The 113,417-nt window shown below is 42.9% G+C and carries 130 protein-coding genes, 2 tRNA genes, 1 pseudogene and 2 other annotated features (2 of these 135 only partly in view); of the genes and pseudogenes, 109 read left to right on the top strand and 24 right to left on the bottom strand.

From position 1 onward, the window contains the following. A protein-coding gene (locus ACFODW_RS09995; RefSeq protein WP_390305904.1) for a transglycosylase domain-containing protein crosses the window boundary here: on the bottom strand, positions 1–1,272 show its 5' portion. Its footprint begins 1,680 nt before the window's first position; 1,272 of the gene's 2,952 nt are visible here — the first part of the coding sequence; the start codon lies at positions 1,270–1,272; its stop codon lies off the left edge, out of view. Positions 1,273–1,390: 118 nt separating this feature from the next. Beyond that, positions 1,391–1,602 (top strand) — a binding site (T-box leader). Positions 1,603–1,654: 52 nt separating this feature from the next. On the opposite strand from ACFODW_RS09995, the gene tyrS reads away from it, so the two are divergent. Continuing rightward, positions 1,655–2,926 carry a tyrosine--tRNA ligase gene (gene tyrS / locus ACFODW_RS09990; protein ID WP_390305902.1) on the top strand — a complete coding sequence of 424 codons (1,272 nt, stop codon included), beginning with the start codon at positions 1,655–1,657 and terminating at the stop codon, positions 2,924–2,926. A 176-nt stretch (positions 2,927–3,102) separates the two neighbouring features. Here tyrS and rpsD read toward each other — a convergent pair whose 3' ends face one another. The 3 genes from rpsD to ACFODW_RS09975 all read right to left on the bottom strand — a co-directional run bounded on the left by rpsD (position 3,103) and on the right by ACFODW_RS09975 (position 5,332). Further along, positions 3,103–3,705, bottom strand: coding sequence for a 30S ribosomal protein S4 (gene rpsD / locus ACFODW_RS09985; RefSeq protein WP_390305900.1), 603 nt, complete (start codon positions 3,703–3,705; stop codon positions 3,103–3,105). Positions 3,706–4,014: 309 nt separating this feature from the next. Beyond that, positions 4,015–4,686 (bottom strand): hypothetical protein, encoded by a 672-nt coding sequence (locus tag ACFODW_RS09980; protein WP_390305898.1) that lies wholly within the window; start codon positions 4,684–4,686, stop codon positions 4,015–4,017. A 157-nt stretch (positions 4,687–4,843) separates the two neighbouring features. Beyond that, complete coding sequence (locus tag ACFODW_RS09975; RefSeq protein WP_390305896.1) at positions 4,844–5,332, bottom strand: GAF domain-containing protein; 489 nt, start codon at positions 5,330–5,332, stop codon at positions 4,844–4,846. Between the two features lie 127 nt (positions 5,333–5,459). On the opposite strand from ACFODW_RS09975, the gene refZ reads away from it, so the two are divergent. The 6 genes from refZ (at position 5,460) to ACFODW_RS09945 (ending at position 12,535) form a co-directional block, all read left to right on the top strand. Further along, complete coding sequence (gene refZ / locus ACFODW_RS09970; RefSeq protein WP_390305894.1) at positions 5,460–6,086, top strand: forespore capture DNA-binding protein RefZ; 627 nt, start codon at positions 5,460–5,462, stop codon at positions 6,084–6,086. Positions 6,087–6,270: 184 nt separating this feature from the next. Beyond that, the gene (ezrA, locus tag ACFODW_RS09965; RefSeq protein WP_390305892.1) at positions 6,271–7,965 is read left to right on the top strand and encodes a septation ring formation regulator EzrA; all 1,695 of its coding nucleotides are present in this window, start codon (positions 6,271–6,273) and stop codon (positions 7,963–7,965) included. Between the two features lie 192 nt (positions 7,966–8,157). Further along, complete coding sequence (locus tag ACFODW_RS09960) at positions 8,158–9,297, top strand: cysteine desulfurase family protein (protein WP_390305890.1); 1,140 nt, start codon at positions 8,158–8,160, stop codon at positions 9,295–9,297. A gap of 7 nt (positions 9,298–9,304) precedes the next feature. Continuing rightward, the gene (gene thiI / locus ACFODW_RS09955; RefSeq protein ID WP_390305888.1) at positions 9,305–10,507 is read left to right on the top strand and encodes a tRNA uracil 4-sulfurtransferase ThiI; all 1,203 of its coding nucleotides are present in this window, start codon (positions 9,305–9,307) and stop codon (positions 10,505–10,507) included. A 99-nt stretch (positions 10,508–10,606) separates the two neighbouring features. Further along, complete coding sequence (locus ACFODW_RS09950) at positions 10,607–10,816, top strand: small, acid-soluble spore protein, alpha/beta type (RefSeq protein ID WP_390305886.1); 210 nt, start codon at positions 10,607–10,609, stop codon at positions 10,814–10,816. 120 nt (positions 10,817–10,936) lie between these two features. After that, on the top strand, positions 10,937–12,535 hold the full coding sequence (locus ACFODW_RS09945; protein ID WP_390305884.1) for an amidohydrolase: 1,599 nt from the start codon (positions 10,937–10,939) through the stop codon (positions 12,533–12,535). An 18-nt stretch (positions 12,536–12,553) separates the two neighbouring features. Here ACFODW_RS09945 and ACFODW_RS09940 read toward each other — a convergent pair. Further along, positions 12,554–13,355, bottom strand: a pseudogene (locus tag ACFODW_RS09940) (NAD kinase). 130 nt (positions 13,356–13,485) lie between these two features. Here ACFODW_RS09940 and ACFODW_RS09935 point away from each other — a divergent pair. From ACFODW_RS09935 to ACFODW_RS09915, 5 genes are all read left to right on the top strand, one after another. Then, positions 13,486–14,079, top strand: a complete 594-nt coding sequence (locus ACFODW_RS09935) for a DUF2953 domain-containing protein (protein ID WP_390305882.1) — start codon at positions 13,486–13,488, stop codon at positions 14,077–14,079. Between the two features lies 1 nt (position 14,080). Further along, positions 14,081–14,533, top strand: coding sequence for a GerW family sporulation protein (ytfJ, locus tag ACFODW_RS09930; RefSeq protein ID WP_390305880.1), 453 nt, complete (start codon positions 14,081–14,083; stop codon positions 14,531–14,533). Between the two features lie 106 nt (positions 14,534–14,639). Next, positions 14,640–15,140 (top strand): thiol peroxidase, encoded by a 501-nt coding sequence (tpx, locus tag ACFODW_RS09925; protein ID WP_390305878.1) that lies wholly within the window; start codon positions 14,640–14,642, stop codon positions 15,138–15,140. Positions 15,141–15,282: 142 nt separating this feature from the next. Continuing rightward, positions 15,283–16,281, top strand: a complete 999-nt coding sequence (locus ACFODW_RS09920; protein ID WP_390305876.1) for a class I SAM-dependent methyltransferase — start codon at positions 15,283–15,285, stop codon at positions 16,279–16,281. An 18-nt stretch (positions 16,282–16,299) separates the two neighbouring features. Continuing rightward, entirely contained in the window at positions 16,300–17,481 is a 1,182-nt protein-coding gene (locus tag ACFODW_RS09915) for an acetate kinase (protein ID WP_390305875.1), read from the top strand. An 81-nt stretch (positions 17,482–17,562) separates the two neighbouring features. On the opposite strand, the gene ACFODW_RS09910 is transcribed toward ACFODW_RS09915, so the two are convergent. After that, a complete protein-coding gene (locus ACFODW_RS09910; RefSeq protein WP_390305873.1) occupies positions 17,563–17,991 on the bottom strand; it encodes a universal stress protein in 429 nt (142 codons plus the stop codon). Positions 17,992–18,114: 123 nt separating this feature from the next. Between ACFODW_RS09910 and ACFODW_RS09905 the strand changes: the two genes are divergently transcribed. Next, a complete protein-coding gene (locus tag ACFODW_RS09905) occupies positions 18,115–18,276 on the top strand; it encodes a hypothetical protein (RefSeq protein WP_390305871.1) in 162 nt (53 codons plus the stop codon). Positions 18,277–18,331: 55 nt separating this feature from the next. Here the strand turns inward: ACFODW_RS09905 and ACFODW_RS09900 are convergent, their stop codons facing one another. Next, complete coding sequence (locus ACFODW_RS09900) at positions 18,332–19,429, bottom strand: M24 family metallopeptidase (RefSeq protein WP_390305870.1); 1,098 nt, start codon at positions 19,427–19,429, stop codon at positions 18,332–18,334. A gap of 141 nt (positions 19,430–19,570) precedes the next feature. Here ACFODW_RS09900 and ACFODW_RS09895 point away from each other — a divergent pair, with 141 nt between their 5' ends. From ACFODW_RS09895 to ACFODW_RS09875, 5 genes are all read left to right on the top strand, one after another. Then, positions 19,571–20,242, top strand: coding sequence for a PspA/IM30 family protein (locus ACFODW_RS09895; protein ID WP_390305868.1), 672 nt, complete (start codon positions 19,571–19,573; stop codon positions 20,240–20,242). Positions 20,243–20,361: 119 nt separating this feature from the next. Then, positions 20,362–21,042 (top strand): metal-dependent hydrolase, encoded by a 681-nt coding sequence (locus ACFODW_RS09890; RefSeq protein WP_390305866.1) that lies wholly within the window; start codon positions 20,362–20,364, stop codon positions 21,040–21,042. A 171-nt stretch (positions 21,043–21,213) separates the two neighbouring features. Then, positions 21,214–21,966, top strand: a complete 753-nt coding sequence (locus tag ACFODW_RS09885) for a prepilin peptidase (protein WP_390305864.1) — start codon at positions 21,214–21,216, stop codon at positions 21,964–21,966. A 170-nt stretch (positions 21,967–22,136) separates the two neighbouring features. Continuing rightward, positions 22,137–22,364, top strand: coding sequence for a hypothetical protein (locus ACFODW_RS09880; protein ID WP_390305862.1), 228 nt, complete (start codon positions 22,137–22,139; stop codon positions 22,362–22,364). A gap of 70 nt (positions 22,365–22,434) precedes the next feature. After that, positions 22,435–23,742, top strand: a complete 1,308-nt coding sequence (locus ACFODW_RS09875) for a DRTGG domain-containing protein (RefSeq protein WP_390305860.1) — start codon at positions 22,435–22,437, stop codon at positions 23,740–23,742. A 106-nt stretch (positions 23,743–23,848) separates the two neighbouring features. Here the strand turns inward: ACFODW_RS09875 and ACFODW_RS09870 are convergent, their stop codons facing one another. Next, the gene (locus ACFODW_RS09870) at positions 23,849–24,142 is read right to left on the bottom strand and encodes a YtpI family protein (RefSeq protein WP_390305858.1); all 294 of its coding nucleotides are present in this window, start codon (positions 24,140–24,142) and stop codon (positions 23,849–23,851) included. Between the two features lie 91 nt (positions 24,143–24,233). Here ACFODW_RS09870 and ACFODW_RS09865 point away from each other — a divergent pair, with 91 nt between their 5' ends. Further along, a complete protein-coding gene (locus ACFODW_RS09865; protein WP_390305856.1) occupies positions 24,234–25,184 on the top strand; it encodes a DHH family phosphoesterase in 951 nt (316 codons plus the stop codon). Between the two features lie 38 nt (positions 25,185–25,222). Here the strand turns inward: ACFODW_RS09865 and ACFODW_RS09860 are convergent, their stop codons facing one another. The 3 genes from ACFODW_RS09860 to ACFODW_RS09850 all read right to left on the bottom strand — a co-directional run bounded on the left by ACFODW_RS09860 (position 25,223) and on the right by ACFODW_RS09850 (position 26,365). Beyond that, positions 25,223–25,417 carry a hypothetical protein gene (locus tag ACFODW_RS09860; RefSeq protein WP_390305854.1) on the bottom strand — a complete coding sequence of 65 codons (195 nt, stop codon included), beginning with the start codon at positions 25,415–25,417 and terminating at the stop codon, positions 25,223–25,225. 112 nt (positions 25,418–25,529) lie between these two features. Further along, the gene (gene ytrI, locus ACFODW_RS09855) at positions 25,530–26,033 is read right to left on the bottom strand and encodes a sporulation membrane protein YtrI (RefSeq protein ID WP_390305852.1); all 504 of its coding nucleotides are present in this window, start codon (positions 26,031–26,033) and stop codon (positions 25,530–25,532) included. Then, the gene (locus tag ACFODW_RS09850) at positions 26,033–26,365 is read right to left on the bottom strand and encodes a YtrH family sporulation protein (protein ID WP_390305849.1); all 333 of its coding nucleotides are present in this window, start codon (positions 26,363–26,365) and stop codon (positions 26,033–26,035) included. Before ACFODW_RS09850 ends, ytrI begins: the two co-directional genes overlap by 1 nt. A gap of 144 nt (positions 26,366–26,509) precedes the next feature. On the opposite strand from ACFODW_RS09850, the gene dnaE reads away from it, so the two are divergent. The 8 genes from dnaE to ACFODW_RS09810 all read left to right on the top strand — a co-directional run bounded on the left by dnaE (position 26,510) and on the right by ACFODW_RS09810 (position 37,230). Further along, a complete protein-coding gene (gene dnaE / locus ACFODW_RS09845) occupies positions 26,510–29,866 on the top strand; it encodes a DNA polymerase III subunit alpha (RefSeq protein ID WP_390305847.1) in 3,357 nt (1,118 codons plus the stop codon). Positions 29,867–29,990: 124 nt separating this feature from the next. Further along, positions 29,991–31,229 carry an NAD(P)-dependent malic enzyme gene (locus ACFODW_RS09840; protein ID WP_390305844.1) on the top strand — a complete coding sequence of 413 codons (1,239 nt, stop codon included), beginning with the start codon at positions 29,991–29,993 and terminating at the stop codon, positions 31,227–31,229. Between the two features lie 26 nt (positions 31,230–31,255). Continuing rightward, positions 31,256–31,885 carry a FadR/GntR family transcriptional regulator gene (locus tag ACFODW_RS09835; RefSeq protein ID WP_390305841.1) on the top strand — a complete coding sequence of 210 codons (630 nt, stop codon included), beginning with the start codon at positions 31,256–31,258 and terminating at the stop codon, positions 31,883–31,885. Between the two features lie 95 nt (positions 31,886–31,980). Further along, positions 31,981–32,841 carry an acetyl-CoA carboxylase, carboxyltransferase subunit beta gene (accD, locus tag ACFODW_RS09830; protein ID WP_390305839.1) on the top strand — a complete coding sequence of 287 codons (861 nt, stop codon included), beginning with the start codon at positions 31,981–31,983 and terminating at the stop codon, positions 32,839–32,841. After that, on the top strand, positions 32,838–33,812 hold the full coding sequence (gene accA / locus ACFODW_RS09825) for an acetyl-CoA carboxylase carboxyl transferase subunit alpha (RefSeq protein ID WP_390305837.1): 975 nt from the start codon (positions 32,838–32,840) through the stop codon (positions 33,810–33,812). The genes accD and accA overlap by 4 nt, the downstream gene beginning before the upstream one ends. A 204-nt stretch (positions 33,813–34,016) precedes the next feature. Beyond that, positions 34,017–34,976 carry a 6-phosphofructokinase gene (pfkA, locus tag ACFODW_RS09820; protein WP_390305835.1) on the top strand — a complete coding sequence of 320 codons (960 nt, stop codon included), beginning with the start codon at positions 34,017–34,019 and terminating at the stop codon, positions 34,974–34,976. A 37-nt stretch (positions 34,977–35,013) separates the two neighbouring features. Next, a complete protein-coding gene (gene pyk / locus ACFODW_RS09815; RefSeq protein WP_390305833.1) occupies positions 35,014–36,774 on the top strand; it encodes a pyruvate kinase in 1,761 nt (586 codons plus the stop codon). A gap of 66 nt (positions 36,775–36,840) precedes the next feature. Further along, a complete protein-coding gene (locus ACFODW_RS09810; RefSeq protein WP_390305831.1) occupies positions 36,841–37,230 on the top strand; it encodes an FxsA family protein in 390 nt (129 codons plus the stop codon). Between the two features lies 1 nt (position 37,231). On the opposite strand, the gene ytvI is transcribed toward ACFODW_RS09810, so the two are convergent. Then, the gene (ytvI, locus tag ACFODW_RS09805; protein ID WP_390305829.1) at positions 37,232–38,338 is read right to left on the bottom strand and encodes a sporulation integral membrane protein YtvI; all 1,107 of its coding nucleotides are present in this window, start codon (positions 38,336–38,338) and stop codon (positions 37,232–37,234) included. A gap of 911 nt (positions 38,339–39,249) precedes the next feature. Between ytvI and citZ the strand changes: the two genes are divergently transcribed. From citZ to ACFODW_RS09700, 21 genes are all read left to right on the top strand, one after another. Then, positions 39,250–40,368 carry a citrate synthase gene (gene citZ / locus ACFODW_RS09800; RefSeq protein ID WP_390305827.1) on the top strand — a complete coding sequence of 373 codons (1,119 nt, stop codon included), beginning with the start codon at positions 39,250–39,252 and terminating at the stop codon, positions 40,366–40,368. 84 nt (positions 40,369–40,452) lie between these two features. After that, the gene (icd, locus tag ACFODW_RS09795; RefSeq protein WP_390305825.1) at positions 40,453–41,718 is read left to right on the top strand and encodes an NADP-dependent isocitrate dehydrogenase; all 1,266 of its coding nucleotides are present in this window, start codon (positions 40,453–40,455) and stop codon (positions 41,716–41,718) included. An 18-nt stretch (positions 41,719–41,736) separates the two neighbouring features. Further along, positions 41,737–42,675: a malate dehydrogenase gene (gene mdh, locus ACFODW_RS09790; protein ID WP_390305822.1), complete on the top strand. Its 939-nt coding sequence runs from the start codon at positions 41,737–41,739 to the stop codon at positions 42,673–42,675. 129 nt (positions 42,676–42,804) lie between these two features. Beyond that, positions 42,805–43,281 (top strand): MaoC/PaaZ C-terminal domain-containing protein, encoded by a 477-nt coding sequence (locus ACFODW_RS09785; protein ID WP_390305820.1) that lies wholly within the window; start codon positions 42,805–42,807, stop codon positions 43,279–43,281. Positions 43,282–43,397: 116 nt separating this feature from the next. Beyond that, entirely contained in the window at positions 43,398–44,093 is a 696-nt protein-coding gene (locus ACFODW_RS09780; protein ID WP_390305818.1) for a response regulator transcription factor, read from the top strand. Next, positions 44,090–45,466, top strand: coding sequence for a two-component system histidine kinase PnpS (gene pnpS / locus ACFODW_RS09775; RefSeq protein ID WP_390305816.1), 1,377 nt, complete (start codon positions 44,090–44,092; stop codon positions 45,464–45,466). The genes ACFODW_RS09780 and pnpS overlap by 4 nt, the downstream gene beginning before the upstream one ends. A 116-nt stretch (positions 45,467–45,582) precedes the next feature. After that, positions 45,583–48,219, top strand: a complete 2,637-nt coding sequence (gene polA / locus ACFODW_RS09770; RefSeq protein ID WP_390305814.1) for a DNA polymerase I — start codon at positions 45,583–45,585, stop codon at positions 48,217–48,219. A 14-nt stretch (positions 48,220–48,233) separates the two neighbouring features. After that, entirely contained in the window at positions 48,234–49,061 is an 828-nt protein-coding gene (gene mutM, locus ACFODW_RS09765) for a DNA-formamidopyrimidine glycosylase (RefSeq protein ID WP_390305813.1), read from the top strand. A gap of 13 nt (positions 49,062–49,074) precedes the next feature. Then, positions 49,075–49,674 (top strand): dephospho-CoA kinase, encoded by a 600-nt coding sequence (gene coaE / locus ACFODW_RS09760; protein ID WP_390305810.1) that lies wholly within the window; start codon positions 49,075–49,077, stop codon positions 49,672–49,674. 203 nt (positions 49,675–49,877) lie between these two features. Continuing rightward, positions 49,878–50,909, top strand: coding sequence for a glyceraldehyde-3-phosphate dehydrogenase (locus tag ACFODW_RS09755; protein ID WP_390305808.1), 1,032 nt, complete (start codon positions 49,878–49,880; stop codon positions 50,907–50,909). 398 nt (positions 50,910–51,307) lie between these two features. After that, positions 51,308–51,706: a cytosolic protein gene (locus tag ACFODW_RS09750; RefSeq protein WP_390305806.1), complete on the top strand. Its 399-nt coding sequence runs from the start codon at positions 51,308–51,310 to the stop codon at positions 51,704–51,706. Between the two features lie 20 nt (positions 51,707–51,726). Beyond that, the gene (gene nrdR, locus ACFODW_RS09745) at positions 51,727–52,206 is read left to right on the top strand and encodes a transcriptional regulator NrdR (protein ID WP_390305996.1); all 480 of its coding nucleotides are present in this window, start codon (positions 51,727–51,729) and stop codon (positions 52,204–52,206) included. A gap of 24 nt (positions 52,207–52,230) precedes the next feature. Then, positions 52,231–53,565, top strand: coding sequence for a replication initiation and membrane attachment family protein (locus tag ACFODW_RS09740; RefSeq protein ID WP_390305804.1), 1,335 nt, complete (start codon positions 52,231–52,233; stop codon positions 53,563–53,565). A gap of 24 nt (positions 53,566–53,589) precedes the next feature. After that, positions 53,590–54,519 carry a primosomal protein DnaI gene (gene dnaI / locus ACFODW_RS09735; protein ID WP_390305802.1) on the top strand — a complete coding sequence of 310 codons (930 nt, stop codon included), beginning with the start codon at positions 53,590–53,592 and terminating at the stop codon, positions 54,517–54,519. A gap of 144 nt (positions 54,520–54,663) precedes the next feature. Continuing rightward, positions 54,664–55,518 (top strand): putative sporulation protein YtxC, encoded by an 855-nt coding sequence (gene ytxC, locus ACFODW_RS09730; RefSeq protein WP_390305800.1) that lies wholly within the window; start codon positions 54,664–54,666, stop codon positions 55,516–55,518. Between the two features lie 358 nt (positions 55,519–55,876). Next, a complete protein-coding gene (gene thrS / locus ACFODW_RS09725; RefSeq protein WP_390305798.1) occupies positions 55,877–57,820 on the top strand; it encodes a threonine--tRNA ligase in 1,944 nt (647 codons plus the stop codon). A 164-nt stretch (positions 57,821–57,984) separates the two neighbouring features. Beyond that, positions 57,985–58,109 (top strand) — a sequence feature (ribosomal protein L20 leader region). Positions 58,110–58,180: 71 nt separating this feature from the next. After that, on the top strand, positions 58,181–58,687 hold the full coding sequence (gene infC, locus ACFODW_RS09720; protein ID WP_390305794.1) for a translation initiation factor IF-3: 507 nt from the start codon (positions 58,181–58,183) through the stop codon (positions 58,685–58,687). Between the two features lie 42 nt (positions 58,688–58,729). Next, positions 58,730–58,927 carry a 50S ribosomal protein L35 gene (rpmI, locus tag ACFODW_RS09715; protein WP_390305792.1) on the top strand — a complete coding sequence of 66 codons (198 nt, stop codon included), beginning with the start codon at positions 58,730–58,732 and terminating at the stop codon, positions 58,925–58,927. Between the two features lie 55 nt (positions 58,928–58,982). Then, positions 58,983–59,339, top strand: a complete 357-nt coding sequence (gene rplT, locus ACFODW_RS09710; protein WP_390305789.1) for a 50S ribosomal protein L20 — start codon at positions 58,983–58,985, stop codon at positions 59,337–59,339. Between the two features lie 80 nt (positions 59,340–59,419). Continuing rightward, complete coding sequence (locus ACFODW_RS09705; protein WP_390305787.1) at positions 59,420–59,692, top strand: DUF1294 domain-containing protein; 273 nt, start codon at positions 59,420–59,422, stop codon at positions 59,690–59,692. Between the two features lie 66 nt (positions 59,693–59,758). Continuing rightward, the gene (locus ACFODW_RS09700) at positions 59,759–60,331 is read left to right on the top strand and encodes a TVP38/TMEM64 family protein (protein ID WP_390305786.1); all 573 of its coding nucleotides are present in this window, start codon (positions 59,759–59,761) and stop codon (positions 60,329–60,331) included. A gap of 61 nt (positions 60,332–60,392) precedes the next feature. On the opposite strand, the gene ACFODW_RS09695 is transcribed toward ACFODW_RS09700, so the two are convergent. After that, positions 60,393–60,785 carry a sigma-w pathway protein ysdB gene (locus ACFODW_RS09695; RefSeq protein ID WP_390305784.1) on the bottom strand — a complete coding sequence of 131 codons (393 nt, stop codon included), beginning with the start codon at positions 60,783–60,785 and terminating at the stop codon, positions 60,393–60,395. Between the two features lie 118 nt (positions 60,786–60,903). Here ACFODW_RS09695 and ACFODW_RS09690 point away from each other — a divergent pair, with 118 nt between their 5' ends. Together ACFODW_RS09690 and ACFODW_RS09685 are read left to right on the top strand one after the other, a co-directional pair. Next, the gene (locus tag ACFODW_RS09690) at positions 60,904–61,389 is read left to right on the top strand and encodes a dUTP diphosphatase (protein ID WP_390305782.1); all 486 of its coding nucleotides are present in this window, start codon (positions 60,904–60,906) and stop codon (positions 61,387–61,389) included. Positions 61,390–61,451: 62 nt separating this feature from the next. Then, complete coding sequence (locus ACFODW_RS09685) at positions 61,452–62,537, top strand: M42 family metallopeptidase (protein WP_390305780.1); 1,086 nt, start codon at positions 61,452–61,454, stop codon at positions 62,535–62,537. A 41-nt stretch (positions 62,538–62,578) separates the two neighbouring features. On the opposite strand, the gene ACFODW_RS09680 is transcribed toward ACFODW_RS09685, so the two are convergent. Both ACFODW_RS09680 and sspI read right to left on the bottom strand, forming a co-directional pair. Next, positions 62,579–63,214 carry a lytic transglycosylase domain-containing protein gene (locus tag ACFODW_RS09680; RefSeq protein WP_390305778.1) on the bottom strand — a complete coding sequence of 212 codons (636 nt, stop codon included), beginning with the start codon at positions 63,212–63,214 and terminating at the stop codon, positions 62,579–62,581. A gap of 164 nt (positions 63,215–63,378) precedes the next feature. Further along, positions 63,379–63,603 (bottom strand): small acid-soluble spore protein SspI, encoded by a 225-nt coding sequence (gene sspI, locus ACFODW_RS09675; protein WP_390305776.1) that lies wholly within the window; start codon positions 63,601–63,603, stop codon positions 63,379–63,381. Between the two features lie 145 nt (positions 63,604–63,748). Between sspI and ACFODW_RS09670 the strand changes: the two genes are divergently transcribed. The 3 genes from ACFODW_RS09670 (at position 63,749) to pheT (ending at position 68,298) form a co-directional block, all read left to right on the top strand. Next, entirely contained in the window at positions 63,749–64,486 is a 738-nt protein-coding gene (locus ACFODW_RS09670; protein WP_390305774.1) for a TrmH family RNA methyltransferase, read from the top strand. A gap of 334 nt (positions 64,487–64,820) precedes the next feature. Beyond that, positions 64,821–65,855: a phenylalanine--tRNA ligase subunit alpha gene (pheS, locus tag ACFODW_RS09665; RefSeq protein WP_390305771.1), complete on the top strand. Its 1,035-nt coding sequence runs from the start codon at positions 64,821–64,823 to the stop codon at positions 65,853–65,855. Positions 65,856–65,868: 13 nt separating this feature from the next. Beyond that, positions 65,869–68,298 (top strand): phenylalanine--tRNA ligase subunit beta, encoded by a 2,430-nt coding sequence (pheT, locus tag ACFODW_RS09660; protein ID WP_390305769.1) that lies wholly within the window; start codon positions 65,869–65,871, stop codon positions 68,296–68,298. Between the two features lie 75 nt (positions 68,299–68,373). On the opposite strand, the gene rnhC is transcribed toward pheT, so the two are convergent. After that, the gene (gene rnhC, locus ACFODW_RS09655) at positions 68,374–69,309 is read right to left on the bottom strand and encodes a ribonuclease HIII (protein ID WP_390305767.1); all 936 of its coding nucleotides are present in this window, start codon (positions 69,307–69,309) and stop codon (positions 68,374–68,376) included. Positions 69,310–69,437: 128 nt separating this feature from the next. On the opposite strand from rnhC, the gene zapA reads away from it, so the two are divergent. The 12 genes from zapA to uvrC all read left to right on the top strand — a co-directional run bounded on the left by zapA (position 69,438) and on the right by uvrC (position 82,576). Continuing rightward, a complete protein-coding gene (zapA, locus tag ACFODW_RS09650) occupies positions 69,438–69,716 on the top strand; it encodes a cell division protein ZapA (protein WP_390305765.1) in 279 nt (92 codons plus the stop codon). Between the two features lie 5 nt (positions 69,717–69,721). Beyond that, on the top strand, positions 69,722–70,285 hold the full coding sequence (locus tag ACFODW_RS09645; RefSeq protein ID WP_390305763.1) for a CvpA family protein: 564 nt from the start codon (positions 69,722–69,724) through the stop codon (positions 70,283–70,285). 99 nt (positions 70,286–70,384) lie between these two features. After that, positions 70,385–72,103, top strand: coding sequence for a DNA polymerase/3'-5' exonuclease PolX (polX, locus tag ACFODW_RS09640; protein ID WP_390305994.1), 1,719 nt, complete (start codon positions 70,385–70,387; stop codon positions 72,101–72,103). 33 nt (positions 72,104–72,136) lie between these two features. Continuing rightward, positions 72,137–74,479 carry an endonuclease MutS2 gene (locus ACFODW_RS09635; RefSeq protein ID WP_390305761.1) on the top strand — a complete coding sequence of 781 codons (2,343 nt, stop codon included), beginning with the start codon at positions 72,137–72,139 and terminating at the stop codon, positions 74,477–74,479. A 29-nt stretch (positions 74,480–74,508) separates the two neighbouring features. Further along, on the top strand, positions 74,509–74,916 hold the full coding sequence (locus tag ACFODW_RS09630) for a DUF350 domain-containing protein (protein ID WP_390305759.1): 408 nt from the start codon (positions 74,509–74,511) through the stop codon (positions 74,914–74,916). Between the two features lie 204 nt (positions 74,917–75,120). Further along, positions 75,121–76,803: a long-chain-fatty-acid--CoA ligase gene (locus ACFODW_RS09625; protein ID WP_390305757.1), complete on the top strand. Its 1,683-nt coding sequence runs from the start codon at positions 75,121–75,123 to the stop codon at positions 76,801–76,803. 162 nt (positions 76,804–76,965) lie between these two features. Then, positions 76,966–77,550 carry a TetR/AcrR family transcriptional regulator gene (locus tag ACFODW_RS09620; protein ID WP_390305755.1) on the top strand — a complete coding sequence of 195 codons (585 nt, stop codon included), beginning with the start codon at positions 76,966–76,968 and terminating at the stop codon, positions 77,548–77,550. Positions 77,551–77,598: 48 nt separating this feature from the next. Then, complete coding sequence (locus ACFODW_RS09615) at positions 77,599–78,372, top strand: enoyl-CoA hydratase (protein ID WP_390305753.1); 774 nt, start codon at positions 77,599–77,601, stop codon at positions 78,370–78,372. A gap of 14 nt (positions 78,373–78,386) precedes the next feature. Next, the gene (locus ACFODW_RS09610; RefSeq protein ID WP_390305751.1) at positions 78,387–79,154 is read left to right on the top strand and encodes an electron transfer flavoprotein subunit beta/FixA family protein; all 768 of its coding nucleotides are present in this window, start codon (positions 78,387–78,389) and stop codon (positions 79,152–79,154) included. 27 nt (positions 79,155–79,181) lie between these two features. After that, positions 79,182–80,150 carry an electron transfer flavoprotein subunit alpha/FixB family protein gene (locus tag ACFODW_RS09605; protein WP_390305749.1) on the top strand — a complete coding sequence of 323 codons (969 nt, stop codon included), beginning with the start codon at positions 79,182–79,184 and terminating at the stop codon, positions 80,148–80,150. Between the two features lie 220 nt (positions 80,151–80,370). Beyond that, complete coding sequence (gene trxA, locus ACFODW_RS09600) at positions 80,371–80,685, top strand: thioredoxin (RefSeq protein WP_390305747.1); 315 nt, start codon at positions 80,371–80,373, stop codon at positions 80,683–80,685. Between the two features lie 106 nt (positions 80,686–80,791). Continuing rightward, on the top strand, positions 80,792–82,576 hold the full coding sequence (gene uvrC / locus ACFODW_RS09595) for an excinuclease ABC subunit UvrC (protein ID WP_390305745.1): 1,785 nt from the start codon (positions 80,792–80,794) through the stop codon (positions 82,574–82,576). 38 nt (positions 82,577–82,614) lie between these two features. Here the strand turns inward: uvrC and ACFODW_RS09590 are convergent, their stop codons facing one another. Next, positions 82,615–83,064: a DUF2507 domain-containing protein gene (locus ACFODW_RS09590; protein WP_390305743.1), complete on the bottom strand. Its 450-nt coding sequence runs from the start codon at positions 83,062–83,064 to the stop codon at positions 82,615–82,617. 306 nt (positions 83,065–83,370) lie between these two features. On the opposite strand from ACFODW_RS09590, the gene ACFODW_RS09585 reads away from it, so the two are divergent. Genes ACFODW_RS09585 through sdhB form a run of 3 tightly spaced genes read left to right on the top strand, consistent with a single transcriptional unit; the run spans position 83,371 to position 86,556 of the window. Beyond that, positions 83,371–83,991 carry a succinate dehydrogenase cytochrome b558 subunit gene (locus ACFODW_RS09585; RefSeq protein WP_390305741.1) on the top strand — a complete coding sequence of 207 codons (621 nt, stop codon included), beginning with the start codon at positions 83,371–83,373 and terminating at the stop codon, positions 83,989–83,991. A 31-nt stretch (positions 83,992–84,022) separates the two neighbouring features. Next, a complete protein-coding gene (gene sdhA / locus ACFODW_RS09580; protein WP_390305738.1) occupies positions 84,023–85,789 on the top strand; it encodes a succinate dehydrogenase flavoprotein subunit in 1,767 nt (588 codons plus the stop codon). Next, the gene (gene sdhB / locus ACFODW_RS09575; protein ID WP_390305736.1) at positions 85,789–86,556 is read left to right on the top strand and encodes a succinate dehydrogenase iron-sulfur subunit; all 768 of its coding nucleotides are present in this window, start codon (positions 85,789–85,791) and stop codon (positions 86,554–86,556) included. Before sdhA ends, sdhB begins: the two co-directional genes overlap by 1 nt. Before the next feature lie 432 nt (positions 86,557–86,988). Here the strand turns inward: sdhB and ACFODW_RS09570 are convergent, their stop codons facing one another. Then, on the bottom strand, positions 86,989–87,213 hold the full coding sequence (locus ACFODW_RS09570; RefSeq protein WP_390305734.1) for a helix-turn-helix domain-containing protein: 225 nt from the start codon (positions 87,211–87,213) through the stop codon (positions 86,989–86,991). Between the two features lie 250 nt (positions 87,214–87,463). Between ACFODW_RS09570 and ACFODW_RS09565 the strand changes: the two genes are divergently transcribed. The 7 genes from ACFODW_RS09565 (at position 87,464) to ACFODW_RS09535 (ending at position 91,743) form a co-directional block, all read left to right on the top strand. Next, entirely contained in the window at positions 87,464–87,916 is a 453-nt protein-coding gene (locus tag ACFODW_RS09565; protein WP_390305991.1) for a MarR family winged helix-turn-helix transcriptional regulator, read from the top strand. Positions 87,917–87,938: 22 nt separating this feature from the next. Then, positions 87,939–88,760: a glutamate racemase gene (gene racE / locus ACFODW_RS09560; protein WP_390305732.1), complete on the top strand. Its 822-nt coding sequence runs from the start codon at positions 87,939–87,941 to the stop codon at positions 88,758–88,760. Positions 88,761–88,946: 186 nt separating this feature from the next. After that, complete coding sequence (locus ACFODW_RS09555; RefSeq protein ID WP_390305731.1) at positions 88,947–90,026, top strand: GerMN domain-containing protein; 1,080 nt, start codon at positions 88,947–88,949, stop codon at positions 90,024–90,026. Positions 90,027–90,275: 249 nt separating this feature from the next. Then, the gene (locus ACFODW_RS09550) at positions 90,276–90,869 is read left to right on the top strand and encodes an XTP/dITP diphosphatase (protein ID WP_390305729.1); all 594 of its coding nucleotides are present in this window, start codon (positions 90,276–90,278) and stop codon (positions 90,867–90,869) included. A gap of 13 nt (positions 90,870–90,882) precedes the next feature. Next, positions 90,883–91,392 (top strand): metallophosphoesterase, encoded by a 510-nt coding sequence (locus tag ACFODW_RS09545; RefSeq protein ID WP_390305727.1) that lies wholly within the window; start codon positions 90,883–90,885, stop codon positions 91,390–91,392. A gap of 185 nt (positions 91,393–91,577) precedes the next feature. Beyond that, positions 91,578–91,651 (top strand) — tRNA-Gly (locus ACFODW_RS09540). Between the two features lie 18 nt (positions 91,652–91,669). After that, a tRNA-Arg gene (locus ACFODW_RS09535) sits at positions 91,670–91,743 on the top strand. A gap of 131 nt (positions 91,744–91,874) precedes the next feature. Here ACFODW_RS09535 and ACFODW_RS09530 read toward each other — a convergent pair. From ACFODW_RS09530 to ACFODW_RS09505, 6 genes are all read right to left on the bottom strand, one after another. Further along, positions 91,875–93,056, bottom strand: a complete 1,182-nt coding sequence (locus tag ACFODW_RS09530) for a site-specific integrase (protein ID WP_390305725.1) — start codon at positions 93,054–93,056, stop codon at positions 91,875–91,877. 87 nt (positions 93,057–93,143) lie between these two features. Further along, positions 93,144–93,698 carry an ImmA/IrrE family metallo-endopeptidase gene (locus ACFODW_RS09525; protein ID WP_390305723.1) on the bottom strand — a complete coding sequence of 185 codons (555 nt, stop codon included), beginning with the start codon at positions 93,696–93,698 and terminating at the stop codon, positions 93,144–93,146. Positions 93,699–94,082: 384 nt separating this feature from the next. Further along, positions 94,083–94,517 (bottom strand): hypothetical protein, encoded by a 435-nt coding sequence (locus ACFODW_RS09520; RefSeq protein ID WP_390305721.1) that lies wholly within the window; start codon positions 94,515–94,517, stop codon positions 94,083–94,085. 1 nt (position 94,518) lies between these two features. Further along, positions 94,519–94,965, bottom strand: a complete 447-nt coding sequence (locus tag ACFODW_RS09515; protein WP_390305719.1) for a hypothetical protein — start codon at positions 94,963–94,965, stop codon at positions 94,519–94,521. A gap of 123 nt (positions 94,966–95,088) precedes the next feature. Next, the gene (locus ACFODW_RS09510; RefSeq protein WP_390305717.1) at positions 95,089–95,652 is read right to left on the bottom strand and encodes a DUF4352 domain-containing protein; all 564 of its coding nucleotides are present in this window, start codon (positions 95,650–95,652) and stop codon (positions 95,089–95,091) included. A 77-nt stretch (positions 95,653–95,729) separates the two neighbouring features. Next, positions 95,730–96,128, bottom strand: a complete 399-nt coding sequence (locus ACFODW_RS09505; protein ID WP_390305715.1) for a helix-turn-helix domain-containing protein — start codon at positions 96,126–96,128, stop codon at positions 95,730–95,732. Between the two features lie 160 nt (positions 96,129–96,288). On the opposite strand from ACFODW_RS09505, the gene ACFODW_RS09500 reads away from it, so the two are divergent. The 34 genes from ACFODW_RS09500 to ACFODW_RS09340 form a co-directional block, all read left to right on the top strand. After that, positions 96,289–96,522: a helix-turn-helix domain-containing protein gene (locus ACFODW_RS09500; RefSeq protein ID WP_390305713.1), complete on the top strand. Its 234-nt coding sequence runs from the start codon at positions 96,289–96,291 to the stop codon at positions 96,520–96,522. A 13-nt stretch (positions 96,523–96,535) separates the two neighbouring features. Continuing rightward, a complete protein-coding gene (locus ACFODW_RS09495) occupies positions 96,536–96,685 on the top strand; it encodes a hypothetical protein (RefSeq protein WP_390305710.1) in 150 nt (49 codons plus the stop codon). A gap of 79 nt (positions 96,686–96,764) precedes the next feature. Continuing rightward, positions 96,765–96,989: a helix-turn-helix domain-containing protein gene (locus ACFODW_RS09490; protein WP_390305708.1), complete on the top strand. Its 225-nt coding sequence runs from the start codon at positions 96,765–96,767 to the stop codon at positions 96,987–96,989. 48 nt (positions 96,990–97,037) lie between these two features. Beyond that, positions 97,038–97,553, top strand: coding sequence for a helix-turn-helix transcriptional regulator (locus ACFODW_RS09485; RefSeq protein WP_390305706.1), 516 nt, complete (start codon positions 97,038–97,040; stop codon positions 97,551–97,553). Then, positions 97,550–97,837 carry a hypothetical protein gene (locus tag ACFODW_RS09480; protein WP_390305704.1) on the top strand — a complete coding sequence of 96 codons (288 nt, stop codon included), beginning with the start codon at positions 97,550–97,552 and terminating at the stop codon, positions 97,835–97,837. The genes ACFODW_RS09485 and ACFODW_RS09480 overlap by 4 nt, the downstream gene beginning before the upstream one ends. A gap of 218 nt (positions 97,838–98,055) precedes the next feature. Beyond that, entirely contained in the window at positions 98,056–98,238 is a 183-nt protein-coding gene (locus ACFODW_RS09475; protein WP_390305702.1) for a hypothetical protein, read from the top strand. A gap of 167 nt (positions 98,239–98,405) precedes the next feature. After that, on the top strand, positions 98,406–98,618 hold the full coding sequence (locus ACFODW_RS09470; protein WP_390305700.1) for a hypothetical protein: 213 nt from the start codon (positions 98,406–98,408) through the stop codon (positions 98,616–98,618). Positions 98,619–98,718: 100 nt separating this feature from the next. Continuing rightward, positions 98,719–98,955: a hypothetical protein gene (locus tag ACFODW_RS09465; protein ID WP_390305698.1), complete on the top strand. Its 237-nt coding sequence runs from the start codon at positions 98,719–98,721 to the stop codon at positions 98,953–98,955. Positions 98,956–98,957: 2 nt separating this feature from the next. Next, positions 98,958–99,899, top strand: coding sequence for a YqaJ viral recombinase family nuclease (locus ACFODW_RS09460; RefSeq protein WP_390305696.1), 942 nt, complete (start codon positions 98,958–98,960; stop codon positions 99,897–99,899). A gap of 200 nt (positions 99,900–100,099) precedes the next feature. Beyond that, the gene (recT, locus tag ACFODW_RS09455) at positions 100,100–100,957 is read left to right on the top strand and encodes a recombination protein RecT (protein ID WP_390305694.1); all 858 of its coding nucleotides are present in this window, start codon (positions 100,100–100,102) and stop codon (positions 100,955–100,957) included. A 323-nt stretch (positions 100,958–101,280) separates the two neighbouring features. Beyond that, positions 101,281–101,919, top strand: coding sequence for a DnaD domain-containing protein (locus tag ACFODW_RS09450; protein WP_390305692.1), 639 nt, complete (start codon positions 101,281–101,283; stop codon positions 101,917–101,919). Between the two features lie 12 nt (positions 101,920–101,931). Further along, a complete protein-coding gene (locus ACFODW_RS09445) occupies positions 101,932–102,705 on the top strand; it encodes an ATP-binding protein (protein WP_390305690.1) in 774 nt (257 codons plus the stop codon). Between the two features lie 2 nt (positions 102,706–102,707). Further along, entirely contained in the window at positions 102,708–102,797 is a 90-nt protein-coding gene (locus ACFODW_RS09440; RefSeq protein WP_390305688.1) for a DUF6011 domain-containing protein, read from the top strand. An 83-nt stretch (positions 102,798–102,880) separates the two neighbouring features. Next, positions 102,881–103,249 carry a YopX family protein gene (locus tag ACFODW_RS09435; RefSeq protein WP_390305686.1) on the top strand — a complete coding sequence of 123 codons (369 nt, stop codon included), beginning with the start codon at positions 102,881–102,883 and terminating at the stop codon, positions 103,247–103,249. Then, entirely contained in the window at positions 103,249–103,416 is a 168-nt protein-coding gene (locus ACFODW_RS09430) for a hypothetical protein (RefSeq protein WP_390305684.1), read from the top strand. The genes ACFODW_RS09435 and ACFODW_RS09430 overlap by 1 nt, the downstream gene beginning before the upstream one ends. Then, positions 103,413–103,799: a hypothetical protein gene (locus ACFODW_RS09425; RefSeq protein ID WP_390305682.1), complete on the top strand. Its 387-nt coding sequence runs from the start codon at positions 103,413–103,415 to the stop codon at positions 103,797–103,799. The genes ACFODW_RS09430 and ACFODW_RS09425 overlap by 4 nt, the downstream gene beginning before the upstream one ends. An 18-nt stretch (positions 103,800–103,817) precedes the next feature. After that, positions 103,818–104,006: a hypothetical protein gene (locus ACFODW_RS09420; RefSeq protein WP_390305680.1), complete on the top strand. Its 189-nt coding sequence runs from the start codon at positions 103,818–103,820 to the stop codon at positions 104,004–104,006. A gap of 13 nt (positions 104,007–104,019) precedes the next feature. Next, on the top strand, positions 104,020–104,355 hold the full coding sequence (locus ACFODW_RS09415; RefSeq protein WP_390305678.1) for a nucleoside triphosphate pyrophosphohydrolase family protein: 336 nt from the start codon (positions 104,020–104,022) through the stop codon (positions 104,353–104,355). Next, on the top strand, positions 104,352–104,561 hold the full coding sequence (locus ACFODW_RS09410) for a hypothetical protein (protein ID WP_390305676.1): 210 nt from the start codon (positions 104,352–104,354) through the stop codon (positions 104,559–104,561). Before ACFODW_RS09415 ends, ACFODW_RS09410 begins: the two co-directional genes overlap by 4 nt. Beyond that, on the top strand, positions 104,558–105,043 hold the full coding sequence (locus ACFODW_RS09405) for a RusA family crossover junction endodeoxyribonuclease (protein WP_390305674.1): 486 nt from the start codon (positions 104,558–104,560) through the stop codon (positions 105,041–105,043). The genes ACFODW_RS09410 and ACFODW_RS09405 overlap by 4 nt, the downstream gene beginning before the upstream one ends. Before the next feature lie 33 nt (positions 105,044–105,076). After that, entirely contained in the window at positions 105,077–105,316 is a 240-nt protein-coding gene (locus tag ACFODW_RS18340; RefSeq protein ID WP_449366123.1) for an NrdR family transcriptional regulator, read from the top strand. Between the two features lie 93 nt (positions 105,317–105,409). Further along, the gene (locus tag ACFODW_RS09400; RefSeq protein WP_390305672.1) at positions 105,410–105,610 is read left to right on the top strand and encodes an XtrA/YqaO family protein; all 201 of its coding nucleotides are present in this window, start codon (positions 105,410–105,412) and stop codon (positions 105,608–105,610) included. A gap of 14 nt (positions 105,611–105,624) precedes the next feature. Continuing rightward, a complete protein-coding gene (locus tag ACFODW_RS09395; protein ID WP_390305670.1) occupies positions 105,625–105,948 on the top strand; it encodes a hypothetical protein in 324 nt (107 codons plus the stop codon). A gap of 46 nt (positions 105,949–105,994) precedes the next feature. After that, the gene (locus ACFODW_RS09390) at positions 105,995–106,771 is read left to right on the top strand and encodes a hypothetical protein (RefSeq protein WP_390305668.1); all 777 of its coding nucleotides are present in this window, start codon (positions 105,995–105,997) and stop codon (positions 106,769–106,771) included. Positions 106,772–107,026: 255 nt separating this feature from the next. Then, positions 107,027–107,227 carry a hypothetical protein gene (locus ACFODW_RS09385; RefSeq protein ID WP_390305666.1) on the top strand — a complete coding sequence of 67 codons (201 nt, stop codon included), beginning with the start codon at positions 107,027–107,029 and terminating at the stop codon, positions 107,225–107,227. After that, entirely contained in the window at positions 107,157–107,615 is a 459-nt protein-coding gene (locus ACFODW_RS09380; protein ID WP_390305663.1) for a sigma factor-like helix-turn-helix DNA-binding protein, read from the top strand. The genes ACFODW_RS09385 and ACFODW_RS09380 overlap by 71 nt, the downstream gene beginning before the upstream one ends. 267 nt (positions 107,616–107,882) lie before the next feature. Further along, positions 107,883–108,104: a hypothetical protein gene (locus ACFODW_RS09375; RefSeq protein ID WP_390305661.1), complete on the top strand. Its 222-nt coding sequence runs from the start codon at positions 107,883–107,885 to the stop codon at positions 108,102–108,104. Between the two features lie 59 nt (positions 108,105–108,163). Further along, positions 108,164–108,616 carry a hypothetical protein gene (locus tag ACFODW_RS09370; protein WP_390305659.1) on the top strand — a complete coding sequence of 151 codons (453 nt, stop codon included), beginning with the start codon at positions 108,164–108,166 and terminating at the stop codon, positions 108,614–108,616. A gap of 63 nt (positions 108,617–108,679) precedes the next feature. Continuing rightward, positions 108,680–109,084, top strand: a complete 405-nt coding sequence (locus ACFODW_RS09365; RefSeq protein ID WP_390305657.1) for a terminase small subunit — start codon at positions 108,680–108,682, stop codon at positions 109,082–109,084. Next, complete coding sequence (terL, locus tag ACFODW_RS09360) at positions 109,065–110,528, top strand: phage terminase large subunit (protein WP_390305654.1); 1,464 nt, start codon at positions 109,065–109,067, stop codon at positions 110,526–110,528. Before ACFODW_RS09365 ends, terL begins: the two co-directional genes overlap by 20 nt. A 13-nt stretch (positions 110,529–110,541) precedes the next feature. After that, positions 110,542–111,873, top strand: coding sequence for a DUF1073 domain-containing protein (locus ACFODW_RS09355; RefSeq protein WP_390305651.1), 1,332 nt, complete (start codon positions 110,542–110,544; stop codon positions 111,871–111,873). Then, entirely contained in the window at positions 111,866–112,636 is a 771-nt protein-coding gene (locus ACFODW_RS09350) for a phage head morphogenesis protein (RefSeq protein ID WP_390305647.1), read from the top strand. The genes ACFODW_RS09355 and ACFODW_RS09350 overlap by 8 nt, the downstream gene beginning before the upstream one ends. A 15-nt stretch (positions 112,637–112,651) precedes the next feature. Further along, entirely contained in the window at positions 112,652–112,813 is a 162-nt protein-coding gene (locus tag ACFODW_RS09345) for a hypothetical protein (RefSeq protein ID WP_390305645.1), read from the top strand. A gap of 34 nt (positions 112,814–112,847) precedes the next feature. Beyond that, positions 112,848–113,417 carry the 5' portion of a DUF2213 domain-containing protein gene (locus ACFODW_RS09340; protein ID WP_390305642.1) on the top strand. 519 nt of this gene lie beyond the right edge of the window, so the window shows 570 of its 1,089 coding nt (coding positions 1–570); the start codon lies at positions 112,848–112,850; the stop codon falls past the right edge of the window.

Raw genomic sequence — 113,417 nt, 5'->3', positions numbered from 1 at the left:
GTTTTCGATCATTACAGCACTAGCCTGTACATGCTGGGTGGTTTCAATTACTTCGCCGTCTGCCCTGGTAATATTTCCGGTCCAGGTCGGGCCAAAATCTCCAAAGTTTTCAGTGACTTCTTGCATAGAGTCATAGATTTCCTTGTCGATGGTAGAATGAACCTGATAGCCTTTGGTACTTAAGTCAGTTCTTGCTCGCTCTCTGTACCTTTCTTTGAGGCTTTCTTTATTTTCGAGTTCTTCCTTGGTATATCCATCTTCCTCAGCAATCACCATGGTTAGTTTATCAACAGCTCTGCTTTTCAGTTCATCTGTCAATCTCGGGTACGTGTCACGCGGGAGAGGGAAATCTTCACGGAAATCTGCCACTATATCATAACTGGTGGCTTCCTGATATTCTTCCTCCGTAATATATTCCTCCTCTTTCATCCGGTCCAGTACGGACTGCATCCTTTGCAATCCTTTCTGCATACCTTCCTCGGTCTTGAGCCCTCCTGCATTCTTAAAAGGTGTATACGCGAAAGGGCTCTGGGGAAGACCGGCTATATAAGCTGCCTGAGGCAAATTCAGTTCATCAGCATTTACATTGAAAATACCTTTAGCTGCTGTCTGGACCCCTGCAATATTCCTTCCGGCAGCATCCCTGCCGAATGGAACGATGTTAAGATAAGCGTTCAGGATATCATCCTTCTCAAAAAACCTTTCCAGGCGGAGTGCCAGCAGGATTTCCTTCGCTTTTCTTTCAAAGGAAACTTCATTTGTCAGGATTTGGTTCTTAATGACCTGCTGTGTCAGAGTACTCCCGCCCGTTTGAACCTCGGAATTGGTGAATTCCTGCATCATGGCGCGGAGCAGGGCTTTCGGGACAATCCCTTCGTGTGTTTCGAAGTATTCATCCTCTGTAGCAATCACCGCATTGATAAGATGGTCAGAGATATTTTCAAGGGAAATCTCTTCCCTGTGAACGTCTGAACTGATATCGCCGAAGTAGACTTCGTCTGCAAAGTACAACTTGGATGTTTCGCTGTAATCAAAGAGGTGCTGTTTCATTTCTTCATAGCTTCGCACCGGCTCATCCTCGACAAGCGATGCAAAGTAGCCGGCACCAATTCCTCCAGCAAAAAAGAGCCCGATAAAACCTATGATCAGGAAAAAGATCACTACGTTCCAGAAGACATCATAGGTAATACGGGAAGAGCGTTGTATTTTTCCAGTTTTCCATATCTCACCAAACTTTTGGCTGTATTTATGGTATTTTCCTTTTAAATCCATTGAAAAACCTCCCAAATTCCATTCTAATTATAGCACAATACGACAGACTGGAACAGAAAAAACTGGAGCTTATTATTGCTTTCTAAAGCCGAATATGGTATGAATAAAGAATAATATTTTTCATACGATGAAGGATTGAAGTAGTTTGCAAATCACTATCCAAGAGAGCCGGCGGCTGGTGAAAGCCGGTATATATTTGCGAATGAATTACGGTCTGGAGTATTTTCCGGCAGGGGCACACCTGCGGAAACGGTGGAGACATCGTTAACAAATCCCAAGTGGCATTTTTATGCAACAAGGGTGGTACCGCGTGTTCAACTCGTCCCTTATCTTAAGGAACGGGTTTTTTTATGCAAAATTTCAGGGTTGGAGAGTGGTAAAAATGAATATTCTACAGGACTTGGAAAATCGAGGTTTGATTCATCAGACGACAGACAGGGAAGGCTTGGAGAAACACTTGGCAGAAAACCAAGTTACATTGTATGTTGGTTTTGACCCGACTGCCGACAGCCTACATATAGGTCATCTGCTGCCTGTCACCATGCTAAAGAGATTTCAAAAGGCAGGGCATAAGCCGATTGCATTAGTTGGCGGTGGAACAGGGATGATTGGAGACCCAAGCGGCAGGTCTACTGAACGTTCCTTGAATGAAGGAGAGGTTGTCAAGCAGTACAGTGAAAGAATCAAAGAACAGATAGACAGGCTTCTTGATTTCAATAAAGGAGAAAACCCAGTCCTTGCCAGAAATAATCACGATTGGCTAGGCAGCATGACAGTCATCGATTTCCTCCGGGATGCAGGGAAGCACTTTGGAATAAATTATATGCTGGCCAAAGAGTCTGTCTCAGCCCGTATCGAGCAGGGAATCACCTTTACGGAATTCAGCTATATGATTCTGCAATCCCTTGATTTTCTCCGCTTGTATGAAGAGGAGAACTGTACACTGCAAATAGGCGGCAGTGATCAGTGGGGGAACATCACTGCAGGTATGGAATTGATCCGGAGATCGAGGGAAAATGAGGACGAAGAGATCAAAGTATTTGGCCTTACTGTTCCATTAATCACAAAAGCCGATGGGACAAAGTTTGGCAAAACGGCAGGCGGTGCCATCTGGCTGGATCCAGAAAAAACATCTCCTTATGAATTTTACCAATTCTGGATAAACACGGATGACCGTGATGTTATCAAGTTCCTTCGCTACTTTACGTTCCTCTCAGATGACGAAATCACTGCACTAGAGGAAGAGGTCAACAACCGGCCGGAGGAAAGAGCAGCCCAGAAGCGGCTAGCTGAGGAAATGACGAGGCAAGTACACAATGAGGAAGCATTGGAACAGGCACAAAAGATTTCAGCTTCTCTATTTAGTGGTGACCTGAAACAACTGTCCATCAGTGATATTAAACAAGGGTTCAAGGATGTACCTACCTATCAGGCTGAGAAAGAAGAGATCGGGTTGATCGATCTACTTGTCGAATCTTCTATCTCACCTTCCAAGCGGCAAGCACGGGAAGATATCAAGAATGGTGCTATTTATATTAATGGCGAAAGGGTTCAGGATTTACAGTATGTCGTTTCGGCAGAAGACAGGATTGAAGAACAGTTTACGATCATCCGCAGGGGCAAGAAAAAATACACATTGATCAACTATAAATAAAAGTGAAAGGCGCTGACTTGAAGTCAGCGCCTTTTTGATCATGGTTCATAGTTGGGCCGGTTGTGTTCAGCATCCATTCATAGCTAAACCATCATTTGCCTCCAAAAAATCCCTTGAAACGTTGATCTAACAACATTTCAAGGGATTTTTGTGTGTTAACCTGCAGACGGCATAGATTAACGAGAGTAGAACTCAACGATAAGTGCTTCGTTGATCTCTGCTGGAAGTTCAGAACGCTCTGGATAACGAGCATAAGTACCTTCCATTTTATCTGCATCAAATGTTACGTATTCAGGTACGAAGTTATTTACTTCCACAGCTTCTTTGACGATATCAAGATTCTGGGATTTTTCACGAAGTCCGATTACCTGGCCTGGTTTCACGCTGTATGAAGGAATATCCACACGTCCACCATCTACTGTTACATGGCCATGGTTGACCAGCTGACGGGCTTGTCTGCGTGTACGGGCAAGACCCAAACGGTATACAAGGTTATCAAGGCGGGATTCAAGAAGGATCATGAAGTTTTCACCATGAATACCTTTCATTTTACCTGCTCTGTCAAACAATGTACGGAATTGGCGCTCGTTCAATCCATACATGAAACGAAGCTTTTGTTTTTCTTGCAGCTGTAATCCGTATTCAGAGATTTTTCTGCGTTGGTTTGGTCCATGCTGACCAGGAGCGTAAGGACGCTTATCGAGTTCCTTACCAGTCCCTGTTAATGAAATGCCAAGACGACGTGATTTTTTCCATACTGATCCAGTATAGCGAGCCATAAGACATACTCCTTTATTATTTTATTTTGCATAAAATAAACGGTGTGTCCCTTCTGTTGGCCATTATGTTTTCATGTACCATCGCTCCAGCAGCAGAGAGTTACACGATACACCTTATACTGAAATAAGGAACATAATGGGAACAAGCAGCGGTCCACTTAAGCTACCTTTATTATTTTACACAAAGAATAGTATATAGCTTGGCAGAACATAAGTCAACCATAGGTGGGAAAATACTTGGTTAAAAGGTGGGATAATGTGGAGGAAGATGAAATGGGGGAGGGCCATAATGAAAAAGGATGAGGGACCTTAGAGCCCCTCATCCACCTGATACACCAGTTCGAAATTGTTTTTGTTCAGTAATTCAGCAACGTGCACTCGAACGCCATGGCCGAATATCACTTCGTCTTCTGTCATAGCGACAATCATGGCTTTCGTCTGCTGGTGAATATCTACATATATATCCCCAACCATCGGCTTAAGGGAGTCATCATTCTCAATTAAATAAGTAATCGATTCATCATCTGCTTTTTGAGTTTCAGAGACAAGGGCGGGATCCTGGTAGGCAATTTCTCTGGCATCTTCCGTTCTGCCGGGCGTCATCACTACATACTCTTTGCGCCTGACACCATTATCTCTGGTGGTGATGACATTCCCTTCTTCCACATGGCCCACTTTTTCAATCTCATTCAGAGAATAATGGTCAAGAAGGTCCGGTGCTGGCCTGGTGATAAGAATATAATCACCTGGTTCCGGTTCTTCTTGGTTATTTATGGTATATCTTTTGCCATAGAAAATAAAAGTGTCATTATTCTGTGGCCGGATATACTCTATATCTCCAGCCTTGGCCTGTACCTGCTGCATATCTTTCAGACGATACAATTGAACTGGTTTTTTATAGACTGGCCTGATGGAATATACTTTATGGAGTTCATTCTGATAGAAGACAAACTGTCCTTTTCTAACTTGGTATAATTTCATATAAGAACCTCCTGATATTGGATCTTTTATAAAGGCGGATTTTTAATATAATTACCCCATATAGAATCGTCTTTAAACGTTAACCGCTATGAATTATATTACTTTCTATTCCAAGTTAGAATATATTCTAAGGCAATTCAGCAAACAACATGGACGTTTAACTCAGAAACTGTTCCAGAATAGCTGTAAACTCCTCCAGATACTTCTGGTCTATCTCGTCGAAACGGTCGGTAATTGGGCTGTCAATATCCAAAACACCGTATATAAAACCATCTACCGTGATTGGAACGACTATTTCCGACCGGCTGGCACTGTCGCAGGCAATGTGTCCTGGAAAATGGTGGACATCCGGGACGACCTGGGTGCTGCGTTCTTTGACAGCTGTACCACATACCCCTTTTCCGAAAGCTATATGGACACAGGCCGGAAGCCCTTGGAAAGGTCCGAGTATGAGCTCATCCTCCTCATCCTTCCACAAATAAAAGCCGACCCAGTTTACGTCATTCAAGAATTGATTTAAAAGTGCGGAGGCATTGGATAGGATGGCAATGGCATCAGTCTCGTCCTCTATTAGAGCTTTCAGCTGTTTATTCAGCAATTGATAGTCTTTCTCCTTATTCCCGGAATAGGCATTTGCTTGAATCATATACATTTTCCTTTCATAATTAAGATTCGTTTGAACAATTATCGACATCCTATATGTATTTTGTCGAGGTAAAATTGCAGGATAATCGGCCTCCCTGTCGTAAATGACATATAAGGAGTTGAATAACATGAAAAAAAACCCTTCAAAGCAAAAAGTGATAAATGCAGCTTCTTCATTATTCTATCAAAAGGGTTTCAGCGGCACTTCGGTCAGAGATATTGCCGATAAAGCCTCTGTAAATGTTTCTCTAATCAGTTACTACTTCAAAAGCAAGCAGGGGCTGTTGGAGTATGCCGTTACCCAGTATTATGAAGCATATTTGAAAAGAATGGAAGAGGTATGGAGCCAAATGGAAGAAGGTTCCTCTCTGGACAGGCTGAAACAGTTGGTGTTTGAGATTATAAAATATAAGCAAGAGCATCATCAATTCTCCTGTTTTATACACAGGGAACTTTCCCTAGACTCCGTATTTGTCCGGGAAATGGCAGTAACATATTTGGCGAAGGAAAATTATCTGATCAGTAATGCCTTTCAAGAGGCTTTGAAGAGTCATAGACGGAAAGGGCTGGATGCCGTATTTATCCTCCTGCAGTTAAAAGGGATGCTGGTTACACCCTATGTTATGCAGAATGAGTGGAAGGACAAAGTAGTTGGAGATTATTCCCACGACGTGTTTGTGAAAAAATACGTAAAAACCGTTCACCAATGGCTGGATTTCCTTATGGCTGAAAAACAAGCGGAACTGAAAGAATAGCAGGGAAAGAAACGATAAGCGGCGAATTATTAATTTATTTGTATTTTTTTAGCCAAAATTGCCGGTTGCATGGTATTATAGGTAATAGAAAATTACAGGCGGAATTTTTATGATAATTTGTTCTTCAGGAGGCTTTTGCAATTGCTGCCTCTTATAGGAATTTGGTTAGGGGGCTTACATACAGATGGCGTACGTAATTGGAATCATACTGGCAATCATCGTACTAATCATAGCAGGCCTGATTATACGTAAGCGGGTCTATGATGAAGTGGATAAGTATGAGGCTTGGAAAATGGATATAATGGATCGGAATATTGCAGCACATCTATCGCGTATTAAGAGCCTCAATCTATCAGGTGAGACCCAAGAGAAATTCGAGGATTGGAAAGAGCGGTGGGATACTATCGCATCCAAAGAGCTTCCGGATATCGAGGAACATTTATTCGATGCGGAAGAGGCTGCTGACCGCTATCTTTTCACCAGATCGAAGCGGATATTAAGTGACGTGGAAGAGATACTCCAATCCATTGAAAAGAGAATAGAAATCATATTAAAAGAGGTCGATGAACTGATTGATTCAGAAGAGTCAAGCCGGACGGAAATGGAGAATCTCCAGCCGCAGGTGAAGGCTCTTAGGAAGCAGATATCCCAGAACCGTTACCAATATGGAAAAGCAGAACTCCATTTTGACAGAGAAATTGATAAGCTTGAAGAAATGCTGGATCAATACCAAGAGCTTGCCGAAGAAGGAAATTATCTGGAAGCGAAGAGGTTGGTTGACCGCCTGAAGGACAGAGTGGTGGAGCTGCAAAAGCAGATAGAGGAATTCCCGTCATTGTATAAGAAGTCGAAGCAAGAGCTTCCTTCTCAGCTGGAGAATCTTTCGGGCGGACTAAGGGAGATGGAAGAAGCCGGCTATCATGTTTCCCACCTCGGCTTTGAAACCGAAATTCTTACATATCAGGAAAAATTATTAAGCAATGTAAGCAAATTGGAAAATGCTGAGATGGACGGCGTCAGTGAAATTGTTGCCGAGGTAGAGGCAGGCATTACAGAGATGTACGACCTTCTAGAAAAAGAAGCTGTAGCCAAAAACTACTTAGACAAAGAAATGCCGGAATATGAACATACATTGAATGAACTGACGATCACATTCACGGAAACAAAAGAAGACCTCCAGGAATTGCGCGAAGCTTACCATCTGGAAGACAGTGACATGGAAAAGTACCTGGGTATTGAAACGGCGATCGAATCATTAAGAGATGAGCTTGATGATATGTCGAAGGATTTGGAAAATGATAATGCGGCACATTCGGAGGTACGAGAGAAAGTGGAAGAAGGCTTCCGCCAGGTACAGGAATTGCAGGCGAAACATGAAGAATTCAAAAAGAGGATCCACAATTTACGTAAGGATGAACTGGAAGCAAAAGAGAAATTGATGGAAATTAGAACACAGCTTCAAGGAGTAGGAAGAAAATTGAAGAAAAGCAATATTCCAGGCGTTCCTACATATATATGGAATCTTTTAGATGAAGCTTCCAGCAAGAACGAAAGGGTTCTTGCTGCCTTGGAGACAGAGCCGCTTGATATGGTAAACGTGCAGGAGGCGCTGAATAATTCGAAAGAAGCGGTAGATAAGGCCATGGAACAAACGGAATTGATGCTTGAACAGGCTTATTTAACGGAGCAGGTCATCCAATATGCTAACCGTTATCGCAGTCAAGATGCCATGTTGGCGGGGAAATTGGCTGAAGCGGAAAGGCTGTTCAGATCATATGAATATGAATTGGCCTTGGAGCAGGCAGCAAAAGCCGTAGAAGAAATTGAACCTGGAGCTTTAAAACGGATTGAAGAGGTTCAGATGGTCAGCAGTTCATAAAAAGGGATAAAGGCTGTCATTAGGAAAAGGATATGTAAGGAATCCTTTACTAAGTCAGCCTTCCCTTTTGTCTTGGAAAAGAAATGAAAAGTTTTTTCGATGACAGATTAGTTTCTATAAAAGTATAGTTAAGGACTTCCAGCCTGCGCCGTAAAAGTGCAGGCAAGTTTTCTGAAATAAGGGGTATAATGAATGATTTATCTTGATAATAGTGCAACTACCAAACCAGAACCCTCCGTAATGAGGAGTTTTGAACAGGTTACAACTAAATATTATGCTAATCCTTCTTCCATTCATCAATTTGGCGGTGAGGCGGAACAACTACTCCATAAGGCCAAGCAACAGGCGGCGGAAATAATTGGGGTTACAGAGTCTGAAATTGTATTTACCTCTGGAGGAACGGAAGGAAATAATACCGCGATAAAAGGCATTGCTTTGGAACATCAAAATAGAGGGAAACATATTATTACATCCGAAGTGGAGCATCCATCCGTAGAGGAGGCATGCAGGGGGCTGGAAAGGCTGGGATTCGAGGTAACCTATTTACCCGTCAATCAAAATGGTGTAATATCAATAACTGATTTAAAAAAGGCCGTCAGGGATGATACCATCTTGATTTCTCTCATGCATGTAAATAATGAAATTGGTTCGGTTCAACCAATCCAGGAAGCAGCTGCTGTTGCCAAACAGCACCCAAAACTGTTCTTCCATGTCGACAATGTCCAGGGAGTCGGCAAGCTGCCGCTTAAGCTTAGGGGGAGTGGAATTGATTTATGTACTTTTTCCGGCCATAAAATACATGGATTGAAAGGAACGGGAATCTTATATATAAAACAAGGAACAACTCTGTTCCCACTTCTCCACGGAGGAAGCCAGGAATATGGACATCGTTCAGGGACGGAAAACCTTGCGGGAGCTGTGTCGATGGCCAAAGCCTTAAGGCTGATAACCGAACGCGAAAAAAAGGAAGGCGACCAGCTGCGCCGTTTGCAGCTGCATCTTCGTGAACAACTGTCTAAAATCCAAGATGTAAAGATCAATACACCAGAATCTTCCGCGCCACATATTATGAATTTCTCTGTACCGGGAACCAAACCAGAAGTGCTGATTCATATGTTGGGCGAGGAAGGGATATATATATCAACGAAATCTGCCTGTTCTTCCAAGCAGAAGGATGAAAGCAAAATCCTTTCGGCATGTGGCTGGGGTAATGACCGGACCACTTCCGCATTACGAGTAAGCTTGAGCTACGATAATACCCGGGAGGAGATAGATACATTTCTTTCCGCACTAGACCGGTCAATCAGACAATTTAAAGAAGTAATGGAGTAGATGTCAAATGCAATATGATCATATTTTAATACGCTATGGTGAAATGGCTCTGAAAGGGAAAAACAGAAAGCAGTTCATCCTAAAACTGCAGGAAAATATCCAGCATAAACTGAAGGAATTTCCCGATGCCAAAGTAAAACGGACACAAGGACGGATGTTTGTCCTGCTTAATGGACATGAAGCAGAACCGATCATTGACAAATGCAGGAAAATATTCGGAATTCAAAGTCTAAGTCCAGCAATAAAAGTAGAGAATGAAGTGGAAGCGGTCAAGGCAGCTGCCCTGTATGCCTTGGAAAGCGGGGAAAACATCAATACTTTCAAAGTCAGTGTAAAAAGGATTGATAAGGAGTTTCCGATAGCTTCACAGGAAATGAATCAGGTGCTTGGCGGTCATTTGCTTGCCAATACGGAAGGGTATTCGGTGGACGTCCATCAGCCTGACATGGAAATTAAGGTGGAGATCAGAATGGAGGCCACCTACATCACTTCTCGTGTAATCCCTGGACTTGGCGGGCTCCCAGTAGGAACTGCAGGGAAATCGCTGCTTCTCCTGTCTGGCGGAATTGACAGTCCGGTTGCAGGGTATCTTGCTATGAAACGAGGTGTCCAAATCGAAGCTATCCATTTCCATTCACCTCCGTTCACGAGTGAAAGAGCCAAACAGAAGGTACTCGACCTAGCAGAACAGCTAACAGATTTCGGGAGGACGGTGAAGGTTCATATTGTGCCTTTCACTAAGCTTCAGCAGGAAATCTTCCGAGAAATGCCAGAGGGTTATGCCATGACAATCATGCGTCGAATGATGATGCGGATAAGTGAAAAGGTATGTGAACAGGAATCTATTCTCTCTATGACAACAGGTGAGAACCTAGGTCAGGTTGCCAGTCAGACGATGGAGAGTATGCATACTATAAATGAGGTTACCAACTACCCAATTATCCGTCCGTTAATTGCAATGGATAAACATGAGATTATTGACATCTCCAAACAAATAGGAACGTATGAGACCTCTATACTTCCGTATGAAGATTGCTGTACCATCTTTGTGCCGAAATCTCCCAAGACCAGACCTACGAGAGAGAAAGTTAATCAATTTGAGGGGCAAAAAGATTTCAGCCATCTAATTGACGAAGCGGTAGCGGGCATTGAAACAATTAAGCTCGACGATAAGAAAAAGCAATTGAATGACATGGATGATTTGTTTTGACGGCAGCAACTGGTTGAACAACCAGCATATACCAATCAGTTAAATGCATGATTTTCTCCCTTGGTACACATCATAAGCGTACCAAGGAGGTGAACTGACATGGCAAACAACAATAATTCAAATCAATTGCTAGTGCCTGGTGTTCAACAAGCTCTAGACCAAATGAAAGTTGAAATTGCCCAGGAATTTGGTGTACAACTTGGTGCAGATACTACTTCCCGTGCCAACGGATCTGTTGGTGGAGAAATCACAAAACGTCTCGTTTCTATGGCTGAGCAGCAATTTAGCGGCCAGCAAGGTCAACAATAAATCAATTTAATATGAATATGGCTATTGGGCTATCCTTGTGGGGATAGCCCTCAAGTTTTGTAATTTGGCATGAAAATAGGTAAAGTAAAAGAGAGGTATTTTTGGAAGGGGAATGAAAAAATGGGGATTTTATGGTTTGGAGGACAGATCTATACCATGGAGCATGAGGGATCCATGGCAGAAGCCGTTTTTACAGAAGATGATACAATAAAAGCAGCTGGTACATATGAAAAGTTATATCATTCATTCTATGATGATATTGATAAAGAGGTGAACCTGCAAGGAAGGACAATGATTCCTGGCCTTGTGGATAGTCATCTTCATATTGTGATGCATGGCGAAAAGCTTCTTAGGCTAGACCTATCACAAATGACCTCAGCAGGCGAAATAAAAGAAGCATTACAAAATCGTATACCATACCTGTCTGAAGGAGAATGGCTGATAGGGGAGGGGTGGAATGAGAACCAATGGGAGAACCCATCGATCATTCACCGCACAGAGCTGGATGAAATTGCACCGAACAACCCGATGATGCTTACCCGAGTGTGCAGGCATGCTTTAATTGCTAACACAAAGGCATTGGAGATGGCTGATGTTGGGAAGGAGACGTCCGATCCGCAGGGCGGAAGGATTGTCAGAGACGACAATGGAGATGCGACAGGATATCTCCTTGACAATGCCCAGGACTTGGTAAAGGATTCTCTGCCTGATGTGTCACAGAGCTATCTGGAGCAGGTGATTAAGATTGCGGTGGATGACCTGCACTCCAAAGGCCTGGTAGGCGGCCATACCGAGGACCTTAATTATTATGGATATAGGAAGACCCTTGATGCGTATCAAAATGCGCTTAGTGGAGACCGGAGATTCAAAGCACATCTACTCGTGCATCATGACGTGCTGGATGAGCTGATCAGTGATCGACTTCGCTATTTAAGCGGGACCAGGTATGTGGAATTGGGCGCAGTAAAGATATTTTCCGATGGAGCTTTAGGGGGACGTACGGCCTGGCTCTCTGAAGACTATTCCGATGATCCCGGCAATAAAGGTTTTGCCATTCATGAGACTGAAGAGCTCGAAAGAATCATAAAAAAAGCGAGAGAACATGGGCTTCCCATTGCTGTACATGCGATTGGGGACAGGGCGGTCCAAGAGATTGCCGATTTAATCCATAAGTATCCACTGGAAAATGGCGCAAGGGACCGTATCATCCACGGTGTGATATTAAATGAATCGACCTTAGACCGGCTAAAGCAGCTTCCGGTAGTTGTTGATATCCAGCCATCATTTATGACTTCTGATTTTCCATGGGTAATTGATCGTCTCGGAGAGGAACGTCTCAAACTTTCCTATGCATGGAAGACAATGATGGATCATCAAATCTCCTGTGCGGGCGGTTCGGATGCTCCTATTGAGGAAGTGGCCCCACTTGTGGGAATTCAAGCTGCAGTTACACGGAGGTCCACCATTGACCATGAAGTATATCATCCAGAAGAGAAGCTAACTGTATTTGAAGCGATTCAATTGTATACTGCTGGCAGTGCGTATGTGGTTAACCAGGAAGATAGCAGAGGGTTGATTGCAGAAGGCTACCGTGCCGACTTTACAATTCTGGGGGAAGATATTTTCCAGGCAGACCCAGAACATATTCAGGATATTCCAATTGAAATGACGATAGTGGACGGAGAGATTGTATATGAAAGAAACCCTTCCCGCATGTAGCGGGGAGGGTTTCTAGTTTTATAGAAATGTACGGCGGACTCTCTCCCAGTAGGAGTTATTCTTCAGTTTTACGGTTTTAATTATTTTATTGCTCAATGTCACCTTCACATCCTTAATATTTTGGATGGGGTAGGCCTCATTATCCAGGCCGATAATTGGATAATCATTCCCGTCCTGAATAATTTCCAGCTTGAGCGTACGCCCCTTTCCTAATACAAAAGATGACCCAAGGGTGCGGTAGCGGTTGTTGTTAAGAGAAGCTAATTCAGATACTTGGAATCCTTCCAACAGCGGGTCCATGACTGCACCATGAATGGATTTATTATAGCCTGTACTCCCTGTTGGTGTAGCAACAATCAACCCGTCTCCCCGAAAGGTTTCGAAAGGTTGTTCATCAATATAAACATTAACTGCAATAGTTTTAATGATGGAAGAACGGAGACTTAGTTCATTTAAGCATTGGTAGGTGCTGTCCCCGTTAATGATCGTATCTATGACAGGAAAGCGGCGGACTTCTAATTCCTCATGCTGCAGCGACTGAAGCATATCCTCAAAGTTGTCTAAATCAAAATCGCAGTATAAATCCGGATTCTCCGGCAACGGTTATACCAGCATAAAGGCAATCCTGACGGAAACCGGTTTTTCTTACGGCTTGAAGAAAGGTTCCGTCCCCTCCGATACCGACAATAATATTAGCTTCCTTATCATCTTCAGTAAGCACAAAATCATTTTTCTCCGCCAATTCATACAGAGGCTGCAGTTTATTTGCCATCTCATTCAGATTAGGACTATAAAAAAATAATTTATTTCGTGCTGCCATTATTTCATTACCTCCATTGATAGGTTTTTCCTCATTTTAGCATTTAAAGGGACTTTATCCCAATTATACGAGTAGGTTTCCTTATATGGTGCAATCTAAGGATAGGAATATAAAAAAAGAAGGTCATCAGATGGTCTATTTATCGTTAGCGATCCTTTTCATTCTTCTGATACTCCTGTTATTTTCCAGGATCTATATAACCGTAAATTATACATATTCGGGCAATGGACAGCTACTGTCAATTTCAGTTCTTTTCCTGAGGCTCAGAGTATTCTCAAGAGATATCACCAGGGAGAAAAGGGAGGATAATGATTGGTTGGACTCACTGGACCATTTAGTATCCGGTTCCTTTTCCCGAAAAGTGAAAGAAATGCTTAACATAACCATGGATGTTAGCAGATACCTTTATGCCATTTTAAAAAATATGCATTTCCATCAGCTGAAGTGGTACACCAAGGGGGGGACCGGAGATGCGGCCAGTACAGGAATGCTTGCCGGAGGGGCCTGGTCGGTAAAAGGTGCCTTAATTGGTATGATTGCCGAGTTCGGGAGGCTGGAATGTGAACCCGATATACAAGTAATCCCTATTTTCCAAGGGAGGGAAATGTCCAGCACGATTGACTGTATGGTTTCCATGAGAACCGGAAAAACTATCCTTGCACTTCTTAAAGCGAAACGGATAATATCCAAAAAAAATAAAAAGAAATCACAAAAGGAGGAATAAAATGAGTGAACATCCTATCCAAGGCTTAATGACAACCGCCATGGAAAATTTGAAAGATATGATTGAAGTCAACACTATTATTGGAGACCCGGTAGAATCTCCGGACGGCACAGTGATTGTCCCGGTCTCTAAAGTGGGATTCGGTTTTGCAGCAGGCGGAAGTGAATTCAGCGGAGGGGGAGGAGACCAGGATTCCGAGTCACAGCTTCCTTTCGGAGGAGGGAGCGGTGGGGGTGTTTCCATCACTCCGGTGGCTTTCCTGATTGTCAGTGAGCAGGGAATTAAAATGGTACACCTTGATCAGCACACCCATATTTATGAAAAGATGATCGACTATGCTCCCCAAGTGGTGGAGAAGGTGGAGCAACTGATGAAGGAGTCTGCGAAAACCAAAAAGAACGGCGATAAAAAAGAGAAAAGAACACAAAAAGGACAGATGAATTACGATATATAACATGGCCAAAGATAATGGTTAAATAGAGGAAATTCCTTTCATTGGACATGTCTTCCTATTTTATTCATAATGTTAGTGTTGACAACATTAGAGGAGGAATGATTAAATGGCAAATGTTACATTCCAACAAGAACCTGTCACACTAATAGGCAATGAATTAAAGAAAGGCGACCAGGCACCTGACTTCACAGTTGTTTCCAATGATTTAAAGGATGTTTCCTTGAGTGATTACCAAGGAAAAGTGAAGTTGATCAGTGTAGTCCCTTCTCTTGATACTGGAGTTTGTGCCGAGCAAACCAAAAGGTTCAATGAAGAGGCTGACAAGATCGACAATGTCCATGTCCTGACAATCAGTATGGATCTGCCTTTTGCCCAGACACGCTGGTGTGCAGCCAATGGGGTAAAAAACCTTGATACATTGTCCGACCACCGTGATGCTGACTTTGGAGAAAAGTATGGTAATTTGATCAAGGAACTTCGTTTATTGGCAAGATCAATCTTTGTTGTAGATTCGAATGACAAGATTACCTATGTAGAGTACGTGAATGAAGTGACTGATCATCCTGATTATGATGCAGCTCTGGAGGCGGCAAAACAGGCTGAGTAAATTGTTTAGCTTCTCTCCCGCTCAATCGGCGGGAGAGATTTTTACTGTGCAGAAAACCTCTCTGAAGCCATTCATTAATTTTGTACAATAGCGGTGGAATTGGTACAATGAAATCGCTCAGGAAGAGGAACGGAGGATTACAGTGGAAAAGACGAAAGTGGAATTATTATTTGAATGGATGGACAATACGACAGATATTATACAGAAGCATATAGAGGAACCTTATCTGGACAGTCTGGCATTCACCATGGAATTAATGTTTCTCCAGGAAGTTCCTGACGACGTAGATGATATCCTGACCCATAAACTAGAGCATGCTTTAAAGGAATTAGATATGGGAAGGTACGAAATAGGAGAAATTAGAAAAGGTGTCCAACTGGCCATCCTAAAAGGAATGAAGGACTCGACACAACAGCAGCACTTGATGACACCGGAGACCGTAGCAATGCTTGTAGGTTATTTTGCAGAAAAGTTGAGCAAAAAGGAAGGGAAGCTGACTGTGTTTGACCCGGCCGGTGGCACTGCCAACCTGCTTACTACAGTGCTAAGCCGTCTGGAACAAGATGTAGAAGCCTTTGCTGGGGAAGTGGATCCGACACTGATTAACTTGGCGGCATTGAATGCCAATCTTCAGAAGCAGAATATCGAGTTTTTCCATCAAGACAGTTTACGGCCATTTTTGATGGATCCTGTTGACATGGTAGTTTCAGATCTGCCTGTGGGTTATTACCCGGATGATATACGTGCTGGGGAATATGAATTGCGGGCCGAGGAAGGCCATTCCTATGCCCATCACCTATTCATTGAACAAAGCCTGAATTATGTCAAGCCCGGTGGATATTTGATTTTTGTCGTACCTGATTTCCTGTTTGACAGCGACCAGTCTGATAAACTGCACAGCTTTCTGCAGGAGAACGCTCATATCGTGGGGGTCGTACGGCTGCCGGAAAGTGCCTTTAAATCCGATAAACATATTAAAAGCATTCTTATCTTACAGAAGAAAGGCAACGGCACAGAAGCACCGAAACAACCTCTGCTCGCACAGATACCGTCCTTTAAAAATGCCAACGCGATGGCAGATATTCTTGGTAAAATGAATCAGTGGTTTGTTCAATATACGGACAGCAGCCAGAAACACTAATATAGGAGTTGAACATCTATGAGTAACGTATTAGCAATTAACGCTGGAAGTTCATCATTGAAATTCCAATTAATCCGCATGCCGGATGAAGAAGTGGCAGCAAAAGGGCTTATTGAAAGAATCGGTCTCAATGACGCTGTATTTACTTTGGAAGTAAACGACAATAAGGACAAGAAAACTGGAGACATCCCTGATCATGAAGTAGCTGTGAAACAGCTGCTGGATGGACTTGCGTCTTCAGGAGTGATCGAGTCTCTGGAGGAAATTGATGCAGTAGGGCACCGGATTGTCCATGGCGGTGAGTATTTCAGTGATTCTGTAAATATTACGGAAGATGTCATTGAGAAAATTGAAAAAGTATCGGAACTTGCTCCATTGCATAACCCGGCAAATCTTACAGGAATTCGTGCCTTCCAGGAGATCTTGCCAGATGTTCCGATGGTAGCTGTCTTCGATACAGCATTTCATCAGACGATGCCGGAGTCTTCTTATTTATACAGCTTGCCATATGAGTATTACAAAGATTACGGCATCCGGAAATATGGTTTCCACGGGACTTCCCATAAGTATGTGTCCCAGCGCGCATCTGAATTGATGGATGTTCCTTTGGAAAAGCTCCGCCTTATTTCTTGCCACTTAGGCAATGGTGCAAGTATCGCCGCCATCAAAAACGGAGAATCCATTGATACATCCATGGGCTTTACCCCGCTTGCAGGTGTAACCATGGGAACACGGTCTGGAAATATTGATCCGGCATTGATTCCGTATATTATGGATAAGACCGGAAAGACTGCAGAAGAAGTGGTAAATGTATTGAACAAGGAAAGCGGAATGCTGGCGTTATCCGGATTCTCCAGTGACTTGCGTGATATTGAACAGCAGGCTGGCGAAAATGAACGTGCAGAGTTGGCGCTCGATGTATTTGCCGGAAGAATCCATAAATATATCGGTTCCTATGCCGCCAGAATGTCCGGTGTAGATGCAATTATATTCACTGCTGGTGTTGGGGAAAATAGTACGACAATCAGAGAAAAGGTATTGCATGGACTGGAGTTCATGGGGATTTATTGGGATCCAGCATTAAACAATACCCGTGGAAAAGAACAATTTGTCAATTACCCGCATTCACCAGTTAAGGTCATTGTAATTCCAACCAATGAAGAGGTAATGATTGCAAGGGATACCATGAGACTGTCATAAAGGCTGGGAGAAAAGGTTTAAAGGTTTTGTTACGGAACTGCCCGTGGCAAAGCCTTTTTTTAAAAATGAGTCCTCCCTGCTTTACCTTACGACGAGGACATCACATGTTGCATATCGAGTAATACTCTCAGATACACTTCCGATAAGAAAGCGTTCCATTGCATTCATTCCAGTGGCTCCACAGATGATTAAATCGGAATGGAAATCCTTGGCAATATCCTTTGCTATTTTCACTTTTGGGGAACCGTATTCAATGGACTGCAGTACCTCGGTTATGCCTGCATTCTTGGCCTTCTCCGAATAATCGGCCAATAACTGCTTTGCATAGGTTTCCGATCGTTCAGCCAGTGTACGGTCATATGCTTCTGCAGTTGCAAAAGTGCGGGAGTCAACGACATGTGCAAGGATCAGCCGGGCATTATTTCTTTTGGCAATGTCCACTGACTTCTGAAATGCCTTTTCAGATGCCTCTGAGCCATCCAATGCCACTACGATATTTTTATACTCCATGCTTCATCTCCCCTTTCCCTTTCATTATATACTCTGAATAGAAGCACTACAAACAATAATTGGAAACATAAATAAAGTCATGGTTACAAATAAATGGACACACTAAGAATGGAGGTGATTTACATGCCAAAGAATAAAAAGAATAATAATCCGCTAAACATCTTTGAAGATGAAAAAGGTGTGGCGGCTGTTCGGAATCAGCTGAATGAGAGTTATCAAAGCGGGGTAATTGAAGAGATGCATAATAATAAGGGAATTCACCACTACAATAATAAAAAAAATTAACTGTAATTGTACGTCCTCAGGGCCGCAAAAGGCGGCTGGGGACGTACATATGCAATTAGTCAATGATTTGAAGGTCCCTGGGATACTCTGTTAGACGTTCAGGTCCCTTCTCTGTTAAGTAGACCATATCCTCAATTCTTACTCCTCCTGTTCCAGGTACATATATTCCCGGTTCAATCGTATAGCACATGCCTTCTTTTAAAGGCAGTTGATTATTTCCATGCATGGACGGATACTCATGTGTTTCAATTCCTAATCCGTGGCCAATTCGGTGGGTAAAGTACTGTCCAAACCCAGCATCATTTATGTGAGAGCGTGCTGCATCGTCCAGCTGTCCAACCGGCAGGCCAATTTCCGCTCTTTGCACTGCTTTATTCTCAGCTTCCTTTACTGTATTATAAATCCTTCTTTGCTCGTCTGTTATCGAACGGAAAGCTACGGTACGGGTTATATCGGAACAGTAGCCTTCAAATACAACCCCTAAATCAAACATTACTAAATCTCCGCCAGAGACTATCTTGGAAGAAGGAGTACCATGAGGAGAGGCGGTTTTTGCACCGGACAGTGCCATGGTCGAGAAGGACATTTGCCGCACCCCATGTTTTTTCAGTTCATATTCAATGTTGGCAATTAATTCAAGCTCGCTGATTCCTTCTTTTATAGACCGGATACCAGTCTCAATGCCCAGATCTGCAAGAGAGGCAGTCTGTTTAAGCAAGGTATATTCTTTTTTGTTTTTGACTGCCCGCGATTCCGCGAGAATCTCCTTTGCATTAAGAAAGGCGGTTTCTGGAAAAATTTGTTTGACAGCTTCGAACCTTTCTAAGGAAAGGTGGTCATATTCCAGCCCAAGTACAGTGGGCTGCTTTTCATTCTTCTTCAGAAATGAAGCGAATAGTTCCCAAGGATTTTCATCATCTTGGTAACCGACCAACTCAAATTTCCACCCGGCTGCTTTTGCATCCTGTTTTTCCATGGACGGCAGAATCATAACAGGATCCATTGCTTTACTCAGATAGATGCCAATCACACGTTCATGTGGATCTGTGTAATAGCCGCTTAAGTAATAGAAATTCGGCGTTGAAGTGACCAACAGGCCATCCATCCCTCTATTACCCATTTCCTGCAGTAATCGCTCCATTCGGTTCGTCATTTACTATACACCTCACATTAATCATATCTTCTGCCATTATAGCAGAAAGCTTATTATCCATATAAATTTATATTTTCATTAAACTAATGAATGGGAATATACGTAATATAAATATTCACGTAGTACAAAGGAGGAACAGGTATGTTTAAATTTTTCAGACGGCTCAAGACTGTTTTGGGTTCTGAGCTGAATTCTATGCTCGATAAGGCAGAGGATCCCGTGAAAATGCTTGATCAGTTCATGCGTGATATGGAATCGGATATTCATGAAGCAGAGGGTACCGTTGCCAAGCAGATGGCACACGAGAAAATGCTGAAACGGAAAGCAAATGATGCGAAAGTTATGGCCGAGAAGAGGCACAGCCAGGCTGCTAAGGCAGTGGAGGCAGGAGAAGATGACCTTGCGCGCCGTGCCATTGAAGATAAGCTGGAGAATGAGAAACAGGCGGAGGCTCTATTGGATTCATGGCAGCGTGCCAAAGCAGACACTGATTCATTGAAGGATAAATTGGATGAAATGAAAAAAGAGTATAGGGAAATGCAGCTCAAGCGGGATTCATTAAAAACTAGGGCAGACTCTGCCCGTGCCAGAGCAAAGATGAACCGGAGTTTGTCTTCTATTGGCAGCGATGAAACAAAACAGGGATTTGAGCGAATGGAAGAGAAAGTGATACAATACGAAGCGGAAGCTGATACTACAGAGGATCTCACCGAAGGATCGCGGACACTTGATGAGGAATTGGAAGCATTAGAACCAAATCCGGTAGAAAAAGAACTGGCTTCCTTGAAGGAAAACAGTTCGGCAGATAAATAAATGTCGACCTTATAATCTAAAAAGATAGTGTAAAAAAATTGGACATCGGGAAAAGGATTCAGAAGAATTTTGTCGAATTATTAAAGATGGAAATATTTTATGACAAAGGAGAGATAGCTGTGAAGGTATCTTATCATGGACATAGTGTAGTAAAAGTGGTTACAGACTCTCACAAAATTCTGATTGATCCATTCATTTCAGGTAATGATGCCTGTGACCTGGATGCTTCACAAGTAGAAGCGGATGTGATTCTGTTAACCCATGGCCATAATGACCATGTGGGGGATACTATTGATATTGCCAAGCGCAATGAATCCCTTGTGGTGGCACCGAATGAGCTTGCCAATTACCTGGAGACAAAGGGATTGAACACTCACCCAATGCATATTGGAGGAAAGCATGACTTTGACTTTGGCACCGTGAAATTCACTCAAGCCTTCCATGGATCTGCCTACACCGAAGACGATGGCACCACCATTTATACAGGGATGCCTGCAGGAATACTGTTGAAGGTGGATGGCCGTACCATTTACCATGTGGGTGATACTGGATTATTCTCTGATTTACGTCTGATCGGTGAAATGAATGACATTGACGTAGCATTTGTTCCTATTGGCGATAACTTTACCATGGGACCAGAGGATGCACTGGTTGCAGCAGACTGGATTGATGCTAGAATAATTGTTCCTGTCCACTATAATACATTCCCGGTCATTGAACAGGATCCGGAAGATTTTGCTGAAAAGGTAAGAACGGGCCAAGGTAAAGCAATGAAAATCGGGGAAGAGATGGAGTTATAGAAAAGCGCGGGCCAAAAGGTCCGCGCTTTTTAAGACTTATATAGAATAGGGCACTAGCCATATCCTAAACGTAAACCATCTCGCATGTTTTTTCCCGTACTTCCTTGCAATATGTGAGGGTCTCACTTATGAAGTATAAAAAATTTAATATTTAGAGAGGATTCACTGACAATGGAAATGGTTTATACCATAATATTCTTTCTGTTTGGATTGATTTTCGGCTCATTCTTTAATGTTGTTGGTCTGCGTCTGCCGAAAGGGATGCCATTTGCCAATGACCGGTCAGCTTGCCCGCAGTGCGGAAGCCACCTTAGTTGGTATGAGAATATCCCGCTTCTTTCATTTATACTTCAAAAAGGCAAATGTCTGCATTGCCATGAGAGAATTTCTCCCCTATATCCAATGATTGAAGTAATGACGGGCTTGTTGTTTATGACCAGTTATTTGTTGCTTGGACTTCAACTAGAGTTGGCCACACCATTATTACTGATCTCTATGCTGATGATTATTCTAGTAGCAGACTTGGTTTATATGCAAATACCGAACAAAGTACTGCTCTTTTTTCTGCCATTTACCATTCTTATAAGGATATTAGTGCCTCTGGACCCTTGGTGGTCTCCAATTCTGGGAGGTGCTCTGGGCCTACTGATTACTTCAGCCATTATTATCATCAGCCGGGGTGGGATGGGTGCGGGTGATATGAAGTTATTCGGGGTTTTAGGACTGATACTAGGGGTGGAGATGCTGATGGTTGCTTTTTTTCTTTCGTGTATGATTGGTGCGGTTATCGGTTTTATACTTCTTGCTTTTAAGGTGGTGGGACGTAGACAGCCGGTTCCTTTTGTCCCCTACATAGTAGCAGGTACACTTATTGCCTATTTTTATGGAGACGGATTGATGGAATGGTATTTTAGTTTGCTTTAACAAGTAAGTGTCATATGGAATGGGTGAATAAGGTTAGAGTAAACTTTGTTCCCGACTGTGGAAAGGTACCAGGCAGATTACTGAACCTTTCTCTTCTTTTCGCTAACCATAAGGTGTTCTGCCTGTCCCTATAGTTTCATAGACTGAAGGAGAGGAAGGAGTGAGATCTTATGTATCCATATGTTGTTTTACGGTTGCTGCTGGCAGGTTTTTTCCTTTATATGGCTTGGCCATCCATCCCATTGGCTGCCTCTTCGACAGAATTGCTGTTTTGGGGATGCTGGCTGTTTTTTTTCCTTCTCACTGTAGGGGCTAATCTGGCCGCACTTTTGCAAATGATCAGCCCTCCAGTTATGGAACAGGAGGAAGTGAGGGGAAGGCTTTCCGATAATCATTGAGTTTCGGCTTTCTCAACTGTATAATAAGTAATACACATTAAACTAATACAGTTGAAAGTTGGTGCATCTGATGGCAACCAAGCATGAACAGATCATTCAGCACATCATCTCCCTGGATATTGGGAATAAAATTTCGGTCAGGCAGATTGCCAAACAATTGAATGTCAGTGACGGTACCGCCTACCGTGCTATTAAGGAAGCGGAGAACCTGGGTATTGTGAGTACCATTGAACGTGTTGGAACCATCCGTATTGAACGGAAGAAGAAAGAGAATATCGAACGGCTCACTTTTGCGGAAGTGGTGAATATTATAGACGGACAAGTGCTTGGAGGAAGAGAAGGCCTCCACAAAACACTGAACAAATTTGTAATTGGTGCCATGGAACTGGATGCAATGCTCCGTTATACAGAAGCAGGGTCCCTGCTCATAGTGGGGAATCGTACGGAAGCCCATGAACTGGCCTTAAATGAAGGGGCGGCAGTGTTGATTACCGGAGGGTTTGATACAGAGGAGCATATAAAGAAGCTGGCTGATGAAAAGCGGCTGCCGATCATATCGTCCTCTTACGACAGTTTTACCGTTGCTGCCATGATCAACCGTGCCATTTATGACCAGCTGATCAAAAAAGAGATTGTATTTGCCGGAGATATCTTTACACCCTACGAAAAATCCTACTTTCTTTATGCAAAAGATACTGTAGGAAAATGGCATGAATTGAATAGGGAGTCCACTCATGCACGGTTTCCTGTGGTGGATGAGAAGAATAAAGTAGTAGGTGTAGTCACCGCGAAGGATATTCTTGGAAAAAGTGAGGATACCATTATCGATCGGGTGATGAGCCGGAACCCGGCAGTGGCCCAAAGGAAAACTTCCCTGGCATCTGCAGCACACACGATGGTATGGGAAGGGATCGAGCTGATGCCGGTGGTAAGCGAAACCAATGAGCTGGAGGGTATCCTGTCCAGGCAGGATGTGTTAAAGGCATTGCAGCAGATCCAAAGGCAGCCACAGATTGGGGAAACCATCGATGACACGGTTTCAAAGAATTTAACAGCCTCGGAGGCAGAAGATGGGACGTATCAAACCAGAATAGTTCCGCAGATGACAGACCAGCTTGGCAACCTGTCCAATGGCGTGTTTACCATGCTGATGACGGAGGCCAGCAGAAGAATGCTGTCCCATACCAAAAAAGCGGACATGGTTGTGGAAAATCTGAATGTGTTTTTTATTAAACCCGTTCAGATTGACAGCAATCTCATCATTAAACCTCAGATTCTAGAAGTCGGCAGAATGTTCGCCAAGATTGACGTGGAAGTATTAAATGGCCGAAAGATTGTCGGAAAGGGACTGATTATGGCCCAGTTGATCAGTCGATAGAAAAGAGCTGACTTATTCCAAGTCAGCTCTTTTCTAGTTTCAGATATGACTATTACTCTAAGAAGCGGTTAAAGCCGCGGGCGGATTCCTTAGCGAACAGGATTTGCTAAAATTGATTGAGTCTTTTCCATTCTTTCTTGTAGTGCCCGACTTCTTTCCAGCCGCGGGAAAAGTGCAGGCCGCCAAACAGAAGGAAAATAATTCCGATGAACAGGGAAATTCGTGTTTGATAAAAGACATACTGGTTTAATGCAAAAGCGATAATAAAGGCCCCAAGGCAAATTCTGGACCTTGCATTGAAATAGGCCTGTTCCAATCTGTCTTTTGTTTTTAAGATTGCTACTTTATAATAGATGTAGAGAACAATCGAAACAACGATAATTATCGGGAATATGACCATAAAATCTCTCCTAAAAAATATGTAATAGAAATATTGTACCGTTTTTTATCGTTTTAAGCTACAAAATCTGCAGAAATGAAGGAGAAATTCCATGACTATCAGACAAATTATCGACAACATTACAGACTTCGATACCATTATCATCCACCGTCACATTAGGCCGGACCCTGATGCTCTTGGTTCCCAAGGAGGGTTGAAGGAACTGATCAAGGCTACGTTTCCCGAGAAGCGGGTGTTTGCCGTCGGGGAGGAAGATCCGTCGCTGAAGTTCTTAGTTGAGATGGATGATATTCCAGATCACTTGTATGAGCATGCACTGGTGATTGCCTGCGATACTGCGAATTATCCGCGCATTGACGACCAACGCTTCAATTTGGGAAGGAAGCTGCTGAAAATCGATCATCATCCGAATTTGGACAACTATGGAGATATCAACTGGGTAAACACGGAGGCCAGTTCAACCAGTGAAATGGTTTATGAATTATACCTGCAGGGCAGGGAATATGGGTGGAAATTGAATGATCGCGCAGCAAGGCTGCTTTATGCCGGGATTGTTGGGGACACCGGGCGATTCCTGTTTCCCAATGCTACGGAGAGGACATTTTCCTATGCTGGAGATCTGGTCAATTATTCGTTTAACCGTGCGGAAATATATGATGGATTATACAGTATGGAAGAAAAGCTGATGCGGCTTAAGGGATATATACTGCAGAACAGCAAGCTCACCCCGGAAGGTACATGTATAGTTCAACTAAATAAAGACTTGCTGAAAAAGTATAATATAACTGCATCGGAGACAAGCCGGCTTGTAGGTGTGCCGGGTGATTTAAAAGGGATTCGTGCCTGGGTCTTCTTTATTGAGGAAAATGACCATATCCGCGTCCGTTTACGGTCGAAAGGGCCGATCATTAATGAGATAGCTGCCAAGTATAATGGGGGTGGACATCCAATGGCCTCCGGAGCTACGGTTTACAGCTGGGAAGAAGCAGATCATTTAGCAGAAGATCTAAAACAGGCCTGTGAGGCTTTTAACAAAAAATAAGATGCTGCCCACACCAGAAATGGTTGGGCGGCATCTTTTTAACTGCTTTTTCTATCCTGAGGGATGAACCAGCATCCATTACTGGCTTCATCACAAAGGACGTTCAGTTTTTCTCTCTTAATATCCCGTTTAATCAGTCGGATGAGTTCGTGTGTTTCTGCATAAGCATTGCGGCCTTGTTTCAACTGGGCAATTTTTTCGTCACGCAATCTGCTATGATTCATGTAGAGCATCTTCCCAACTCCCTTCATGAATTAGGGATCCCCTTCATCCCTACTATTATAATAGTACTCCAATTAACTGCCAGAAACCATATATATTTTGAAATTTCATAAATTATTCACATTAATTTGACAATTCTGCTTCAGCGGTTAACTTAATGTCTGTCGAGATGAGGAGCTTTTCAATTTTGAAGAAATAAGTAAAGCCATCTACGGTAAAGCTTTTATTTTCAATGGTGGATATAAGAAGTTCATCGCTGTTTGCGATGGCGGACAGGTCTTTCCCGACAAGGTGATTGATTTCTTCTTTAATCATTTCTTCCAATTGATGAAGGATCAGGTCATCCAATTTCAGGTCTTTTCCGTTGCTGATTTTGACTTGGATTGTTTCTACTGTCACTGGTGTCTTCGTCTTCTTATCCAATTCTTCATTGTCTTCGAGCAATGCTTCATTATGTCTTTTGACCTCCTCTAGTTCGGATTGCAATTGATAGTTCTCCTCGAGGAGCTGTTCATAGAGGGATCCGTAGATATATAAATATACCAAATAAGCCATTACAGCTCCGGTTACGGCTCCAACGATGAATCGCTGCCATGTTTTCTTACGGTGGTAGGGAGGAATGTGCATCAGGTTATATCCTCCTGGATCAACCATTCAAGCAGGACAATGGCGGTCTTAACACCGCCCATCGCTGAGACGATGAGCATGGCCTGTTTAAAGAAGTCTAGTGGTGAGCCATCAAGCAATCCTTTTTCAAAGTTTGCAATGGCATCAAATGTCCCGCCGATGGCTGCTACAATAGCCCAGATACGCAGGTTCTTTGCCAGCCGGCCGATAGAAGTCAATGGGGCATTCCCGGTCGCAAACTCCCCAATACTTCCAATGATGGAGCCCCCGATAATCACGCCGAAAGCAATAAAATAACAATGGATAAATGAAGCGAAGAAGCGTTCTTCCATATTCGTAATCACCCCTCAAGAGGCTTGTTCCTTTATTCTATGTGAGGTTGGGGAGGGTTATGTTTCGATTGGTGGTTCACTTCCATATGCAGGTTTTGCAATGGTTGGTATAATGGATGGCAGAGATTGAAAAGGCGGGATAATATGTCTTACACACATTTGCAGGTACATAGCGGCTACAGCTTGTTGGACAGTACGATAATGATCGAGGAACTGACTAAAAAAGCAGACGAGCTAGGATTTAAGGCATTGGCACTTACGGATGAACAAGTGCTGTATGGCACTATTCCTTTCTATAAGGCTTGCAGAGCACACGGAATCAAGCCTATTATCGGCATGACTGCCCAGGTACTATTGGAAGCAGATGAGGAACCGGTCCAATGTATTTTCTTAGCAAAAGATAATGTTGGGTATCGTTCACTAGTCAAGGTAAGCTCTTACATACAGCAACACTCCCTTGATTATATGGAGGCACATGCATTGCAGCCTTTAGCAGCCAACCTCATTTGTATCCTTCCATCCTCGCATGCCAAATTGGAAAGACTTCTCCAGGAAGAACTGGAGGAACCTATTCTATCCTACTTGAATGTATGGAAATCATTCGTGGGGGAAGGGGATTTCTATCTCGGTATCCAAAATCATGGATTAGAGGAGGAACAGCGGATTCTTCCACTCGTGAAAGAAGTCGCGGACAAGTATAATATTCCCGTTGCAGCTATTCAGGATGTTCGTTATTTGCAACCGAAAGACGACGTCGCCTATGATTGCCTCCAGTCTATGAAAGCTGGTAATAAATGGGGGAATAGACGTATCTCTCTAAACTCCAAAGAACGGTATTTAAAGCCAGCCGAGGAGATGGAGCAATTATTTGCAGCCTGGCCGGAAGCTATTGAAGCAACCAACTCCATAATGGAAAAATGTAATGTAGAGTTCGACTTCACTCAGAGAAGGCTTCCATCTTTTCCTGTTCCCGGAGGAAAAGAAGCCCATCTCTATTTGGAAGAACTATGCTGGGACAGGGCGAAAAGAAAGTATCCTACTATTTCCCAGGAAATCATCGATAGATTGAATTATGAACTAAATGTCATACAAACAATGGATTTCAGCGACTATTTTTTGATAGTTTCTGACTTTATTCGCTATGCCAAGGAACAGGGAATATTAGTCGGTCCAGGAAGGGGCTCAGCTGCTGGATCGCTTGTTGCCTATGTATTAGGGATAACAGATGTAGATCCACTGGAATACGATCTTCTGTTTGAAAGATTTCTGAACCCTGAACGACAGTCCATGCCCGATATAGATATTGATTTTTCTGACACTCGCAGGGATGAAGTGATTGACTATGTACGTGGAAAATATGGTGACGAGCATGTTGCCCAAATCATCACATTCGGCACATTCGCTGCCCGGTCACTGTTGCGGGAATTGTTCAAAACCATGGATATTGATCAACAGGATGCAAATTTTATCCTGAAGCAGGTACCTGTGCAGTCTGGTAAAAGTTTAGTGGAAACGGCCAAGGATTCATCCGAGCTGAAGCAATATATCAAACAATCGGATAAGCTGAAGGTTTTGTTTTCAGTGGCTGCGGTGTTGGAGGGGCTGCCCAGGCATATATCGACTCATGCAGCCGGAGTTGTAATCAGTGAACAGTCCCTGGTGGAGCATGTTCCACTAACTGCCGGCAGCAACGGAGTTAATCTGACGCAATATCCAATGAATGACCTGGAGGAACTCGGCTTATTAAAAATGGACTTCCTTGGCCTTCGGAATTTGACATTGCTTGAGAGAGTGCTTTCTTCCATTAAATATACATTGGGGGAAGACATAGAGTTGGAGGCCATTCCGGATGATGATGTGAATGCTTTTATAATGTTGCAGGAAGGTAGGACAAATGGGGTTTTCCAGTTGGAATCCCAAGGAATGAAAGGTGTGCTGCGAAGGCTGCAGCCCACTTCCTTTGAGGATATCGTTGCTGTAAATGCTTTATACAGGCCGGGACCAATGGAATTCATACCTGCATATATTTCCAGGAAGAACGGGCAGGAAGAAGTGTCCTACCCACATCCCGATTTAAAAGAAATCCTGGCAAAAACATATGGAGTATTGATATACCAGGAACAGATCATGCAAATTGCCAATAAAATTGCCGGCTTTTCTATGGGGCAGGCAGATATCCTTAGAAGAGCAGTCAGTAAGAAGCAGCGGAGTGTCATGCAGGAACAGAAGCGTGCATTTATCGATGGCTGCGTGTCAAATGGATACAGACAAGAAGTGGCCGAGGAAATCTTTGCATGGATTGTCCGTTTTTCAAACTATGGATTCAATAGGAGCCATGCCGTGGCCTATAGTAAGATTTCCTATCAGCTGGCATATTTGAAAGCCAACTATCCTGCCAATTTCTATGCTGAACTTCTAAGCGCATTTGCCAATCAACAGGATAAAGCCAATGCTTATATAAAGGAGGTAAATGAGGCTGGAATAAAGGTCCTTCCCCCTTCCATCAATAAAAGTTTTGGCAGATTCAGTGTAGAAGGAGATGCCATCCGTATCGGCTTAGTGATGATAAAAGGCATCGGTCTCCAGGTCATCCGGGAAATTATAGACAATAGAAAAGAGGGGCCGTATAAAAGTCTATTTGATTTCTGCCTGCGAGTGTCCCTGAAGACGATCACCCGCCAGGTATTGGAGACGTTGATTATGGCAGGTGCCTTTGATGAAACCTGGGCTAACAGAGCAAGCCTTTTGGCATCCATAGACCATGCCATCGAACAAGGGGAGCTGTTCAGGGAGTTTGCCGGCCAATCAAGCTTGTTCCAAGACCGGATAGCGTTGGAAGAGGACTATGTGGAGATGGAGGACTTCAGCCAAGTAAAAAAGCTCGCAGACGAAAAAGAGTTCCTTGGAATATACATCTCGAGTCATCCGTTGAAGGAATATCGGGAGAGGTTGAGGGAGAGTGGCTGCATAACCATTCGCAGTGCCGAAAAATTGGTTGACCGGCATAGACAGATAAAAGGCGCTGGAATCGTTCAGTCCCTCCGGACCATCCGTACCAAACGCGGAGAATCCATGGCTTTCTTGACGGTAGGAGATGAGACAGGAGACATGGAAGCAGTAGTTTTTCCAGAGCTGTATAGGAAGGCAGGAAAGTGGCTGGGAGAAGAGGCTGTACTCTTAATGGCAGGGAAGATCGAATCCAGGAACAATGGGATCCAATGGCTGTTGTCAGAGATTCAGCCATTTACGGAAAGTTTGCTGCAGCCGGAGACGGAACAAAGGTTATTTATTAAAGTTACGGTGCAGAGCAACCGTGAGGCATTGGAAAAAATCAAGAAGACAGCAGAGAGCCATCCAGGCAGTGTGCCTGTCATGGTTTACCATGAACAGAGGGGGCAGACATACAGACTGTCTGCTGAGTATTTTCTCCAGCCGGATTATCAATGTATCAAAGAACTCAGACAATTTTTCGGCGGTGAGAATGTTGTCATCCAAAAGTGAATGTCCTAGCTTTACAGACAATGACCATCTGTTATAATTAGGAATCATGGGTGGTCAGACCACGTGGAATTATACTAATATATCATATTGGAATCCAATCGTTGAAAAGGAGCGGTCAATAGATATGGCAAGCTTAAAAGATGAAGCGCTGCACATGCACAGGGTGAATCAAGGAAAGCTGAAAACAGAATCAAAGGTGAAGGTGACAAATGCCGAAGAGCTGAGTCTAGCATATTCACCTGGAGTCGCGGAGCCATGCAAGGAAATACATGATCGTAAAGAGACTGTATATGATTATACAATGAAGGGAAATATGGTAGCTGTAGTGAGTGACGGTTCTGCAGTGCTTGGCCTTGGCAACATAGGGCCAGAGGCTGCCCTTCCTGTAATGGAAGGAAAATCTGTCCTGTTCAAAAGTTTTGCAGGCGTTGATTCATTTCCGATCTGCCTGGATACGAACAATGTTGATGAGATTGTACAGACTGTCAAGCTGATGGAACCGACTTTCGGAGGGGTGAATTTAGAGGATATAGCAGCGCCGAACTGCTTCCTTATTGAAGAGCGCCTGAAGAAAGAGACCAATATCCCTATCTTCCATGATGACCAGCACGGCACAGCCATTGTGACGGTTGCCGGACTGATCAATGCTTTGAAACTTGTAGGGAAATCATTTTCCGACATCAAGGTTGTAGCCAATGGGGCGGGTGCTGCAGGCATCGCTATCATCAAACTGTTATATAATTTCGGTGTCCGGGAGATGATCATGTGCGATTCCAAAGGGGCTATCTTTGAAGGCCGTTCATACGGTATGAATGAGGTTAAGGATAACGTCGCCAAATTTACTAATACAGCAAAGAAGGAAGGCAGCCTGGAAGACATGCTGGAGGGCGCTGATGTATTTATAGGTGTATCCGTTGGAGGAGCACTCAGTAAAGACATGGTTGAGAAAATGAGTGATGATGCCATCATATTTGCCATGGCAAACCCAGATCCAGAAATCATGCCGGAAGAAGCAAAGGAAGCTGGAGCCAAGGTGATTGGCACTGGCCGTTCCGATTTTCCGAACCAGGTGAATAATGTGCTTGCATTCCCGGGTATTTTCCGTGGGGCGCTCGATGTACGCGCAACTAGAATCAATGAACGGATGAAGGTCGCCGCTGCCCATGCAATTGCCTCCCTGATTGCGGAAGAAGACCTTCATGAGGACTACGTCATACCTGCGCCATTTGATGAACGGGTTGCACCGATTGTTGCCTCGGAAGTTGCAAAAGCTGCGATGGAGTCAGGAGTTGCCAGAATCTCCGCTGACCCTGAAGAGATTGCTGAGAAAACCAGGAAGTTAACACGCATTGATGAAGATTAATGTGTAAGAGGGAGTGAGCTCCGACAGTGACCATTTCGCCGAAACAGAAGGTATATCAAGGCGTCTTGCAGGAAATTCGCAGACTGATAGAAACAAATGCCCTAAAACCCGGAGACAAGCTGCCATCAGAGCGCCAGCTGTCGGAAACGTTGGAGGCTGGAAGGTCTTCTGTACGGGAGGCCTTGCGGGCGATGGAACTTCTCGGCCTTATTGAGACGAGGTACGGGGAGGGTACATATCTAAGTACATACCGCCCATTTCAGACAGTTGAAATATTATCTTCTTTCATCTTGCAGGAGTCCGATACCAAAAATGATTTGCTTGTAGCGAAGAAAATTTTGGAAAAAGAAGCGGCGAAGCTTGCATTCAGCCATATAACAATGGATGAGATAAAGGCCCTTGCAGGGATTATCGAAGATGTCGGAAGGCCTCCGCAAGAGAAGCATGCAGCTTTCTTTGAATATCTTTTCCGTCAAGTGGATAATATGCTGTTGGCGAAGGTCTGGAGGCTGATGGAGGAATTCGCAGGCACCATTGGTGAATTCTACTTTGAGGACACTTTCTATAAGGAACTGGCCCAATTGTATGCCGAAGGAGAATATAAGGCAATAGAGGTTCTATGTGAGCAACAGGCTAAATCATATGTTCGGGAATAAAATGGTTGTTGGGCTGCATTTTACACCGTTTTGATATGATAAACAGTATAATAGATGAATACAATGTACCCAGTGAGGAGAAAGGGGGCAACAACTTGCTTAAGGATTTTTTTGGCAAGAAAAGAAAATATGCATCCATGCCAAGCGAGCAGGCTAAAACGGATGTCCCGCCAGGCTTAATGCAAAAATGTGAGGGATGCCATAAAATATTCTACCGTAAAGAAATGAAAAAGAACTTGAATGTGTGTCCTAATTGCGGTTTTCATCATCAACTGACTGCTTGGGAACGGATTGGCACCTTATTTGATGAAGGAACGGTTGAAGAGTGGGATCAACACTTGACGTCGACCAATCCGTTGAATTTTCCGGAATACGAAGAGAAACTGGAAAAAGATAGAAAGAAGACCGGGCTGAATGAAGGTGTTGTTACCGGAAAAGGCTCTATTGATGGACAAGCAACTGCTTTTGCCATCATGGACGCTAGTTTTCGGATGGGAAGCATGGGCTCAGCGATTGGGGAGAAAATTGCCCGGGCCATTGAAAATGCAAGAAAGCAGTCTCTTCCTTTTATCATTTTTACTGCTTCGGGTGGAGCGAGGATGCAAGAGGGAGTATTAAGCCTCATGCAAATGTCCAAAACATCTGTAGCCATCCAGCGATTTTCGGATTCGGGAGGACTAATGATTTCCATTATGACCCATCCTACAACAGGAGGTGTTTCAGCCAGTTTCGCTTCTCTTGGTGATTATAACTTTGCTGAACCAGGCGCATTGATTGGCTTTGCCGGCAGAAGGATTATAGAACAGACGATCCGAGAAAAGCTTCCCGATGATTTTCAAACAGCAGAATTTCTACTGAAACACGGACAGCTGGATCAGGTGGTGCCCCGGCATGAGATGAAAAGTCTATTGAAGACGTTGTTGGCAATTCATGAGAAAAGCGGGGTGAAATCATGAAGCAAATACTCGATTTTGAAAAACCAATTGTTAATCTTAAAGAAAAGATAACTGAGTTAAAAAAGTTCACTAATGAAAGTGACATTGACCTTAGCGAGGAAATAACTACTTTAGAAAAGCGGCTACAGGTATTGGAAGATGATATCTATGGTAATTTACAGCCGTGGAACCGGGTACAGCTGGCGAGACACCAGGAACGTCCGACGACCCTGGATTATGTAGAACGTTTGTTTACTGATTTCATAGAATTTCATGGGGACCGTTATTATGGAGATGATGAAGCAATTGTTGCCGGTGTGGCGTTCTATAAAGATATTCCGGTAACCATCGTTGGCCATCAGCGGGGGAAAGACACAAAGGAAAATATCAGGCGCAACTTCGGCATGCCTCACCCGGAAGGCTACCGGAAAGCTTTAAGGCATATGAAACAGGCGGAGAAGTTCGGCCGTCCGATTATTTGTTTTATTGATACAAAAGGTGCTTATCCTGGTAAAGCTGCTGAAGAGCGAGGGCAGAGCGAGGCGATAGCCCGTAATCTGATGGAAATGGCCGGTCTGACTGTTCCGGTAATCTGCATCGTAATAGGTGAAGGAGGGAGCGGCGGAGCACTGGCCCTCGGAGTCGGGGATCAAATACATATGCTGGAGAACTCCACGTACTCTGTCATTTCTCCGGAGGGTGCAGCAGCGCTACTCTGGAAAGATTCCGGACAGGCTCAACGTGCTGCCGAGTCCATGAAAATTACCTCTTATGATCTGAAAGAGCTGGGTGTCATCGACCGGATCATTCCTGAGCCGAAGGGCGGAGCACATCGTGATGTGGAAATGCAAGCAGAATATATGGACCAGGTCATTGGGCAATCCATCCAGACCCTTTCTGCCCTTGAGGAAGAGGAATTGCTTGAAAAAAGATGGGAAAAATATAAGAAAATCGGTGATTACCAGGTATACGAGGAGTCGGTAAAATCCTAAGGAGCTGAGTCTATCAGCCCTTTTCTTTTGGCCGTATGCCTTGTGTCCATGCCCTGCTTCTGTATGCTCCTGTTTCATAAAAGGGAATTGTGGAAAAATAACAGATAGGCAAGCAATTATTTGCTATTTTTACCTGTAAATATTATCTTGGTATAGTGAGATGTATACAGGTACGAATTTTTTGGACATGAGGTGACACTTTACATGAAAAAAATAGGTATTTTAACCAGTGGCGGCGATGCCCCTGGCATGAATGCTGCAATCCGTGCAGTAGTCAGAAAGGCGATCTATCATAATGTAGAGGTATTCGGCATTATGAACGGCTACCAAGGGCTCATCGAAGGAAATATAGAGCGAATGGATGTAGGTTCTGTCGGTGACATTATCCAACGTGGCGGAACCGTACTGCTTACTTCCCGCAGTGAAGAGTTTAAATCGGATGAAGGGCAGCAGAAAGCCATTGACCAGTTAAATAAATTTGGAATAGAAGGATTAATTGTTATTGGCGGCGACGGCAGCTTCCGGGGGGCTCAGAAGCTTACGGAGAAAGGTTACCCATGTATTGGTATACCGGGAACCATTGACAATGATATACCGGGAACCGACTTTACCATTGGATTTGACACTGCCCTGAATACTGTGATTGAAGCAGTCGACAGAATCCGAGACACGGCCACTTCCCATGAAAGGACGACGGTAATTGAAGTAATGGGAAGAGATGCTGGGGACATTGCATTGTGGGCCGGTCTATCCGGTGGAGCGGAAAGTATTCTGATCCCTGAGGAGAAAGAGGATTTCCAAGATATCATCGACAGGATTAATCGAGGGAAAGAGCGTGGCAAAAAGCATAGTATCATCATTGTGGCTGAAGGGGTCGGAAGCGGTTTTGAATATGGTGAACGTATACAGGAAGCGACCGGCCTGGAGACACGGGTATCTGTACTAGGTTATATTCAGCGTGGTGGAACCCCTACAGCAGCCGACCGTGTACTGGCCAGCCGTCTTGGAGGTTATGCGGTAGAAATGCTGTTGGATGGAAAGGCAGGAAGAATGGTCGGTATACAGAGTAACAGGCTGACGGATCATGATATCAATGACATCCTTACAGAGAAACATATAGTTGACTTGAAAATGTACAACTTGTCAAAAGAATTATCTATATAGCAAACATCAGAGAGCACTTTAAGGAGGAACAATAACATTGAGGAACACTAAAATAGTTTGTACAATCGGCCCTGCATCCGAATCAATTGAAAAGCTGGAACAATTGATTGATGCGGGTATGAACGTAGCACGTCTAAACTTTTCCCACGGGGATTTTGAAGAGCATGGAGCAAGAATCAAAAATATCCGCGAGGCGGCAGAGAGAAAAGGAAAAACAGTTGCTATTCTGCTCGACACAAAAGGCCCTGAAATCCGTACGGGAAATTTTAAGGATGGACAGGCACAAATCCTCCAAGGGACAGAAGTTTATGTAAGTATGAAAGAAGTGGAAGGTACCAAGGAGCGATTCTCTATTACGTACAGCGGGCTGATCGATGATGTGCATGAAGGTTCAGTCATTCTGCTGGATGATGGCTTAATCGAGTTGGAAGTCATTGAAGTGGATAAAGAGAATCAGGAACTAAAGACACTGGCTAAGAATTCCGGCCTCATTAAAAATAAAAAAGGTGTCAATGTGCCGAATGTTTCAGTAAACCTTCCCGGCATAACTGAAAAGGATGCCGAGGATATCAAGTTTGGTATTGAGCAAGGTGTTGATTTCATAGCGGCCTCATTTGTCCGCCGCCCATCTGATATAATGGAAATCCAAGCGCTTTTGGAAGATCATGAAGCAACTCATATTAACATCATCCCGAAAATTGAAAACCAAGAAGGTGTCGATAACATTGATTCCATCTTGGAAGTTAGTAACGGCCTTATGGTTGCTCGAGGAGACTTGGGTGTTGAGATTCCGGCTGAAGATGTACCGTTGGTTCAGAAGCAATTGATCAAAAAGTGCAATACTGTTGGCAAGCCTGTCATTACGGCAACCCAGATGCTTGATTCTATGCAGAGGAACCCTCGTCCGACAAGAGCAGAAGCATCAGATGTCGCCAACGCAATCTTTGATGGTACTGACGCTATTATGCTTTCCGGAGAGACTGCAGCCGGGGATTATCCAGTTGAGTCTGTAAAAACTATGAGCAGTATTGCTCTTAAAGCCGAATCGGCTATTGATCATAAGACATTGCTTGATGAGCGTTCAAAGTCTGTTGATATGACAATTACCGATGCGATCAGCCAGTCGGTTACTCATACCGCGATGAATTTAAATGTAAGTGCGATTATAACGCCTACGGAGAGTGGGCATACAGCACGTATGATTTCTAAATACCGTCCGCATGTGCCGATTGTTGCAGTCACTTATTCCGCAACAGTAAATCGTCAGTTGTCTCTTGTGTGGGGAGTTCACTCCATACAGGGCGAGAGAGCTAGCTCTACAGATGAAATGCTGGATGTAGCGATTGACAGGGGACTGACTACTGGATTATTCGACCGCGGAAGCAGTGTCATCATTACAGCTGGTGTTCCGGTCGGTGAGAGCGGTACGACCAATATTATGAAAGTGCACGTAATCGGCGACGTGATTGCCAAAGGGCAAGGAATTGGAAGAAACACTGTTTATGGGAAGGCTGTAGTTGCGAAAACAGCCGATGAAGCCATCAATAATATCCAAGAAGGCGATATACTGATCACTTATGGAACGGAAAGAGATATGATGCCAGCCTTGGAAAAAGCTGGAGGTATTATCACTGAGGAAGCTGGGCTTACTTCCCATGCGGCTGTAGTTGGTCTTAGTCTTGGAATTCCCGTTATTGTCGGTGTCAAGGATGTCTTTAATCTGATCAAAGATGGACAGGACCTCACTGTTGACGGAACAAAAGGCGATATATACAAAGGCCATACAAGCGTATTATAGTGATTGTTTAAAAAGAAGGGGCTTGCCCCTTCTTTTTTGGCATCCTAGGAGAAAGGAGGGAGAAACATGCGTTTCTTAATTATACTTCTACTCCTCACTTCCGCAATGGAAATAGGAGTATTTTTATGGATAGGCGGCCTTATTGGCCCCTGGTGGGTTGTTCTTTTAATTATCCTGACGGGGATACTGGGCATGGCGCTTGCCAAAAAGCAAGGGGCAGACACATGGAACAGAGCCCAAATGGCATTGAATAGCGGGCAGGCACCAACTGAATATTTAATTGATGGAATTTGTATCTTCACAGGCGCAATTTTTTTGCTGACCCCTGGATTTATAACAGATATCTTCGGCTTTCTGCTTGTCCTTCCATTCACCAGAGGTTTGTTCCGCAACCGTATAAGAAATTATCTTCGCACTAGGATTGGAAAGGGTACGATTATCTATCGTAAATGGTAATTTATCCTTTGATGAAAGACCATAACTTATGAGTGATTCCAGCCTGGTGTACGGCGCTGGCGATCAATAATGCAAGAGGGGCTATGAGTACGCCGGCTGCTCCCCATAATTTGATTCCTGCAAAGAGTGCAATTAAAGCGGCCAAAGGATTCAGCCCAATACTTCCGGAAAGCACCTTTGGTTCTATGACCTGCCGTACTATAATAATCAACATATATAGCATGCAAAGGCCCACAGTCAATGAATGTTCTCCCGTTAAAAATAGGTAAAAAATCCATGGCAGGAAGATAACTCCAGTGCCAATATATGGAAGCAAATCAAGTGCGACAGCAATTAGCGAGATGGTAAGAAAATGCTTTACCTGCAAAATGGCCAACCCTGTAAAAACAATCAGAAAAGTGGTCAGCATTAAGATTAACTGTGCTCTGACATATCCTGTCAGAGCTTTTTTCAAGTGCCATATAACTTCATTGGTATTATGATGCAGACGGCTAGGGAGATGGTTTGTCATAAATGTTTTGATTCTCTGCCAGTCGTTGGAAAGAAAGAAAGTTGCAAGTACAGTGAATAAAAATGTAGTTATGGAGTTGGGCAGGAGTGCAAGAATAGCAGGCACTTCCAGGAAAACCCCTTTCAGCAAGGCAGTTCCTGTATCGGCCAGCTGTGTAGTATACTGTTCAATGTTTTCAGTAATTGCCGCCTGGTAGGAAGGATCCAATCTATGAAATAAGGATATTAAATTGTTGTATAAAGGCAAAATGACAGTATGAATAAATTTCTCCAACCAGCTGATAAAAGCCTGATAGGCATCTGGAATGTTTTCAGCCAAATAGGACGTTCCCTGAAGGATTTCAGCAATCACCAGAATAACTATACCGATGACGATGGAGAACAGGAAAAGAAGGATAATTAGGACAGCCAGAGGCCGGGGGAATTTCAGCCGGTCCTCCAATAATGTTACAGCAGGATTAATGGCATAAGAAAATAGAATGGCCAAAAAGAATGGAAGTAAGGGCATAAATAAGTACTTAAATAACACAAATGAAAAAATGATACATAGAAGTATAAAGGCTGCTCTGATATAAGGATAAATAAGTTGCTTGTACATTTTTCTACCCCATTTTAAGAAAAGGTTCTTTATCTATTTTATATGTCTGTCAGCAGCCATCTAGAAGTGAAGAGGCAGTGTTTTGTTGCCGAGTGCATCATCCAATATGGTGGTTAGCAGCAGGGAAGTTCTATGGGTCTTTTTGTTGAAATTCAACGAAATTTCAGGTAGTGTCAGAGCTATCTGGTAGGCAATTTTATACGAGAAGAGGGAAAGGAACATGTTTTTAGTGGGGACAGTCAGAAGCAGCATGACCAGGTAATTTATTCTGTAATACTTTTTATCTGACACCCGGCATAAAGACCTGGAAGCCTATAAATCGACTGTTAAATAGATAGTAGAAAAGGAATGTATATATGCTATTTTCCTGACACTGCATGAGGAAATAGAAATCTACAGGGAACTAGGCATAAATTGAGACTGAGGCTGAAATCTCCACCTATATTACCGAGAGCGGATTTATTAACCTGCAGTTCACTGAAATAGAGGATGGCTGCAATTTGTTAGGTATAAATGCCCGGTTTGGAGGCAGTCATGTAATGAGTCTAGGGTCGGGGGGGGGGGGGAACTTCCTTATTTATTTCTGCAATATAACCATTTGGGGGAGCATCCGAGGTAGAGCCTAAATGGAATACAAGATTGTCCGCTATAAGAACATTTCTTTATTGATGAATGAGGCTTCTGGGAAGTCTCATTTTTTAGAGAAAACCTATTTTGTTCCAGATTAAAGTAAAATAATAGACTATTACATAAAATTTATTCCTAAAAATTAAACGGTTTCAATTCACATTACATTCATAATACTTTATAATTGGTAGTGGGGATGACAATGTTTCTTGAATATTGTCTAAAAAGTTCTTATACATTCTACGAAATGAAAGAACAATTCATAGAGAAGGAGTGGGTTTTATATGACAGCAACGACCAAAGGGCTTGAAGGGGTAGTAGCAACTCAATCATCAATCAGCTCTATAGTAGATGACCAGTTGACTTATTCCGGTTATAAAATTGATGATCTCGCAAATAATTCAAGTTTCGAAGAAGTAATCTATCTGTTATGGAACCAAAAGCTTCCAACAAAATCAGAATTGGAACAGCTTAAAAAAGATCTTGCTGCCAATATGGATTTGCCTGATGCAGTCGTGGAGCATTTGCGTTCGTATGACTTGTCTACCGTATCTCCAATGGCGGCATTGCGTACGGCAGTTTCCCTGCTTGGTTTGTATGATGAAGAGGCTGATGTAATGGAAACGGAAGCGAATAAGCGCAAGGCTGTTCGGATCCAAGCAAAGATCTCCTCTGTGGTTACTGCCTTTGCGCGTATCCGTCAAGGAAAGGAGATTGTCAAGCCGAAAAAGGACCTGAGCTATGCAGAAAATTTCCTTTATATGCTTAATGGAAAAGAACCTGAAGATATTGAGGTAGAAGCTATCAACAAAGCACTCGTATTGCATGCCGATCATGAGCTCAACGCCTCTACTTTTACAGCCAGGGTATGTGTGGCTACACTATCCGACATTTATTCAGGTATCACCTCTGCGATCGGAGCCTTAAAGGGACCGCTGCACGGTGGAGCAAATGAGCAGGTCATGGCTATGCTGACCGAAATTGGCGAGGAAGACAACGCTATTCCTTATATTAAGGAAAAAATCAACAAGAAAGAGAAAATCATGGGTATGGGTCACCGTGTCTATAAAAATGGAGATCCGCGTGCCAAGTTTCTAAAAGAAATGTCGAGGGAATTAACGGAGCTTACCGGTCAATCCAAGTGGTATAACATGTCTGTGGAGATAGAAGATTACATCAAGGAAAATAAAGGGCTTCCTGCTAACGTTGATTTCTATTCGGCATCGGTCTATCACAGTCTTGGAATCGACCACGATCTCTTTACACCAATTTTTGCAGTGAGCCGTACCTCAGGATGGCTTGCCCATATTCTCGAGCAGTATGAAAATAACCGTCTGATCCGTCCGCGCGCGGAATATGTCGGGCCAGCTACACAGCAGTATGTACCGCTTGAAAATCGGTGATCGGATAGAATTCAGTATATTTAACCTAAACAGAACAATTATGGTAGAATGAATATTAAATGAGAGAAACAGGAGGTATTTGTTATGGGAGAAAAAATCACAGTAGAAAATGGAAATATGAACGTACCAAACAATCCGGTTATTCCTTTTATAGAAGGGGATGGAACAGGTCCTGATATTTGGGCTGCCGCCAGCCGTGTTATAGAAAGTGCGGTGGAAAAAGCTTATAACGGAGAAAAGAAAATTGAATGGACGGAAGTACTGGCCGGCCAGAAAGCATATGATAAGACTGGTGAGTGGCTCCCACAAGAGACACTGGATAAAATCAATGAATATAAGATCGCCATCAAAGGGCCATTGACTACACCAATCGGCGGAGGAATCCGTTCCCTGAACGTAGCATTGCGCCAGAAGCTGGATCTTTTCACATGCCTGCGTCCTGTCCGTTATTTCGATGGAGTGCCGTCTCCGGTTAAGCGTCCAGAAGATGTAAACATGGTAATTTTCCGTGAAAATACGGAAGATATCTATGCAGGTATTGAGTGGCAGAAAGGTTCAGATGAAGTAAAGAAGGTTATTGAATTCCTTCAAAAAGAGATGGATGTTTCAAATATCCGCTTCCCAGAAACCTCCGGTATAGGTGTAAAGCCAGTATCTGAAGAGGGTACAAAACGTATTGTAAGGGCCAGCATTAATTATGCTCTGAATGAGGGGCGTAAGAGTGTTACTTTAGTACATAAGGGTAACATCATGAAATTTACGGAAGGTGCTTTTAAGAACTGGGGATATGAGGTTGCCGAAGAAGAATTCGGTGACAAGGTGTTCACATGGGCGGAGTATGACCGTATTGTTGAAAAAGATGGCAAAGATGCAGCAAATAAAGCACAGGATGAGGCATTGGCAGAAGGGAAGATTCTTGTCAAAGACGCTATTGCAGATATCTTCCTCCAACAGGTCCTCACTCGACCTAAGGAATTTGATGTAGTTGCAACCATGAATCTGAATGGGGACTATATCTCTGACGCCCTTGCTGCACAGGTGGGCGGCATCGGTATTGCACCGGGAGCGAATATCAATTATGATACCGGCCACGCAATTTTTGAAGCGACACACGGAACTGCTCCAAAGTACGCAGGGTTGGATAAAGTTAATCCATCTTCTGTAATTCTCTCTGGTGTGGAGATGCTGGAGCACCTTGGATGGAAAGAAGCATCTGCGCTGATCACTAAGTCCATGGACAAAACGATTGCTTCAAAAGTTGTAACCTATGATTTTGCCAGGTTGATGGAAGGTGCAAAAGAAGTTAAATGTTCCGAGTTCGGCGATGAATTAATTAAGAATATGGACTAATGGCATAGGGGGGAAACAATGGGTATTAAAAGAAGGAAGATTTCCGTCATCGGTTCTGGTTTCACAGGTGCTACCACTGCACTTATGCTTGCACAGAAAGAACTGGGAGATGTAGTGCTGGTGGATATTCCTGATATGGAAGACCCGACAAAAGGAAAGGCCTTGGATATGGCAGAGGCTGCACCTGTTCAAGGTTTTGACGCTGCTGTCCAAGGAACTTCCGATTATGAGGATACTCAAGGTTCCGATCTGGTCATCATCACTGCTGGGATTGCTCGAAAGCCGGGGATGAGCCGTGATGATTTGGTCAACACTAATGCAAAAATCATGAAAACAGTAACTAAAGATATTGTTAAGTATTCGCCAGACACGACAATCGTGGTGCTGACGAATCCAGTTGATGCCATGACCTATACAGTTTATAAAGAATCAGGCCTGCCTAAAGAAAGAGTTATTGGCCAATCCGGTGTGCTGGATACAGCGCGATTCAGAGCCTTCGTCGCAGAGGAGCTGAACCTGTCTGTAAAGGACATTACTGGGTTTGTTCTGGGCGGCCATGGGGACGATATGGTCCCTATGATCCGGTATTCCTATGCAGGTGGAATCCCGTTGGAGAAATTGATTTCCAAAGAGCGACTGGATGAAATTGTAGCCCGTACACGTACCGGAGGCGGTGAAATTGTCAATCTCTTGGGTAATGGAAGTGCCTATTATGCCCCTGCGGCATCCTTGACTGTTATGGCTGAAGCTATTCTGAAGGATCAGCGCCGTGTGATACCTTCCATTGCGTATTTGGAAGGCGAGTACGGATACTCTGATATCTACCTGGGTGTACCTACTATCCTTGGTGGAAATGGTATTGAGGAAATCATTGAGCTGGATCTTACAGCTGAAGAGAAATCTCAATTGGACAAGTCGGCAGATTCCGTAAAGAATGTGCTTAGAATATTGGATTAAGCTATTGGACTCGAAACCCCTTGCAGCAATTATGTTGCAAGGGGTTTCCTTTATACATTTTTCCGTTATCACTATAGTATGATATACTAATGATAGAAAGCGCTTGCAAAATCTTTGGAGGTGGTTTGGATGATCGACAGAAAGAGAAAGCTCGGTAAGCAAATAGACGAATTGCGAATAGGAGATTCTTTTACGGCAATCAAAAGAGTGGGAGACAGGGATCTGCTCCTATATCTAGGATTGACGAATGATTCGAATCCTTTGTATATACAACATGATTATGCATCACAAACACCATACGAAAAACCGATTGTTCCTTCTGTCATGCTATTTGGAATGGTGTCTTCCCTCATTTCCATGCATCTTCCTGGACCGGGGAGCCACATCACCCAGCATGAAATGGCTTTTCCACATCCTGTCTTCCATGAGACAGAAGTTAAATTCCTGTTGGAGGTTATTGCAATAGACAAGGAAGAAAACCGGGCGGCGTTATCGGTAGTCGGCTATAATGAAAAAGGGGATACTGTCATACAGGGGAAATTATATGTTACTCCTGCCTATCGCCCCAAATCTCTAACCGCCAGTTCATTGGAGAATTTCTTCTAATACAGGCAGAAATGTAAAATTTCTTTTACAAACCTTCCTGAATATTCACATACTGCCTGTTTCGTTGTAAGATAGGACTGTAAACTACATATGGTATTACAGAAATGGGGAATTAGATGAAGAAACATATTCTTATTGTAGATGATGAAGTTTCTATTGTAACACTGCTGAAATTCAACATTGAAAAGGCTGGATTTATGACAGATACAGCCTATGATGGTTTGGATGCAGTCAGGAAAGCAGAACAAAATGATTATGATCTCATCATCTTGGACCTCATGCTGCCTGAAATCGACGGAATGGAAGTATGCAAGAAATTAAGGAACAATCGGATAGATACTCCGATTTTAATGCTGACAGCCAAAAATGATGAATTTGATAAGGTTCTGGGGCTGGAGTTGGGGGCGGATGATTATTTGACCAAACCGTTCAGCCCTAAAGAAGTGATTGCCAGAATCAAAGCCATTCTCAGAAGAACAGAGGGTGGAAGTAGGCATCGTTACGATTCTATCCGTATTGGCAATTTGGTGATTTATCCAGAACGGTATGAGGCTGAGATGGATGGCAGATTGATAACATTCACTCGGAAGGAATTTGAATTATTATATTATCTTGCCAATCACAAAGGAAAGGTGATTTCACGGGATCAGCTGCTAAGTGGCATATGGGACTATGATTTTGTAGGAGATACAAGGATTGTTGATGTACATATCAGCCATTTACGTGAAAAAATCGAACCTTCTACCAAAAAGCCGTCATATATTATAACTGTAAGAGGCCTTGGTTATAAGCTGGAAGATCCTGTGTCATGAAGGAAATATTTACAAGGGCTCTCTTTCCGTACATATTTGGAATTATCATCACTTTAATTCTTAGCGGTTTTATACTCGTTCAACTCAACGAGAATGATATATTAATAATTTCTGTAATGACAGGTGCATTGATCACATTGCTTCTAATGTTGCTGCATTTTCAGGAACGGTTCATTAAGCCGATTAGGAAAGTAACACGTGTATTGGAGGAGATAGCCCAAGGAAACTATCGAGCTAGGGTACATTTGAATACTTCAGCGGAAGTAGCTGATCTAAGCAACAGAGTCAACCAGCTTGCAAGGTATATGCGTGAAATTTCCATCCAGGAAAAGATGCGATCAGAACAGTTAGCTTCGGTAATTGACAATACGGAGAGTGGCCTGGTATTGATCGATGAAAAGGGCTATATCCATTTGGTCAACAGTAAATTCCTCACCATTTTTGGCAAAAATGAGAAGGATTATAATGGATATCTTTACCATGAAGTCATCGAGAATGAAATTATTCACCAGACCGTCCATGATACTTTTCTCTATGAGAAAAACGTCAAAGAAGAATTCAGTTATTATAACGGGCTTGATAAGAATTACCTGGAAGTTCTTGGGGTTCCTATTTTTAGTTCTCGAAATAGGCTTAAAGGAGCGGTGCTCGTCCTATATGATATTACGGAACTGAAAAAACTGGAAGGAATGCGAAAAGACTTTGTTGCTAATGTCTCCCATGAATTAAAAACACCGATCACATCGATAAAAGGATTTGCTGAGACACTTTTGGATGGAGGAGCGGATGATCCTCAGGTGAGAGAGGAATTTTTGCGGATCATTTATAATGAAAGTGACCGCCTCCAATTGTTGATCGATGATTTGTTGCGGTTATCCAAGTTGGAGAAGGAAGGGTTTCCGCTGATTATCACCTATGTGGATCTCCATTCCATGGTTGAGGATATTCTGCCTGCAATGCGGCATAAGGCTAGTGATAAGCAGCTTGAATTTTCAGTAGAGATGGAAGAAGGCCTCCACATCGAGGCAGATGAGAAAAAAGTGAAACAGGTACTTATAAATCTGTTGGATAATGCCTTCAACTATACTCCGGAGCAAGGGAAGGTGTCTCTTTCTATAAGTTCAGAGGAAGGTTACATCCATATGGAAGTAAGAGACACAGGGATTGGTATTGACAAAGAGTCATTGCCGAGGATATTTGAGCGATTCTACCGTATAGACAAGGCTAGAAGCAGGAATACAGGGGGAACAGGATTGGGCCTTGCTATTGTCAAACATATTGTGGAAGTCCATGAAGGAATCATCAATATTGAAAGTGAATTGAATAAAGGTACAGCCATCCACGTGTACCTTCCAAAAAAAGTAAAGAAATAGACATCTCCACGGCTGGGAGATGTCTTTTCATTTAGCCCTTGGGATGCTCGTAATTTTTTATTTTATTGCCAGGTAGTGATAAAATAAGGAAAGAAATCAGAACGGAGGGAAGTTATATGTCAAATAAGTTAGTGCTGATTGATGGCAATAGTATTATATATAGGGCATTTTTCGCTTTGCCCCTTTTGAACAATGATAAGGGAGTCTATACCAATGCTGTATACGGATTCACTACGATGCTGCTTCGTATCCTGGAGGAGGAGAAGCCGACACATATCTTGGTGGCATTTGATGCGGGCAAGACGACATTTCGCCATGAGACCTATAAAGAGTATAAAGGCGGCAGACAGAAGACTCCACCGGAATTGTCCGAGCAGTTCCCCCTCCTGAAAGAAGTGTTGGATGCTTTCTCTATTCCCCATTATCAGCTGGAACAATTTGAAGCAGATGATATAATCGGGACTTTGGCGTCTGTCGAGGAAGATAAAGATTGGAATGTAACAGTCATCTCCGGTGATAAAGACTTACTCCAACTGACGTCCGATCGAGTAACAGTCAGTCTAACCAAAAAAGGGATCAGTGAAGTTGAACGGTACACTCCTGCATTCATGAGAGAGAAAATGGAGTTATCACCAGAGCAGATCATTGATTTGAAGGCATTGATGGGGGATAAATCGGATAACATACCGGGTGTGCCGGGAGTCGGAGAGAAGACAGCTGTTAAGCTGCTGAAGCAGTTCGAAACTTTGGAAGGGGTATATGACCACATAGAGAAAGTCAGTGGAAAGAAACTGAAAGAAAAATTAATTACATACAAGGATGAAGCGTTTATCAGCAAGGAACTGGTAACGATTAAGCGTGATTCACCTATTACTGTAAAGCCGGAAGAATTAGTTTTTGAAGGATATGACTCCAACCGGTTGAGCAAGATGTTCAAAGAGTTGGGGTTTCAATCGCTGCTGAATAGAATTGCAGGAGATGAGACAATCGAAGAGTCTACACATCAGATGGAAGAAATAGATGTAACGATTGTCCGGGAAGTGAGCAAGGATATGTTTACCGGAAAAGAGTCCATCGTTGTGGATATGCTCGGAGAGAATTACCATACTGGATCTATCGAAGGGTTTGGTATTGCAAACAGTGAGGGCGCTTATTTCATCCCTGTAGACGTTGCCTTGGAATCGAAAGTTTTTCGGGAGTGGGCAGAGGAGAGTAATAATCAAAAGAGTGTCTTTGATGCAAAGAAAACACTAGTCACTCTCTTGAATCACGGAATCCATATAAAAGGCATTGTATTTGATATGCTCCTTGCATCTTACCTGCTCAATCCTTCTGAAAACAATCATGATATACCCGCAATCAGCCACCGTCTGGGCCAGAAAGATGTACTCTATGATGAAGAAGTATACGGCAAAGGGACAAAACAGAAGGTACCGGAAGAATCCATATTGGCTGAACATATAATTAGAAAGACGGCAGCACTCTTTGCATTAGAGGATAAAATGGAAGAAGAACTGAGAAAAAACGGACAGTATGAATTGTACAGAGAGTTGGAAATGCCGCTTGCATTGATACTGGGGGAAATGGAGCATCTCGGGGTTCAAGTAGATATTACTAAGTTAGAAGAAATGGGAAAGGATTTAAAACGGCGCCTGGAAGAGCTGGAAAAAGAAATATATGAACTGGCCGGTGAGCCATTTAATTTGAATTCCCCTAAACAGCTGGGCCCAATCCTGTTTGAGAAGCTTGGCCTTCCTGTTATAAAGAAAACGAAGACAGGCTATTCAACGGCTGCGGATGTTTTGGAACAATTGGAAGGTGAACATGAGATTATACCGAAGCTGCTATTGTACAGACAGCTTGGGAAACTCCAGTCCACTTATATAGAGGGACTCCTGAAAGTAGTGGATGAAGATACCCATAAGATTCACACGCGCTTCAATCAAGCTTTAACCCAAACAGGCAGACTCAGTTCCATTGAACCCAACCTGCAGAATATTCCCATTCGTCTGGAAGAAGGCCGTAAAATCAGGCAAGCTTTTGTTCCGGCTAAAGATGAGTGGATTATGTTCGCAGCTGACTATTCCCAGATTGAGCTGAGGGTTCTGGCGCATATTGCCGGCGATGAGAAATTAATTAATGCTTTTAAGGAAGATGTGGATATCCATACACAAACTGCAATGGATGTTTTCCATGTGGACAAAGAGAGTGTCACCGCTAATATGAGACGGCAAGCCAAGGCTGTGAATTTTGGTATTGTATACGGAATCAGCGACTATGGTCTATCCCAGAATTTGGGAATTACCAGGAAAGAGGCCAAGAAGTTCATTGATCGTTATTTTGAGAGCTACCCAGGTGTAAGAGCTTATATGGATGAGATCGTTCAGGAAGCGAAACACCAAGGGTTTGTGACTACCTTAATGAAACGCCGACGCTATTTACCAGATATTACAAGCCGAAATTTCAATAAACGCAGTTTTGCTGAGCGCACTGCAATGAATACACCAATTCAAGGGAGTGCTGCTGACATTATCAAGAAGGCGATGATTGATCTCCATGAAAGGTTGAAGGATGAAAAATTAGATGCCCGTATGTTGCTTCAAGTGCATGATGAATTGATCCTGGAAGCCCCGAAAGAAGAATTAAATAAAATGATGGATATTGTTCCAGAAGTTATGGAACATACAGTAGACCTGAGTGTACCTTTAAAAGTGGATTATGCGTACGGAACCAGCTGGTTTGATGCGAAGTAAGGAGAATATGAACGATGCCTGAATTACCGGAAGTAGAGACAGTAAGAAAGACACTCAAACAATTTGTGTTAAATAAGACAATAGATGATGTGAAAGTTTACTGGCCGAATATCATCAAAAAGCCCGATGATGTGGAAGAGTTCAAGCAGCTGCTGAGAGGGCAGAGTATTGTCGATATATCACGTCGGGGAAAATTTCTGTTGTTTCAGCTGGATGATTATGTGCTAATCTCGCATTTGCGAATGGAAGGGAAATATAGTGTCCATCAGGCGATTGAGTCGGTGAAAAAGCACACTCATGTTTTATTCACTTTTACGGATGGAAAAGAGCTGCGCTATAATGACGTTCGCAAGTTCGGAACCATGCATATTTATGTGAAAGGTGAGGAAATGAGTGATAAACCCTTAAATCAATTGGGGCCAGACCCATTTGATCCGGCGTTTACCTTGGAATACCTCTATCAGAAATTTAAAAAGACGGAGCGTATAGTCAAATCCGTCTTGCTGGATCAGACGATTGTAGCTGGTTTGGGAAATATTTACGTCGATGAGACATTATTCCGTGCCGGGGTCCATCCTTTGAAAAAATCCAATAAGCTGACCAAAAAGGAAGTGCAAAAAATCAGGAAACAGGCAATATTGACTCTGGAGGAGGCTGTAGAACAGGGCGGCACTACCATCCGATCCTATGTTAACTCCCAAGGTGAGATGGGGATGTTCCAGCAAGAACTGTTCGTCTATGGTCAAGAAAATGAACCATGCAAAAAATGTGGTAATGCAGTCATTAAATTGAAGGTCGGCGGACGGGGCACCCATATCTGTCCGTCTTGCCAGAAGGAATAGAGGGGAGGATATCATGACGCTTACGATCGGGTTGACAGGGAGCATTGCCACTGGCAAGAGTACGGTATCCAAGATGTTAAAGGAATTGGACATACCCGTGATAGATGCCGATATCATTGCCAGAGAAGTGGTGGAACCCGGAGAGCCTGCATACAATAAGATCAAAGAAGCATTTGGCTCAGAGGTGTTTCAAGAAGATCACAGCTTGGACAGGCAGAAACTTGGCGCCTTGGTTTTCACCGATGATAATAAGCGCAAAAAGTTAAATGCCATTGTGCATCCGGCTGTAAGAGAGAGAATGTTGGAGCAGAAAAGGTCTTATTTAGAGTCCGGGGCTCCATGTATTGTGCTGGATATTCCACTGTTATTTGAAAGTAACCTTTCCCATATGGCAGATGCGATAGTAGTAGTTTATGCAGATGAAGAAGTTCAGAAGCAGAGGCTGAAGGAGCGGAATGGTTTTACGGAAGAAGAAGCTTCCCAGCGGATTGCAGCACAGATGCCTGTGAAAGAAAAAGCAGACCGGGCTGACTATGTCATCAATAATAATGGTTCGAAAGCAGACACCTGTAGACAGGTGAAGCGCCTGCTTGAACAATTGAATATAACATAATTGGAATGTGCCGAAGCAGAATTGCTTCGGCCTTTTTTCGATTTATTGATTGTGTCGCATATAGGATTAGCATTCTAACATAATATTTTAAAAAATACCGCTAATTTCTTTCACATTCAATCAACTAATATGTTATACTAATTATGAAAAACAACAAATTAGTATAACTTATAAATTAATATGAATGACAATGGAGGTCCGCTATGAATAAGACGAGAGTTGCTATTAATGGATTAGGTCGGATTGGCCGGATGGTTTTCCGTCAAGCTGTAATGGAAAGGGAACTGGATATTGTCGCAGTAAATGCCAGTTATCCAGCGGAAACACTTGCACATTTGATTAAATATGACAGCAATCATGGTATTTTTAACGGTAGCGTGGAAGCGGTGGAAAACGGGTTGGAAGTTAACGGCCATTTTGTAGAACTGGTTAATTCCAGAGATCCGGAAAAGCTGCCGTGGAAAGAAATGGACATAGACGTAGTCATCGAGGCTACTGGAAAGTTCAAAACAAAAGAAACTGCAGGACTTCACCTGAAGGCAGGTGCTAAAAAGGTAGTCATCACTGCTCCTGGAAAACAGGTAGATAACACGATCGTGATGGGGGTCAACGAGGATACTTACCAGCCGGAAAAAGAAAATATCATTTCGAATGCCTCCTGTACCACGAACTGTCTGGCACCGGTTGCTAAGGTACTGGATGACCGGTTTGGTATCATTAACGGCTTGATGACCACAGTACATGCGTTTACCAACGATCAGAAGAATATTGATAATCCCCACAAGGATCTGCGCAGGGCACGTGGGTGTACACAGTCAATTATTCCTACTTCCACTGGAGCAGCAAAAGCGCTAGGGGAAGTGCTGCCACACCTGCATGGCAAACTGCATGGGATGGCTCTCCGGGTGCCGACCCCGAATGTTTCCCTTGTAGATTTGGTTGTGGATGTAGAGAAACAAGTAACTGCACAAGAAGTAAATGAAGCATTCCGACAATCTGCTAATAATGAACTCTACGGTATCATCAATTATAGTGAAGAACCATTGGTTTCCATAGATTACACAACATCTGAGTATTCTGCGGTCATCGATGGCCTTTCTACCATGGTTCTAGAGGATAATAAGGTGAAAGTGCTTGCTTGGTATGATAATGAATGGGGTTATTCCCATAGAGTGGTTGATCTAACTAAACATGTTGGGAATTTCATCCATCAGCAGCAGGTAAAAATTTCATAGTATTATAAGAAGGCATACTTCCTGAATGGGGGAAGTATGCCTTACTTGGTGTTCTGCCGCCTAGGAATGCCAAGGTGTATGACTGTTCCCTGACTGCACACCTATGCCTATTATCAGGTTTCAGGAGAGCTGCTGTTTCCCTCCCCGCAAAAAGCCAACATCAGATAAGGTATAGATGATGGAAGGCCGATTAGAGGCTGACTTTACGACACTTCCCCCTCCTATGAGGAAATTTCTCCTATAATCCCCTGGATAAGTCCAAACTCTATGCCGCAAACCAGTCGTTTTGTCCCTTTTTCCTTCCCTTCCCCAATCCTCATTTGTTCTAGAGGATTTTATCAAAACGTGTTAAAATTGATTAATATATGTTTAAATAGTGTGTCGGCGGGGTGCAGGAAATGTCGTTTAGGAATATAGTAAATAAATATTTGAATAATCATGCCGAAACCAGGGATCATCACTGGGACCCGTCATTAAGGACTATATATTTTAAGACGACAAAGGACAGAGGCATGGAAACATTGAAAAGTCTGCTGGCCAGCTCCCAGGAATATGAAATCCATTCTATTTCAAAGGAACACGGCGAGATAAGTGTCCACCATGTTCAAGGAAAGAAGGCATTTATCGTAGCCACGGTGATTATGGTACGGCCGAACCGGACGGCGGTTGACTTTTCTGTTACTACAGAGTCCCTGCTCCCTTTTGATTTTGGATATAGCACGAAATTAATTATAGATTTGTATGAAAAGATAAGCAAAGAACTGCCGATAATTCCGGAAAAGGACAGACGGCAGTAGAAGGAATGGGGTTGAAGATGATGAGGTGTTCCAATTGCCATAACAAAAATACCAGGGTCCTTGATTCCCGGCCGATTGAGGAAGGGCAGTCCATCCGCAGGCGCAGGGAATGTGAACAGTGCGGTTTTCGCTTTACTACCTTTGAGCGCATCGAAGCGGTGCCGCTTATTGTGGTGAAAAAAGATGGAACCAGACAGGAGTTCAGCAGAGAAAAACTTGTACGCGGCCTGATTAAGGCATGCGAAAAACGACCAGTGCCTCTGGAGAAAATAGAGGAAATTGCACTGGAAGTCGAAAAGGCTCTGCGTAATAACGGTGGTTCCGAAGTGGACAGTAAAGAAGTTGGCGAAATGGTAATGGAACGCCTATCCGAAGTGGACGAGGTAGCATATGTCCGGTTTGCATCCGTTTACCGGCAGTTCAAGGACATAACCGTCTTTCTGGATGAACTGAAGGACCTTATTCAAACGGACAAAGATAAAAATAATAACAGCAACTAAAGAGGCGAGGAAAGGGTTATTAGGATGAATCTTATCGGAAAAATTCTGCCAGTAGAAGGTTATCATGTAGAGTTGAAGCAAAACCTGCCTGCAGATTATGTGAAGTCGTTAACCCATTTATATCAGCCGCTCATCGGAATCCAGGCAACCATGCTGTATCAGACGCTTCTGAACGAGGTAGATTTGCAGCACCAAACGGATCCGCAGACGCACCATACTTTGATGAACTATATGAATCTGCCGCTTGATGAAATATATCAGGCCCGAAGAAAGCTGGAAGGCATAGGTCTAATGAAGACTTATAAAAAAAGTGCAGAACCCCATAATATTTATACGTATCAACTGCACAGTCCGTTCTCTCCGGTTGATTTCTTTAAAGATGCTATGCTGACCCAGCTTCTGTACCATCATATCGGCAAAGATAAGTTTAATCTGCTGAAAAATCATTATCATGAAAAGCCATCCGCTGAACGCGGCGAGAATGTCACAGCAGCATTCGATCAAGTTTTTCAGACGTTTACCCCTTCCAGGGAATATGTGCATGCACCTGAGCCGACCCCTTTTTCTGCAGACAGGAAAGAGGAGGCTGATTTCAGTTGGATGGAAGACATGCTTAAGCAACGGATGATCCCTGTCACGAACGTTTTGACGGGAGAGACACGAAAGCTGATCAACCAAATGATGCAGCTGTATGACCTGGCTGCCCATGAGGTAGATAAAGCGGTATTATGGTCGCTGAATGAAGAAAATACGCTGAATGCGGAAGAGTTCAAAGCAGCATGCCATGACTTATTCAAGTCGAAAAATCATAGTACTGCTATTCACCTGGAAACAAAAGTCAATAAACGCACGGAAGATGTTCAGCAAGATAAACCTCTCACTAAGGAAGAGCAATTGGTTCGTCATCTTGAAACCATCTCGCCAAAACAGCTGTTGGAGGATTTATCAAGCGGGAACCATGCTTCAGAGCAAGACTTAAAGGTCATACGTGACATCATGACAAGTCAGGGGCTTCCCTCTCCTGTAATGAATGTTCTCATCCACTATGTATTGCTGCAGACCAATATGAAACTTTCTAAAGCCTACTTAGAGAAAATTGCGAGCCACTGGTCCAGGGCCAATTTAAAATCAGCCAAAGAGGCGATGGCTTTTGCTAAGAAAGAAAAAGAGAAGTATGAAAAATCCAAAACTAAACGAAGGAATAGCAGAAAACCAGTACAGGAGGAAATTGTGCCGGAATGGTTTAAAAATAGACATAACAAACAGCGGGCAGCTGAACCAAATCAGGAAAAGGATAATAGTGGGGAAGAACAGGAAAAAATTGAAGCCCTACTACGTCAGATATCCAGTAAAAAATAATAACGTTTCTCAAGGATGATAAAAATGAAACCAATGCAGTCCTCACTAAAGAAGTGGATGCAGGAAAACAAAAACTTCCAAGAAAACTATATAAAGATAAAGGAAGAAGTCGTAAATGATCCGGAAATCAAGGAATTTCTCTCTCTACATCCCCAGCTCACGCAAAGGGAAATTGATAGAAACTTGATTAAGTTGTATGAGTATAAGACCCAGTCAAAACAATGCAGTTCCTGCTCATCTTTCGAACAGTGCCAAAATATGCTGCAGGGGTATTCTCCAATCCTGCAGATTGAAAACGGTGAGATACGGCTGTCCTATGAAAAGTGCCACAGCCGGTTGCTGCATGAAAAGGAACAGCAGCAGCAAAAGTTGATACAAAGTCTTTATATGCCGAAAGAAATTCTTCAGGCGAGAATAGAGGACATTGACCATTCAGACAGGCAGCGTAATCAGGCGGTTCTAGAACTGCTTAATTTCCTTGGTAAAGCTGACGGTTCTCTCCCTCAAAAGGGCCTGTATTTCCACGGCCCGTTCGGGGTTGGTAAAACCTATTTTCTTGGAGCAATTGCCAATAAGCTGCGTGAATACAATATTTCTTCGATGATCATTTATATGCCTGAATTTGTCCGGGAAATCAAAGGGTCCTTTAAAGATGATTCCATCAATGAAAAAATTGATTACTTCAAGAAGGCGGATGTCTTGATGCTCGATGACATTGGAGCAGAGATGCAGTCTGCTTGGTTCCGGGATGAAATCCTTGGTTCCATCTTGCAGTATCGGATGATGGAAAGACTGCCGATGTTTTTCACTTCCAACTATAGCCTTGCCCAGCTTGAAGGGCAACTGGCTTCGACACGTTCAGGAGTTGAGACTGTCAAAGCGGGCAGGATAATTGAACGGATCAAGCAGGTGAGCACCCCAGTAAATATTGAAGGAGATAATCGGCGAGAATAGTAAAATGGCAGGAGAGGAATTATTCCTCTCCTGCCATTTTTCCGTTGGCCTCTAAATTCTGCTGAGTTTTTCAAGGATTATACATGTTTTTCTCCCCTTGTCCATATAATGTAACAGTTTGGTGTTGGGTGAGGGTGATGTTCGTTGCTTAATGTATATTTTGAAGCAGATAAAGAAGTGATTTGTTTTTGTGAACAGTTGTTCAATTATAACAAGAAAATCGAGCTTTTTTGGAAAACACATAAAGATTGGGGGAATCATCTGCAATTTGAAGAGCAGCTGCCTGCCCATGAATTGAATGAGGCAATTGCTCACGCTATGGTTGAAGTGTTTATTGCCCACCGTTTGAATCAAAGTATCAGAACTATTATTGAAGAGGTTTTTTACTTTACGAATGCAGAAGAAATCGAGCGGATACTGGACTTAACTGTATGGCTGGTAGCCGGTGAGGATGAAGATTGCCAGTTTTTACGAGCGGATATAGATCTTAGGCAGTTGCTGCTGTCCATCTTTCTGACTCATATCCAAGATGCCCGATCTATTCACTTTGACTCGCTTGTCAAGTTCCGTATAAATTCTTTCCGAGGGCATCTTATCCAATATGTGGGCCTGGCTATTGATGAATTTAAACGGGAAGAAGAACACCAGGAATTTGTAGAGAGCCTTCGCAAGTATGTCACCAGAAAGGAGTCCGGAATGGAACTGATTCACGTTCTTCAAGGTGAAACGTTTTCCTTTTTCAAGGAAAACGGTAAGAGATTATCCAGGATGGAGCTCCGTAATATCATGCAGAAGGAACCTCTATTCCTCGTTGGGCTGAATATGGAAGAATGGAATCTTTCTCCGTTGGTTGCTATGGCGCCGAAGAAAATAAAAATATATGGAGAAGATCCTTCTGAACCAAAAACACTCACGGTAATAAATGTTTTTCAGGAGAAAGTGGAATTCGAACCAGTTGATTTTTTCCCATTTCCACAGCAATTAAAAAAGAAACCTTGATTTTATTGATGGAGACGGCTATAATACACAATATATTAATCATACTATCCCGGTGAAGAAAAGGACAAGATCATTTGATGCAGATAGAAAGAGAAGGAAGTCAAAGGCTGTAAGCTTCCGCTATACGCCCAAATGGTCACCGCCTTGGAGCCCTGTTATGGAAAACATAGTAAGTAACAGCGTATATCTGCGTTAAAGATCAATGAAGCCATCGGTATATACCGATGGGAATCAGGGTGGAACCACGACGTGACCAACGTTCGTCCCTTTGCGTGATGCAGAGGGACGAACGTTTTTTGTTTTGAGCCAGAAAATAATGTCGTCAGGATTTATTATTACAGGAAAAGGAGCGATAATCATGACAGAGAATCAAATTTCGATGGTGTTTCCCGATGGAGCGATCAAACAATTTTCAGCCGGTATAACAGGGGAAGACATAGCTGCAGATATTTCATCCGGATTAAAAAAACAAGCGCTTGCCATTAAGCTGGATAATGAACTGCTGGATTTGAGACGTCCACTCCATCATGGAGGAGAAATTGCGATCATCACCAATAAGGACCAAGAAGGCATTGAGATTATGCGCCATTCAACAGCACATTTAATGGCACAAGCAATCAAGCGTTTATATGGAGAGGTCAACTTTGGTGTAGGTCCGGTCATTGAAGAAGGATTTTATTATGATCTCGATATGGAGAAGAAAATCATTCCGGAAGATCTTCCGCGCATCGAAAAAGAAATGAAACGTATTGTTGATGAAAGCCTGGAAATCAACCGGGAAGAAGTGACCAGGGATGAAGCGAAGGAAATGTTTAAAGAGGATCCACTAAAACTCGAGCTAATTGATGACATACCGGAAGGAGAACAGGTAACCATCTATCGGCAGGGTGAGTTTTTTGATCTCTGCAGAGGAGTGCATGTCCCTTCCACTAATAAAATCAAGGCATTCAAGCTGCTTTCCATCTCTGGTGCCTATTGGCGAGGAGACAGTAACAATAAACAGTTACAAAGAATATATGGTACGGCTTTCCCTAAACAGAATCAATTGGAGGAACACCTTCGCATCCTTGAAGAAAGAAAAGAAAGGGATCACCGGAAGCTTGGAAAAGAGCTGGATATCTTCACAGTTAACCAAAAAGTGGGACAGGGACTGCCACTTTGGCTGCCAAAAGGTGCGACTATCCGTCGCAATATCGAGCGCTACATCGTTGATTTAGAGGAGCGTCTGGGGTATGACCATGTGTATACACCAGTATTGGGAAGTGTAGACCTGTATAAAACCAGCGGCCACTGGGACCATTACCAGGATGATATGTTCCCTCCGATGGAAATGGATAATGAAGATCTAGTTCTGCGCCCAATGAATTGCCCGCACCATATGATGGTATACAAAAATCAGTTGTATAGCTACCGTAATCTGCCGGTTAGAATTGCTGAACTCGGTACCATGCACCGCCATGAGATGTCTGGAGCATTGGCAGGGCTGCAGCGGGTAAGAGCCATGACATTGAATGATGCCCACATATTTGCCCGCCCAGATCAATTGAAAGATGAATTTATCCGAGTGGTCGAACTGGTTCAGAAAGTATACGAAGACTTTGGCATTGATAATTATTACTTCCGTTTATCCTATAGGGATCCGGAAGATAAAGAGAAGTATGTTGATAATGACGAAATGTGGAATAAGGCACAGGCAATGCTGAAAGAAACCATGGAAGATATGAACCTGGACTATGTCGAAGCGGAAGGAGAAGCGGCATTTTATGGCCCTAAACTCGATGTTCAGGTGAAGACGGCGCTAGGCAAGGATGAGACCTTGTCCACTGTCCAATTGGACTTCCATCTGCCGGAACGTTTTGACCTTACCTATATCGGTGAAGATGGAAAAGAGCACCGTCCCGTAGTTATCCATAGAGGTGTCGTTTCAACTATGGAGCGGTTTGTAGCGTTCCTGATTGAAGAGTATAAAGGCGCCTTCCCTACATGGCTCGCCCCAGTTCAAGTAAAAGTCATCCCGGTGGCTCCAAAAGCACATTTGGACTATGCCAAAAAGGTGGAAGATAAGCTGAGGCAAGAAGGGATACGGGTGGATGTAGATGAACGGGATGAGAAAATCGGCTATAAAATCCGGGAAGCGCAGACACAGAAAGTTCCGTTTGCATTGGTACTGGGAGATAATGAAATTGAGACAGATTCTGTCAATGTGAGACGTTATGGCGAGAAAAAGTCGGAAACACTCAGCTTCGATAGTTTCGTTGAGTTGATCCAAGATGAAATAAATAGCAAAAGATTAAAGATATAAAAGGAAGGCAAGCATACAGGGATGTTTGTATGCTTGCTCTTTTCATTCTTTTATGCCTATGGTATAATCACGATGAATCAAAGGTTCCGAGGCTTTGTCCAATTATGTTGACAAAGGATAAACAAGATGTTATGCTTTATTGGTTGAGAAAAACTTAATGATCTGAAGACAAGTAGAAGCACCCGCTTCTCACCTGATCGGCGCCTGATGGCAGTTGACTGGTCCCAAATCTATTTTACTAAATGTTGGAGACATGTGGGTGCAGTTGTGCCCGCATTTTTTATTGCTGAAATATGCTTGTCGATGATAGATCAGAAATATTTTTAAACTATTTGGAGGTGGCTGGCTATTAGCAAAGATATGAATGTAAATGAGAAAATCCGTGCAAGGGAAGTACGACTCATCGATTCAAATGGTGATCAGCTTGGAGTCAAATCACGTAATGAAGCATTGGAGATAGCCCAGAAAAGGAATTTGGACCTTGTGCTTGTAGCTCCAAATGCTAAACCGCCGGTATGCCGTATCATGGATTACGGGAAATACCGTTTTGAACAGCAGAAGAAAGAAAAAGAAGCACGCAAGAAGCAGAAAGTCATCAATGTGAAAGAAGTCCGTTTCACTCCTGGAATCGGCGATCATGATTTTGAGACAAAATTGAAGAACGCCAGAAAATTCCTGGAAAAAGGCGACAAGGTAAAAGCGGCAGTACGCTTCCGTGGCCGGGCAATCACCCATAAGGATCTCGGCAGGGATGTGTTGAACCGCTTTGCAGAAGAAATCAAAGATGTAGGTACGGTGGAAACCAAACCTAAAATGGAAGGCCGTAATATGTTTATGATGGTCGCACCACTCAATGAGAAAAAATAGCTTCTCATATGATGCAGGAAACAAGATAGGGAGGAAATTAACATGCCTAAAATGAAAACCCATAAAGGTTCTCAAAAACGATTCCAAAAAACTGGTTCTGGTAAACTGAAACGCTCCCATGCGTATACCAGCCATATGTTCGCCCATAAGTCCCAGAAACAGAAGCGTAAATTGCGTAAGAGTGCAATAGTTTCTTCTGGAGATTTCAAGCGCATCAAGACATTACTTCCTTATAAATAAGGAAAGTCCGTTTAAAAGAAAATTTGATTTTTATATGTTCTAGGAGGGAATTATTATGCCACGTGTAAAAGGTGGAACAGTTACGCGCAGACGTCGTAAACGCGTATTAAAGTTAGCAAAAGGTTATTATGGTTCGAAAAGAACGCTGTTTAAAACAGCGAAACAGCAGGTAATGAAATCCGGTCAGTATGCATATCGTGACCGCAGACAGAAAAAACGTGATTTTCGTAAATTGTGGATTACACGTATCAATGCGGCAGCACGCAATCACGATATTTCTTACAGCAAGCTGATGCATGGCTTGAAATTAGCGGGCATCGACATTAACCGTAAAATGCTTTCTGATCTTGCCATCAATGATGAGCAGGCATTCAGCCAACTGGCAGATAAAGCAAAAACTGCCTTGAAATAAGATGATAGGAACGGGGCCAGATCCTTCTAGGATATGGCCCCGTTTTTTTGTTAAAAAGGCTTTTAAGGAGGGGGGAAAGCATGGACACGTTTATATTACTCTACTTGGCCACGGTGAACGTCCTGACATTTGTATTGATGGGTATAGATAAACGGAAAGCAGTTAAACGCGCTTACCGCATCTCCGAACGGACTTTCTGGCTTCTCAGTTTGCTGGGAGGAGCAGTGGGGTGCTATATCGGTATGAAAACCTACCGGCATAAAACTAGGCATCAATCCTTTATGATAGGCATTCCGCTAGTGATTATCCTCCATTTTATGGTGGCTGTATATCTTTATTATTCCTTGTCATAAAGGCTCGTCTCATGTCATATAGATGTACAAGGAGATGCACCAGTAGATGTAGGAAGGAGGTGGACAATGGAAACTTTAGGGAACTACGTAATGGCTTTCATCGAGAATGGGGGGCTTTTGGCTCCGTTGCTGTTCATCAGTTTTCATCTATTGCGGCCATTATTTTTTCTTCCCGTTGTTTTTATATGCATCTCCGGCGGGGTATTGTTTGGTGCAGTAGCAGGTACCGTCTATTCGCTGATCGGCATTACTCTATCGAGTATTCTTTTCTACCACATTATAAAATGGATGCCTTCCACGTTTCATAAGCTTTTGCACATAAAGCGGAAACTGATAGGTAAACATGCAGAATTGACCACACCTCAGATAACATTGCTGCGGTTGGTGCCATTTATCCATTTTCACTTATTGTCTCTGTGTTTAATAGAAATCTCCGGCGGGTTTAAAGATTACACGAAATTATCTTTGTTATCCAATATTCCGTTGGCTTTTGTCTATACTTCCATCGGACAGTGGCTTTCAGAACTTACGCCCCTTCATATCATTCCTTTGCTGGCAGCCTTGCTTCCATGTCTGTATTTACTGAGAAGGAAGGAAATCATCATAAAATGGCAGGAATTTTTCCAAGTGAGCACATAATTCTTGAATAGCATGGATGGACCCATCTGCCCACCGCCGGGCAGATGGGTCCATTGAATTTTTAATCCAAGTCCGTTAAAAGCAGCTCACTGATCGGATGCTTCCATTCTATTTTGGCATACGGGTAACGCAGGAGGATTTCTTTTTCCAAAAAATATAAATCGTCCCTTGTCACTCCTTTAAGATGTAAAGGCTCTCTTACACTTATATGAATATTGACAACCTCAAATGTTTCCCCGGCAGTCCCCAAGTATTTTTCCCCGTCAAACAAACATCCCTTGTAGGCAAAATGAATGTTCTTTTTACTGTTATCAGGATCATCCACAAAGTAAAATTTCTTTTTTTCCTGAGCAATACGAAGTTTTCTTTGAGGGTTTTGAAGATATTGGACCATTGTGTAGATAATCATTGCTAATGCAATAATAATCAGCAGTCGAAATAGTACAACTAGCATATTTATCGGTCTCCCTGTCAATTGGTTCTTCTTTATATACGAACTTATACAACGCTTGGTTTCACATATTTATTAGCCTCATGATACAATTATAAAAAAAGAAATGAGGCAAAGTAAATTGGAATGGGATTGTCTTTATCAAATGCAAAAAGATTTGGATAAATATATAGAGAACAACCAAAGTCTCGGTGGAAGGGAAGTTTTCGAGGAAAAGTGTCTCGCACTGATGGTGGAAGTTGGAGAGCTTGCCAATGAAACACGCTGTTTCAAATTTTGGAGCAAGAAGCCCAGGAATAATCACTACCGAATTCTGGAAGAGTATGTAGATGGTATTCATTTTATACTTTCCCTTGGATTGGAAAAAGGGTACCAATACAGTAGTAGAGAAGTAAAAAATCCGGACCGTTCGGAAACCGCACAGTTTAACAAGGTCTTCCAAGCATGTACTTCCTTTCATCAACATCCTGCCCAGGAGGAATATGAACAATTATTTGCTAGTTACCTGCAACTGGGATCTGTTCTAGGGTTCAAGGAGGAAGAAGTACAGCAGGCCTACATCAAAAAGAATGAAGTGAATTATGTCCGGCAGGAGGAAGGGTACTAATATTTTTTTCTCCCATAAAAGGATGTATAATGTAAGGGCAACCAAAAAAGGAGGAAATGATGATGGCAAAACTGGATGAAACGCTGACAATGCTGAAAGATTTAACAGATGCAAAAGGTATACCCGGTAATGAAAAAGAACCTCGTGAAGTGATGAAAAGGTACATAGAGCCACATGCTGATGAAGTGTATACAGATAATCTGGGAAGCCTTATCGCAAAAAAGTCCGGCGACAAGGACGGCCCGAAAATTATGGTGGCCGGTCATCTAGATGAAATTGGGTTTATGGTTACCCGTATTGATGAAAAAGGGTTTATTTACTTCCAAACAGTGGGTGGTTGGTGGAACCAAGTGATGCTGGCACAGCGTGTCACTATTATGGGGGAAAAAGGCGACGTCACCGGAGTAATTGGTTCGAAGCCACCACATATTCTTTCAGCGGAAGCACGTAAAAAGCCGTATCAGATAAAAGATATGTTTATTGATATAGGCGCTTCAAGCCGGGAAGAAGTTGAAGAGTTCGGTGTAAAACCAGGTAATTCCGTTGTTCCTTATTTTGAATTCACACCATTGAAAAATGAAAAAATGCTGCTTGCTAAAGCTTGGGATAATCGAATTGGGTGTGCAATTGCTATAGAAGTGCTTAAACAGCTGAAGGATGTCGACCATCCTAACGTTGTTTATGGTGTTGGGACAATCCAAGAAGAGATCGGCCTTCGAGGAGCCAAGACAGCGGCACATGCCATTCAGCCGGATATTGGATTTGGTGTGGATGTAGGGATTGCCGGGGATACCCCTGGAATTTCCGATAAGGAAGCCGACAGTAAACTCGGAGAAGGCCCGCAGATTATTTTATATGATGCATCCATGGTTTCCCACAAAGGTGTGAGGGAGCTTGTTACTGGGACAGCAGATGAACTGGATATTCCTTACCAGTATGCATCTTTGTCTGGCGGCGGGACAGATTCAGGATCAATCCACCTGACAGCCAACGGTGTTCCGTCTTTGTCCATTACAATCGCCACCCGCTATATACACTCCCATGCAGCTATCTTGCATCGGGATGATTTTGAAAATGCCGTAAAGTTGATTGTCGAAACAATTAAAAAGCTCGACACAGACACAGTGAAAAAGGTTACGCTGGCATAATGGAATAAAAAGCTTTCTCCCATACGCGGGGAGAAAGCTTTTTATGTTGAATAGGTGTTCATTACTTTACTGACATAGTTTTTTGTTTCTTTAAAGGGAGGGATTCCCTGATATTTATCCACATTGCCCGGCCCGGCATTATATGCTGCGAGCGCCAGCTTCAAGTTTCCATTATACCGGTTCAGCATTTGGCTTAAATACTTTGCACCGCCATCTATGTTCTGTCTCGGGTTGAAAGAATCAGCAACTCCGAGCCCTCGGGCAGTAGCTGGCATCAACTGCATAAGGCCCTCGGCTCCTGCTCCGCTTCTTGCCTTTATATTATAATTCGATTCGGTCTTGATGACAGAGTGGATCAATTTTTCACTAATGCCATACTTCGCGGCAGCTTCTTTGACATAGGAATCAATTTGGTTTGTAGTTGAATTTCCTATAGACTCGGGCTTTACTGTTGTGCTTTTCAGGCTCTCAGGGGGAGCTGTATGGTAAGCTGTGCCGCCTGGAATTGTATCCTGCTGGGTAAGGGTCATCAGAATAGCCCGGTTTATTTTTTCTTGAAGCAGCTGATGGAAATTCATACCCAATCCTCCGGGCATTCCGGCAGTTTCCCTCCTAGCTGATGTCATCCTCATTGATTGGCTGGCCGGCGTAAACATTTGCAAGTCTCTAATTTGCATCCAAATGATCGTCTCCTTGTAGAATATATCTTTATTTTACGGGGGGAAAAGGAAATAAGCAATATATTTTTAAACACAACCCGATTAGTTCTCGCCTATAAATTAGGGGAAAATTCGCGGGCATAAAAAAGACAGATGCTTATTGCATCCGCCTCTTGCTAAATTTATTGATTTCCGCCTGAAGCTTGTTTAACTCCCTCTTCCAGGGCATCGACCATTTCCTGCTGTTCTTGCTGATCGGAATGATTCCAAATCAGTTCAAACAGAACGCCAAGACCTGGGAGCATTTTTTCTTCACCATTGACAGCATCTTTAATGGTTGCTTCCAGTTGTTCCTGATTATTGGTCGATATATTGGACAAAATAGCTTTACGCAGATTTAGATCCATATGTTCCACCACCTTTATATAAATCATCCTGCTCCGCCGACTGCAGACAGTATCAAAACCTTATGCAGGACCTATAGATAGTTTGACCTTTTATTACAGATATATGTATGATGATAGGAGATTGAATGGATAGGAAGGAAAAAATATGATTACTTCAACAAAAAACGAAAAAGTGAAAGAATGGCGAAAGCTTCATAGAAGAAAAGGGCGGACAAGTTCGGAGACTTTCCTGGTGGAAGGACATCATCTGGTGGAAGAGGCATGGAAAAGCCGGTGGCCGGTTAAAGAGGTCATTGTCGCCGACGGAACAGAGGTGCCGGATTGGGTGCGGGAATTTACGGTGGAATCCGTCAGTACAGATGTTTTTCAGTACCTATCTCAAACGGAATCACCCCAGGGGATAGCAGCAGTGGTACAGATGATGCCAGGTGATCAATGGCAAGGAAATTTTCTTTTGCTCATTGATTCGATTCAGGACCCGGGGAACCTTGGCACTATTATCCGTACTGCCGATGCGGCGGGAGTGGATACAATAGTGCTTGGGAAGGGGACTGTCGATTTATTTAATGATAAGGTTCTCCGGTCGACACAGGGATCAGTATTTCATGTGCCTGTAGTACATGCAGACCTTCGTGAACTCCTGCCTCATCTCCAGGGGGAAGGTTTTCAAGTACTTGCCACTGGGTTGGAGAATGCTGTGGATTTCAAAGAGGTGCAGGTTCGAAAGAAAACAGCGATTATTTTGGGGAACGAAGGGGCAGGAGTAGGTGACGAGCTGCTTCAGCTGGCAGACCAGACCGTTCATATTCCTATCTATGGGCAGGCAGAATCCCTTAATGTCAGTGTAGCTGCCGGCATATTAATGTATCATTTGAGAAGTTAATGTTGCATGAAGGCCGCAATTTCATTATAATAACTTTAGTATATATAGGCGTTGAAAGAGCTGGGTCGCAGTTCAGCAGCGATAAAGGGAGGAAATGCCCGGGACTGAGAGCATTTCCATCGTATTGAATGTGGATCCTTTCACTCTGGAGCAGACACTTGGACCTTGCAACAGCAAGTAAAGGTTGTCCGGATAGTTAATCCGTTATCAAAGAAGAGTTGGGCACGTTCTATGTGCCAACAAGGGTGGTACCGCGAATCGACAGCCTCGTCCCTTTTTCAGGGATGGGGCTTTTTGCATTTCAAGAAAGATTAAAGGAGGCTTTTTATTTATTATGAAGGAACAATTGGAATCCATCCAGGCAGAGGCGCTGGACAAGATTGCGGAGGCGGATGAAAGAAAGCAACTGCAGGATATAAAAGTAGCATATCTTGGCAAGAAAGGTTCATTGACCAGTGTACTGAGAGGCATGGGGAAACTATCTAAGGAAGAGCGTCCGGTGGTTGGGGAAATTGCCAACCGTGTTCGGGAGACAATTACTGCTGCACTGGATGAGAAGGATGAAAAACTCGAAAAGGAAGAAATGGAAGAACAGCTGGAAGCGGAGGCCATTGATATTTCATTGCCGGGCCGGCCAGTTCCTGATGGCGGGGCGCATCTTCTGACGAGCATTGTAGAAGAAATTGAAGATCTATTTATTGGCATGGGATTTGAAGTAAGGGAAGGACCTGAAGTTGAAACGGATTATTTCAATTTCGAAGCGTTAAACCTGCCGAAAAACCACCCGGCCAGGGATATGCAGGATACCTTTTATATTACGAATGAATTGCTGATGCGCACCCATACATCACCGGTCCAGGCGCGAACCATGAAGGCGAACGAACAGAATAAACCGGTCAAAATGATCTGTCCCGGGAAAGTTTACCGCCGTGATACGGATGATGCCACCCATTCTCATCAATTCACGCAAATTGAGGGCTTGTATGTAGATACAGACGTCCGTATGAGTGATCTGAAAGGAATTTTAGACAAATTTGCCAAGAAGATGTTCGGCGCTGACAGGGAGATCAGATTAAGACCAAGCTTCTTCCCTTTCACGGAACCCTCTGTTGAAATGGACATTTCCTGTAAGGTCTGTAATGGAGAAGGTTGTTCGGTATGTAAGCAAACAGGGTGGATTGAAATTTTAGGGGGCGGCATGGTCCATCCAAATGTGCTGGAGATGGCTGGTTATGACCCTGAAAAATACAGCGGCTTTGCATTCGGCATGGGACCTGAACGTATTGCCATGCTCAAATACGGTATCAATGATATCCGGCAGTTCTATTTGAATGATAAGCGTTTCTTGAAGCAGTACCATAAAGCGTAGGGAGGTAACGGCATTGTTAGTATCAATAAATTGGTTGAAAAAATATGTGGATCTAGGGGAAATCAGCACAGAAGAAATAGCAGAAAAAATAACGAAGTCGGGAATCGAAGTGGACGGGATCGAGTACATAGCGGAAAAAAGTACGGATGTTGTTGTTGGTTATGTAGAGTCCTGCGAGCAACACCCGAATGCAGATAAACTCAGCCTTTGCCAGGTGGATACAGGTGACTCAGAGAAGCTGCAGATTATATGTGGCGCACCAAATATTGCCCAGGGGCAGAAGGTGGCAGTAGCCAAGCCGGGAGCAGTATTACCAGGCAATTTTAAAATAAAAAAGGTCAAGCTCCGTGGTGTGGAGTCTAACGGGATGATCTGTTCACTGTCAGAGCTCGGGATTGAAGAAAAATATGTGCCGAAGGATTCGGCTGATGGAATCTTCGTTTTTCCTGAGGATGTAACTGTGGGGGAAAGCGTAGAAGATCTATTGAACCTAAATGATGCGGTTCTGGAATTCGATCTGACTCCAAACCGTGCAGATGCCCTGAATATGATTGGGGTTGCCTATGAAGTTGCGGCAATTCTCGATAAAGATGTTAGGCTCCCTGAAATCCATGTGGAAGAAACAAAAGAAGACGTAAATGATTATGTTTCCGTAGAAGTAGAGGATACGGAATTGAATCCATATTACGGAGCCTTCCTAATAAAGGACATTGAAGTCGGTCCGTCTCCATTATGGATGAGCAATTATCTGATGGCAGCGGGGATTCGCCCGATCAATAATGTAGTAGACATCACGAATTATGTTTTATTGGAGTATGGTCAGCCGTTACATGCTTTTGATTATGATAAACTCGGCACAGGAAAAGTGAAGGTCCGCTGCGCAGAAGCAGGAGAGAAGCTTGTTACGTTGGATGATGAGGAAAGAACGTTGTCGGAGAAGAATCTAGTTATCACCGATGGCAGCGATCCGATTGCCTTGGCAGGTGTTATGGGCGGTGCAAGTACGGAAGTGACAGACCAGACTACCACCGTGTTGCTTGAAGCAGCTTATTTCAATCCTTCCTCAGTCCGAAATACGGTGAAAGAGACCGGGTTGAGAAGTGAATCAAGCACCCGATTTGAAAAAGGAATTGATCCTAGCCGGGTAAAAGAGGCGGGAAGGAGAGCTTGTCAGCTTCTTCAGCAGTATGCTGGAGGAAATGTGCTCGCTGAAGCTGTTGAAGTCGACCATTTGAACCGGGACGAAAAAGTGGTTTCCATGGCTACAGAAGATATTAATCATCGTCTGGGCACTGCCATTTCAACAGACGAAATCGGTCAGATTTTGAATAAGCTCAAGTTTGAATTCGACTTAGATGGCGATTCATTTACTGTCCGTATTCCTACACGCCGACAGGATATTACCATCTTTGAAGATATGCTAGAGGAAGTCGCCCGCATCTATGGGTATGATAACTTGCCATATACGCTGCCGGCTGGAGAATCAAGTGCTGGTTCCCTGACAGAAAGACAATATTTGATAAGGCAGATGAAGAAATATCTGGAGGGCGCCGGACTCTCCGAAACAGTTACCTATTCATTAACTAGCAGTTCAAATATCAAAAGGCTCTTAAGCCCTGACGTAGCAGAGCAAAATCCAGTTCCTGTACAATTGGCTATGCCAATGAGCGAGGACCATAGATATCTTCGATTAAGTCTGTTACCAGAATTACTTGGGACAGTGGCCTATAATCTGGCAAGAAATCAATCGGATCTGGCCTATTACGAGTTTGGCAAGGTCTTTCTCAGTCAGGAAGAGCAGCTGACTCAACAGCCGTATGAGCAAGCTCGATTGGCTGGAGCTATAACAGGTAATTGGCTGGAACATCCATGGCAACAAGAGAAAAAAGAAGTGGATTTCTTTGTAATTAAAGGCATATTGGAAGGGTTATTTGATCATCTGCAAGTGCCTATCGAGTTCAAGCAGTCCAAGCTTCCGGAAATGCACCCGGGCAGGACAGCATCAGTAATGATTGGCAATAAGGCCATTGGCTTCCTGGGACAGGTTCACCCAGCGCTGCAGAAAGAGATGGATCTGAAGGAAACATATGTATTTGAGATTAATATGGAAGAAGTGTTCGCTTCCCGTGAAAATCAGTCCTCTTATCAGCCGATTCCAAAATACCCTTCGGTTTCCCGGGATATTGCATTTATCTTGGATGAGGATGTGCTTGCCGGGGACGTAAGAAAAACCATCGTAGAAACAGGGGATCCATTGGTTACGCAAGTCCAGATTTTTGACGTTTATCAAGGAGACAATGTCCCAGAAGGTAAAAAATCGATTGCATACAGTCTTCTGTACCAGCATCCAGAGAAGACACTGAAGGATGAGGAAGTAGAAGAATCATACCAGGCTATTGTCGAAGCAGTAAACAATCAGTTTGGTGCATATGTGCGTTCATAAATAAAAAAGGTATGGCTTGGCTAAAATGCACCCTAGGATAAAGGGCAGTTTAGTGAGCCATACCTTTCTTTTATACTATAAGTAATTATTCGCTTTACGTGTGTTGGCAAAATGAGTCTTTGCACAGGAATTCAACGCCTCGGATCCTTTTTCCCGGATAATTTTTGCAATGGTCTGGTCCACTTTTTTGGATGCCCCTTTTGGGAGGACAGTACCCAGTTTATCGGAAAGCTTATCCATTTCATTCAGGAAACTGGTCCGTGCAATGATGGAGGCTGCCGCAACAGCGATGGAGTAACTCTCCGCCTTTGTCATGAAGTAGGTCTGATTATGCAATCTTTCTCCTTCGGATGATATGTGTCTCTTAAAAATGCCTGGCTCACAGAATTGGTCGATCAGTATACCGTCCAGCGGTTTCTGACCGATTTTTTTTGTGAGGTTGTTAATGGTGTGCTGATGGAGCATCGCCTTCATTTTGCCCTGGGACCATCCTTTGTTCTGCAGCCTGTTATATTTATTGTTATGAAGGACCAATAGCGAGTAGGGCAGGCCCATAGCGATTACTTTTTTGGATAGTCTACGGATTATTGGATCTGTAAGATCTTTAGAGTCCCTGATGCCCAACTGTTTCAGTTCCTCAATCTGATGGTCTTCCACATATACTGCTGCCACCGTAATCGGTCCAAAATAGTCGCCGGTGCCCGCCTCATCTGTGCCGATATGATTGCTTGAAAACAAGCTGACAGGGGGAGAGAAGGGTGATTGGCCGTCAGAACTCTTTTTTGCAGCGGAAACCGGCTTTTCTATTGACTTGCCTGCCCATTTTTTCATTTCCGTATCCGGCGATTTTCCTTGATAAAGAACCTTTCCTGATTTATAGGCCGTTATCACTGCGTTAGGTGTCTTTGCACGGAACAGTGCTCCCTGTGGAGAAGATTGTAGACTGTCCGCATAATGGACCTTCATTTCTTTTATTGTGTCCAATGGCAGTTTCTGTACATTTTGTGGCATTGGTAGTCCTCCGTCCTAGTTTTATTATCGATCCCGAATGGAAACCGTTAATTCAGTTTTATTTCCTAATTCTATCACTTCATGTTAAGATAAAGTGAATAATTTTTCTCAGGCAGGAGGGTAACATCGTGGCCCGGAAAGAAAGAGAACGAATTACGGTAGAAATACATAATAAAAAGTATACAATCGTAGGTGAGGAGCCGGCAAGCCATGTACGCCTAGTTGCTAGTCTGGTTGATCAGAAGATGGATGAGATCCATCAGTCGAACCATCACCTTGACACAACCAAACTCGCTGTCCTCACTGCTGTCAATACCATGAATGATTATTTGAAACTGAAAGAGGATTATGCAAAGCTTCTGGGCTCAATCAGGAACCAGGAGGACCACCAAAGAAAGAGGAAATAGATATTATGTTTGACTTCATATTAATTTTATTACTTGTATTCGGCTTTTTAATGGGATTAAAAAGGGGTTTCATCCTGCAGTTGTTTCACTTAGTTGGATTCATTATAGCTTTTATTGTAGCAGTCATGTATTACGATGAATTTGGAACCCGGTTAGCATTATGGGTACCGTACCCTGACCTGGGTGATGAGCATGCGTGGGCTGAGTTTCTTCAGGAGCTCCCATTGGAAAGCGGCTTTTATAATGCCGTGGCATTTGCGATAATCTTCTTCGCAGTTAAGATGATTCTGCAGATTATTGCATCCATGCTTGATTTTGTTGCATCCATCCCTATTCTCAGGTCGGTGAATAAACTGCTTGGCTCGGTGCTTGGATTTGTGGAAATTTACCTGCTTCTTTTTATAGTTCTTTATATTCTGGCACTTACACCAGTGGCAGAAATTCAATCATGGATAAACGGATCGGCCATCGCTTTGTTTATTCTAGAACATACGCCATATTTTTCGGAAAAAATTACGGAACTTTGGTTTGCGCATGTTGCCGGTATATTGGAACCTAGGCAAGACTGATCGGGCAATTCGGGGAATACGTTTTGTATGTCATATACAATAGGTATGAGCTGGCCGGATCAGTCTCTTTTATTAATAGAAAAGCGGGTGATTGAAAGAATGACAGTCAATAAGAAGGATGTTATAAAGCTGCTGGAAAAAGTAGCAATTTATCTGGAATTGAAAGGAGAAAATCCTTTTAAAATATCTGCATATAGAAAAGCGGCCCAGGCACTGGAACAGGATGATAGGTCATTGTCTGATATGGACGATTTTACGAAAATCAAAGGCATCGGAAAGGGGACGGCAGCGGTGATTGAAGAGTATGTCAATACCGGGCGTTCCGAAACATTGGAAGCATTGCAGGAAGAAATACCGCCTGGACTGGTACCTCTTCTTGACCTGCCTGGACTGGGTGGAAAGAAGCTGGCGAAGCTATATCAGGAGTTAGGTGTAACAGATGCCGACTCGCTGAAAGAAGCATGCATGTCCGGCCAGGTGGAAAGTCTGGCTGGTTTCGGCAAGAAAACTGCCGAGAAGATTCTTGCTGCTATTGATGAGGCGGGCAAACGACCGGATCGCCTGCCGATTGCCATCATGCTGCCCGTGGCGGAAAAAATTGAAGCCTATCTTAAAGGTATCGAGGAGGCAGATGATTTTTCAAGAGCAGGCAGTATTAGAAGAATGAGGGAAACCATCAAGGACATTGATTACATCATTGCGACGAGTCAACCGGAAAAGGTACGGGACAAGTTATTGGAAATGGAGAACATCAAGGAAATAATTGCCAAAGGTGCTACCAAAATATCTGTTACGATTGATGATGTATATGATATCAATGTGGATTTCCGGTTGGTGACAAGAGAAGAATTTGCAACCACCTTGCACCATTTTACCGGTTCTAAGGATCATAATGTGGCAATGAGGCAGCTGGCAAAGTCACGCGGTGAAAAAATAAACGAATATGGAATTGAGATAGAAGAGACAGAAGAACTCCTAACGTTTTCAACAGAAAAGGAATTTTTCCGTCATTTCGGCCTTACTTATATACCACCGGAGGTCCGGGAAAACACGGGTGAAGTGGAGGCTTTTGAAAAAAAGATCCCGCTCTTGGAACTATCAGACATCCAAGGCGATCTCCATATGCATACTACCTGGAGCGATGGAGCGCAGTCCTTGGAAGAAATGGTCAACCAAGCACGACATAAAGGATACGCATTTATGGCTGTTACGGATCACTCCAAGTATCTTCGAGTGGCTAATGGGCTTAATGAGGATAGGCTCAGAAGACAGAGGGAGGAAATTTCCAAGTTGAATGAGAAGTATCAGGACATCGAGATTTATGCAGGAGTTGAGATGGATATACTCCCTGACGGTACACTTGATTTTTCAGATGATTTCCTGAGGGAAATGGACTTCGTAATCGCTGCAATCCATTCAAGCTTCAGTCAGCCGGAGGAGAAAATCATGCGTAGACTGTTTAATGCAATGGAAAACCCTTATGTTTCTTTGATTGCTCACCCTACAGGAAGGCTGATCGGCCGCAGAAAAGGTTATAGGGTCAATATGGAGGAGCTTTTGGAAAAAGCGGAAGAGACTGATACAGCATTGGAAATAAACGCCAATCCCAATAGATTAGATCTTGCATCGGATTGGGCACGGAAAGCCCAAGAAATTGGAATCAAGCTCGCCGTCAACACTGATGCGCATGATTACCATATGCTCGAGCATATGAAATATGGCGTTGGCGCGGCTAGGAGAGGCTGGATTCAAAAGGAAACTGTATTGAACACATGGTCTCCACAACAACTGAAGGAATTTTTCTCAAGGAATAAATAATAGGCAGCACTTTTATTAAAGGAGTATGGAAGCATGAATGAACGAATTCTCCGGATATTGGAATACAAAAAAATAATTGAACGGCTTGATCGTCAAGCAGCCACTTCAATTGGGAAGGATCTTGCCAATAAATTGAAGCCCTCGGTAAAGATGGAAGAAGTTTCCCTCTTACAGGAGGAGACGGATGAGGCGGTCCGGATTCTGCGCGCAAATCAATCCATTCCATTAGGCGGTATCTATGATATCCGGGAAAGCCTTAAAAGAAGTATCATCGGCGGGGTGCTATCCCCCGAGGAATGCTTGAATGTGGCAAATACGATTTATGGGGGCAGACAGGCCAAAGAATTCATTGAAGCTTTGGAAGAGGAATACCCAATTCTTGTCGATCTGGCACAACGCATTACCCCTTTAAGGGAACTGGAGAGACAAATAAAAAGCTGTTTGGACGACCACGGACATGTGATGGACAGCGCATCACAAAAGCTGCGGGGCATTCGGTCATCTATAAGGACTTACGAGAGCAGAGTGCGCGACAGGCTTGACAGCTATACAAAGCAGAACAGCAATATGCTGTCCGATGCAATAATCACTATCCGGAATGATCGCTATGTACTGCCTGTCAAGCAGGAGTACCGCGGCTCCATTGGCGGAATTGTCCATGATCAGTCATCATCTGGCCAAACATTATTCATGGAACCTGCAGCAGTAGTGGAGTTGAATAATCAGCTGCAGGAATCAAGGGTACAGGAAAGTCGGGAAATCGAGAGGATATTAAGGGATCTGTCAGAACAAATTGCTGGTCAGGAAGGCTATCTTGAGGAAAATGTGAAGGTCCTGGCCCAAATTGATTTCATTTTTGCCAGAGGAAAGCTTGCACAGGAGATGAAAGCAGCAAAGCCATTAATGAATGACCGTGGCGTCATACGGATGGAGCAAGCGAGGCACCCGCTTATTCCGTCAGAGGAAGTAGTGGCCAATGATGTGGCAATCGGTGAGTCCTACACTACCATCGTCATTACAGGGCCTAATACTGGCGGTAAAACAGTGACATTAAAGATGGTAGGGCTATGTACGCTGATGGCCCAGTCCGGTCTTCAGGTCCCTGCTTTGGACGGATGTGAAATGTCTGTGTTTGACCAGGTGTTTGCGGACATCGGGGATGAGCAGTCGATAGAGCAAAGTTTAAGTACATTCTCTTCCCATATGACGAACATCGTGGATATTCTAAAAGAAGTGGATGATCGTTCCCTTGTGCTTTTTGATGAGCTTGGTGCAGGTACTGACCCGCAGGAAGGAGCAGCTCTGGCCATGTCCATTCTGGATGAAGTCATTGGCAGGGGGGCACGAGTAATTGCAACGACACATTATCCCGAACTAAAAGCATATGGCTATAACCGGGAGAAGGTAATTAATGCCTCCGTCGAATTCAATGTGGAGACCCTTCAGCCGACGTATAGGCTGCTGATCGGGGTTCCAGGCCGAAGCAATGCTTTCGATATATCCAAGCGTCTCGGCTTGGACTCCTCTGTTATCGATCAGGCAAAAAGCCATATAGGAGTAGAATCAACCAGTGTGGAAAATATGATTGCTTCGCTGGAAAAAGCACAACATGAGGCAGAGAAGGATTACGAGGAGGCTCAGCGTCTCTTAGAGGAAAGTGAGAAGCTGAGGGAAGAACTTGAACAAAAATGGCAGCAGTTTGACAATCAGAAAGAAGCGCTCTATAAAAAGGCGGAAGAAAAAGCTGCCAAGGCATTGGAGAAGGCTAGGGAAGAAGCTCAATTGATCGTCGATGAAATTAAATCGATGAAGACGGACTCACAGATGAAAGAGCATGAGTGGATTGAAGCAAGGAAAATGCTAGAGGAAGCAAAGCCGAACCTTTCAAAGAAGCAGGAGAATAAGACAAAAAGCCGCAAAGCCTCTGATAAGGAGCTGAAACCGGGAGATGAAATTAAACTGTTGACCGTCAATCAAAATGGCAGTGTACTTGAAAAGGTAAGTGAGCGGGAATATCTTGTTCAAGTCGGAATTATGAAAGTAAAGGTTGACAGAAATGATCTTCAGCCGCTCGGTAAGCAAAAGCAAAGTACTGAGAAACCGATGGCGATGGTCCGTGGGTCCAACCCTCATGTAAAAACGGAACTGGATTTAAGGGGAGAGCGGTATGAAGATGCCCTAAGGCAGTTGGAAAAATATGTGGATGATGCATTGCTTGCTGGGTACTCACAAGTCTCGATTATCCATGGTAAGGGAACCGGGGCTTTACGAAAAGGAGTACAGGAGTTCGCTAAAAAACATAGAAGTATAGCATCTTCCCGTTCTGGAGGTGCCGGAGAAGGCGGCAGCGGAGTTACAGTTTTGGAATTCAGGTAATAGGCCATCCAGTGGAAGGAAGTGGGTTCATGAACAGTTTTTGGGAAAATATCATGGTAATTGCAACAGCGAGATATAGCATTGTCATTTTGTGCACCTTGGTTTTCCTTGCTGTTTTTGAACTGGCAACTACCTACCGTAATTGGGCTGAAATCAAACGAGGCAATACAGCTGTGGCGATGGCGACAGGTGGTAAAATTTTTGGCATCGCCAATATTTTCCGATATTCGATTGAACAGAATGATACGTTGCTCCAAACGATCGGTTGGGGGATTTTCGGCTTTGCGCTTCTGTTATTGGGGTATCTGATATTTGAATTTCTTACCCCAGCCATGAAAGTCGATGACGAAATCGGCCAAGGAAATAATGCAGTAGGCCTGATTTCCATGGCCATATCGGTTGGTCTTTCATTTGTCATTGGGGCGAGTATCATATAAGGGGAGTAGTAGGTGGAAACATTAGCGAAAGTATGCATTGCTGTGGCAATAGTATTTATTGTGGTTGGAGTTTTTTATATGTTATAAGCTGGACTGCTCATCATGGGCAGTCTCTTTCTTTAGCGGAAGAATTTTGCTTTTAAGATTCAAAAAATAGAAATTAATCGGTATAATAAGTATAGTATATAAAAAGGGGGAGGATCCATGGAAAAGGTAAAAAAGTGGCAAAGCCACTATCCGAAAGAAATCCCGACCAATATCTCTTATGATAAAAAGCCTTTATATTCCTTCTTATGTAAAACCGCCGAACGATGGCCAGAAAAGAAAGCGCTTACCTTTATGGGGAATGAACTGACCTATAAGGAGCTTCATTCCCAGGTGAAGAAGATGGCCAACTATTTGCAGAGTCTGGGATTGTCTAAGGGAGATAAAGTCGCCATTATGCTTCCCAACTGTCCACAAGCGGTAATCAGCTACTATGCTGCTTTACTGGCAGGCGGAGTAGTTGTCCAGACCAACCCGCTATATAAAGAACGTGAGCTCGAGTATCAGGTGAAAGACTCTGAAGCTATGTTCATTGTTTGTTTGGATATACTTCTTCCCAGGGTTATGAATATTAGAGATAAAACAAGCCTCAAACATACGATCGTTACAGGAATCAAGGATTTCCTGCCTTTTCCGAAAAGCCTTATCTATCCTTTTATTCAAAAGAGGCAATATAAAATGGTTGTCAAGGTGGAACAGACGGAGGAAACGCACGTATGGAAGACAATGATGGAGACGGCCGGTGAAGAATATGCCGAGGTTGAGGTGGATCCGGTAGAAGATCTCGCACTCCTTCAATATACCGGTGGAACAACCGGTTACCCAAAAGGTGTAATGCTAACTCATTATAACCTGGTTGTTAATGTACAAATGTGCCAGGCGTGGATGTATAACACAAAAAAAGAAAATGATATTATTCTCGGAGTGCTTCCATTCTTCCACGTGTATGGAATGACTACCGTAATGAATATGTCTATCATGCAGGGGTCACAAATGGTTTTACTCCCTAATTTTGATCCCGCGAAGGTCTTGCAGACTATTCATAAACAAAAGCCCACTTTATTTCCAGGTGCTCCTACAATGTATATTGGTCTTTTAAACCATCCGGACTTGAGAAAGTATGATTTATCCTCCATTGAAGCGTGTATTAGCGGTTCGGCTCCTCTGCCGGGTGAAATCCAGGAAAAGTTTGAGGAAGTGACAGGCGGCCGGCTTGTCGAAGGTTACGGTTTAACGGAAACTTCTCCGGTCACCCATTCCAATTTTGTGTGGCATCGTCGGGTAAATGGAAGTATTGGAGTTCCCTGGCCTGATACCGATGCTAAAATCATCAGTATGGATACAGGCGAAGAAGCCTCTCCGGGAGAGGTGGGAGAGATTGTCGTAAAGGGACCGCAAGTAATGAAAGGGTACTGGAACAGGCCGGAAGAAACGGAAAGTGTGCTGAAAGATGGCTGGTTCCATACAGGGGATCTTGGTTATATGGATGACGAAGGATTCTTTTATGTGGTGGACCGTAAGAAAGATATGATTATTGCCAGCGGCTATAACGTCTATCCTCGGGAAGTCGAAGAGGTTCTATATGAGCACGAAGGAGTGCAGGAGGCTGTAGTGGCAGGGGTTCCCGACCCATATCGCGGAGAAACGGTAAAAGCTTACATTGTCCCGAAATATGGATATTCGCTTAATGAGGAAGACCTGAATCAGTTTTGCAGGGAACGACTAGCAGCCTTTAAAGTTCCCAAGTTATTCGAGTTTCGTAAGGAATTGCCTAAAACAGCAGTGGGGAAGATACTCAGAAGGCAACTGGTGGAGGAAGAAAGGAAAGATAAACAACTCTAAAATAGAAGGTATCCTATGAGTTGAGTCTGAAATGCTTGGCGTCAGCCAAGCATACCAGGGAAGCGGACAAGCCGGTTATTGACAGCGATGCCTGCTGAGGGTATCATTGGTATATGAATGACTGTTCATTCATTTAACTGCAAAGATGATAGGGGCTCAATGATGAAAAATAATAAACCGAAGTACAACCAAATTATTGAAGCGGCTGTTCAGGTCATAGCAGAAAATGGCTATCACGCGTCCCAAGTCTCCAAAATAGCCAAAAAGGCTGGTGTCGCCGATGGTACCATCTATCTTTATTTCAAAAACAAAGAAGACGTCCTGATATCCGTATTTACGGAGAAAATGGGTCAATTTATTAATAGGATCACAGAAAGTATAGAGAAGAAGGGGAACGCGAGTGATAAGCTGTTGGCTTTGATTGATATGCATTTTCGGCAGCTGTCGGAAGATCGATATTTGGCAATTGTAACCCAGCTCGAATTGAGACAATCGAAAGCTGAACTGCGTCTTCAGATCAATAAAGTGCTGCATCCCTATCTGAAGGTGATTGATCAGGTAATCGAAGAAGGAATGCAGGAGGGCGTCTTTCCACGGGATTTAAATGTGCGGCTTGTACGTCAGATGGTGTTCGGCACACTTGATGAAGTTGTGACAAACTGGGTGATGAAAGACCAGAAGTATAATTTGGTGGCACAAGCACCGGATGTTCATGCTTTATTAACAAAAGGACTTTCTGTATCATAGTAGATAGATCCATTAGTTTGAAAATTTTGATAGGGAGGGGAAGTTTCATTGGCAACTATACTCTATGAGTCTAGTAATCAGGTTGCATACTTAACGATTCAAAGCCCTCCTGCCAATGCTTTATCCACCAAGCTGATCGATTCATTAGCTGAAAAGCTGGATAAAGTGGAGCAGGAGGAAACCGTAAAAGCAATCGTCATAAAGGGAGAAGGGAAATTCTTTTCTGCGGGGGCGGATATCAAGGAGTTTACGGCTTTAAAAGATGCTTCCGACTATCGGTCGCTGGCTGAAAAGGGTCAGAAACTCTTTGACAGGATTGAGAACTTTCCAATACCTGTAATTGCAGCTATCCATGGTGCAGCATTGGGGGGCGGCCTAGAGCTTGCGATGGCTTGCCATATGAGAATAGCAGCCGAGAAGGCCAAACTTGGGCTCCCTGAGTTGACTCTCGGAATTATTCCCGGATTTGCCGGCACTCAGCGTCTGCCTAGGTATGTGGGCAGTGCTAAGGCCTATGAAATGATTCTTACCGGAAATCCGGTTATGGCAGAAGATGCTTTGGAGATAGGATTAGTGAACAGGGTTGTCTCTGAAGGAGCATTATTAAGAGAAACTGCTAAGCTGGCGGAAGCGATTGCCGCTAAGAGCAGGATTTCAATAAACGAAATCATGAAACTGCTTCCATATTCATATATAGACCAATTTAATGCCGGAGTAAGAGCAGAAGCGGAAAGTTTTGCAAGCGTTTTCGGTACGGAGGATGCAAAGGAAGGAGTCCAGGCTTTCCTTGAGAAGCGAAAACCAAACTTCCAGGATAAATAGTAGGAGGAATAAAAATGAATATCTATGTATTACTTAAGAAAACCTTCGATACAGAGGAGAAAATTAATGTTTCCAATGGCCAAATTGAAGAGGATGGAGCAGAATTCATCATTAATCCCTATGACGAATATGCAGTAGAGGAAGCAATCACTCAAAGGGATGAACATGGAGGAGAAGTAACTGTCATCACGGTAGGTGATGAGGATTCTGAAAAACAGCTGCGTACTGCGCTGGCTATGGGTGCGGATAAAGCCGTATTGATTAATACAGAAGAGGATGATGGAGACCAGTTTACCACCTCTAAAATCCTTGAGGCGTATTTGGAAGATAAGGAAGCGGATCTCATTCTTGCCGGCAACGTAGCTATCGATGAAGCGAGCGGCCAAGTGGGACCGAGGGTTGCTGAAGCGTTAGGCATTCCTTACGTCACGACTATTACCGGTCTGAAGATAGACGGAGAGTCAGTAACCATCGAAAAAGATGTGGAAGGAGATGTAGAGGTGGTTGAAACATCCCTGCCATTACTTGTTACTTGTCAGCAGGGCTTAAATGAACCACGCTACCCTTCATTGCCAGGTATCATGAAGGCGAAAAAGAAACCGCTTGAAGAGTTGGATATTGACGACCTTGATCTCGATGAAGATGAAATGGAACCAAAGACAAAAACCATTGATATCTCCCTTCCACCGGAAAAAGAGGCTGGAAGGATTTTGGAAGGGGAAATCGATGATCAAGTGAAAGAGCTGGTAAGCCTGCTGAAAGATGAAAAAAAAGCATTGTGATGCTTCCATACAGAAAGGGGAATAGCCATGAGCAAAATTGTCGTTATCGGAGAAAGCAGAGAAGGGGAGTTAAGAAACGTTACATTTGAAGCGGTGGCTGCCGCCAAAAAGATTGATGCGGATGCCGAGGTGGTCGGCATTATCTGCGGGAATGGAGATCTTCAGGTACAGGGAGAGGAGATCATCCGTTACGGGGCAGACCGTGCCGTGACTGTAGCGCATGAAAAACTGGAAAACTATACGTCCGAGGGATATGGCCAGGCGGTCCTTGCAGTTATACAGGACGAATCACCGGATGGCATAGTTATGGGTCATACTTCCATTGGGAAGGATCTCACTCCGAAGCTGGCAGCAAAGCTCGGGACTGGGCTTGTTTCAGATGCGGTCGATATTGGAGCGGATGATGATAATATCACATTTACCAGACCGATTTATTCCGGGAAGGCTTTTGAGAAAAAAGTTATTACCGATGGTTTGACCTTTGTTACCATCCGGCCGAACAACATAGCTCCGCTGGAGAAGGATGAATCGCGTGAAGGGAAGGTCATCTCCAAGGAAGTGGATATCACAGATATCCGAACAGTAATCAAAGATGTAATACGAAAAGCAACAGAGGGAGTAGATCTTTCCGAGGCGAACGTAGTTATTGCAGGTGGGCGCGGGGTAAAAAGCGACGAAGGTTTCAAACCTCTATACGAGTTGGCAGAAGAATTGGGCGGGGCTGTTGGTGCATCTCGTGGTGCTTGTGATGCTGAGTACTGTGATTATGCCTTGCAAATCGGCCAGACCGGAAAAGTGGTAACACCAGATCTATACATTGCTGTAGGCATCTCCGGTGCAATTCAGCATTTGGCCGGTATGTCCAACTCCAAAGTCATTGTCGCAATCAACAAAGATCCGGAAGCAAACATTTTCAATGTGGCAGATTATGGGATTGTCGGCGATTTATTTGAAGTAGTTCCCAAGTTGACAGAAGAAATCAGGAAGATGAAATAATCAAAGAAGCCTGCTGAACAGACTCCGGTATCCATACACATTCCTCCATGTATATCCCGGTTGGCTTAGTTTCTACATTCAACTTACAGGGAAGATTATCTATACCACTGCATTTGTGTTGATGCCTATTTGTCTCAGGTATAAGCAAAGTATTCGCAAGTAAATACTAACGGTGGTATACTCAACCAAAGAATTGATTAAAATTTAAGGAGGAAAATATATGGCTATTGTAAATGTAACGGATCAAAATTTCTCAAAAGAAACTGCAGAGGGTTTAGTTCTCGCAGATTTTTGGGCACCATGGTGCGGACCTTGTAAAATGATTGCACCTGTTTTGGAAGAAATCGATGGTGAAATGGATGATAAGGTCCAGATCGTTAAGCTGGATGTCGATGAAAATCAAGAAACAGCTGGAAAATATGGTGTAATGAGCATCCCGACACTTCTATTGTTCAAAGACGGAGAAGTAGTTGACCAGGTAATCGGCTTTCAGCCAAAAGAAGCACTCGTTGATTTGATTAACAAACATGCTTAAAGATAGTATAATTGAATAAGGAACCCATCGTTAATCCCTTGTTACAGTTGTAACAAGGGATTAACTTTCATGGGAAACTTTTTAATTTTAAGGAATGAAGGATGCAATGAATCAGACAATCAAAGAAAAACTGGCGGTCCTTCCAGCTGAACCGGGCTGCTATTTAATGAAAGATAAACATGGGACGGTAATCTATGTGGGGAAATCCAAGCTGCTGCGAAACAGGGTTCGTTCATACTTCACAGGAGCAAATGACCGCAAAACACAACGGCTTGTCCAAGAAATTGAAAACTTCGAATATGTGGTCACTTCTTCAGAAATGGAAGCTTTGATTCTGGAGATGAATCTGATAAAAAAATACGACCCTAAATATAATGTCATGCTTAAGGATGATAAATCGTATCCGTATATAAAAATAACCGCGGAACGGCATCCCCGACTGCTTATTACCCGGAAAGTAAAGAAGGATAAGGGAAGGTATTTCGGACCCTATCCAAATGTGATTGCAGCTAGGGAGACGAAAAAGCTGCTGGATCGGCTGTATCCATTAAGGAAGTGTAAAAATCCACCTGGTCGCCCATGCCTTTATTATCACATGGGCCAGTGCCTGGCTTGCAGTGAGACCCCCCCTGGGCGGGAGGATTATCGCCTTATTGTGCAGAATATAACATCCTTTCTTCAGGGAGGATATAAAGAAATTAAGCAGGACTTGAGCAGTAAAATGCAGGAAGCCAGTGAACAGTTGAATTTCGAAAGGGCCATGGAATTACGTGACCAAATCCAGCATATTGAGGCTGTCATGGAAAAACAGAAAATGACTATTAATGATCGAATGGATAGGGACATATTCAATTACAGTTATGATAAAGGATGGATGTGCATACAGACCTTCTTTGTCAGACAAGGAAAATTAATAGAACGAGATGTATCTGTGTTTCCATTTTTTGATGAACCTCAAGAAACCTTTATAAGTTTTATTGGCCGTTTCTATCTTCACCAGCACCATCCAAAACCGAAGGAAATACTTTTGCCAATCGGATCGGATGTAGAAATGCTAAAAGGTTTGCTGGAAGTCAATGTCCACACCCCGTACCGTGGCCGAAAAAAAGAGCTGGTTGAACTTGCCGGGAAGAATGCGAAGATTGCCTTGGAGGAGAAGTTTTCCCTTATTGAAAGGGATGAGGAGAGAACAATTTTGGCGGTGGAGCGGTTGGGAGAATTGCTCAATATCGAAATGCCTCATAGGATTGAAGCATTTGACAACTCCAATATCCAGGGAACGGACCCGGTGTCAGCAATGGTTGTATTTGAAGATGGCAAGCCGAGTAAAAAGGAATATCGGAAGTATAAGATTAAGCATGTAGAAGGTCCGGATGATTACGAAACCATGCGGGAAGTAGTCCGAAGGCGTTACACCAGGGTGCTAAAAGAGAATCTCCCCTTACCCGATCTTATTATGGTGGATGGGGGCAAAGGACAGATGGGGGCCGCCCTTGATGTGTTGGAAAACGAACTGGGGCTGGATATTCCATTGTGTGGGTTAGCGAAGGATGATAAGCATAAAACAAGTGAACTTCTCTACGGTTTTCCTCCTGAAGTAGTTCCGTTATCCAGACAGTCTCAAGAATTTTATCTGGTGCAGCGGATTCAGGACGAGGTCCATAGGTTTGCGATAAGCTTTCACCGCCAATTGAGAGGGAAAAGTGCTTTTCAGTCCGAGTTGGATAAGATACCAGGTGTAGGTGAAAAAAGAAGGAGACTGCTGCTCACTCACTTCAAGTCTGTTACAGAGATAAAAAAGGCGAAGTTGGCAGATCTTACTAAACTCGGTGTTCCCCGTAATACTGCGGAAGATATATTGGCCCATTTAAATAGCAAGGAAGAGGAGTAAGCGAAAGCAGCAATTCATTAAGAGAATTGCTGCTTTTGCTATTTAGCGGAGACGACTGAAAACTCCACTTGATGAATTTTTTTATTGATTTCTTCTATGCATTCACATTCCGTGTCCTTGAGTTGATGTAAGGCTTCAGCAAGAAAACCTGCTTCCATACGAAACTCTGCCTGGAAGGAGGTGGAACTAAGCCGGCGAACTACAGCGTCGGCCAGCAGGTGGAATGTCATTTCTCTTTTTTTCTCTTTAACCAGCTCTAATTTTCCCCACCCAAATTTTTCGAACAGGTAATAAATATCTTCCAGTTGTTCAATCTGAAATTTCCTTGCGAGGTTTCTTCCCATAAAGTAAAGAAGTGTATGGGATTCGGCACCTAATATTTCCGGCAAGCCTATATAACGCAATATATCATAACCTGCTCCAGTGGTGTGGAGTTCTTCCAACTGGGACAGCTGAATTAATTCCTGTTTTTGTATCAATGGGGACATCCTTTCCTGGTTAAACGGTATCAAATGTATCTCAAGCAAGTATTCTATTTATTTCTATTCTATATTATCTATATAAATATCACATTAAGCAAGTGCCCATTTTATCCGTCTGAAATTCTTTCTCTTAATCTCAAAATCTAAACCGGCTTTTCTTGACGCTTTATAAAGATAGAAGTACAATAAACATGTTATTAATTTTGCATTATTAGACAATAAACCAAAAAAAGTGATAATTGTCTATTTTCGGTGGTATTGTCTATGTAATCGCAACCAAAAACTATCAGGTTAAACTAAGGGGGGAGAATCATGGCAGAACATCGTGAGTTTGGTTATAGGAGGCTGCACTCTCTGCTGGGGGTAGTCCCGATCGGTATCTTTCTGCTGCAGCATTTGGTTGTAAACCATTTTGCTGTATATGGGGAGGAGAGTTTTAATGCGGCAGCGGGTTTTATGCATGACCTGCCATTCAGACTGTTGCTGGAAATTGTAGTTATTTACATTCCGATTTTATTTCATGCCATTTTAGGGGTTTACATTGTATTTACAGCACGGAACAATGTAAGCAAGTATGGCTACTTCCGCAACTGGATGTTCAAACTGCAGCGCTATACGGGTGTTATTACGCTGGTATTCATTGCATGGCACGTTTTTGAGACCCGCGTACAGATCGGGCTTGGAAATGCGGACTTGGACTATAGCTTGATGGAAGGCATCCTGGCGAATCCGTTCATGTTCTGGTTCTATGTGATTGGTGTAATATCAGCCGTATTCCATTTTGCCAATGGTCTATGGAGCTTCCTGGTAACATGGGGATTCACGCAGTCACCTAAATCGCAACAGATTGCTACATATGCAACAATTCTTGTGTTCTTGGGAGTAAGCTATATTGGAATCAGATCATTGATCACGTTCGCGTACGGAGTGTAAAGATAAAGAAATTAGGGAGTGAGTTACCAAAATGAGTAATCGCAAAGTCGCTGTTGTCGGCGGGGGCCTCGCCGGATTAATGGCAACCATAAAAGCAGCTGAAGCAGGGGTTAATGTTGATCTATTCTCCATTGTACCCGTAAAACGATCTCACTCTGTGTGTGCCCAAGGCGGTATTAATGGAGCTGTCAATACTAAAGGGGAAGGCGATTCACCTTCTATCCACCTTGATGATACCGTTTACGGTGGAGACTTTTTGGCCAATCAGCCGCCGGTGAAAGCAATGACGGATGCCGCGCCGAGCATTATACATATGTTGGATCGTATGGGGGTTATGTTCAACCGTACGCCTGAAGGCTTGTTGGATTTCCGCCGCTTCGGCGGAACCCAGCACCACCGGACAGCATATGCCGGGGCTACTACAGGGCAGCAGTTATTATATGCTTTGGATGAACAGGTTCGTCGTTTTGAAGTGGAAGGCCTTGTAACGAAATATGAAGGCTGGGAATTTCTCGGTGCTGTCCTTGATGAAGATGGTAGAGGAAGAGGAATTGTGGGTCAGGATATTAAAACCCATGAAATCAAATCGTTCCGTTCCGATGCCGTGATTATGGCCACCGGAGGGCCTGGGATAATCTTTGGTAAATCTACCAACTCCATGATAAATACCGGGTCTGCTGCAAGTACGCTTTATCAGCAAGGGGCGAAATATGCAAATGGTGAATTTATCCAAATTCATCCGACAGCTATACCTGGTGATGATAAGCTGAGATTGATGAGTGAGTCTGCGCGTGGTGAAGGTGGACGGGTATGGACCTACAAGGATGGAGAGCCTTGGTACTTCCTCGAAGAAAAATATCCTGCATATGGAAACCTTGTACCGCGTGACATTGCAACACGTGAGATATTTGATGTCTGTGTCAATCAAAAATTAGGTATAAATGGGGAGAACATGGTTTACTTGGATCTATCACATAAAGATCCTAAGGAGCTTGATGTCAAGCTTGGTGGTATTATTGAAATCTATGAAAAGTTTGTAGGCGAAGATCCACGCAAAGTACCGATGAAGATATTCCCTGCAGTCCATTATTCCATGGGTGGTCTTTGGGTTGATTATGACCAAATGACTAATATTCCAGGTGTGTTTGCTGCGGGTGAATGTGATTATTCACAGCATGGTGCAAACCGTCTGGGAGCAAACTCCCTACTTTCCGCGATTTACGGCGGTATGGTCGCTGGCCCGAATGCTATCAAGTATATTGATGGCCTGGACAAACATGCAGATGATATGCCGGATGAATTGTTTGATGCCAGAGTCAAAGAAGAGGAAGAAAAGTTCGAAGCAATGATGAATATGGATGGGGAAGAAAATGCTTATCGCCTTCACCGGGAGCTTGGTGAATGGATGACGGATAATGTAACGGTTGTTCGCGAAAATGATAAACTTCTAAAGACAGATGAAAAGATCCAGGAGTTGCTTGAACGCTGGAACAATATCAATATTAATGACACTTCACGTTGGAACAACCAAGGTGCCATGTTTACCCGTCAACTGAAAAATATGCTCCACCTGGCCCGCGTAATAACCATTGGAGCATATAATCGAAATGAAAGCCGAGGAGCGCATTTCAAACCTGAATTCCCTGACAGAAATGACGAAGAGTGGTTGAAGACTACCATCGCGGAATTTGATGCCAACAAGGAATCTCCGGTATTCAGGTATGAAGATGTTGATGTTTCTCTGATTCCACCACGTAAGCGTGACTATACCAAAAAAAGCGAAGGGAGTAAGAAGTAATGGCTGAAGAACAACAAACGGTTACTTTTATCATTACGAGACAAGACAGTCCGGATTCAGCTCCTTACGAAGAAACATTTAATGTCCCTTACCGGAAGAATATGAACGTAATTTCCGGTCTGATGGCAATCAGGGAAAATCCCGTAAATGCCGATGGTAAAGAGACAGCACCGGTGTACTGGGATATGAACTGCCTAGAGGAAGTCTGCGGTGCCTGTTCCATGGTTATAAATGGAACGGCTAGACAATCATGCGCTGCACTGGTGGACGAATTGGAGCAGCCTATTCGATTGGCTCCAATGGATACATTCCCCGTTGTACGTGATTTAATTGTAGATAGAGAACGTATGTTTGATGCCCTTAAGCAGGTCAAGGCTTGGATTCCGATTGACGGAACACACGACTTGGGGCCTGGGCCAAGAATGCCGGAGAAAAAGCGCCAATGGGCTTATGAACTTTCCAAATGCATGACCTGCGGCGTCTGCCTGGAGGCATGCCCGAATGTTAATGATAAATCCAATTTCATTGGTCCGGCTTCCATTTCCCAAGCACGTCTTTTCAATGCCCACCCAACAGGGGAGATGAATGCCAGTGAGAGACTGGACGGCCTAATGGAAGACGGTGGTATAGACGGTTGTGGTAATGCACAGAACTGTGTCCAAGTGTGCCCGAAAGGGATACCTCTAACCACTTCGATTGCTGCGATGAACAGAGCGACAAACATCCAGGCATTCAAAAACTTTTTCGGTAGTGACAATGCACATTAATAAAGATAATCATGACCCTGGCCAATAAGTGGTTAGGGTCATTTCTTATTCCTGGCGAGTGTAAAAAAAGTGTAAGTGTGTAATTACATAGCAGAGACTCCGACAGCCTCTGTGAAGAGTCTTCAAAATACTTTTTGATAAGGACAATCTACTTATGTAGCTTCCGCCCTCATTGTATATCCCCTCTGACTTCCGTTATATGTAGTAACTCTGACGATAAGCAACTTTATCGGGCCGTGACAGGATTATGCATACAAACGGGAATGGCGCCGACCTTAACAAAAAGATAAAATACAAATACCAAAAGGTAGGGAGTTGGCCAAAAATAAAGTGAAAAACCGGCTTCAGATGTGAAACCGGCTTTTCAACATGTCAAGCTGCGGCTGCACCTCTTCAGATGTATGCATACCGCATGGTTTGAATCTCACCCAGCTAGAGTTTTAACTCTCCCATGCGAAGCAGTTCGACCACAGCCTGTGATCGCCCCTTTACTCCTAATTTTTGCATCGCATTTGAAATATGGTTACGGACCGTTTTCTCTGATATAAATAATTCTTGGGCAATTTCTTTTGTTGTTTTGTCTTGTACCAAGAGTTCAAATACTTCTTTTTCCCTTTTGGTCAATAATTGCTTCGGTTTGTATTCGCTGTCCTTCAAATGTTAACCCCTCCTTGCTGGTATAGAGCTGCGTATGAAGGGAAATTATTTAGTCTTTATAGCTTATGATAAAAAGTTTAATCGGTGCGTATGTAGGCAGTAAATAGGTCGTTAGCCAATTTTTTATTCTGTCGAAGTGTTTTTTCTGATATAATACTTAGCAATGAATATCATTTGCTAAATGGGAATGTGAGTGCTCATCCGCCGCAAAGGTGGTCCCTTACGTTGAATGCCGATTTTAGGAGGGACTGTGTTGGAAAACGATCTATCAACAGATGTAATAGTAGATTTAGAAAAAAGGCTTCGATATATTTCAGGAATCATTAAACAAAATGGGAGAAAAATTCTTGATAATTACCCGATTACTTCTCCACAGTTTATAGCCCTTCAATGGTTGATGGAAGAGGGGGATCTCACAATTGGTGAATTATCCAACCGAATTAGTCTTGCATTCAGCACGACTACAGACTTAGTCGACCGCATGGAACGTAACGAATTGGTGGAAAGGGTAAAGGACACAAAAGATAGGCGTGTCGTGAGGATCCATTTGCTGGAAAAGGGAAGCACCATAATACAGGAAGTCATTGAGAAGCGTCAGGACTTTCTTGGAGGAGTACTTGAGGGATTCACGGATGAACAGACAGAAAATCTGAACGAATTATTAGGTTTACTGTATACAGAAATGAAAAAGCATAAAAAATAAAGCATGTAGAAGAGGGATACAGGTGGAACGAGCAATAGGAGTAATAGATTCTGGGGTTGGCGGCTTAACTGTAGTACTGGAACTGATGCGCCAGCTCCCAAAAGAGAAATTGATTTATTTAGGGGATACAGCCAGATGCCCCTATGGCCCGAGGTCCGCGGAGGAAGTACAAAAATTCACCTGGGAAATGGTTGATTTCCTCATGGACAAAAATATTAAAATGTTGGTGATTGCATGTAATACTGCAACTGCCTTTACATTGAACGACCTTCAGGAGAAATTGGATATCCCTGTAATAGGAGTGATACAGCCAGGTGCACGGGCAGCAATCAAAAATACCCAAAATAATCATGTTGGTGTAATAGGGACGGAAGGGACTGTTTCCAGTGCCGCCTATACAAAGGCGCTGCAAAAAATAAAGCCCGAGTTAATGGTGGATAGTCTAGCCTGCCCTCTATTCGTACCTATGGTGGAACAAGGGGTTTTGACAGGCCCAAAAGCAGAGAATGTGGTGGCAGAAACACTTCAGCCGATGAAGCACAATGGTATGGATACTTTAATTCTAGGGTGCACCCATTACCCGCTTCTTAAAGACACCATTCAGAAAGTGATGGGGGAGTCAGTAGCAGTTATTTCATCCAGTGAAGAAACAGCTGCAGAAACAAGTACTATATTGGATGTTCATGAATTATCCAGCAAGCGGGAAAAGAGCCCGATTCATCAGTTTTATACGACGGGTGATCTTGATATTTTTATTGAAATATCAAAGAGTATATTCGAAAAAGATTATGCCCTGATGCTCACCATTCAAAAAGTAGAGATAGCGGAAAGTCAGAAGGCCTGAACCTGAGCCTTCTGACTTTTTTTATTTTTTCTTTCGATGGATCCCCTAAGACAATGCGCCCTATGGTTATCTTTTAGCCCCACTATCGCTACTTGCATTAGCATTTACGGATTCAATATTGATTGGTCTAATTTCCTTCTTAGCTCGTATACATAATAGTACAAACCAACAATAGGGGGGAAGTACATGCGAAAACAGCATATACTATGGTCAGGACTAGTAGTTCTCGCCTTTATATTAGCTGGGTGCTTTCAGGGAGAACAGTCGATGGAGGAAATGGATGCCCCGGAAAATGCTGAGCCGGTTGATAATTTGGAAGACATAGATTCAGAGGCCACTGAGGAAGGCGAATCCGATACTGAGGTTGAACCCGCAGAGGCGGCAGAGACAGCTCCAAGGCAGCTATATTTAATTGATGCCAATGGAATGGTAGCTTCTCAGACTTTCGAATTGCCGGTAGAAGCTTCAAAAGAAGTAGCTTCCCAGGCACTTCAACATCTGGTGAAAGGAGGGCCCATTACTCCAATGCTGCCAAATGGCTTCCAGGCAGTATTACCTGAAGGTACGGAGATACTCGACTTGAACCTTCAGGAAGATGGCACCATAGTGGTGGATGTATCCCAGGAATTTGCGAATTATAAAGCGGAAGATGAGCTGAAGATCCTAGAGGCAATGACTTACACGTTGACACAGTTTGAAAATGTAGAAAGGATGCAGCTCAGAATGGATGGTACTCCATTAGAAACCATGCCTGTTAATGGTACACCTCTTGGTGAAGGTTATTCTAAATCAAACGGCATTAATATCACTGATTCGGATACTGTAGACCTGGTGGATAGCAAGCCAGTCACGATGTACTATCCTGCCCGGCAGAACGAAAATCGATATTATGTCCCAGTAACTCAATATGTCTCAGGCGGGGAAGAAGAAATATATGCCTCTATTGTGGAAAGTCTAATCGATGGTCCAGGGTATCAAACAAATGTGACACAGGTTTTTAATGAGCAGACAGGGTTAGCGGCTGCTCCAGTTTTGAAAGACGGGGTACTCGAACTGAAGTTTACCCATGAACTATTAGCGGAGGATGGCCAGCCGGTGATTTCCGACGAAGTTATGGAAACGATTGTCCGTACGATGACTGAATTGCAGGGAGTAGAAGCAGTGGATGTTGAGGTGGAGAATGTGGACCAGCTTGTAAACGAAAATGGAGAAGTGTACGACGAGCCGGTAACAGGCGAGACTTTCCTGCCGTCTGAAAAGCTGTAAGCAGAAGATGCATTCGCAAACGCTGTTCAACTTAAATATACGAAGAAACTAATATCTATAAAAGGGCTGGGTTACAGCCTTTTTTTATTTGCAGCATAAATGCATGATAATGATTAAGGGAAAGAAAATATGTTAGACTGAGGGATAGGACAGGCGGATAAGGAAGGCGAGACACCCCTAGCTGAATGTATGAATGAAAGATCCGTTTTCGTTGTTGTGATGGAAAATGGAAGAACCAGGAGGCATCTGATGAAGGAGATCATTATTGCAACTAAAAATGATGGGAAAGCAAAAGAGTTTAAAGAATTATTTTCTGCATATGGGATACATGCCCGGTCACTATTGGACCTAGAGGCGGAATTGCCCGATGTAGAAGAAACCGGCACTACTTTCCGTGAAAATGCGGCACTGAAAGCGGAGCAGACAGCATCATTGCTATCTGTCCCCGTCATGGCAGACGATTCTGGCCTGATGATAGATGCGCTTAATGGTCAACCAGGGGTATATTCCGCAAGATATGCAGGCGGACAAAAGGATGACCAAGCGAATATAAACAAAGTGCTGAATGAGTTGGTGGATGTACCGGGAAATAAAAGGACGGCAAGATTTGTCTGTGTCCTTGCCATCGCTGTTCCAGGGGAGAAAACAATCTTCCGGGAAGGATTTTGTGAAGGTTATATTGCCAATGGGAAATCTGGAGAAAATGGCTTCGGATATGACCCCATTTTTGTTCCGCGGGGTTTTGAGAGAACAATGGCTGAGCTGTCAAAGGAAGAGAAAAACAGGATCAGCCACCGAGCTGTAGCCTTGAAGCAGCTCAAAGACTGGTTGGGAGAACAATAGGAGGGTTTTCTATATGACTAGGGTTTTAATTCTGAGTGACAGCCATGGACTTACGGAAGAGTTGGTTGAAATTAAGGAAAGGCATACAGTGGATTATATGATTCATTGTGGCGATTCGGAATTGGAAATGGACGCTCCCGAAATGGAACGATTTTATATGGTGGGTGGAAATACGGACATGGACAACCGTTTCCCTGAGGAACTGACCCTTACCTTTAATGGTCTTACCTTCTTTATAGCACATGGTCATCGGCATAATGTGAAAGGTAACATCATGACAATTGCATATCGGGCAGAAGAGGAGAATGCACGGGTGATCTGCTTTGGACATACACATTTGGCCGGGGCAGAAAAACTTGGCAGCCAATTGCTTATAAATCCCGGAAGCATCCGGCTGCCGAGGAACCGCAGCGAGAAAACGTATGCTATTATGGAATGGGAAAGCTCTGAAGAGATCGAAGTAACTTTCTATACGGTTAGTGGAGAAGTGGTTCAAGACCTCACATACAGAGTATCTTTGTAATCAATCGCCTGTGATCAGCACGGCTGTTCATAGGCTTTTAATTTATTTAGGATAAAGTGTTGACAAAATCAACGAGTAGGCATATAATAATTCTTGTCCGCTTAAAAAACAGGAAATTAATTGCGGGAATGACTGGAAATTCATTTTCATATGGGTACGATAAATACATAATCATCTTGATCCATGCGGGTGTAGTTTAATGGTAAAACCTCAGCCTTCCAAGCTGATGACGAGGGTTCGATTCCCTTCACCCGCTCCAGACAAAATAAAATGATATGTCCCAGTAGCTCAGCTGGATAGAGCAACAGCCTTCTAAGCTGTGGGTCGCAGGTTCGAATCCTGCCTGGGACGCTAAAACAAAAACCACTGAAACTCTTGGCATACAAGGGATTCGGTGGTTTTCCTTTATGTACGAAGATTAGAAAACCAACCCCATTTTTGCCCAGTTGGGGTTGGTTTGGGGTTGGATTTATTTTTTAGTGCTATTTTGCCTCTTTTTTAAACATTTCTCCGATATAAGCTGCAGCTAACTGATCATCATCATCTATACCGTGACCATAAATATCAAATGTAGTTGTAATACGGGAGTGACCAGCACGATTTTGTACTGCCTTCGACCGCAACCCTTTACTACTTAAATAGGTGAGGGACGTATGCCTTAGATCATGGAAGCGAATCCGTTTTAATCCCAGCTCTTTAAATTCACCGCTATCCATAAACCGTCCCCACCACTGACTGATGCTATCAGGGCGAATCGGCTTTCCGAACTCATTTGTAAACAGAAATAAATGTCCTGGCCACTCTCGGTATTCACCGGCCTTGAAATCCTCCTGTTTACGGATATGAATGATTTTCTTCAGCAGCACCATAAGCTCTTCCGGCAAGGAGACAAATCTTTTTCGCTTGTTCTTAGTTTCTTTCAAAGTGACGCCTATTTCTTTTTTCACTGTTAAAGCCTGATTGATGTGTATGCCTCCCCGGTCAAAGTCTACATGTTTTTCCTCGAGGGCGGCGATTTCCCCCTGTCTGGCAGATGATGAGAGGGCCAGTGCTACTATTACCTGCCATCTGAAGGGCAACGTCTGTAAATGCTCAACAAATGTGAGCAGCTCCTTCACACTGTATATTTCGGTCTCCTCATGTCGCACGGTCGGAATGGCGATATCTTCTGCGGGATTGTCGGAAATCCACTTCATCGTTTTAGCAAAGCTCAAAATACTATTGAATGCCTTGTAACAATTATTAATGCTGGAAGAGGAGAGGGGCCCCTTTTTCCCATCCAAGCGTGCTCCATCTTTCTTTAAACTGTTCACAAAGTTCAATACATGAATGGGTTTAATGTGTTCAAGCTTCATATGTCCATACAGAGGCAATATACGCTTGTTGAGGATATTTATATACTCTTGCTTGGTTCGGGGCGCCAGGTCGTCCTCTGTGACGTTCTCAAGCCATTCTTTGTACAACCTTTGCAGGGTTATATTCTCTGTCTTAATATATTTACCGGTCAGTATTTCAGATTCAAACATGGTGAGCATTTTCTTGGCCTCAGTTTGATTTTTTGCTTTGACTGTTTTTCTTTCTCGGATGGGTGTGCCTTTTTCGTTATAGCCGATAGTCACTACTAATCGAAAACTGTTTTTCCCTCTTCTTTCTACATGTGACATACAGACAATCTCCTTTTCATATATTAATAGCTTTAGCATAATGTTTTCCTGTGTATTTTTAGTACAGATATTGAATACATTTACCTTTTAATACAGCTGATTCATTATGTTGGTTGATGAATGAATATACTCCGAAGTATTTTTCTCTGCTATTGCAATACTTTTGTTCCATTCCTGGTGAAATGCTGCACCAATGAGCTGCCTCTCGTACCTGATCAGTCTTTCTTCAGCAAATACCGGCGTCACTTCAAATATTTGAGAAATCTTGTATATAGCCTTATTTCTATGTCTAGGCAGCTTTATGTCTTTTAGCATGAAGGTAGGCACGCAAAAGTGGAAAGCGAAATTCCTAGCTTGGTACTCTTGCTTTAATCGAAAAGCATCAGGCATGATTAATTGGATTCCTGTGTGGAATAACGCATGACATAACTCATGGCCGAAAATTTCCTTTTGCTTTTCTTTAGAATGGCGCGGGTCCAAATTAATTACCCCTCTCATGGTGAAAGGAGGGTTTTTAAAATAACACAGCGTAATTCCGGCTCTTTCAGCAACATCATCGATAGGGTGGTCCGGATCCACCACCCCCAGTTTTAAATAAAGTTCCTCAATTGCATCTTCTAACGGTGTAGATTGATTTGTCATGAAAGACCTCCTAAACAGAATGTATGTTCGGTTAAAGGGTGTAAAATCACCCATCCCAAAAAGTGGAATGGGGCTTTTAATAAATAACTTAATTGTATATAATCAAAATAATTGACATAAATAGGGGGATATTACATGGATAGCTTAAATTTAAATACTATCTCAAATGGAGAAATAAAGGCCTTAATTTCTTTTCATATCAGTATTGATAATACTTTAAAAGATTATCTGAACGAAGGAATTTCTATTTCATGTATTTATTTGAACAGGATTCTTGTTTTTTTCTACTGAAGAAAAGACAAACATGATTACACACTTTATTACTAAACAATTAAAGTGGTGTACTGAGTATGAACTACAAAGGCAATATGAAATGAACGAGCCTTACTCTTCTTTTTGACGTTCTTCAAAGCTTGAATGGATTATTCTTACTGGATCTTTAAGATTTATATAACCTTTATTGCCTTCTGAGTATCCGCCTGTGATTTCTTTAGTGTTAACATTTAATGCCTTTTGCTCAGTCCTTGTCAAACTTTGAGAAATGGAAAGAAGTGTACTATTAAAGTTATTTAACGCAGAGGAGTTCACCCTAGTATATTCATTACTTTCACAAAGCGACATCTTTTCATATACGTTCAAAACCTTTATTTTTGCTTTAATAATATCCAATGTTCCTAATGATTCATGAGTTTCTGGGTCAATCACCTCTTCACCAACTTGGAAAATCTCAAGGATATCATCGGATTCTGCGTTATGTATTCTTCCATAATCCACTACTACTAAATATTCATCTACAATTTTTACTACTTTAAAATCCATATTATTCACTATCCTTTAATTTTTTTTCAATTGAATATCTTAGGGTGTTTATAATTCTTTTCCCTTCAATTGTTTCTGGAGAGCTAGCGTTAACTAAAGTCTCTACAACATGCGTTACCTCCTTATGTTTGTTTATCTCTTTAATATTTTTATCGTATTGGGCTGATTGCTTATCAAATTTTTCCTCAATACTTTTTTTCTCTTGTTTTAAATCTATATGCTGTTTATGTAACTCGTCATAATCACCCTTAATACTCCTCCTATCCTTTAAAATCTTAAACGAAGTAATTAAGAGGCTCAGTATTAGAAATAATGCTAATAGTATGCATACGTCTTTCCATGATTTAGTGTTTACGTAAGTGGCAATTGTAACAACTCCTATAATTAATCCAAAACTTAAGTTTAGAATATTAAAGAAGTATTGTATATAAGACTTATCTTCATCCATTGAAGTCACCTATTTCATTTACCTAAAATAAATATCTTAACATCGTCTCTTGTTATTTATGAAATATACGTTCTGATTTAATGTATAAGAAAGGGTGTACAAGTTAATGTACACCTCTTTAAGTTATTGTACTTCAGCTGTGAATATCGCTGGGTCCTCAAAAGATACTAATGGTTGGAAGTAAATTTCGATTGGCCCTTCTTCAATGCCAAAGTGTTCAACTCCCTGAATTTTCTTCCCAGGCTGTAAACTTCCCATTGTGTTATCGAGCGGATAAGATTCTACCTGATTGCCAGTGCCGTCATAAGCTTGTAAATCTCCACCAACAGAAATTTCATCTTCTTTATTATTTACAATCTCATATTCAACTTTTACTACTTGGGAAGGATCAGTCTCTGCAAACTCATTTCTCTCATCGGTAGTTGTTACGCTCTTTAGAGTGAATTGCACCCCGTCAACTTCAGCAGTGTCCCCGACTGAATAAGTTTCCTCGGAAGATGCTTCTTCTGCTGCATCTTCATCCTCGCTGCTGCTTTGGTCATTTGTAGTTTCCTCTGATTGATTTTCTCCCTGATTAGTACCAGATGTTTCTGTGTCTTCCCCACCAGTTGAAAAAACTGCTACTACTACAATAAGTGCAATTAGACCGATAACCCCTAAACATCCAAACTTCATAAATTTCTTCAAAATAATTTCCCCCTTTTAGCCTAGGTCGCTATAACTATGTATTATTTATAAATAAACACGGCTGTTAAACCGTGATATTATTCCTTCTCTTTCCTTTTCCTGGCCTTGTGGGCAATATACTCGAAGTGGTTTCGTATTTCCTCTATATCTTCTGGAGTTAGGTTCTTCCAATCATCAATGTTATGGAAGAACAAATCTTCAATACCATAATCTTCCAACATTTTTTTCATTTCTGCAAGGGAATTGTATGTTTTTTCTTTGTCGGATTCGTATTCCTTGTCTCTACCAACGAGCCAATCAACTTTCACATTATATAAATCCGCCATCTTATGTAAGGTTTCTGTGTCTGGATCTCTATAATTTCTTTCATAACCTGAAAGAGTCCCGTTTGATATACCTAATTTTTCAGCTGCCTCTATTTGCTTGTAACCAGCATCATTCCTAGCTTCTCTAAGCCTTCTACCTAGAATTTTCATTTAATACACCTCTAGAATATAATACCATTTTTAAGCGTGACGTTTAACTTTTTAAGCGATAAGCAAAATATATTTAATTAAACTATTGACTTTTGCATAACGCTTAATTATACTGAAAAATAAGTTAAGCGAAACGCATAAAGAAAGGATGTGAAATAATATGAAGATACATGAAAAAATAGAACTCATTAGACAACGGAAAGGAGTCACCAAGACGCACATCGCTAACAAGTGTAATAAGACTTCTGCTTGGTATACAGGCATTTCTAAAGGAAGAAGCAAAATTGATGTAGAAACATTACAACAGATTGCTGAGGCTTTAGAAGTAGATGTTCGCATTTTTTTTGAAGATAATTTAAGCGTAACGCTTAATAGTGAAAAGCAAATAATCTAAGGAGGCTATGTAATTGTCAAATAGATATTCATTTATTCCCGACGCTCCCGAACTTACCGAGGAACGCCGAGAAGTTGTTGAAGAGATAATTGATGTTTTAAAAAAACAAAAATTACTTTTAGAGAAGCTAGCGATATCTTGGACGATGTCGAAAGAGAAATGAAATATCGCGCGTCCTATTTACATTTATAAGTTTCATGGAATCGGGTTCCGATCTCCCAAAATTAAAGGAGGTGATATTAATGCAACGCTACACCGTCAAGGAAGCAGCAGAATACCTTGGTGTCCATACTGACACCATCTACACGATGGTCCGGCAAAAGGAGATACCACATTTCAGGATTCGTCGCCGGATTATGTTTTCCAAAGAAGCGATTGACTCTTGGATCCGCGAGCAAGAAGAGAACAATGTCGAAGCCCGGGATGAGCAAGCATCCTATCAACCTATGACTCTATCATACTATTAATTTCTGTATTGATGATTCACTGAATGAATACAAAAGGAGAGATGAAAAATGAAGGCAGGAAAATCTATCAAAGGGCTGCGTCTGCGCAAAGGGTTGACGCAGGAAAATATAGCTAACGACCTACATGTTAGCAAGCAGCTCGTCTCTCATCTAGAAAACGACAGAAGAAACATGACAGAAGATTTGATGAAGGAAAGTGTCACTTATTATTCAGACGCACAATACGGCTTTGAAGTAGCGAGAGAAACAGCTAATGGCTACATAACACCATTAGCTACGGCAAATAAAGCGATTGAATGGCATCGGTTGGCCTTGGAGGAAGTCTTCAAGCGGGAAGCGGATGAGGCAATTAAGCATTTCAATAAGGTAAGCCTAGTAAAGAGCCCAGATTATGCAGATGAAGATGACATTGGGGCAATTGAGGACGGAGTCAAGGAGCTGCTGGATGTACAAACAACCATAAATTCCTTTCTGGCCAGGTTGGAGCAGACTTACCCGATCTCCATTAAAGATTGTATGAGAAAACGGACACCGGAATGGAAGGCAAAAGGGTGGATTGGATGAAAATAGAAGATCATTTTTTACCGGAGGATATTAAACGGGCGAGTGAAGAGTACTGGTGTGTGATGGATTTATTATCAGATGTTATGGATAACGTTTTTGCTGGAGACATCGAAATGGCAAAGCATCGTTCCATCGATCTATTGAAGTCTATACATGAGCTGTCAAAAATGAGCGACAAGAAAACAGCCACAGATCGCCGACTTGAAATGGTAAACGAGTTAAATGCTGCTGGGGTCAACATTGAATTAGTGAGGAGGCATTTATCTGAGAAACAGAATAGCTGAGGGTAAATGGACCTATTACATTTTATTCGCTTTGAGCTTGGTGTTTATATACTTCGCACTGACTACCGCTTAGGAGGTTGCTGAAATGAAAAAGTTGAATATGTATTTCTTTGGAGAAAAGAAGATTTGCTTATCGGATTGGTTGTGGTTTTACGGACTAATCATCGGAATAATTGCTTACACATCGTTAATTCTCATATTCGGATAGGAAGGACGACATGAAAAATTTAACCGAATGGATAGAAGGTCTAAACCTAAAGGAAAGAGCGACATTTTACACGTTCTTCTGCGCGTATTTGGGGAGCAGGATGGAGGATGCAGATGCGGAAGATAGAGATTTTATTCGGCTTAAGGAAATCCATAAAGGGGCTAAAGCAGCCTATGAGTTTACAAAAAAATAGCCTGTGCGGCAACACAGGCTGGTCAATCGGTCAATCCAATTTTATCATCCCTTGAAATACAAGGCAAGCTCGGTCTTGCCTTAGGGGCCAAGAGCGCAGAGTCCCCTCCCTGGCTTATGTGTTCTTGACTCGTAAGGTGCGACCGGCACCGGGGAGGAGGGATAAAGATGGAGCATCCAGCAATCACACGCACGATTAAAACTGGCTACCCGTACAGTGACAGGAGAGAAGAGTATGGAACAGATGCGCTAGGAAACGAGGTTTTCGAGGGAGATGAGATCCTAGTTTATCAGGACGAGTTTTATCTAGTAGAGGAGCTCTCCACCGATGCTATTCAAATACTGGAACAGCACGGTGGAGATTACAGAATCGCAAAATAAAAGAGCCCACGGCAATGGACTCACGATAGGGAGAATTTCTTCAACATCTTGTATGTACATTATACGTTTTTGCTCCCTTAAACACAAGGAGGATTAAGTAATGACAGTAAAGGAATTGATTGAAAACTTACTTGATTACGATATGGATTATGAAGTGGAGATTGAAATGACGACCGCGGATGGAACGGAATGGGATTCCTTTGATCTCGGTGAAAATAATGCAGGTCAGCAACTCTATTTAACTGTTGATCTAGGGGACTATCACTTAATTGATAAAGATAGATACGAAGAGCTCCTGGAAGCTGAATCAGAATTAGACGAGAAAGGAGAGGATTGAATATGACGAAAAACACAACGGAAATGACAAGGCAAGAATGGTTGTGGAATAGAAAGCGCGGAATTGGCGGAAGTGATGCTAGTGCAATTTTAGGATTCAACCCTTGGAAGTCAGCTTTTGAGCTCTACATTGATAAAACAAGTGATCGGGTTGAAGAAATAGACAATGAGGCAATTCACTGGGGAAACGTTCTCGAGGACGTTGTAGCAGAGGAATTCACACGGCGGACAGGTAAAAAGGTCCGTCGCCGTAACCAAACGTTCAAGCATCTTGAATACGAATTTATGATTGCCAACATTGATCGTGATGTGGTCGGAGAAAAAGCATTGCTGGAGTGCAAGACGACCAACGCATTTAACTCCAATACATGGGAGGAGGAGCATATTCCTCCAGCTTATATCTGCCAGCTGCAACATTATATGGCGGTCCTGGGCTATGAAAAAGCATACATTGCAGTTTTAATCGGTGGTCAGAAATTCGTATGGAAAGAAATTGATCGTGATGACGAGTTTATTGGTTACATGATCGCTGAGGAGAAAAACTTCTGGGAAGAACATGTCTTAAAAGAAATTCCTCCGGAGATTGACGGGTCAAAGTCTGCAGCAGAATTACTTAACAAGATGTACCCAGAAGACAACGGAGATACGATCATGCTCAAGTCGGATGATGCAGAAATGCTGATCGAAGCGATTGAAAGTATCAAGTTGGAAGTAAAAGAAAAGCAGTCGCTCCAGAAAGAATACGAAAATAAGCTGAAGCTGATGATCGGGGAAGCTGAAACGGGAGTTACACCACGATTCGAAGTTAAGCACAAAGCTATCAAACGAAACACGATTGATACAAAGGCTCTGAAAAAAGAGCTTCCAGATATCGCGGAAAAGTACACCAAGCAATCGTCATCCAGACGGTTGACTATTAAACAAATTGAACAGGAGGCTATTTAAATGCTTATCTGCCCTCAATGTCACGAGGATAAGACAACATTAATAAAATTACCTGTCACTGTAGAGAAAGAAGATAATGATGACGGAATACAACAAACATTTACGAGACAAGGATTCAAATCAGATGGAAGCAATTCATCTATTTGCTTTAAGTGCTTAGAAACAGAAACAGAAAATATCTAAAACAGGAGGAAAAATGAATGGCTACAGTAGATGAAATGAAAAACCAAATGGCAACAAAACAAAACAAGGGTGGTGCTCCTGCAAAGGACAAGCCTAAAACCATAGAGGATTATCTGAAGCAAATGGCACCGCAAATGCAACAAGCTTTGCCTAAGCATATGGACGTTGACAGGCTAATGCGGTTAACCATGACGACTATCCGGACTACTCCAGAACTTAGAAATGCGGATATGGGTGGTTTATTAGGTGGAGTAATGCAAGCAGCACAATTGGGGCTGGAACCAGGTCTTCTCGGTCAATGCTACCTTCTGCCGTTTAAAAACAATAAAAAAGGCATCACAGAGGTTCAATTCATTATCGGGTATAAGGGCATGATTGATCTGGCAAGACGTTCCGGACACATTCAGTCGATTTATGCCCATGCTGTTTATGAGAATGATGCTTTTGAGTATGAATTAGGGCTCGATCCAAAGCTCAAACACACACCTACGATGGAAAGTGACAAAGGGGAGTATATCGGTTCTTATGCTGTAGCGCATTTTAAAGATGGCGGTTATCAAATGGAGTTCATGCCGAAAGCAGAGATTGAAAAGCGTAGGTTGGCTAGCCCTGGAGGTCGTTCAAAATATAGTCCTTGGAACAACTACTATGAGGAAATGGCAAACAAAACAGTGATCCGGCATATGTGGAAATACTTGCCCATCAGTGTGGAGATACAGCAGCAAGTAGAACATGACGGGGGAACTGCAAGGGATATTAAAGACATTACACCGAATGATGATGTCTTCCTGGAAGCACCTCCGAATGACTTCATTGATGGAGAATCTACGGAAGGTGAAGGGGAAACGGATTTTCTGATAGATGAGAATGCATAACCAATCAAAAGTGCTGCTCCCGGACAAGTTCTGGGAGCAATCAAAAACAGAACAAGAATTAAAACAGCGTATCCTACATTATATGCGTAATTATCCAGGATATACCGTTTTAGAGGTAAAAGGAAGATTGGCGGTTTGTGAGATTCCGAGAGATTAGATGATCAAAGGGGTGTGTATTAGTGAAAGGATATATCAAAGATTATAGGAAGGAACTGAACAGCGATATATGGTTGATGCCACCCCTTTATCATCGAGTGTGGCAATATCTGAAATACATGGTTAACCATAAAGAGAACAAAGTGCCGATGCGGGATGGATCTTTTATGACAATTAAGCAAGGGCAACATTTAACATCAATGAGAAAGATAGCAACTCAGGTCGGCTACTATGAACAAGGGGCATGGAAAGAGCCAAATCCAAAGACAATAAAGAGCATTTTAACATGGTTAGAGAAACAAAACATGATTTCAATAAGTAGCGGAGATGGTAACAGAAAATACACACTCATAACGTTGATTAATTGGGAATCCTATCAGGTGGAAAACGGAGATGGTAACAGTAATTACACAGTGAGTACACAGTCGGTGGATATAAACAAGAATGATAAGAATGTAAAGAATGATAATAAAGAAGCAGCAGAAGGAGGAGGCCCTAACCCATTCCAGGTCTACGAGGAAAACTTCGGAATCCTCAAACCTATTTTGAGAGATTCACTGATTTCATGGTGTGAGGATCTTGGAGATGAAATAGTAATTGCCGGAATGAAGTTGGCTGCCCAAAAAGGTGGACGCACATATGGATACATTGAAGAGATATGGAAAGAGTGGGCGAGCATGGGTTTGAGGACGATTGAGGAAGTCAGGGCTCATGAAAAAGGCAAAGTCCAGCGGAGAAGTAACACGGTGCCTTTCCGGAGAAAAAAATCTGAAGCAGACGACGATGGCTACAATTACGGTTTCTAGGAGGCGGGATACATGGAACATATTCAGATGGCCCAACCGGAAGAGAGGTTGATCCAGACATATGAATGTGAGGGGTGCAGGAGGACAGTTACACAAAAAGAGCTTCTCATCCCTCGAGGACCTCGAAAAGGTGAAAAGATAGTTGCTGATTATGGATGTAAATGTGAGGATATCCGATTGGCTCAGGAGGCTGAGGAAAACAGAGAGAAACTGCGAACAAGGAAAATGAGGGAGTTCTTTGATTATTACTCTCTGATTAATGACTCTTTAAAAACGGCTACTCTGGAAAACTATCAGTCTACTAGCCAGGAGCTGGCTCAGGCAAAACAACAGGTAGCTGAATACATTCGCGAGTTTGACGGGAAGAAAAACCTGCTGTTGAACGGAAGTTACGGAACGGGCAAGAGCCATTTATCCGTATCCATTACCAAGGCTTTGATGAAGCAAGGGAAAGAATGCTTGTTTTTGTCCCTACCCAAACTCTTAACAAAAATCAAAGAGACATATAACAGCAATGATATTACCGAGGATGAGTTGCTGAAAGTTATTCAGCGGGTGGATCTATTGGTCTTGGATGATATAGGTGCTGAGCATCACACCGAATGGTCCAACACAAAGCTGTTTGAAATATTTGATGACCGATCTGGCAAAGCAACAATCTACACAACCAACTTGAACAGTAAAGAACTGCGGGCGCAAATCAATGAGCGTAATTTCTCCCGGATGATGGAGAATACCGAAATCATAAAAATGAACGGCAGAGATTATCGGCGGAAGGAGTTCTAAGGATGATAGAGAGCACTATTTGCGAAAGGTGTAATCGAAAGCTCAAAGATAAGAAAAGCATCGAGCGGGGCTATGGCCCTGTCTGCTATTAAAAGCATTTGAAGGCGCTGGCGGATGAGGAATTCTGGAAGAACCAGGTGACGATTGATGAAGTGATCAAGAAAGGGGCGGTTTGATGAGGGAGATTAAATATCGAGCAAAAGTAATGAACTGTAAAAAATGGATATATAGACAACCATTCCATATCAGAGGAACTTGGTATATGTACAACAGTTTGTGGGATATGGTTCCAATTGAATATAAAACAATGAGTCAATACACAGGCCTAAAAGACAAGAACGGCAAGGAGATCTACGAAAGCCACATTTTAGAAAGTCCGGAAGGGATACGAGTTGACGTGAAATTCGTGCCAGAGCATGCTGCTTTCTTGGTTTACTACTCGATAGACGGAAATGCGCAATATGATTATTTAGATAATGCACACAAATGCAAGGTGATCGGTAACAGTTACCAACATCCTGAATTGTTAGAAGGTGGTCGCTAATGTGGGCAGGAATGAAATCCGTGATGGTATTTGACCCTAAAGATAGACAGGAGGAAACGGAGCGCAAATGGCTCCAGTGGAATGAACATAAAAGCGCAGTAGCAGATAGGGCGGTTCCCAACGCAGAAGAAACACGGCAGCTGATGAGAAAGCGGGGGCTGGCATGAATACAGCGACCACAGACCGAGTTCCAATCCTGCCTAAAACAGGCGGTTATGAGTATGTGCTGGAAGATCTGGAGCTTGCTTTTCCGAAAGAGCAGCTCAAGCAGATAACCAAGCAGTGGAACAGCGGCTGGGAAGTAAGGGAGATTGCGGAAAACATCAGCAGAGAACCTGATGAGGTTTTCTTGGCCCTGTTTCATCAGGCAAGGATGGGGGAGGTTAAAAGGCCGTTTGCTTTTCGGCCCCAGCAAGCTCCCCCTGCACCGAAGAAAGGTCAAAAACACAAAGCAATCATTGATGTGAAAAAAGTAAAGAAGGAAGTACCGACTATTATCGAGATTGAGGGCAGAAGGTATGTCTTGGAACACAAAAATCAATTTAAGTAAAACCGAGGAGGAAACCGAGTGAAAAAGAAAATTATCGTATCAGCTATGGCGGGAGTTGTATTAACAGGTTGCTCCAACCCGGCCATTGTATATAAGGGCGAGGAAATGCCGACGAGCGAAGCTTCGGAACGTATTGCGGACGAGCTGGAAGTAGAGAACCCGGGCCTTGATTTGGAAGTATCGATACAGCAGGAAACGGATGAATAAAGGAGGAAATGAAATGAAACTTAATGATTATCAAAAAGAAACAGAAAGAACTGCACCTTCAATAGATGATCAAGAAGGCTGCTTGATTAACTTCTCTATGGGATTGAGCGGAGAAAGCGGTGAATTCACTGATCATATCAAGAAAGTGGTGTTTCAAGGGCACCCGTTAAGTTATTCAGATGCGGAGGAAGAATTGGGGGATATTCTCTATTACTTGGCAAGAGCTGCTGATGCGCTCGGACTAACGCTCGAGGAAGTAGCTCAAACTAACATAAACAAGCTCAAGAAGCGCTACCCTAATGGTTTTACCACTAAAGATAGCATGCAGAGAAGGGATGTGGCAGAATGACCCACACACTTGAAAGTATCAACCGGAAGCTCCGAGATAGAGAAATCAATGCAAGGAAGAGGCTCTTGATACAGCAACTGGGTATTTTAGGTAAATCCCAGTCGAGGGATGGTAGGAGATTACAAGATTTATCCCTCTACTCACTGGAATGGATGCACATCGAGGAAAAGCAGAAGTCGGCTAATGCATTCGGTGAAAAGTCATGATTGAGTTAGTTATACCCGGAAATCCAGTACCTCAGGGCAGACCACGGGCAGGGAAAATTAAGAGAGGAAATAAGAGGGGCTGCACAATTCTCTATGATCCCAAGGAATCCAAAGAGTACAAAAACTATGTATCTCTTATTGCAAAACAACATGCGCCGAAATATCCAACAGAGGCACCACTGAGCGTCCGAATGAAGGTCTATAGGGAAATACCTAAGAGTACCACCAAAAAGGACAGAGCGCTTTATATTACAGGTGAAAAGCGTCCGATAGTGAAAGCTGACATTGATAATTATTCGAAGAGTGTACTCGATGCTCTAAATGGGATTCTTTACAAGGACGATTCTCAGGTAGTGGATCTATATAGCAGCAAATATTACTCGGACCATCCACGGGTAGAGGTCACCATCAAGGAAATAGACAGCGTAGATGATACGGAATTTAGAAAGGGGTGCCAGAATGAATTGTGTAGAATGCGGTGAAGAAGTAAGCCGCCATGAAAATATCTGTGATAAATGTTTCCAGGAAAAGTTAATCGAAGTATAGATGGGGATAGCTTATGGAAAGGAGACAGACGGATGAATTGCCCGGAATGTGGAGGTAAAACAAGAGTCATTGACAACCGTAGAGGGAGAAGGCGCCGGGAGTGTAAGTCATGCGACACACGCTTTTCCACAAAGGAAGTTGTGATGGAGAATAGCATAAGCAGACCCTGGATCCCCTCTGATGATTCTTCTGGAAAGGTGTGCAGCTGATGCCTGAATAAGTTGGAGAAAGAATAGAAGCCAGGAGTAGTGGCTCCCAGCTAACACATTGACAATTATATTATAGCACAGGAGGGGGCCCTATTGAGATTAATAGAAATAGAAGTCGACCCAAAGACAATGACACTAGAAATTGATATAATGGAGCAAGAGGAAAACTTTGCCATTGTTGTCTGTGAAGGTAAAGCGAAATTAGCGGAATTACCACCTCACGGAGAAACAAAAATAATTACACACCAGGGAAAGGTGAAGCGAGTTAAGTTTGATGAAGGCGAAGATTTTTAAAAGGAGGAAGCTATATGCCAAGAGTTGAAACAAGATCTAAAGAATTTGTTAGTGCTAATATTCTTAAAGCGACTGTGGGTACAAACGGGCCACGAGGTGGAGATTCAGGTCATAGGGGTCGCACCTACTTCAAACTGAAGGATGAGGCAAGCAGTGATTTGAGAGTCTCTGTAAATGGGCAATATTATGAAGAGGTGGATAGCCTGGAAATAATATTGGGAGGAGATACCGAACTGGAAACTTTCATAGATTCGTTAGAGTTTGCAGTAAAGACCTTAAAGGAACAGTCAGCAGAAAATAATGGAGACATAACAAGAGACTCAGTAGATATCGAATGAGAGCAAAGCTCCATTATCCACTAGTGGGGTGAAATGAGGAAGATTATTGATCATAATAGAGCAATCCAACAGTATCAATTGGTGGGCAATAGCCGGATCAATTGCTTCAGTACTTGCATCAGTAGTTGCAGTAATTACTGTATGGTTCCAGAAGTACAAATATGATAAAGAAAGAACCCCGATTGTATCACCATTAGTTACAAAATTTAGTCTTTCAGACATAAGCCTTTTAACTGATTGGGAATCAAAAGCTAAGATTGGTAGGAAATGGTCTGAAGTAAAAATAGTCGTTAAAAACTACGGTAAAGAATCTATAATTGATATGAACTATAGTTATGCATTTAAAAATTATAAAGAAATGGAAGACTTACTAGTATCTTTTAAATCTGAATCCCCACCTTCCATGGAGTTACGTAACCCTGAATTTTTTGAAGGAAAAAAAGAAACTATTTTAACTCAAGCATCATTAAAAGGCGACGACGGGAACACAGAATTTGATTACTCAATAACCAGGCCACTATTACATGCAGACCCATTGACCCCGCAGGAAGAAATTACGTTAATACTTCCAAGCTACTTTATTATATTGACAAACTATTTAATTACTAGTGAAAGTGTCTTTAACAGTTTCGATATTCCTTATCCAGTTTTGGAATTGTATGTTCATTGTAAAGACACAGATCAAAGGAACTGGTTAACAGTTTACGAATTGTATTGGGATGATAGAAAGAACATAGAGTTCGGATATAAAGGTAAGTACTTTGAGTTGATATTAAACTCAAAGCATGTATTGACTAAAAAGTTTAGAAGTAAAACAAAATAAGTTCTACCAGTCAACTGGAGGACACTGAATGAACGCTTAACCGGCGTCTCGTTTGGTGTCTTCTTTTTTGTTTCTAAAAGGAGGATTTGATGGTTATAGCCTTTCAAGTGATCTTATTCATTGTTATCTTCGTGAGTTTTATAGGTGTGATAGGAGAAAAGCATGATAAGAGTTTGGCGTTAGATATGACACTGATTTGCATTTCAGGGATGGCCGCTTTTGTGGCGACCGTAGTCTGGTTATGAGGTGAAAAAAGTGGAGCGGAAAATGAATTATCAATATCAGTGGAAAGTCAGCGACTACAGGCGGGATAGACGGACGGGAGTGGGAAACCCGATTAAGCGCAGTGATTATGTTCAACAACTATTCAAGGGGGCGGAATGGAATGAACAAAAAGCAGTTGGAGAATCTGATCTACCAGTATCATTGGAGGAAGAGGGAGCTCGACCGGATTAGTAGCATTATCTGGGGAGGATTCAGTCAAGTCCCTTCAGCTGGCATGGTAGCCCAATACGGGGTAGAAGCTACCCTCCCGAAACCGAATACGAATATTAAGAGTGCTGCCGAAATGGATGCCATGGATGCACGAGAAAAAAGACAGTATCAAAGATGGATCCAATACTCCGAGAAAGTAGATGCCATTGAGAGGTTGATTGATTACCTGAAGGAGGAGCAGCATAAAATCATTCTGGACTGCATGATGGAGGGGATGAGCTATCGGTCTATTGCGGATCATCTGGGAGTGAATAGGAATAAGATTCGCGAGATGAAAGAGGATATGTTAGGCCAATTATGCCAAAAATGCCATTTCTTGACGGATTTGTTGGATAAAAATTCCGCATGATAGAATGGAAGGCAGGACAGGCGAGGTTGATACTCGCCAGCTAGAACGGAATAATTTAGACTCCCTTTCGGGAGTCTTTTAGTTTAAAAAGGCCATAAATCCATGCCCATTGCTCCTAAAATTATTAAAAGAACGATAAAGGCAATTATGGAAGCTAAAAATCTTTTCAAGATATTTCCTCCTTTTTTGCAGTATTGTATCATAAGATTATCGAGATATTGTAAATTTCTATGCTCCCTCTCCGATAAAGAAGTCGGGGGTGGAACTATGGGAGAAGAGATAAGGAAAGCTTTGATGGAAGCTAGAGGGCCAATGAATGACCTTGCATTAAATTTAGGAATCCTTTTATTAATCATGCTAACTGGTGGATTTTTAGCAGGATTTATTGCAAAAGCATTGCGCTTGCCTAACCAATTTATAAGCGGTGTTATTTGTCTTGGAATTATAGCAGGTATTTATTTTTGGGCTCAAACGCCATTGGCGCTGTAGATATATTTTGTGCAGGAAACTTCCTTTCTCTGGAGAATATGTAAGAGAGAGGGAGGTGAATGAACATTTTAAACAAACAGTACTATGAGGAACTATCCGGTTCTTTGCGTAGAAACAGACATTCATTTGATCCAGAAATAAAAAGAACTATAGAAGTTTTTGAAGCGGCTAATAATTTTGAAATTCCCGATTATGAACTTTTTTACCCTAAAAAAATCCTTCTAGATGAACCGAATGAAATTTACTTCTTTTGTGAGGATTTTTTATACAAAGTTGATTTAAAAAGCGATGAATTATTTCGAAAAACACTAATTAAATATTCTTCGATAAAAAGCCTGGAATTACTAAAGAAAGGTGGCGACCAATTTTATAAAGCTATATCAATCAAGATAGATGATACAGAATTAGTTTTTGACCCAGATAAAGATTCTGCTCAATATCATAAGAGAGTTTTTTTGGAAAGTATAGATGGAATTTATGAGCATCTCTACAGTAAATATAAAGAACATTAGCATCCTATCAAGGGGTGCTTTTTTTATGCTTAAAACGATACTAGGAGGGATAGGTGATGTAATATGGCTGGTTTAACAGAAAAGCAGAAGAGATTTTGTGACTACTATATCGAAACAGGAAATGCCGCAGAAGCTGCTAGACGCGCGGGATACAGTACAAAAACAGCTAACCGCATCGCTACTGAAAACTTGTCAAAACCTGTCATTCAAGATTACATCAAAAAACGTAACAGGGAGTTGGAAAGCGAACGTACAGCTGATATGAAAGAAGTACGGGAATATTGGACGGCAGTCATGAGAAACAACATTGAGGAGACTAAAGATCGGTTAAAAGCCTCTGAGTTTATAGCTAAGACTAACGGCGCTTTCGTCGATAAAGTGGAACACTCCGGCGAGGTAAAAAGCAACGTCGATCTATCCGGCTTATCTGTGGAGGAGTTGAGAAAGATTGCCAACTCTGACAAGTGAACAAAAAGAAGCATTGGCAGCGGCAGCTCGAGATGAATTGGCGCGGCGGTCGTTTAGAGACTTTGTTGTTCGTGTTCATAGAGGGAATTATAAGCATTTCCGGCACACGCAATATATTGCAGAGCGTTTAGAACCGATAGCAAACGGCCAGCAGAAACACATCATTATCGAAATGCCACCACGCCATGGGAAAAGCATGACCGTTACCGAGTCTTTTCCCTCTTATTTTCTCTCCAAGAATCCTGATAAGCGTGTGATTGCTGCATCATACTCGGACAGCCTGGCACGTAAATTCGGACGATTGAACCGGGAGAAGGTTAATGAATACGGAGGGCCCCTTTTTGACGTAAAGCTCTCAAGTGTGAATGCTGCCCAAAATAACTGGGGGCTTGAAGGAAAACGTGGCGGAATGATTGCTACCGGTATTGGCGGTTCCATTACTGGTGAAGGTGCTGACTTACTTTTAATCGATGACCCCTTTAAGAACAAAGAAGAAGCCGACTCCCCGACCATCCGGGATAAAGTATGGGGTGAATGGGAAGCGACACTGTCCACTCGTTTACATAAGGGTGGATCCGTAGTGGTGATTATGACCCGGTGGCATGAGGATGATCTTGTTGGCAGATTGCTGGAAAACAGTCCTTATGACTGGGAGAGAATACGCATGCCGGCAATCGCTGAAGATGATGACGACTTGCTGAACCGGGAAGAAGGAGAGCCACTATGCCCGGAATTAGGATTTGATGAAGAGTGGGCAGAAAATAAGAAGATTGAAGTGGGTACCCGTACATGGAACGCCCTATACCAACAAAGGCCTTCGCCAGCAGGCGGGGCTATTTTTAATCGTCGTTGGTGGAAGTTCTATGTACCTGATAATGAAACGAAATCTCGACTAAAATCCTCAGATGATGTGGTTGTGCTCCCTCGTATTTGGGACAAGCAAGTACAATCGTGGGACTGTACTTTTAAAGACAGTAAGACTTCCGACTATGTTGTCGGACAGGCATGGGGGAAACGGGACGCTAACTTTTTTCTTCTCGATCAGTTCAGGGATCGCATGAACCTCCCGGAAACCATGAAGGCCATAAGGAACATGACAAGTAAGTTCCCTGATGCAAAAGCAAAATACATTGAGGATAAAGCAAACGGTCCTGCAGTTATTCAAATGCTACAGGATGAAATAGCAGGGCTGATACCCGTTAATCCAGAAGGTGGGAAAGAAGCTAGAGCCAACGCAGTTGCACCTCTGGTTGAATCCGGTAATGTGTATCTGCCTCATCCATCGATAGCGCCTTGGGTGAATGATCTTATAGAGGAATTCACTTCTTTTCCGAATGGGAAGAACGATGACCAGGTGGATAGTGGTACTCAGGCTCTTATCAAAATTCAAGGCAAGAAAAGCAACCCTCTAGATCGATACAAAAAGATGTTAGGCAGAAGATAGGAGGTGATTCCTGATGAATTCAACGATAGAACGGGCGAAGGAATTTCGTAATGACTTCATGCAAGGGAATGGAAAGGCAAACGAACGGGATGCTCTTGTGCGGCAGACTCCTGGACACAGGCGGCTGTTGAGCAAAGAAGAATTAAAATCCTTATATGCCACGAATATGATTATCCAAAACATCATCAATATTCCTGCTGAAGATATTACGCGGAATTGGATCACTCTCAAGATGGAAGATGAGGATTTAAAAAATGCCATCATGCAGAAGCTGAGAGATCTTAAAGCTAAAGAAGCATTTAAGGATATGCGGCGATTTGAGCGACTGTCCGGTGATGGATTGATTAGCTTAGGTGTAAAGCAAAGTTCACTCTTCAGCCTGGAAGACCCGATTGATACAGACAAATTAAAAAGTTTGGAATACATTCATGCATTTAGCGGCTTTAAAGTCGAGAGCATGATTTCCAATAGCGATGTGTTTTCTCCGGAATATGGCAGTGTGGAGCAGTATGAGCTGCCAAAGAAGGTAGACAGTGCCAAAAGGAATCTTGTGCATGCCAGCCGGATTCTCCACGATCAGACCAGGCGCTTGGAGGACGAAACAAAAGGGCAGCCATTACTCGAGCCGTTATATGACATATTGACGGTGATGGATACTTCCCTATGGAGTGTCGGACAGATTCTTTATGACTTCACCTTTAAGACATACAGTAGTGAGGATATTGAAGAAATGTCTCGAGAGGAACGTAGGGAATTGGGTATGCTGATGGATTATATGTTTCGGACGGAAGCCCTAGCAATCATTGGCAAAGATGAAAAACTTGAAAAAAAGTCTACCAATGTAGGTGGCATTAAAGACCTGCTGGATTATGTATGGGATATGCTTTCCGGCGCTACTCGAATGCCAAAAACAGTGATCAAGGGGCAGGAAGCTGGAACGATAACCGGCGCCCAGTATGATGTAATGAATTATTACTCCCGAATAGCTGCCATGCAGGAAAATGAAATGAAGCCGCAGCTGGAGAAGCTAATCCGTGTATTACTTTGGTGTGAGGATGAGTTAGGCGGCCGCATTGACCCGGAGTCCATTGACTGGGAAATTCAGTTCAACCCTCTCTGGGACGTTGACGCCAAAACAGATGCCGAGATACGCAAAATGGTGGCTGAAACGGATGATATTTACATCATGAATGGTGTATTAACGTCTGATGAAGTGAGAGATACTCGCTTTGGACGATATGGACTGGAACCAACTCTTGCCTTTACGGGAGACGAGGCAGAATTAAATAGAATGGCCGAGGAAGTATACAGAAAACAGAAAGAAAGCCGTGAGCAGGATGGCTAGAAAGGTCAGGCCTACTCGTTTTCCTAATTCGGTGGCTGTCACCTATTCCAGAGATTTAAAACGCCAGGTAAGAGAAATGGGGAAGGTCTCACTCGATGTATTTGATAATCAAATCAAAGAAGAAATAAAAGCATTGAAAAGGTCCGACTCTATCGAGATAAGAATGGACGGGCCACTCAGTCTTATTCAGTCAGCAATCACCGTCATAACGAATGAAGCAAACCGAATTTATGATGTTCATGTTTCTACTCAGATTGCGACCAACTTTGTAAAGCTGTTGGATAAGGCAAATTTTAAAAACATGGCATCCCAAGGGAAAATAAAGGGTGTAGATCCCACCGATAACAGCGATAAGCTATCAGACTTCATGGAAGCAGCCATTCAAGAGAATGTCAGCTACATTACAAACATTAAAGATACCTACATGACGAATGTGGAGCGGATTATTCTCCAAGGGGCCAAGAAGAGCTCAACCATCAAGGATATCCGTCAGCAGCTTATGGAACAAACCGGAATGACTAGACGACGGGCGGAATTTATTGCTACAGATCAAGCAGGAACCATTTTCGGTCAAATGACAGCAGAACGTCATCAGAATATGGGTGTAAAAGAATTTATCTGGCGTACTTCAGGGGATGAACGTGTTCGTGAAAGCCATGAGGAACTGGACGGGAAGAAATTTTCCTACAAGAACCCCCCAGATGTTGGAATGCCTGGAGAAGATTTCCGCTGCCGCTGTGTAGCAGAGCCTGTATTTGAATAAAGGAGGTCGCTGAAAATGCGATATGAGGAAACTAAGCATGTAGGCAATGTGTATACCACAAAAGAATACGAAGGAACACCGGAAGAGATTGATCGATTGATGAAGATGCAGAACATGAAAGTAAACAGTCCAACTATAAATATCCCTTCCCTCAAAAGCGGTATGAAAGAGGGATAAGGGATATTTTATGCTTTAAAGGAGGTGATAAAGCTTGAAGGTACAGAGGTTCGACAAGGTAATGATTATGGATTACCAGGAGACAGCGGAAGGCTATCTTACCGTGGACGCACCAATTACTAGGCCCGGAGTGTTCCCATATCAACGGCAAGATGGAACCATTCAGATGGAGGCAAAGCTTCCGGATGATGTGTTCAGCGATTTAACCATCCAGTCTGCGCGTTCCAAGGCGGTTACAGATGGACATCCCAGTGAACCGGTTACGCTGTCCAATCATAGCCAATACGCCAAAGGGTTGAGCCATACAGACAGCCGAGTGGAAAACAGCATGCTTAAAGTGTCGTTGACGGTTACGGACGCTGGCCTAATCGACAAGATAAAGAATGGGGATCAGCGAGAGATCAGTATCGGCTTCCTTTCTGATGTGGTGTCGGAACCGGGCACCTATAACGGTGATAGTTATGAATACGCCCAGCGCAATATCGATATCAACCATATTGCAATTGTCGAGCAGGGACGCGCTGGCCCTGAAGTAAGTATCCGTAATGATAGCGCCGCATGGCAATTAAAAAATGATGGAGGTGGCAGTGAAATGCCTAAATAT

This window comes from Virgibacillus sediminis, from assembly GCF_042643265.1.
Lineage (GTDB): Bacteria > Bacillota > Bacilli > Bacillales > Amphibacillaceae > Virgibacillus_O > Virgibacillus_O sediminis.
The sequence above is the reverse complement of the archived record's forward strand: the minus strand, read 5'-3'. Positions and strand labels throughout refer to the sequence as shown.

Excerpts from the sequence above, each read along its gene's own strand:
- nrdR (WP_390305996.1), top strand. The coding sequence starts at position 51,727 with ATGAGGTGTTCCAATTGCCATAACAAAAATACCAGGGTCCTTGATTCC.
- mdh (WP_390305822.1), top strand. The coding sequence starts at position 41,737 with ATGGGTATTAAAAGAAGGAAGATTTCCGTCATCGGTTCTGGTTTCACA.
- ACFODW_RS09840 (WP_390305844.1), top strand. The coding sequence starts at position 29,991 with ATGGCAAGCTTAAAAGATGAAGCGCTGCACATGCACAGGGTGAATCAA.
- ACFODW_RS09530 (WP_390305725.1), bottom strand. The coding sequence starts at position 93,056 with ATGTCACATGTAGAAAGAAGAGGGAAAAACAGTTTTCGATTAGTAGTG.
- ACFODW_RS09960 (WP_390305890.1), top strand. The coding sequence starts at position 8,158 with ATGATTTATCTTGATAATAGTGCAACTACCAAACCAGAACCCTCCGTA.
- rnhC (WP_390305767.1), bottom strand. The coding sequence starts at position 69,309 with ATGCCACAAAATGTACAGAAACTGCCATTGGACACAATAAAAGAAATG.
- ACFODW_RS09885 (WP_390305864.1), top strand. The coding sequence starts at position 21,214 with ATGGAAATGGTTTATACCATAATATTCTTTCTGTTTGGATTGATTTTC.
- ACFODW_RS09410 (WP_390305676.1), top strand. The coding sequence starts at position 104,352 with ATGACCCACACACTTGAAAGTATCAACCGGAAGCTCCGAGATAGAGAA.
- infC (WP_390305794.1), top strand. The coding sequence starts at position 58,181 with ATGAATGTAAATGAGAAAATCCGTGCAAGGGAAGTACGACTCATCGAT.
- ACFODW_RS09450 (WP_390305692.1), top strand. The coding sequence starts at position 101,281 with ATGACAATTAAGCAAGGGCAACATTTAACATCAATGAGAAAGATAGCA.
- ACFODW_RS09520 (WP_390305721.1), bottom strand. The coding sequence starts at position 94,517 with ATGGATTTTAAAGTAGTAAAAATTGTAGATGAATATTTAGTAGTAGTG.
- ACFODW_RS09895 (WP_390305868.1), top strand. The coding sequence starts at position 19,571 with ATGTTTAAATTTTTCAGACGGCTCAAGACTGTTTTGGGTTCTGAGCTG.
- ACFODW_RS09435 (WP_390305686.1), top strand. The coding sequence starts at position 102,881 with ATGAGGGAGATTAAATATCGAGCAAAAGTAATGAACTGTAAAAAATGG.
- ACFODW_RS09350 (WP_390305647.1), top strand. The coding sequence starts at position 111,866 with ATGGCTAGAAAGGTCAGGCCTACTCGTTTTCCTAATTCGGTGGCTGTC.
- ACFODW_RS09430 (WP_390305684.1), top strand. The coding sequence starts at position 103,249 with ATGTGGGCAGGAATGAAATCCGTGATGGTATTTGACCCTAAAGATAGA.
- coaE (WP_390305810.1), top strand. The coding sequence starts at position 49,075 with ATGACGCTTACGATCGGGTTGACAGGGAGCATTGCCACTGGCAAGAGT.
- dnaI (WP_390305802.1), top strand. The coding sequence starts at position 53,590 with ATGAAACCAATGCAGTCCTCACTAAAGAAGTGGATGCAGGAAAACAAA.
- tpx (WP_390305878.1), top strand. The coding sequence starts at position 14,640 with ATGGCAAATGTTACATTCCAACAAGAACCTGTCACACTAATAGGCAAT.
- ACFODW_RS09545 (WP_390305727.1), top strand. The coding sequence starts at position 90,883 with ATGACTAGGGTTTTAATTCTGAGTGACAGCCATGGACTTACGGAAGAG.
- ACFODW_RS09945 (WP_390305884.1), top strand. The coding sequence starts at position 10,937 with ATGGGGATTTTATGGTTTGGAGGACAGATCTATACCATGGAGCATGAG.
- sdhA (WP_390305738.1), top strand. The coding sequence starts at position 84,023 with ATGAGTAATCGCAAAGTCGCTGTTGTCGGCGGGGGCCTCGCCGGATTA.
- polA (WP_390305814.1), top strand. The coding sequence starts at position 45,583 with ATGTCAAATAAGTTAGTGCTGATTGATGGCAATAGTATTATATATAGG.
- ACFODW_RS09755 (WP_390305808.1), top strand. The coding sequence starts at position 49,878 with ATGAATAAGACGAGAGTTGCTATTAATGGATTAGGTCGGATTGGCCGG.
- ytfJ (WP_390305880.1), top strand. The coding sequence starts at position 14,081 with ATGAGTGAACATCCTATCCAAGGCTTAATGACAACCGCCATGGAAAAT.
- ACFODW_RS09380 (WP_390305663.1), top strand. The coding sequence starts at position 107,157 with ATGAACAAAAAGCAGTTGGAGAATCTGATCTACCAGTATCATTGGAGG.
- ACFODW_RS09645 (WP_390305763.1), top strand. The coding sequence starts at position 69,722 with ATGTTTGACTTCATATTAATTTTATTACTTGTATTCGGCTTTTTAATG.
- ACFODW_RS09900 (WP_390305870.1), bottom strand. The coding sequence starts at position 19,429 with ATGACGAACCGAATGGAGCGATTACTGCAGGAAATGGGTAATAGAGGG.
- ACFODW_RS09345 (WP_390305645.1), top strand. The coding sequence starts at position 112,652 with ATGCGATATGAGGAAACTAAGCATGTAGGCAATGTGTATACCACAAAA.
- ACFODW_RS09485 (WP_390305706.1), top strand. The coding sequence starts at position 97,038 with ATGAAGGCAGGAAAATCTATCAAAGGGCTGCGTCTGCGCAAAGGGTTG.
- ACFODW_RS09975 (WP_390305896.1), bottom strand. The coding sequence starts at position 5,332 with ATGATTCAAGCAAATGCCTATTCCGGGAATAAGGAGAAAGACTATCAA.
- thrS (WP_390305798.1), top strand. The coding sequence starts at position 55,877 with ATGACAGAGAATCAAATTTCGATGGTGTTTCCCGATGGAGCGATCAAA.
- ACFODW_RS09695 (WP_390305784.1), bottom strand. The coding sequence starts at position 60,785 with ATGCTAGTTGTACTATTTCGACTGCTGATTATTATTGCATTAGCAATG.
- ACFODW_RS09980 (WP_390305898.1), bottom strand. The coding sequence starts at position 4,686 with ATGAAATTATACCAAGTTAGAAAAGGACAGTTTGTCTTCTATCAGAAT.
- ACFODW_RS09590 (WP_390305743.1), bottom strand. The coding sequence starts at position 83,064 with ATGTCCCCATTGATACAAAAACAGGAATTAATTCAGCTGTCCCAGTTG.
- ACFODW_RS09515 (WP_390305719.1), bottom strand. The coding sequence starts at position 94,965 with ATGGATGAAGATAAGTCTTATATACAATACTTCTTTAATATTCTAAAC.
- ACFODW_RS09610 (WP_390305751.1), top strand. The coding sequence starts at position 78,387 with ATGAATATCTATGTATTACTTAAGAAAACCTTCGATACAGAGGAGAAA.
- ACFODW_RS09630 (WP_390305759.1), top strand. The coding sequence starts at position 74,509 with ATGAACAGTTTTTGGGAAAATATCATGGTAATTGCAACAGCGAGATAT.
- ACFODW_RS09905 (WP_390305871.1), top strand. The coding sequence starts at position 18,115 with ATGCCAAAGAATAAAAAGAATAATAATCCGCTAAACATCTTTGAAGAT.
- ACFODW_RS09875 (WP_390305860.1), top strand. The coding sequence starts at position 22,435 with ATGGCAACCAAGCATGAACAGATCATTCAGCACATCATCTCCCTGGAT.
- ACFODW_RS09550 (WP_390305729.1), top strand. The coding sequence starts at position 90,276 with ATGAAGGAGATCATTATTGCAACTAAAAATGATGGGAAAGCAAAAGAG.
- ACFODW_RS09425 (WP_390305682.1), top strand. The coding sequence starts at position 103,413 with ATGAATACAGCGACCACAGACCGAGTTCCAATCCTGCCTAAAACAGGC.
- accA (WP_390305837.1), top strand. The coding sequence starts at position 32,838 with ATGAAGCAAATACTCGATTTTGAAAAACCAATTGTTAATCTTAAAGAA.
- ACFODW_RS09370 (WP_390305659.1), top strand. The coding sequence starts at position 108,164 with ATGAACATTTTAAACAAACAGTACTATGAGGAACTATCCGGTTCTTTG.
- ACFODW_RS09465 (WP_390305698.1), top strand. The coding sequence starts at position 98,719 with ATGACAGTAAAGGAATTGATTGAAAACTTACTTGATTACGATATGGAT.
- dnaE (WP_390305847.1), top strand. The coding sequence starts at position 26,510 with ATGTCTTACACACATTTGCAGGTACATAGCGGCTACAGCTTGTTGGAC.
- ACFODW_RS09785 (WP_390305820.1), top strand. The coding sequence starts at position 42,805 with ATGATCGACAGAAAGAGAAAGCTCGGTAAGCAAATAGACGAATTGCGA.
- ACFODW_RS18340 (WP_449366123.1), top strand. The coding sequence starts at position 105,077 with ATGTTTCCAGGAAAAGTTAATCGAAGTATAGATGGGGATAGCTTATGG.
- ACFODW_RS09860 (WP_390305854.1), bottom strand. The coding sequence starts at position 25,417 with ATGCTCTACATGAATCATAGCAGATTGCGTGACGAAAAAATTGCCCAG.
- ACFODW_RS09605 (WP_390305749.1), top strand. The coding sequence starts at position 79,182 with ATGAGCAAAATTGTCGTTATCGGAGAAAGCAGAGAAGGGGAGTTAAGA.
- ACFODW_RS09850 (WP_390305849.1), bottom strand. The coding sequence starts at position 26,365 with ATGGAAGAACGCTTCTTCGCTTCATTTATCCATTGTTATTTTATTGCT.
- ACFODW_RS09740 (WP_390305804.1), top strand. The coding sequence starts at position 52,231 with ATGAATCTTATCGGAAAAATTCTGCCAGTAGAAGGTTATCATGTAGAG.
- ACFODW_RS09950 (WP_390305886.1), top strand. The coding sequence starts at position 10,607 with ATGGCAAACAACAATAATTCAAATCAATTGCTAGTGCCTGGTGTTCAA.
- ACFODW_RS09505 (WP_390305715.1), bottom strand. The coding sequence starts at position 96,128 with ATGAAAATTCTAGGTAGAAGGCTTAGAGAAGCTAGGAATGATGCTGGT.
- ACFODW_RS09880 (WP_390305862.1), top strand. The coding sequence starts at position 22,137 with ATGTATCCATATGTTGTTTTACGGTTGCTGCTGGCAGGTTTTTTCCTT.
- ACFODW_RS09810 (WP_390305831.1), top strand. The coding sequence starts at position 36,841 with ATGCGTTTCTTAATTATACTTCTACTCCTCACTTCCGCAATGGAAATA.
- rpsD (WP_390305900.1), bottom strand. The coding sequence starts at position 3,705 with ATGGCTCGCTATACTGGATCAGTATGGAAAAAATCACGTCGTCTTGGC.
- ACFODW_RS09700 (WP_390305786.1), top strand. The coding sequence starts at position 59,759 with ATGGAAACTTTAGGGAACTACGTAATGGCTTTCATCGAGAATGGGGGG.
- ACFODW_RS09780 (WP_390305818.1), top strand. The coding sequence starts at position 43,398 with ATGAAGAAACATATTCTTATTGTAGATGATGAAGTTTCTATTGTAACA.
- polX (WP_390305994.1), top strand. The coding sequence starts at position 70,385 with ATGACAGTCAATAAGAAGGATGTTATAAAGCTGCTGGAAAAAGTAGCA.
- ACFODW_RS09475 (WP_390305702.1), top strand. The coding sequence starts at position 98,056 with ATGAAAAATTTAACCGAATGGATAGAAGGTCTAAACCTAAAGGAAAGA.
- ezrA (WP_390305892.1), top strand. The coding sequence starts at position 6,271 with ATGGCGTACGTAATTGGAATCATACTGGCAATCATCGTACTAATCATA.
- citZ (WP_390305827.1), top strand. The coding sequence starts at position 39,250 with ATGACAGCAACGACCAAAGGGCTTGAAGGGGTAGTAGCAACTCAATCA.
- ACFODW_RS09525 (WP_390305723.1), bottom strand. The coding sequence starts at position 93,698 with ATGACAAATCAATCTACACCGTTAGAAGATGCAATTGAGGAACTTTAT.
- ACFODW_RS09480 (WP_390305704.1), top strand. The coding sequence starts at position 97,550 with ATGAAAATAGAAGATCATTTTTTACCGGAGGATATTAAACGGGCGAGT.
- ACFODW_RS09395 (WP_390305670.1), top strand. The coding sequence starts at position 105,625 with ATGCCAAGAGTTGAAACAAGATCTAAAGAATTTGTTAGTGCTAATATT.
- rplT (WP_390305789.1), top strand. The coding sequence starts at position 58,983 with ATGCCACGTGTAAAAGGTGGAACAGTTACGCGCAGACGTCGTAAACGC.
- icd (WP_390305825.1), top strand. The coding sequence starts at position 40,453 with ATGGGAGAAAAAATCACAGTAGAAAATGGAAATATGAACGTACCAAAC.
- ytvI (WP_390305829.1), bottom strand. The coding sequence starts at position 38,338 with ATGTACAAGCAACTTATTTATCCTTATATCAGAGCAGCCTTTATACTT.
- ACFODW_RS09375 (WP_390305661.1), top strand. The coding sequence starts at position 107,883 with ATGGGAGAAGAGATAAGGAAAGCTTTGATGGAAGCTAGAGGGCCAATG.
- ACFODW_RS09490 (WP_390305708.1), top strand. The coding sequence starts at position 96,765 with ATGCAACGCTACACCGTCAAGGAAGCAGCAGAATACCTTGGTGTCCAT.
- ACFODW_RS09405 (WP_390305674.1), top strand. The coding sequence starts at position 104,558 with ATGATTGAGTTAGTTATACCCGGAAATCCAGTACCTCAGGGCAGACCA.
- ACFODW_RS09585 (WP_390305741.1), top strand. The coding sequence starts at position 83,371 with ATGGCAGAACATCGTGAGTTTGGTTATAGGAGGCTGCACTCTCTGCTG.
- ACFODW_RS09460 (WP_390305696.1), top strand. The coding sequence starts at position 98,958 with ATGACGAAAAACACAACGGAAATGACAAGGCAAGAATGGTTGTGGAAT.
- ACFODW_RS09500 (WP_390305713.1), top strand. The coding sequence starts at position 96,289 with ATGAAGATACATGAAAAAATAGAACTCATTAGACAACGGAAAGGAGTC.
- ACFODW_RS09620 (WP_390305755.1), top strand. The coding sequence starts at position 76,966 with ATGAAAAATAATAAACCGAAGTACAACCAAATTATTGAAGCGGCTGTT.
- pfkA (WP_390305835.1), top strand. The coding sequence starts at position 34,017 with ATGAAAAAAATAGGTATTTTAACCAGTGGCGGCGATGCCCCTGGCATG.
- ACFODW_RS09750 (WP_390305806.1), top strand. The coding sequence starts at position 51,308 with ATGTCGTTTAGGAATATAGTAAATAAATATTTGAATAATCATGCCGAA.
- rpmI (WP_390305792.1), top strand. The coding sequence starts at position 58,730 with ATGCCTAAAATGAAAACCCATAAAGGTTCTCAAAAACGATTCCAAAAA.
- ACFODW_RS09935 (WP_390305882.1), top strand. The coding sequence starts at position 13,486 with ATGGTCTATTTATCGTTAGCGATCCTTTTCATTCTTCTGATACTCCTG.
- ACFODW_RS09445 (WP_390305690.1), top strand. The coding sequence starts at position 101,932 with ATGGAACATATTCAGATGGCCCAACCGGAAGAGAGGTTGATCCAGACA.
- ACFODW_RS09705 (WP_390305787.1), top strand. The coding sequence starts at position 59,420 with ATGGACACGTTTATATTACTCTACTTGGCCACGGTGAACGTCCTGACA.
- sdhB (WP_390305736.1), top strand. The coding sequence starts at position 85,789 with ATGGCTGAAGAACAACAAACGGTTACTTTTATCATTACGAGACAAGAC.
- ACFODW_RS09915 (WP_390305875.1), top strand. The coding sequence starts at position 16,300 with ATGAGTAACGTATTAGCAATTAACGCTGGAAGTTCATCATTGAAATTC.
- recT (WP_390305694.1), top strand. The coding sequence starts at position 100,100 with ATGGCTACAGTAGATGAAATGAAAAACCAAATGGCAACAAAACAAAAC.
- ACFODW_RS09670 (WP_390305774.1), top strand. The coding sequence starts at position 63,749 with ATGATTACTTCAACAAAAAACGAAAAAGTGAAAGAATGGCGAAAGCTT.
- ytrI (WP_390305852.1), bottom strand. The coding sequence starts at position 26,033 with ATGCACATTCCTCCCTACCACCGTAAGAAAACATGGCAGCGATTCATC.
- sspI (WP_390305776.1), bottom strand. The coding sequence starts at position 63,603 with ATGGATCTAAATCTGCGTAAAGCTATTTTGTCCAATATATCGACCAAT.
- ACFODW_RS09870 (WP_390305858.1), bottom strand. The coding sequence starts at position 24,142 with ATGGTCATATTCCCGATAATTATCGTTGTTTCGATTGTTCTCTACATC.
- ACFODW_RS09910 (WP_390305873.1), bottom strand. The coding sequence starts at position 17,991 with ATGGAGTATAAAAATATCGTAGTGGCATTGGATGGCTCAGAGGCATCT.
- ACFODW_RS09355 (WP_390305651.1), top strand. The coding sequence starts at position 110,542 with ATGAATTCAACGATAGAACGGGCGAAGGAATTTCGTAATGACTTCATG.
- pnpS (WP_390305816.1), top strand. The coding sequence starts at position 44,090 with ATGAAGGAAATATTTACAAGGGCTCTCTTTCCGTACATATTTGGAATT.
- ACFODW_RS09365 (WP_390305657.1), top strand. The coding sequence starts at position 108,680 with ATGGCTGGTTTAACAGAAAAGCAGAAGAGATTTTGTGACTACTATATC.
- uvrC (WP_390305745.1), top strand. The coding sequence starts at position 80,792 with ATGAATCAGACAATCAAAGAAAAACTGGCGGTCCTTCCAGCTGAACCG.
- ACFODW_RS09685 (WP_390305780.1), top strand. The coding sequence starts at position 61,452 with ATGGCAAAACTGGATGAAACGCTGACAATGCTGAAAGATTTAACAGAT.
- ACFODW_RS09555 (WP_390305731.1), top strand. The coding sequence starts at position 88,947 with ATGCGAAAACAGCATATACTATGGTCAGGACTAGTAGTTCTCGCCTTT.
- ACFODW_RS09415 (WP_390305678.1), top strand. The coding sequence starts at position 104,020 with ATGAAACTTAATGATTATCAAAAAGAAACAGAAAGAACTGCACCTTCA.
- thiI (WP_390305888.1), top strand. The coding sequence starts at position 9,305 with ATGCAATATGATCATATTTTAATACGCTATGGTGAAATGGCTCTGAAA.
- ACFODW_RS09625 (WP_390305757.1), top strand. The coding sequence starts at position 75,121 with ATGGAAAAGGTAAAAAAGTGGCAAAGCCACTATCCGAAAGAAATCCCG.
- trxA (WP_390305747.1), top strand. The coding sequence starts at position 80,371 with ATGGCTATTGTAAATGTAACGGATCAAAATTTCTCAAAAGAAACTGCA.
- refZ (WP_390305894.1), top strand. The coding sequence starts at position 5,460 with ATGAAAAAAAACCCTTCAAAGCAAAAAGTGATAAATGCAGCTTCTTCA.
- ACFODW_RS09440 (WP_390305688.1), top strand. The coding sequence starts at position 102,708 with ATGATAGAGAGCACTATTTGCGAAAGGTGTAATCGAAAGCTCAAAGAT.
- tyrS (WP_390305902.1), top strand. The coding sequence starts at position 1,655 with ATGAATATTCTACAGGACTTGGAAAATCGAGGTTTGATTCATCAGACG.
- pheS (WP_390305771.1), top strand. The coding sequence starts at position 64,821 with ATGAAGGAACAATTGGAATCCATCCAGGCAGAGGCGCTGGACAAGATT.
- ACFODW_RS09635 (WP_390305761.1), top strand. The coding sequence starts at position 72,137 with ATGAATGAACGAATTCTCCGGATATTGGAATACAAAAAAATAATTGAA.
- ACFODW_RS09470 (WP_390305700.1), top strand. The coding sequence starts at position 98,406 with ATGGAGCATCCAGCAATCACACGCACGATTAAAACTGGCTACCCGTAC.
- ACFODW_RS09680 (WP_390305778.1), bottom strand. The coding sequence starts at position 63,214 with ATGCAAATTAGAGACTTGCAAATGTTTACGCCGGCCAGCCAATCAATG.
- mutM (WP_390305813.1), top strand. The coding sequence starts at position 48,234 with ATGCCTGAATTACCGGAAGTAGAGACAGTAAGAAAGACACTCAAACAA.
- ACFODW_RS09865 (WP_390305856.1), top strand. The coding sequence starts at position 24,234 with ATGACTATCAGACAAATTATCGACAACATTACAGACTTCGATACCATT.